We start from the raw sequence: 115,343 nt of genomic DNA on the forward strand, positions 1-115,343 counted from the left end.
AAGCGAAAAACGCTTTTTAGCACTGGAATTGGTTTTCATTTTTGGCATAACCTGTTAATTTATATAATTTATTATTTTTTTGCTGCTTTAGGTGCTAATGTTAAAAACATACGCTTACCTTCTAATTTAGGTAAAAGCTCTACTTTACCTATTTCTTCCAATGCTTGGGCAAATTTCAACAATAAGATTTCGCCTTGTTCTTTGTAAACAATAGCTCTACCTTTAAAGTGTACGTAAGCTCTTACTTTCTCGCCTGCTTCCAAGAAACCGATGGCGTGTTTCAATTTGAATTGAAAATCGTGGTCGTTGGTATTAGGTCCGAAACGGATTTCTTTAATAACCGTTTGCTTAGCATTAGCTTTAATTTCCTTTTGCTTTTTCTTTTGCTCGTATAAGAACTTACTATAGTCCATAATACGGCAAACCGGTGGGTTAGCGTTTGGAGAAATCTCTACTAAATCAAGCTCAAGCTCATCGGCAAGCGCCAACGCTTTCGACAAAGGATAAATACCTTGCTCTACATTATCCCCAGCTAGCCTAACTTCTTGTGCACGAATGTGTTCGTTAATATTATGTTCTGCTTCTTTTTTCTTAAAAGGTGGACGTGGTCCCCTGTTAAATCCTGGTCTTCCTAATGCCAAATGCTTTCCTTGTTTAAACTGTTATTTCTTTATTAATTAATTCACTAAACTCTGCCAAAGTCATGCTTCCCAAATCTCCTTCGCCATGTTTACGAACAGAAACTTTTCCTTCTTCCATTTCCTTTTCGCCGATTATCAGCATATAAGGCAACTTTTTAACTTCAGCATCTCTAATTTTTCTTCCGATTTTCTCATCACGAAAGTCAATTAGACCGCGAATATCGGAATTATTTAGCTCTTCTGAAACTTTTTTCGCATATTCTTCATATTTTTCTGAAATAGGCAAAATGATGTATTGCTCAGGAGAAAGCCATAATGGGAAGTTTCCACCGCAGTGCTCAATCAATACCGCAACGAAACGCTCCATAGAACCAAATGGCGCACGGTGTATCATTACCGGGCGATGTTTTTGATTATCACTACCAGTATATTCCAATTCAAAACGCTCTGGCAAGTTATAATCTACCTGAATGGTACCTAATTGCCATTTTCTGCCCAAAGCATCACGCACCATAAAATCTAACTTCGGACCGTAAAAAGCTGCTTCTCCATATTCAACTACAGTTGGCAAACCTTTCTCCTCCGCCGCTTCAATAATTGAAGTTTCAGCTAATTTCCAATTTTCATCAGAACCGATGTACTTTGTTTTATTCTCTGGGTCGCGTAATGAAACCTGAGCAACATAGTTATCAAAACCTAAAGATTTAAATACATGAAGGACCAAATCAATTACTTTTTTAAACTCGTCTTTCACTTGGTCTGGACGACAGAACAAGTGGGCATCATCTTGAGTAAAGCCACGTACACGAGTTAAACCATGTAATTCGCCACTTTGCTCGTAACGATAAACTGTACCAAATTCCGCAAAACGAACCGGCAAATCTTTGTACGAACGAGGTTTAAATTTATACAACTCGCAGTGGTGCGGGCAGTTCATCGGTTTTAAGAAAAACTCCTCTCCTTCTTGTGGTGTTTTTATTGGCTGAAAAGCATCCTTACCATATTTCTCATAGTGACCAGAAGTAATGTACAAATTTTTGTGGCCAATATGCGGCGTAATTACTTGTTCGTAACCAGCTTTTTGCTGCGCTTTAGTTAAGAACTGAACCAAACGTTCACGCAATGCAGTACCTTTTGGCAACCACATTGGCAAGCCCATCCCTACTTTTTCTGAGAAGGTGAAAAGTTCCAATTCTTTACCTAGCTTACGGTGGTCACGTTTTTTAGCTTCTTCAATCATGTGAAGATACTCTGTTAACTCACTAGCTTTAGGGAAAGTAACGCCGTAAATACGAGTTAACTGTTTTTTAGTTTCGTCACCTCTCCAATAAGCACCAGCAACATTCATCAATTTTATTGCCTTGATGAAACCTGTATTTGGGATATGTGGACCTCGGCATAAATCAGTAAAATCACCTTGTGTATAGAAAGTAATTTTCCCGTCTTCTAAGCCGTCAATTAAGTCTAATTTGTATTCGTCACCTTTTTCGGTGAAATATTTTACAGCATCAGCTTTGCTTACGCTTTTACGTTCGAAAACTTCTTTTTGCTTAGCCAGCTCTAGCATTTTATCTTCGATTTTCTTGAAATCATCAGATGAAAATTCTCTATCGCCAAAGTCTACATCGTAATAAAAACCAGTTTCGATAGCTGGACCGATACCGAATTTAGTACCTGGATAAAGTGCTTCTAAGGCTTCGGCCATGATGTGTGCCGACGAATGCCAGAAAGTTGATTTACCTTCTGTGTCGTTCCAAGTCAATAATTTAACCGCAGCATCGGCTTCGATTGGACGTGAACTGTCCCAAACTTCTCCATTTACTTCTGCCGCTAAAACGTTTCTTGCTAAGCCTTCTGAGATTGATAAGGCAATTTGGTGGGCATTTACGCCCTGTTCATACTGACGTACCGAGCCGTCAGGTAATGTAATGTTAATCATCTACAACTATGATTTAGAGTTTATAAAATTGTTATGCAAAATCACTTACGTGTGTGATTTTATTTTGGTGCAAAGATAGGGTTTTTAGATTGGATTTTTAAACTTTTAGCCCGCAGATTTCGCTGATGCTTCCGCAGATTTGCGCTGAAGCGTGTAAAATAAAAATCTTTTTATATCTGCGTATTCAATCTGTTAAATCTGCGGGAGTTATTTTAAAAAACATTATCTTCAAGTCACCTATTCTATGAAATTATGACTGAAAATGAAATCTCTTATGAAATACGTGGAGCGATTTTCGACGTATACAACAACCTTGGCCCTGGTCTTTTAGAGTCTGCTTATGAAGCCGCTTTAGGATTTGAATTAGGAAGACGAGGACTTTTCTATGCTAAACAAGTTCCTTTAGCTATGCAATATGAAAGTATTCAATTGGATGTATGTTATCGGTTAGACTTTTTAGTTGAAGATAAAGTTATCATCGAAATAAAATCAGTTGAAACGCTGTTGAATGTTCATCACAAACAATTAATCACTTACTTGAAGTTGTCTGGCTTAAAACTAGGTATTCTTGTAAATTTCAATACTGATGAAATTGCTAAATCTATTTTTAGGAAGGTGAACGGGCTCTAATTGTTTTCCCGCAGTTTTCGCAGATACCATGTCTTAAACTCTAATCCGCAGATTTACGCTAATATTCGAATAGTAAAATCTCCTTAAATCTGCGGTTCTATCAGCGAAAATCTGCGGGAACCGTCCATAAAAAAATGTCCCGACCACAGCCGAGACATTCCGAAAATATAAAATGGAATTTCTTAGTTTACTCTTCCTGTAGCACCTTGACGGTTGCCGTTGTTATTTCTAAACCTAGCCATCATCGCAGCTTGTTTAGCTTGATACTGTTCTTGAGTAATTGCAATAGCCTTTTTAGGCGCAGTTACGTCTTTATTACCAACGTTTCTGTATTCTATGCTTTTTGCCGTTGTACCTCCACCTTTAATTTCGATAGCTAATACTGCTCCTTCTGTCCAGAAATTTGGCATTGGCGAAAAGTTGAAGCCTAAATCATTGGTATACCAAAGCACAGTTTCATCAACCACATCTTTATCCATATCTAAAACCTTAGCTTTGCGAGTTGTTTTGATGGTTACTTTTTTGCAATCGATACCTACGATTTTCTTAGTTTCATCAGATTTAATGATATCTACTACAGGTGGTACATCTAAAAACTGAACCGCATTATTACTTTGATTGTTGTTTCTTCCACCATTACCACCACCAAATTGGTTAATAGATGCAACGGTTAACTTAGTTGGCATTACATAAGTGGTATCCATCATATCAAAAACTTCTACCACCTTTTGGTCAGCGAAAGTATAATAATACTCTCTGTTACCACCACCAAAACCGCCACCAAATCTCATACCACCACCTGGACCACCGCCGCTATTGCTATCCTCTGTTTCGGTAACAGGCATATAGCTTGCGTTGGTAGCATTGTAAAGCAATTCGTAATTAGATTTGATAGATTTAGGCATACGAGCTCTCATTTGCTCTGGGATTTGTCTTCCACTAGCCTCAGCAACCGCGATGGGGTCAATGATAGTTTCGAATTGGATAGCTCCAGATTTTTTTTGAGCCTGTGCATTTACTGTAAAAGCCAAAACGCTTAAAAAAGCGATGAATATTTTTTTCATTTATATAAAGTTGTTTTGTTAGTAATTGTAGTCAGCAAAATTAATTCTATTGCAACAAAATATATGTTAACGAAAGTTATATTTTTGATTTATAACTGTAGTTTTACAATGTAACAATTGGCTAATTTGCAGCTGCTTTGATTGATATTTCGGCAATAGGTTTAATCAGAGAGAAAAATTAATATTCGGTACTTTCTAACCAACCGTTTGCCAATACATCTGCCAAGTGCATTGTTTTAAGTGGAATGTTGTTTTTTTTGATGTAACCATCTAAGTGAAGCAAGCAAGAAAGGTCAGTGGAAATGATATAATCTGCATCCATTTCTAGTGCATTATTTACTTTTTGCTCTGCCATTGCCGAAGAAATAGCATCAAACTTTACAGCAAACGTACCACCAAAGCCACAGCACATATCGGTATCCTTCATTTCGAGCATTTCCAAACCTATAACTCTAGAAAGTAGCTGACGAGGTTCTTCTTTGATTTTGCATTCTCTTAAACCACTGCACGAGTCGTGGTAAACTGCTTTGCCCTCTAATTCAGCACCGAAGTAATCTTTTTTTAATACGTTGATAAGAAAATCAGACAGTTCGAAAATATTTGACTGTACATTTCTGCATTTATTATGAACGATGGTATTGGTAAACAAATCGTTGAAACCGCCTTTAACCATGCCTACACAAGATGCTGATGGTGCAACGATATATTCAGTTTCCGAAAAATCTGACAAAAATTTAGTACCTATCTCCTTAGCTTGCTCCCAGTAACCTGCGTTATAAGCCGGCTGACCACAACAGGTTTGTTTTGAGTTATAAACAATTTCGCAACCTGCTTTTTCTAAAACTTTGATGGTGTTAAAGGCCGTTTCCGGATATAATTGGTCTATGAAACAAGGGATAAATAGCTCTATCTTCATTATATTTATTTAGGTATCTGCTCTTAAAATCACTTAATAGACCACCACGGCTTTGGGCTCTACCTTTTTTAAGAGCAGCAAAAATACTAAACCAAAAACGAAAAACAACGCTAACGCTATCACCGAATTACGCATACTGCCACTTAATACTTCAATGTACCCGAAACTGAACATCCCGAAAACCAGCGCAACCTTCTCTGTTACATCGTAAAAGCTAAAAAAAGAGGTATGGTCTGGACTTGATTGAGGTAAGAATTTTGAATATGTAGAACGTGATAAAGATTGAATTCCGCCCATAATTAAGCCAATAACTGCAGCTAAAGCATAGAATTGCATTTCGGTATGGATGAAGTAAGCGGCAATACAACTTCCAATCCAAATGACAACTACGCCAATCAGTACGTTTACGTTTCCAAATTTCTTTGAGGATAGATAAGACATCAGCATTGCGCCAGGAATAGCTACCAATTGTAAAATAAGGATGGTTGCGATGAGTTTAGTAGTTGGAAGATGTAATATCTTTTCTCCGAAAATAGTGGCCACTAACATCACTGTCTGTACACCCATTGAGTAAAAAAAGAACGCAAAGAGAAACCGCTTCAGATACTTCATTTGTTTTACCTGTTTCCAAACTTTGTTAAGTTCTTGGAAACCGCTGCTCATAATGTTTTTCTTTTCTGCTTTGAAGTTAGGACTTCCCTTTGGCAAGTTTCTGAATGGAATTTGAGCAAAACCAACCCACCAAATACCAACTAAAAGGAACGACAAACGAGCTGGGATTGAAGCATCTACAATGCCAAACCATTCTGGCTTAAATACAAAAACAAAGCAGATGATTTGCAAGACAATGCTACCTACATATCCATAAGTGAAACCTTTTGCACTTACGTTATCCTGTTCTTCTACTGTAGCAATTTCTGGCAAGTAAGAATTATAAAACACCAAACTTCCCCAAAAGCCAATGGCTGCAATTACAAACATGATGACACTAAAATTCAGTGTATTTACTCCTTTATCTGCATTAATTTCGAAGAAAAACAATGCACTACAGGCAGTTGCGCCAATGTAGGTGAACATTTTCATAAAGATTTTCTTGTTACCTCTGGTGTCGGCAATGGAAGATAATATTGGAGACAATATTGCAATCACCAAGAAGGCAAACGCCATAGCATAACTGTACAGTGCCGAATTGATGATTTTATAACCAAAGAAATAAACATAATCGATAGTGTTATCATCTTTATCTCCAGTTATAGCCGTGTAATAAGCTGGAAATATGGTTGAAGTAATGACTAGATTGTATGCTGAATTTGCCCAATCGAAAAAGGCCCAAGAGCGAATTGTCTTTTTATCGTTTTTAACCCCTAAATCCCCAGAAGGGGACTTTGAAAGCTCATCTTTCATAAATCTGCTTGTTTATTGCGGCTAAGATAGGAAAATTGATTAATTACATTTTGTTAATCCTTCCAGAAATCATCTTTAAGGTAAAAGACTGTATCTATAAAGAAAAGTATTTCATTACTAGTCAGTACATTTTCATCATGCAAATCTTCCAATATAATACCTAATTCTGGATTGTAGTAGTCATTATTTCTAGAATTCAAAAATCCGTTTTGGGTTAGAAATGCCTTTACCTGCTCCAAATTTGTTATGTTGGTAATAGTTACAAATGATTGCTGAACAACGGCATATAACACATTATCATCATCTCTTGTAAATCCTATTAATTCGTATGCTGTATCGGGAAAAAAATAATTGTGCAGTAATAGATTGTAGAAATAATCTATCCACGAAGTATAGTAAATGGCATCGTTAAGTTTAATGACGTGTTTATCGTCTTTTAGGTAAACTTTTTGTTCGGCACCTTCACTTACGTATTTCGAAAAATCTATATCATTAATCCAAAGATTATTTTCGATGATAAATTTTTCTAAGACCTGTTCTTCTTGTTTTCTGAAGAGCTTTGTGTCTTTAATTGCTGTGCTTGTTTCCGTGCTTTTTCTAACGTAACTGGATATTGCTTGGATAATTTCTCCGAACCTAACTTTGCTCTTTCCTGAAAGGACATTACGTAACTCATTTTTCACGTGTTTTTGTTAACTAACACAAAGATAAGAAAGATTGTTTACTTAATTAAATTGGGATTAATTGGCATTCAAATCCTACAAATAATACTTCTTCCCATCGGTTTTGATTTTTCCAGCGTCAAGAAGCTCTCGAATTCTATCTATTTTATCGTTATCTGTACCTGTTTGTATGCTTTTCACTAAATCATCTAAATCAAAATGGCCACTTTGCAACACCATGCTAATTTCAAAATCGATTTTATCGGTATACTCCGCTAATTCTTCTTGTTTCTTCTCTGCTAAGCAAACATCGCAAACGCCACATTTATCAGCTTTGCTTTCTCCAAAATAAGTTAACAATTGAATACTTCTACAAATTTCATTCGCAGCGTAAGCCAATACAGCTTCTATCTGAGTGCTTTGAATTTGCTTTCTAAGTTCTATAAACTTAGCATCTACATCCAAATGCAACATATCCAATCGGGCTGTGATAAATTGCAATTGTGGTTGGTCTGTTTGAGGCAAATAAGAAATGACGTTATACTCTTGTAGCTTCTTCAAATAAGCAATTACATCGTTGTAGGAAACCTTTAATCTGTTAGACAAATCACTTTCTTTGATTTTTACGTAACCATCAAAAGCACCGCCATAAGAACGCTGAATAGTCTTGATAATCGGGTCGAAAGCGGCATTTTCGATTTGGAAACGGTAAACGTCTTCGTGGCCAACGGCAAACATCAGTCTCGAAGAAATAAAGATATTTTCAGACAGTGTGAGGTAGCCATCACGCTCTAAAAACTTCAGCGCAGCCATGGTTTTAATCACACCAATATTAAAGCGTTTGCAAAAATCAGCCAAATCAAATTCGAAGCTTAAGCCTTGTCCAGCGCCATAAGCCAATTGGTAGTAGTTACCTAAATAATGGTAAACTTTTTTAATTTCATCAACCGATGGAAAGCTGTCGGTATATTTAGCTTCTAATACTTTTTGGTCGCCTTTATTGGTCAGCAAAACCCCAAATGCTCGTTTTTCATCACGTCCTGCCCTGCCCGCTTCTTGATAGTAAGCCTCCAAACTTTCAGGCAAATCTAAATGTACCACAAAACGAACGTCAGGCTTGTCAATTCCCATTCCGAAAGCGTTGGTTGCAACCATCACTCGGGTTTTATCTTTCTTCCAATCTTCCTGCTTTTGGAAACGAACATCCTTTTCTAAACCTGCGTGGTAAAAATCTGCTGAGATTTGGTTCCGTTGTAAAAACATGGCTATTTCGGCAGTTTCTCGTCTATTACGAACATAAACCAAACCACAACCTTTTACATTTTTACATATATCAATTAGCTTTTTATGCTTATCATCGAGATTAAAAACTACATAACTGAGATTTTTTCTAGAGAAACTTTTCACAAAAACCTGCGCATCTTTCAGCTCCAGTTTTTCTATGATATCTGTCCTCACTTCGGGCGTAGCTGTTGCCGTTAATGCTAAAACTGGAACATCAGGAAGAATTTCTCTCAGTTCCTTCACTTTCAAATAAGGTGGACGGAAATCATATCCCCATTGGGAAATACAGTGTGCTTCATCTATGGCAATCAAGTTCACATTCATGTAAGAAATACGCACACGAACCAGTTCTGAAAGCAATCTTTCTGGAGAGAGATAAAGAAACTTGATTTTACCGTAGATGCAATTATCCAGCAGAATATCTATTTCTCGCTTGCCCATTCCGGCGTAAATTGCAATGGCTTCAATTCCCTTAGCTTTTAGGTTTTCTACTTGGTCTTTCATCAGTGCTACCAAAGGCGAAACCACAATGCAAATACCTTCTTTCATGATGGCTGGAACCTGAAAACAAACAGATTTCCCTCCGCCAGTTGGCAAAAGTGCTAAAGTATCTTCGCCTTTAATTACCGATTGAATAATCTCTTCCTGCAACGGACGAAAGACATCAAATCCCCAATATTTCTTTAAAACTTCTGTTGCAGTCATATAAAAGCTATGGTCAAAACTATGAAACGATGGCGGTTTTTCAAAAGGTTTAGCCACAGATGCACAGATTTTGTTTTAGGCTAACTCAAAAAGGTTTAGAATGTTTGTAAAGGCTTTGATGCCAGTTATATCAGTTTTTTGAAAAAGACATCTGTGCATCTGTGGCAAGAAATAGCTAAATTGCAACCTTTAGTTGTTAAGATAAAATTAAGAATGAAGAAGTACGTATTTGCCTCAGCACTGTTATTTACCTTAAGTTCCGTTAACGCACAAGAGAAAAAAGAAGCTCCAAAATGGGATGTCGAAAAGTTCAAAGGTCCTACCAAAAACTTCAGCATTACCACTAACGAAGGTACTTGGATGAACCTAGATGTTAGTCCAGATGGGAAGGAAATTGTTTTCGATATGTTGGGCGATATTTATGTAATGCCAATTACTGGCGGAACTGCGAAATTGCTAAGCGGTGGTATTTCTTACGAAGTTCAACCTCGTTTTAGCCCTAATGGAAAATACATTTCGTTTACGAGTGATAGAAGCGGCGCCGATAATATTTGGATAATGGATAGACAAGGCGGCAACAAAAAGCAAATTACGAAGGAAACTTTTAGATTGCTAAACAATGCTACTTGGATGCCAAATAGTGATTATTTAATTGCCAGAAAGCACTTTACAGGTTCTCGTTCTTTAGGTGCTGGCGAAATGTGGATGTACAGCATTTACGGTGGCGATGGAGTGCAATTGACCAAACGCAAGAACGACCAACAAGACGCAGGCGAACCAAATGTATCGCCCGATGGCAAATTCCTTTATTTCAGTGAGGATGTTTCTCCAGGTCCTTTTTTTCAATATAGCAAAGACCCAAATGGCTTGATTTACGCCATCCGACAGTTAGATTTAACTAGCGGAAAATTGACGAATTTCATTGCTCAATCTGGTGGTTCTGTTCGTCCTCAGGTATCTCCTGATGGAAATTTTATTGCTTACGTAAAAAGGGTTAGATTGAAATCGGCACTTTATGTGCAAAACTTAAAAACTGGCGAAGAATATCCATTATATGATGATTTAACGAAAGACCAACAAGAAACTTGGGCTATTTTTGGTGTTTATCCCAACTTTGCCTGGACACCAGATAGTAAGAAAATCGTTTTTTATGCCAAAGGAAAAATCAAACAAATTGAACTTAATAATTTATATGTAAGTGACATTCCTTTTGAAGTAACTAGCAACCAAACGGTTCAAGAGGCTTTACATTTCGACCAACAAGTTTATGCTTCGGAGTTTACGGCAAAAATGCTTAGGCAATTGGTAACATCGCCCGATGGCAAAATGGTAGTTTTTAATGCTGCTGGATATTTGTACAAAAAAGAAATGCCAAGTGGCACGCCAGAAAGGTTAACCAACGGTTTGGATTTCGAGTTTGAGCCTAAATTTAGTCCAGATGGGAAGTTTGTTATTTACACCACCTGGAGCGACGAATTTAAAGGAGCCATTAAACGTACTGATTTAAAAACAGGCAAAACCATCAGCCTTACCGACGAAAAAGGTTATTACTACTCTCCTAGCTTTTCTACCAAAGGCGATAAAATTGTTTTCAGAAAAGGTAGCGGTAACGAAACGCTTGGTTTAACTTACGGAAAAAACACAGGCATTTTTGTGATGCCTGCAAATGGCGGTTCAAAAACATTGTTATTAGACAACGGTATCAGACCACAATTTAATAGTGATGATACACGTATTTTCTATCAAGGTTACGACAGCGGCAAAAAGGCTTTCAAAAGTGTTGATTTAAATGGTGGCAACGAACGCACACACTACACTTCACAATATGCAACGCAGTTTGCTCCTAGTCCGGATGGTAAGTGGATGGCATTTACTGAGCTTTTTAATGCTTACATTACTCCAATGGTAACCGCAGGAACAGCTTTAGATTTATCTGCAGGTAACAAAGCTATCCCTTTAACAAAAGTAACTAAAGATGCAGGAACTTACTTGCATTGGAGTGCCGACAGTAAGAAATTGCTATGGACTTTAGGAGAGAAATACTACAACAGAGAAATTAAAAATACTTTCACTTTTGTTGAAGGTGCGCCACAAGTGTTACCAGAGCCTGATACAGCTGGCGTTTCTATCGGTCTGAGATTAAAAGCCGATGCACCAAGTGGACTGATTGCTTTGAAAGGTGCTAGAATTATCACGATGAAGGGCGAGCAAGTAATTGAAGAAGGCACAATTCTGGTAGAAAACAACAAAATCAAAGCGATTGGAAAAGTGGATGAAGTTCCAATTCCGGCAGATATAAAAGTGGTTGATGTTACCGGAAAGACCATTATGCCCGGTATGGTAGATGTGCATGCACATTTGAGAACCAGCCCAGATGGCATTAGTCCTCAGCAAGATTGGTCTTATATGGCAAATTTGAGCTTCGGTGTAACTACAGCTCACGACCCATCGAGTAATACAGAGATGGTATTTAGCCAAAGCGAAATGCTAAAAGCTGGCAGAATGGTTGGTCCGCGTTTATATTCTACAGGTTCTATTTTATACGGTGCCGATGGCGATTTCAAGGTAACCATTAATAGTTTAGATGATGCACTTTCTCATTTGCGTAGGTTAAAAGCCGTTGGTGCTTTTTCGGTAAAATCTTACAACCAACCACGAAGGGACCAACGCCAGCAAGTTTTAGAAGCTGCCCGTCAGTTGAAAATGGAAGTGGTTCCAGAAGGTGGCTCTACGTTCTTCCATAACATGACTATGGTAGCTGATGGACATACTGGTATTGAACATAGCATTCCAGTTGCACCAGCTTATAAAGATGTAGTGAGTTTTTGGAACAATACCAAAGTTGCTTACACCCCTACGTTAATTGTTGCTTATGGTGGTCAGTGGGGCGAAAATTATTGGTACGATAGAACCAACGTTTGGGAAAATGAACGTTTGTTGAATTTTACGCCAAGAGCAATTATAGATTCAAGAGCAAGACGTAGAACGACTTCTGAGTACGGAGATTACGGACATATTGAGGTAGCAAAAGCAACTAAAACCATCGCTGATGGTGGCACAAAAGTAAACTTAGGTGCTCACGGACAGATACAAGGCTTAGGTGCACATTGGGAGTTGTGGATGTTTGTGCAAGGTGGTATGTCGCCATTGCAAGCCATTAAAGCGGCAACTTTAAACGGAGCTGAATATTTGGGAATGGGCAAAGAATTAGGTTCTTTAGAAACTGGCAAACTAGCTGATTTAATCATCTTAGAAGACAATCCTTTAGAAGATATCAGAAACTCTGAAAAGATTAAATATGTGATGATTAACGGCCGAATTTATGACAGCATGACCATGAACGAAACCTACAGCAGAGAAAAAATGAGACCAAAATTGTGGTTCGAAATGGATAAAGGTGTAGCATTTTCGTTGCCTTACAAAATATCTGAAACTTGGACGTTTACGGTGCCGAATTGTGATTAAACCCCTAGCCCCTAAAGGGGAACTTATATAACGCCGTCATTTCGACGAAGAATGAGGAGAAATCCAACGTATAGTATTTTAGCTAGATTTCTCTCTGCGTTCGAAATGACGTCTTTGTTAACGGTGGTACTAGAATGTTACAACACCAACAATCCAAACTCTCTACGAATATGAATTTTTAACCACCTACTAAGCCAATAATACTTCAGCAGGAATACCTAGTTTTTGATGAAACAACTTGGCAATTCGTAACGTTAAGGGTTTCTTACCACTCAGCAAAGCAGACACGTAACCCTTACTACCAATTAAATCGACCAAATCTTTATTTAACAATCCTTTTTCTTCCATTTTTAACTTCACCACTTCTAACGGATTAGGAAATGGTATCGTGTAATGCAAATCTTCATATTGTTTAATAAGCAATAATGCAATTTGTAGCTTTTGCCCTTCCTTACTATCTGGATTTAACGATAAATCAAATTGTTCATCAACCCAATTTAATAAATCATTATACTCTTTTTCCGTATTAATTATTCGCAAATCCATTTTCTATAATTTAAATTTAATGGTAGCCACATCAATTTTATCGTATTCTTTATGAGTGCCAAACCATTTTATTTGTATGGTTTTATAAAGAAAAACAACTCTTATTACTAGTCTATATTTGTTGCCTAAAATATTAATAACCACTCTATCATCACCAACCAAACTAGCATTACCATAAACGCTTTTTAGCTCCTGAAAGTTATTGAAATCAGCATGTAAAAATTCATAATACCATTCAAAAAGCGCATTCTTAGCATTTGGGTATGCCTCTCCGTAAGCTAAAAGTGTTTTTCTATTAATGATATTAAACATAGAAAGGTTCTCTATTAGAAAACAAAAATACAAAGTTCTCTAATAGAAAACAAACACTGATGTAATAATTGCTACAACACCAACAACCCGTACTCCCGTAAAGTATGAATTGGTTTTGAATACCAGAATAATTCAAAATGTTCTATTGTATTCTCAAAATCAGCTTTGATTTCTTGAAAGGTTAAGGTTTTATCATTAGAGCAAGAGATTTTATCCAAGATAGCAACCAACCACTCGCCTTCAGCTTTATTGGTTTGAATGCTAAAAGTTTCCCGTTTGTTGTGGAAATGCAAATTCATCATTTCCCAAGTGTTGCCTTTTTTAGACTTGGTAAACCTCTCAACAGTTGGCTTTCCGCCTAACCAAACAATCTTCGCAGTAGATTTAGTTCCATAAAATTCCCCTTCAGGGGTTAGGGGTTTTAAAGCAACATCAATAAAATTCGGAGCAATAGTAGTCCTCGGTATTTTAAAATCGAACCAATCTTGTAGCTTATAATCGAAGCAGATGCCATGCATAAAATTGAACAGCGACTTCTTTAATCCGTAGCTAAATTTATTATGGTCGATACCAGTTTTATCCCTGTAGTTAATATCGTTATTAGCGAAAGTTCCAATTTCTTCCGTTTCTTTTACCACGCCAAACTTTTCGGGATACAAACCAACCGGACTGTGCGCTGTCATTGCAAATTGGTGCCAAAAACCAGATTGTAACACCCCAGCCTCAAACAATTGACGAACCATTTCCAGACTATCCACCGTTTCTTGTACTGTTTGTGTTGGATAACCATACATCAAATAAGCATGTACCATAATTCCAGCTTCTGTGAAATTTCTGGTTACTTTAGCCACTTGTTCTACCGTAACACCTTTATCAATCAGTTTTAATAATCTATCGGAAGCTACTTCTAAACCACCAGAAACTGCAATACAGCCAGAAGCTTTTAGCAATAAACATAAATCTCTAGTAAAACTTTTTTCGAAACGGATGTTGGTCCACCAAGTAACGGTGATTTTCCTTCTGAGGATTTCCAGAGCAACTTCACGCATTAAAGCGGGCGGAGCAGCTTCATCTACAAAGTGAAAACCATTCTGACCAGTTTTCGATACCAATTCCTCTATCCTATCTACAATCTGTTTGGCTGCTATAGGCTCGTAAACCTTGATATAATCTAAGGAAATATCGCAGAAAGTACACTTGCCCCAATAACAGCCATGCGCCATCGTTAACTTATTCCAACGACCATCGCTCCACATTCTATGCATTGGGTTTACAATCTCGATAACCGAAATGTAGCTATCCAATGACAAATCAGAATAATCTGGTGTGCCTACATCAGCTTGTTTGTAATCAGTTCTTAAAGCATCATTTCTGTAAGCAACTTCTCCATTTTCTAGTAAAAATGTTCTTTTGTATAAATTGAATTCACCGTCTTTGATAATGGCATTATACAAAAGTTCTATCGGCAATTCGCCATCATCTAAAGTGATATAATCGAAAAATTCGAAAACTCTTTTATCCGAAAGCGAACGTAATTCTGTATTTGGGAAACCACCACCCATCGATATTTTAATATGAGGATAGTTTTGCTTCACAAACTGCGCACAACGAAATGCTGCGTATAAATTCCCAGGAAAAGGAACAGAAATCAGAAATAATTTAGGCTGAATTGCTTCAATTCTTTCTTTAAGGATATTGATTAAAATACCATCAATATAAGTTGGCTGCTGATTTAAGGCTCCGTACAATTCATCGAAAGAATTGGCACTTCTTCCCAATCGCTCTGCGTACCTGCTAAAACCAAAATTTGGGTCAATACATTCTACAATAAAATCAGAAATATCTTCTAAATAAAGTGTAGCCAAATGCTTTGCCTTATCTTGAGTTCCCATAGCACCAAAAGCCCAATCTAATTCTTCTAATTGTGCAAATCGAGAAGCCTCTGGTAAAAAATCTTCCTGACAAATTTGTAGAGCCAAAGTTGGATTTTTGCCTTGCAGGAAAGAAATAACTGCATCAATGGTTTTCAAATATTCTTCTTTTAAAGCTAGAATTCGTTGAATATTAAATGAAAACATTTCGTTTTTTAGCTCCGCCTGATGGAACAAATCTGTTAGTCCTTTTTTGGAAAAAAGCGCTAAAATTACTTCAATACCTAAGTCGGCTTGGATTGATGAAATGCCTTTTGCATTTAAAAAACCTTTGATATACGCAGTGGCCGGATACGGTGTATTCAGTTGTGTAAATGGCGGTGTAATTACAAAAAGTTCGCTTTGCAAAGGAATTTTATTTTTTTTGCAAAAGTACACAAATCTACGTTTAGATATGAAATACATCTAAGTTGTAACGTTTGGCATTTTTAAATGATTGAATTACTATACAACTTTTTGATGTGCATTTTAAATGCTACACAAATTAGCTCAATACAACATCCTAATTATCAACAGATATAACTAAAAATTACGTTTTTGAGGTTCTTTTGGCATAACAGTTGATATTTATGCGGTTTTAAAGATATATAACATGAAAAAAATTTTATTAGTGTTTGGCTTAGCTATCGCTGGCCTTGCGGCAAATGCCCAGAGTGAATTTAAACCTACAAAAGGTGATGTTACTACCGAATTTGGACTTACTGGTGGTGTTTTAAATTCAGGATTTAACTTAAATGAAGCTGGAAGCTTATTAAGATTTCGTTACTTTACTCAAGAAAAAACTGCTGTACGTTTAGGTTTTAACTTAAGCAGCAACAAAGAAACTGCTAACGCTTACGGAGCTAACGGCGAAACAGGTAACGTTAAAAGAAGCGAAACCAGTTTCTTGTTAAACGTAGGTTTAGAGAAACACTTTACTGGAACTGAGCGTCTTTCTACTTACGTAGGTGGTGATGTTTTGTTTGGCTACGGAAATCAAAAAGATAGCTACAGCAATTCTAACAACAACTTTGGTAACCCAACTTATATAAACAACGTTTCTGGCGAAATTAAAGGACCAAGCACTTTAGGTATTGGTTTAAGAGCTGTTGCTGGCGCTGATTACTATTTCACCAAAAAAGTATTTTTAGGTGTTGAAGGTGGTTTCGGTTTCCTTTACCAAAAAGACGGTAAAACTACCACAAGCACTACTGTAGGCGGAAACACAACTACAAATACATCTAATTCTGCAGGAAACTCATTCTCGATTGAACCATCAGTAATTACTGGCGTTCGTATTGGTTTTGTTTTCTAAGGATAGATAACTTATTATTAGGAGAAGGGGGCAGTTTGCCCCTTTTTTTGTTTATATCACGTTAGCAAAAATACCCTACCAACTGATGCTGATCCCGTACTACATCTCGTTCCTCCCCCTTGAATCCCCTTCCAAAGGGGGACACGTAGCGCCTAAGCATTTTGCATATCCCCCTCTTCGAGGGGGCAGGGGGAGGAAATTGACATTTGCTAATATTTGTGTCCACACGATAGGTACGTACGGGACAGCATGACGGAGCTGCAGATACCGTCATTGCAATGATGTATCGGTTAAACTACAAATTCTGCGCTATCACAAAACCGCTTGCCCAAGCCCATTGAAAATTGTAACCGCCCAACCAACCAGTGACGTCTACACATTCGCCACCGAAATAGCAACCTGGCAGCTTTTTGCTCTCCAAAGTTTTTGAAGATAGTTCGTTGGTATCAATTCCGCCACGCATTACCTCTGCTTTGTCGTAACCTTTATCGCCTGCGGGTTTTACTTTAAAGTGATGGATGGTTTGCTCCAATTGTTCCATTTCTGCTTTGGTTAAATCGGCAATGGTTTTTGTTAATGGCAGAAATTTACCTAAAGCATCCGTAAATTTTTTGGCGTAATATCTGTTCAACAAAGTTGATAATTGGATGCGGCCATTTTGCTGACGTTCAGCCGTTAAAAACGCCGTTATATTTTCATTTGGCAGTAAATCGATTTCAATCTCCTGCCCCCTGCGCCAATAACTCGAAATCTGCAATATAGCTGGACCGCTTAAGCCCCAATGCGTAAACAAGATGTTTTCTTCGAAACTCATTTCGTTGTTACTTACTCTGCAAAACACGGAATTCCCTGATAATTGGGCAAACCAAGCTTCGTCTTTACCCGTAATGGTTAATGGTACTAATGCAGGTGCAGTTTCTACGATATTAAGTTGGTGTTTTCTAGCAAACTTCAAAGCAAAATCTGTCGCTCCCATTTTTGGAATGGGTAAACCGCCTGTAGCAATAACTAATTTTGGAGCAGCTAAAGTTTTTGACTTACCGTTGATTTGATATTTAACCTCATATTGCTCTTCCCCATTTTCAATAGATATTACTTCTGCGTTGCAAATAATCTGTTGCTCCATTTCTGCACAGAGCGATATAAAAACTTCTACCACATCTTTCGCATTTTTACCATCCGGAAACAACTGTCCTAAAGTCTTTTCTGCTCCGTTAATGCCGTAAGTTTCAAAAAAGCTAATGGTGTCTTCTACTGTCCATTGTTTAAAGGCTGATTTTATGAAATGTTCATTGGCAGAAATGAATTGCTCATCGTTAGCGCCAATGTTGGTGTAATTACAACGTCCGCCGCCAGAAATTAGGATTTTGGCACCTGCTTTGTCAGTTTTTTCGAGTACGATAACTTTCTTTCCTAAAAAGCCTGCCTGTACCGCACACATTAGTCCGCAGGCGCCGGCACCAATAATTATTGCATCGTAATCCATAGCGCAAAGGTAAAGGAATTGTTTTATTGCTTGATGGTTTTATTGTTGTAAGGTTGCATTTCCATTGATTGCAATTTCTCTGTCCTTTGGGGAGAACCGAAGCTCATTGATACCGTAAGATAAAGTGAGAAAGCTATCAATAGATGCCGAAGGCAGAGAGGGGCTTTTTTAACCTAATGCTGGTCCGGATTTGCAATCCAGAACTACTTATCTGCGGATTTAAAATCCGCGTCTCTAGCAGTCGAGATTACAAATCCCGACTAACTCCGTCACCGGAAAGGTTTATAAGTTTTCGCTAAGTGACGCTAAGCTATAGCTAGACTTTTCTTAAATAGCCCTGATTGCAGTGGTCATACTTTTTGTTGCTCATCTTTTCCAAACTTCGTAAGTTTTTAAACGGCGTAGCCCTCAACTTCACCATTGAATACAAATAACTGATAAAAGTTAAACTTACGAAGTTTAAGCTAAGCTAAACCACTCACAAAAAGATGATAACGGAAAGCAGGACTATCGGGAAATAGCAGCACAAATATTGCGCTTCTAATTGTAATCTAATGTACAATTAACCCAAACCGTATGCTAATTTTTGCTATTTTTGTTGCAAATTTAAGCGATAATGGCAAAACAGATTAGCGAGTTAAAACTAGGTATTTTAGGCGGCGGACAATTGGGCAGAATGTTAATTCAGGAAGCAATTAACTACAATTTAACCACTTTAGTGCTAGACCCAGATGCTGATGCTCCGTGTAAACACATTGCCAATTATTTCGAAAATGGTTCCATTACCGATTATGACACTGTCTATAATTTTGGTAAAAAAGCAGACATCATCACCATCGAAATTGAAAAAGTAAATGTTGATGCACTGGAACAATTGGAAAAGGAAGGTAAACAGGTTTATCCGCAATCGAGAGTAATCAGATTGATACAAGACAAGGGTGTACAGAAGCAATTTTTTAAGGAAAATGACATTCCTACGGCGCCGTTCATGTTGGTAAATTCTCAAGAAGATTTAAGTAGCGGCAAGTTTGCTTTCCCTTACATCTTAAAATTACGTAAAGATGGTTATGATGGCAAAGGTGTGATGAAAATTAGCGATGTTTCTGAGGTTAAAAATGCGTTTGAAGCACCTACTTTGATTGAGGAATTAGTTCATTTTGAAAAGGAAATAGCTGTTATTGTAGCTAGAAACTCTAATGGTGATGTTAAAACTTTCCCAATGGTAGAGATGGAATTTAATCCAGAAGCTAATTTAGTCGAGTTCTTAATTTCACCATCTACTTACCCAGAAAGTATACAGGAAAGAGCTGAGAAAATTGCCAAAGATATTGCTGCTGCTTTAAACGTAACAGGTATTTTGGCTGTAGAAATGTTTATTACTAAGCATGGTGATATTTTGGTAAATGAATTGGCTCCTCGTCCGCATAACAGCGGCCACCAAACTATTGAAGGCAATTATATTTCGCAATTTGGGCAGCATTTAAGGGCCATTTTTAATTTGCCTTTGGGCGATACCCGTTCTATTTCGAACGCCATTATGGTGAATGTTTTGGGCGAAAAAGGTCATGATGGTGTAGCTAAATATGATGGTTTAGAAAAGATTTTATCGATTGATGGCGTTTACGTGCACTTGTACGGAAAAAAATATACCAAACCGTTTCGCAAAATGGGTCACTTAACTATTGTTGATCAAAACCGTGAGAAAGCGATTGAAAAAGCGAGGTTTGTACAACAGACTTTGAAGGTGATAAGTTAACCCCCTAGCCCCCTAAAGGGGGAACTTAAGCTGGGTGGACAAGCATAAATAAAATAAATATTCACACAATATTATGAACGAAATACAGGAAAAAGCCCCTTCAGGGGTTGGGGTAGTTGGTATTATCATGGGCAGCAAATCTGACTTGCCTGTAATGCAAGATGCAGCAGATATTTGTACAGCATTTGGGGTAGATTTTGAAATTACGGTGGTTTCGGCACATCGTACGCCCGATAGAATGTTTACTTACGCTAAAGATGCTGCTAGTCGCGGTATTAAAGTGATTATTGCTGGTGCTGGTGGTGCAGCACACTTACCTGGGATGGTGGCTTCTATCACTACTGTTCCGGTAATTGGTGTTCCTGTCAAATCTTCAAATTCTATTGATGGTTGGGATAGTATTTTGTCTATTCTACAAATGCCAAACGGTATTCCGGTAGCTACGGTTGCTTTAAATGCCGCTAAAAACGCGGGTTTGTTGGCAGTTCAAATTTTATCTACTGCACAGCCAGAATTGGCAGAAAAAATGCAAACTTATAAAGACGATTTGAGAGCAAAAGTTGAAGAAACTGCTGCTGAGATGGAAAAATAAAATTTCATTGCCGTTGGTTTAAACCAACGGCAATGAAATCAATTCAAACTCGGGTCTGTAGGGAAGTTACTCACGTGAGCATATTTAGGGCCTAAGTTGATGATTACCTCTTTCCAAAGCTCTTCTTCATTTTGAGAAAATACTGTGTCTTGATGATATTGGTCTGAAACAATCCAAGTATTGGTAGCAAGCTCATCTTCTAACTGATTAAAACTCCAACCAGAGTAACCTAGAAAAAATTTTACTTCATCTTCTTGAATACTATTATTGTTAACCAACAGTTTCAAGGTTTCAAAATCTCCACCCCAATAAATGCCTTCCGCAACTTCTTCGCCACTGTTAAGCTTGTCGTAGCAACGGTGTATAAAATGAATGGTATCAACCTCGACGGGCCCGCCAATAAAAACTGGGAAATCTGCTTCCCACAAATCAGGAATTAAATCTTTTACCACCAAATTACTTGGCTGGTTTAAGATAAAACCCACCGTACCTTCTTGGCCATATTCTGTCAATAAAATTACAGAGCGCTTAAAGTTTGGGTCGGCCAAGAATGGTTCCGAAATCAACAACTTACCGGCAGATGGATTTAATAAACTCAACATATCGTTAAATTAGCAAAATATCAGAAAATCGCAAAAAAATGATTGTACGCACGGCGGATATAATTCTACCTAAATATTAAAAACTATCGGTTTACAAACATTACTTTTGTGTTATGAAGCTGACTAAAGAAGTAATACAAAACCTAAGGCAAGACTATAAAGCTGCCGAATTAAGTGAAAATGATATCGTTAAAAATCCGATAGAACAATTCGAAAAATGGTTTTTAGATGCGGTAAAAGCAGAAATCTTTGAACCCAACATCATGACTTTAGCTACAGCAGACAAGTCTGGTAAACCGAATGCTAGAATAGTATTATTAAAAGGTTTCGACAAAGATGGCTTTAGTTTCTATACCAATTATCTGAGCCAAAAAGGAAAAGAAATTAAGAAAAATCCATTGGCTTGTTTGGTATTCTTTTGGGGCGAATTAGAACGCCAGGTGCGTATTGAAGGTAAAATTGAAAAATTAGACAAAGAAACTTCTGAAGCTTATTTTAACTCTCGTCCGGTGGGTAGTCAAATTGGAGCAATTGCTTCGCCACAAAGTCAGGTAATTTCCGATAGAAACATTTTAGAGGCCAAAGTTGAAGAACTCACCAAACAATACGAAGGCAAGACTATTCCAAAGCCTGCACACTGGGGCGGCTACATTGTAAAACCAACAGTTATCGAATTTTGGCAAGGTAGGTCGAGCCGTTTGCATGACAGAATTAAATATACTTTTGTAAACGGAAGTTGGAAGATTGAGAGATTAGCACCTTAATTCAGTCTACAGTTGTCAATAGAGGCAGTTGTCAGACTGAGCTTGTCGAAGACTAGTCTTATTATGCCAATGTATTGCTGCAGATTTTTATTTTTTCTTCAGGTGTGGGGATATTTATTTTCTTCTTAGTGCGCCAATGCTAAAAAGATGGATGGGCGGACATCATATAGTTTAACAAAATTTAACGAAGCAACTCAGTATAAACATCGACCTAAATTCATTACTTTCGCAGGATAAAAATCGTAAATCGTCCATCTAAAATATAAAATTAATTGTCCGACAGCTTAGTCATTATCCCAACTTACAACGAGAAAGAGAATATTGAGAAAATTATTCGCAAGGTTTTTTCGTTGCCGTATTTATTTGAGATATTGATTATTGATGATGGTTCTCCTGATGGGACTGCCCAAATTGTTAAAAATTTGCAGAATGAATTTCCTGCGCTACATATTGAAGAACGCAAAGGAAAACTAGGTTTGGGCACCGCCTATATTCACGGGTTTAAATGGGCATTGGCAAGAAAATATGAGTACATTTTCGAAATGGATGCAGACTTTTCGCACAATCCAGACGATTTGATTAAACTGCGTGAGGCTTGTGTAAATGGTGCAGATTTATCCATTGGTTCTCGATACGTAAAGGGTGTAAATGTTGTTAACTGGCCAATGGGACGTGTTTTAATGTCTTATTTTGCATCGATGTACGTTCGCATCATTACGGGAATTAACATTCAAGATGCTACTGCTGGTTTTAAATGCTATACCAGAAAAGTGCTAGAAACCATCCCAATGGAAAAAATCAAGTTTGTGGGTTATGCCTTTCAAATTGAGATGAAGTTCACCGCCATCAAGTATGGTTTTAACGTGGTGGAAGTTCCGATTATTTTTACCGATAGAACAGAAGGAACATCGAAAATGAGTACCCGTATTTTTAGGGAAGCTTTCTTAGGCGTTATTCAAATGAAAATCAGCAGCTGGTTTAGAAATTATAAAAGGTAGTTTGTTTGGTAAATTGGTTCACTAGTCATTAGTTCATTTGTTTTGAGGGGCAGCAATCATCACATTTTCTAAACTGATATCTGTCTACTGATTACTTTTTTTATTACTCCTAATCATCAAACCAAAATCTTGTTTCTTCGCCATTGCATCAACAATCATGATTAAACGCTTGGTTCTGGTTACTTCTGTTTTAGCAGTATTTAGCCAAACGATAAAATAATTCTGATGTGATTTAGTGTAAGATAAAAAATGCTCCAATAAACCATCTTCTTGAGCCAAACAAACTTCCAAATCTTCGGGCATTTCAATTTTAAAATCTACATCGTGCTCCAAAGAAAGTGAAACAGGACTACCAGCCTCCTTTCTTAATTGTTTACGGATTTTGCCATCTAAGGGCAAAATAAAATCACCACCACCCATAGGCAATAAACTTTTCCCACTAATTTGCAGATTATCGATATGTCCCCGAACTCTAAAACCACGTTTATCATCGGCTTTTATTTGCTGTGCAATAGCGTCGGGCACGAAAACATAGCTCCAGCCAGTTTTCTCGCCATTGCTATCAAATCGTTCTATCTCCGCATTGAAATTAACCATAACCTAAGTTAAAAGTATAAAATAAAAAGTTCAAGTCGATAACTATACTAAACAAACTAGAAACTAAGAACATAAAATAGTCTTCGACAAGCTCAGACTGACAACAGTTCAAACAATTAACCGATTTAAACAGTTGATCAGTTAACCATCCAATTAAAACTCCCCTTCCACTCCCAATCCAAACAACGCAAAATCATATTTTACTGGATCTTCCGCATCAAATTCTTTTAAGTGTTTTGTAAGTTCCAATGCAGTTAGCCAATCGGTCTGTTTACGTTCTATTAATCCGAAACGTCGTGCTACGCGGTCCACATGTACATCACAAGGGCAAATCAAATCTGCTGGAAGAATGGTATTCCAAATACCAAAATCTACGCCGCAATTATCTTTTCTAACCATCCAGCGGAGAAACATATTTAAACGTTTACAGGTAGATTTTTGTGTTGGCGAAGAAACATGCTTAATCGTTCTACGAGGAAAATCGGGTAAACTGAAAAAATAAGAACGGAAGTGGTTTAAAGCTTTTTCTATCGTAAAATCAACAATCACCAAATCTGAAGTATAGCAAGTAGAAGAAGTCAACTCGTATCCAGAAGTTATTTCTTCAACACTTAAATAATCTGTTCTGTAGGTTAAAGCTTTAGGTATAAAAGCAGTTTCCAATGAATTTGACTGCTGATAGTGTTGCTGAAAAAAAGCGACAAAATATAACAAATCGGTATCATTAAAAGTACGATGCTTAAAACCCAACAGGCCTTTCAAGTCATTATCAGAATGATGTAGCATAAATTGATAAGGCTGATTATCCATCCTCGCCAACAACTCATTACATTTGTTGATAATTGTTTTTCGTTGCCCCCAAGCTAAAATTGCCGCAAAAAATGCAGCAATTTCAATGTCTTGTTTTAAGTTATACTGATGCGGAATACTAATTGGATCGTTCGTAATGAAATTAGGCTGATTGTATTGAGCTACTTTTACATCCAGGAATGACTTTAAATCAGCTACTTTCATTAGCTATATTTTAGTATGCTTGTATTAATACTTCAGAAGGAATATGAAGTGTTTCACTCAACTTCCTAATCATTTCAAGAGAAAGCTTTCTTTTCTTATTTAAAATCTCACTTGCTCTACTTTTCAAACCAATTACACTAGCTAGATCATTTTGCGAATAATCCAATTGCTCCATTCTAAATTTTATTGCTTCAATAGGGTCTGGCAGTGCTATAGGAAAGTTCTCATCTTCATACTTCTCAATCAAAACACCTAAAATTTCAAGCTCATCCCCTTCCATCGAGCCTTTTTTGGCATCAAATATTTCATCGAGCCTTTCTAAAGCCAAGTTATAATCATTTTCTGTTTTAATAGGTCTCAATTTCATCACTTAAATTTTATTTGCATCGATTTTATCGTACTCTGCATGCGTTCCTATAAATCTTATCCACATCATCTGATAATCAAAATTTACTCGTACAATTAAACGATAGCTATTTCCTTTTATGTTAAAACAAACCCGATTATCACTTAATATGCTTGCACTAGGATAATCAATTTTCAGTTCATTAAAATTTGTCCACTTGGCCTTATCCGCCTCCTTGTACCAAGACTTTAATTGTTGCTCACAATCAGCATGATTTAACCAAAAATCTCGTAATATCTTTTTTGCAATAACTCTCAAATGTGATGCAATTTCATTACAAATATAAAAATAATTCCCAATATGGGAAATCTGTTTAAACAAGTGCTTGCTCCAAATCTGCCAACAAATCATCAATATCCTCTACTCCTACGCTAAAACGCAATAAATTATCGGTTACACCAACTTTTTCACGCTCTTCTTTAGGGATAGAACCATGTGTCATGCTCACAGGGTGATTTACCAAACTTTCTACACCACCTAAAGACTCCGCTAATGAGAATACTTTAAATCGAGAAGCAATACGGAATGTTTCTTTTAAATCTGCATCCTTTAAAGTTACCGAAACCATTCCTCCAAAACCACGCATTTGTTTTTTAGCTACATCATGATTAGGATGGTCTTCGAAACCTGGCCAGTAAATTTTATCAATTTTCGGATGATTGCGCAAGAAGTGAGCTACTTTTTCGCCGTTTTCGCAATGTGCTTTCATACGCAAGTGCAAGGTTTTAATTCCTCTTAATACCAAGAAAGCATCTTGAGGACCTGGCGTTGCGCCGCAAGCATTGTAAACGAAGAACAAATCTTTATATAATTTTTCATCGTTAGTCAACAAGGCACCCATTACTACATCAGAGTGACCACCAATATATTTAGTAACCGAGTGCATTACTACATCGGCACCTAAATCTATAGGATTCTGTAAATATGGCGATGCAAAAGTATTATCAACAGTTAAAAGGATGTTATTCGCTTTTGTAATCTTTGCAACACCTTCAATATCAATGATACGCATAGTTGGATTGGTTGGCGTTTCTATCCAAACCAATTTGGTTTTCTCATTGATATACGGCGTGATATTCTCAGGTTTTGATAAATCTAAGAAATGGAATTTGATACCATAATTTTGATAGATTTTAGTGAAGATACGATAAGAACCTCCATATAAATCATTTCCAGTGATGACTTCATCACCAGGCTTTAACAGCCTTAACAAACAGTCAGTTGCGCCCATTCCGCTACTGAAAGCTAAACCGAATTTACAATTTTCTAAAGCCGCTAAGCAATCTTCCAAAGCTTTACGGGTTGGGTTTGTACCTCTAGAGTACTCGTAGCCTTTATGATCGCCTGGAGAAGCTTGCCAATAAGTTGAGGTTTGATAAATTGGGGTCATGATCGCTCCTGTTGTAGGATCTGGCTCTTGACCTGCGTGTATGGCTTTAGTTGCAAATTTCATATCAATATTTTTTAACCACATAGAAACATAGGTTAACTACATGGCTTAGTTATTAATTATACTCTCGTTTGTGTAAAAATAAAGAGTTCTAATATATATGTTTTTAGATTTCTCTTCGTTCCTCATCGAAATGACAACGTAGTGAGATTTTATAAACTATTATTCTGTTGTACTTCAGATTTAAATAAATACCCCAAACGTTTACCTGTTGGATAACCGCTCGCAGCCAATGTTGTTTGCTTTTGATGCAATGTAATATCTTTTACCGAAGCGTATGGCGGTAATTGCAAATCCATTTCCATACAGTTTAAAATTGCTAGCTCAAATATGTGCGTTAAAACCTCTTCGTTAATTTCATACTCACTAAAAGCTTCATACAAAAAACCTAGTTGTCCCTCACCTTCTACTATAAAACGTTTTTCCTTATTCACTAAGATACGAGCTATCAGTGTACCCTCGTCAGCCAAACGATTGTATTTAATAGAATCAGCTAAAAAATTGTGGATATAAATTACCCCACAATAACTTAAACATGGATTTGATTTAATGTAACTAGACGAATAAATCCGGTGTCCTTCTTCAAAATTAAAAACGTTACTGTGCATGGATAACAACAACATATCTCCAGAGAACTTAAGCTCTGCTTCAAATTGATGTGTATCCCTATAGGCAACCTCAACAGAGGGATCTTTTTGCGTATAATCTTGATGTAAACGAGAAGCCAATTTAGACAGCGCTTTCTTAGCAATTGCAAAAACATCAACTGTGTTTCTATAAATTTCCTGTTTTAAGGATGCTTTGCTTTCAAGTTTGCCGAGAATAAGCTGATAGTTAGTCGTTTCTTTTTCCATGTTTTGAGATTTGAGATATGAGATAATAGATGTGAGATGCAATGACTAATGAAAGTCTCAAATCTCACATCTCAATACTCAAATCTAATTAATAAGCCTTCGCAAACAATACCCTTTGCTTAGATGGCTTGCCTGTTAAGATACAAACACCATCTTCCAATTTATTATTTAAAGGAATACAACGAATAGTTGCTTTTGTTTCTTCCTTGATGCGTTTTTCTGTTTCAGCAGTACCATCCCAATGCGCTGCAATGAAACCTGTTTTAGTTTCTAACAAGTCTTTAAACTCCTCATACGAATTAGCTTCTGTGATGTGCTCATCTCTAAATTTCAAAGCTCTATCGTAAATATTTTGCTGAATTTGCGCTAACATCTGGAAGATATACTCTGCTAAACCTTCCTGAGGAACTGTAAGTTTTTCTTTAGTATCTCTACGGGCTAGCTCGACAGTTCCATTTTCCATATCTCTGGCACCAATAGCCAAACGAATAGGCACACCTTTTAACTCATATTCTGCAAATTTAAATCCTGGACGTTGGCTATCCCTATCATCGTATTTTACAGAAATGCCGAAACCTTTTAAACTAGGGATCAATTCATCAACAAATGCAGAGATTTTTTGCAGTTCTTCATCACCTTTATGGATAGGCACAATTACCACTTGAATTGGAGCCAATTTAGGAGGCAGTACTAAACCACTATCATCGCTATGCGCCATAATTAATGCCCCCATTAAACGGGTGGAAACACCCCAAGAACTTGCCCAAACGTATTCCTGTTTACCTTCTTTGCTCGTGAACTTCACATCAAATGCTTTGGCAAAATTCTGACCTAAAAAGTGAGAAGTACCAGCCTGCAAAGCTTTACCGTCTTGCATTAGAGCTTCAATACAGTAAGTATCTAAAGCACCAGCGAAACGTTCTGTTTCTGTTTTCTTTCCTTTTACTACAGGTACACCCATCCAGTTTTCTGCGAAATCGGCATATACATCCAACATTTTCTCAGTTTCTTCAATTGCCTCTTCTGCTGTAGCGTGAGCCGTATGACCTTCTTGCCACAAAAACTCTGTAGTACGCAAAAACAAGCGGGTTCTCATTTCCCAACGCACTACGTTAGCCCATTGATTAATCAATAAAGGCAAATCCCGGTAAGATTGGATCCACCCTTTGTAAGTGTTCCAGATAATGGTTTCAGAAGTGGGACGAACAATCAATTCCTCCTCCAACTTAGCTTCTTCATCTACAATGATATTACCAGTTCCATCGTTTTTTAAACGATAGTGAGTTACAACTGCACATTCAGTAGCAAAGCCATCTACGTGAGAAGCTTCCTTAGAAAAATAAGATTTAGGAATGAACAAGGGGAAGTACGCATTGCTATGACCTGTTTCTTTAAATTTATGGTCTAAAACCGCTTGCATTTTCTCCCAGATTGAGTAACCGTACGGCTTAATTACCATACAACCTTTCACTGATGAGTGCTCTGCTAGATCGGCTTTTATAACAATTTCGTTATACCACTGCGAATAATCTTCACTTTTACTCGTAATACCTTTGCTCATAACTTATTTGGAACGTTTTTTGTGTTAAAAATCTTGTATTAAAGGCTACAAATCTATAAATTTATAGTCACAATTTAATTAGCACACAAATTAAAACCTAAATACGATGAGAGTTAATCAATTTTTCACCAGTACGCTTGCAGCAGCTTCTTTATTGGTTGCTTCATGCTCTACACAAAAGATGGCACAGAATAATAGTGCCGACGATGTGTACAACACTACAGCGCAAGCCAGGGTTTATAAATATGCCCCGCCTGTGCAAACTGCTCAGATAGATACTTCCCGTTACGATCCCAATTATAAAAATAGTAATCCTGAATACGATATGGATTACGCTTCTAGGATCGACAGGTTCTATTATGGCAGTCCGAATAGAGTTTATTTTGATGACTATTATAATTTCTACGGTTACAATTCTTGGTATAATCCTTACGATTGGTCTTTAGGTTTCCACTATGGCTGGGGGTTTAACCGTTGGATGAATCCCTTTAATTCTTGGGCATATTATGGTAGTCCATATTATTGGAACACTTGGGGACCTTATTCTTACTGGGGCGGTGGCTTCGGTTGGGGTGGAGGCTTTGGCTGGGGCGGTGGTCTCGGTTGGGGCGGCGGTTACTGGGGAGGTGGCGGCTGGGGAGGCGGCGCAATTGTTAGAAATGACAATTATAGAGCTAGACCAAACCGCGGTGCTGAAAACGGTATAGGCGTTAGACCTAATGGGTCCGTAATAGACAGAGGTGCTAGAACTGGGGGTAATACAGGTGTGATTGGACGTACAGGTTCGAGACCTGAAGCTTACAATCCTACTACAACTACTAACGGTACCTCATCTAGAGGTAGTAGTACTACACGTGATTCAAGACCAAGCAGGGCGGGTTCGAATAATGGAGATTCGAGACCAACTCGTACTACAGAAAGTTCAAGACCATCTTATTCACCACCCCCACAATCGTCATCTAGTGGTAGTAGCGGTAGAACAGGCGGTAGTTCTGGAGGAGGAAGTAGCTCTTCTGGCGGAGGTAGACCAACTAGAGGCGGAGGTAGATAATCGCTAAATTAACATCAAACACAAAATGAAAAAGATAACTTTAATGCTTGCAGTTGCTATGGTAGCAACTGTAGGCACTACATATGCCCAATACGGCTCAGACGGGCTTCGTTTCTCTCAATCAAATTATGGAAGTACTGCCCGTTTTAAAGGTATGGGGAATGCACAAATTGGTGTAGGTGGCGATATGAGTTCTTTAGGTGGAAACCCAGCTGGACTTGGCTTATTCACTAGATCTGAATTTGCTTTCACCCCAGAATTTAATCAGTCGGGTGTAGATGCAAGCTTTTTAGGTACAAATATGAAAACTGACAAAAGTCGTTTAAATATTAACCAAATTGGTGCTGTTTTTTATTCTCCTAGCACACGAATGAAAGGACAAGATGCCCAAAAAGGTGTAGTAAGTACTGTATTTGGACTGGGTTATACTCGTAATAACGATTATGCAATGGAAAGCAATTTTGGCGGCATAAACAATAATAACTCCATCAGAAATTTCTTCGCTGAACTAGCTAATAGATACAAAGACCCTAGCGATAATTCGATTGCTACAAACTCATTGGAAGGGATGGCTTATGATAGTTACTTGATTAATTTCAATGCGCCTGGTAGCGCCAACGCTTATACGGCAAATAGCGCAGGTAATCCTTTCATTGCAAACAATCAATCTAAAAATGAAATTCGTTCTGGCTCTGTTTCAGAATTTAATTTTGCTGGAGCTATAAATATTTCAAATCAAGTTTACATTGGTGCCAATATCGGCTTAGTTAGCTTACGCTATACCAGCGACTCAGAATTTACCGAAAGCGGAAGCCTAAATCCATACGACCAAACTGATGGCTTTACTGGCGTTGAAAACTATACATTATCTTATCTTCAAAATCAAGAAACTAGAGGTTCTGGAGTTAATGGAAGACTTGGTGTAATTTTTAGACCTGTGAGTGCTTTCAGAATTGGAGCAACTTTCCAAACCCCTACTTGGTTTACTATAGACGACACTTATTCTGAAGTTGTAAATAACAAGTTGTCTAACGATGTATTTACCAACAACGCTATTACTTATGATTTCACTTATAATTTAAGAACTCCGTTAAAAGGATCTTTAGGTGCAAGCTACGTTATCGGCGGACAGGGTATTATATCTGCTGACGTAGACTTTATTGATTATTCGACTATCAGATTTTCTACCACTGGCGATGGTTTTGGACAAACCGATATTAACAATAGTAATGCTACTGTTAGGAACAACTATAAAAGTGCTGTTAATTACAGAGTTGGCGGTGAGTACAAAATTGATAATATTAGCTTAAGAGCAGGTTACGGTTTAAACGGCAGTCCTTATAAAAATGACGATGATAAATTGTTTGACACGAAAATGTATAGTGGTGGTTTAGGCTATAGAGTAAATAATTACTATTTCGATGTGGCTTACCAAAGAGTAGAAACCAATGGTACCAACTTGCCTTATACATTGAATAATGGCTCTGAGCCAATGGCTAGTTCAAAATTCACAAATAATAATTTCTTCCTAACCTTCGGTTTGAGATTTTAATAGCAATTTGTTTTAACAAAAAAATCCCACGAGATAGCCGTGGGATTTTTTTTGTTAAAGCTGTTTTAAATTATTCCATAAAGCGAGCCACCCGGCTCTCCCATCTTATCTACTCTCTTTTCCACTTCCAAATCTTTAATTAATTCTGGCGCATGATGTGGCTTTTTACGAGCATCGATAATCAGCGAGCCATTACATCCCCAGTGCTTATTTTCGGTAAAAGCGTCTACCCCATCAATATCAGCAGCCGGATTACTTCTTGTAAAAGCCACCCAAACTAAGTTATTTATATTTTCCGCAGTAAAGGCAGCATCATCACAAACTACAATCAGAGGCAACTGACTTAAATCGCAGGTAGCTAACTGTAGTTTTAAAGCTTCTATTGCTTGCTTACCTTGTTGTGGATTTAAGTAATCATCCAATTGCACAGCTAAAATTCCCGGACTAGCTAATTTGTAAATCCCTGCTAATTTAAAATCATCAGATAAAACTGTCAACAACTGTCTCCTCTTCTCTCCCGCTGCTGCAAACACCACCTTAGAACCAGAATTCAAGCCGTCGCCAGAATAATCTAAAGTATCTATAGTGGTATTGGTATGGAAATGAATATCCCGACTCCAATCTATACGTTCTAACACATGACTAAGGAAATGAGCAATGTCGTGAGTATCTAAATTTTCGTCATCTTCTTTGGCTGCAATAAACAAGTATTTAGCCAAACTCAGCTGATTTTTACCTAGAATATGATTACTGATAGTTAGAATTTCCTGAGGTTTTCTTTCTTTTAAATACGGCGTGTAGCGTTCGCTACCTATGGCAAACAATAAAGGATGCACGCCTGCGGCATCAACTGCATTTACTTCTTTTAATCCGTGAATTTCTTGCGGAATTGCCGAACCAGAAATTTCGTGTATCAGCGCACCAAAACTTGTATCTTCCTGCGGCGGGCGGCCAACCACAGTAAATGACCAAAGCGCATCTTTTTTATGATAGACGTTATGTACTTTCATTAACGGAAAAGGATGTACCAAACTGTAATAACCCAAGTGATCTCCGAAAGGACCTTCTGGCTTATTCTCATGCGGATAAACAGTTCCAGTAATTACGAAATCTGCATCGGCAGAAATAACAAATCCCTCATCATCCCTAAAATACCGGAACCTTCTATTGCCTAAAGCACCTGCAAAAGTAAGCTCACTTAATCCCTCTGGTAAAGGCATTACTGCTGCCAAAGGATGTGATGGCGGCCCACCTACAAAAATACTTACTTTAAGCGGTTGTCCTTTTTTATTTGCTTTGGTTTGATGAACACCAATTCCCCTGTGAATTTGATAGTGTAGTCCAATCTCCTTATCCTGAATATAATCGTTTCCTGCAAGTTGAATACGATACATACCCAAATTACTATTCATCACCCCCGGTTTATCAATATCTTCTGTAAAAACCTGCGGCATGGTAATAAATGGACCTCCATCCATTGGCCAATTTACAATTTGAGGAATTGCAGAGATGGTAGTTTTTTGAAACGTGCTTTTAAATAAAGATTGTTTCATGGGCAAAGCCGAAAGCGCCGTTAGTGCAGAACCCGCATACTTGAAAGGACTTTTAAGCGCCTTCATAGGATCAGAGCGCAACTCTACCAGTTCTTGAACTTTTGGCAAAGCATCCCTGAACATAAATTTTGAGCGTTCTATTGTCCCAAATAGATTTGAAACGGCTTTAAATGGACTACCCTTTACTTTTTCGAACAATAAAGCAGGACCTTGCTTTTCGTAAACACGAAGATGGATGGCGGCCATCTCTAAATAAGGATCAACTTCCTCCTTAATTCTGATTAAATGACCGTGTTTTTCTAAATCGGCAACGCATTCGGCTAAACTTCGATATCCCATGCAACAAAGATAGAAGAATGCGATGATTTGAGAATGACGTAAATCATAAAAAAGCCACAGATGCACAGATTATTTCTCAATAATTTGTGCATCTGCGGCTACGAAAATTAGCTAATCATCACATTAACCAATTATCAATTCTATTTCTTTCCCAAGAATGATTTTAACATCCAAATGGTTTTTTCCTTAAACTGCATGAAACGATTTACCATATCATTAGAACCATCGTCCCCAGCTTTATCAGTAGCATCTAACAAGTCTCGCTCCAATTCAATCAACTTGGTCATATCATCTAAAATAGCTTCAACCATAGCGGTATCAGCCAGACCAATGGTATCAATTTCTTTAATAGTAGATTCCTTAATATAATCTGCAAAACGGCTATGCGGTGGTTTACCCAAGGTTAGTACACGCTCGGCAATTTCATCGATAGTTAGTTGAGCGTTGGTATAAAGTTCCTCAAACTTTAGATGTAGCGTAAAAAAGCTCTGACCTTTTACATTCCAGTGGCAGCCTCTTAGTTTTTGGTAATGGATGTGATAGTTTGCTAAATATTCGTTCAACATATCAACCACTGGTTTAACCTGTTTTTCTGTTAAGTTTATTTCTTTTGCTGACATAATAACATTGATTTTAATAGTACCAAGTTAACAAAACATAAATGAATTAGTTTGACGTTAATCACTTATCGAGATAATAGAATACAAAATGTTACCGTTTAGTTACAATGTTAGCGTTCCTATATATTATTCGTATAATTGTACCTCCAAAAAATAGAAATATAGATGTTAAAAAGATATATTTTAATCGCCGCTCTGCTGTGCTCTAGTGTTGCGTATGCCAATAAGCCAGTAGATTCAATCGGTGTAGAAAACAATAACGGCAAGAAATTAATCCTTCATAAAGTAGATCCAAAAGAAAGTTACTATTCAATATCAAGAAGATACAATGTTAACGTAAAGGATATACAAAACTATAACAACAATGTAGGGTTGCAAATTGGCACCATCATCAAAGTACCTACGGATATTCCATTTAGCCAAGCTACTACTGCTGCTACTAAATCGCCTTCAATTAATGCTACCAGTTTTTTTGATTATACAGTTGCTGCCAAAGACAATTTAAATTTAATAGCTGAAAAATTTGCCACTACCGTTGCAGACATCAGAAAACTGAACAATTTAACAGGGAACAATTTACAAGTTGGACAAGTTTTGAAAGTACCATTTACGAAGACTGGGAATGTTGCACCACCTTCGCCCGCGGTTACTAAACAAGCTGAAACACCTCCACCAACGGTGGCTGCCAATTTAGTCACAGAACATACCGTTAAACCAAAAGAATATTTAGGTGTAATTGCCAAACAATATGGCATTACAGTAGAAGAACTTAAGGAAGCAAACAATTTAAGTTCAAATAACTTGAGTATTGGTCAAATTTTAAAGATACCAGTTAAAACAAGTGGCGAACAAGTGCAAACCACTCCTACCCAAAGCATACCTACTCCGGCTCCAGTTAAGCCAGTAGAAACGAAAACATCTGAGTCTGTTGTTTCCACTCCGCAGGTTAACACTAAAACCGATCCAAGCTTTGAACATATTGTGACAACAGGAGAAACAATTTATTCTATTGCACAAAAATACCAGTTAACTACTTACCAGATTAAGACTTTCAATAATTTAAGTTCTAATGATCTTACAGTTGGACAAAAATTGATTATCAAAGGCGAAAAACCAGCGGCAGTTGTTGCAGCTAACAATGATAATGACGAACCAACAGAAGGCAGTGAAACTTTAAAAAATCCAAACCTGAAACGACCTGCCGCAGTGTACGGATTAAATAAAATTGAGGAAAAAGGTACTGCAGTTTGGATCAGCGATCCAGATCTTGACGCAAATAAAATGCTTATTCTACATCGTACTGCACCAGTGGGTACCATTATACAAATTACCAATCCCATGACTAATAGATCTACCTTTGCTAAAGTTGTGGGTAAATTCACTGAAAACGAAACTACAAAAGACGTAATCATAGTAATGACTAAAGCAGTAGCTGATGCAGTTGGCGCATTAGACAAACGTTTTTTCTGTAATCTAACCTATGGTCCAAAAGAAAATGACAAATAATAAACCTGTAATTATCGGTATTGCTGGCGGTAGTGGTTCTGGCAAAACATTCTTTTTACATAGCTTTCTTCATCATTTTAAAACAGATGAAGTTACTTTGGTTTCGCAAGATGATTATTATATACCTGCCGGAGAAATGACGCAGGAAGAAAACAAATTGTACAACTTCGATCTGCCAAGCACTATTGACGACCAGCAGTTTTTACTGGATATCAAAAAATTGATCAATGGAGAAACTGTCTACAAAAAGGAATACAACTTTAACAATCCGCTGGCAGTAACTAAAATCTTAGAAATTCATCCAGCCCCCATCATCATAGTTGAAGGGCTTTTCATTCTACACTTTACAGAAATACATAAGCTTATCGATTATAAAATCTTTATAGAAGCTGATGAGAACATCGCCTTAGAAAGAAGAATACAAAGAGATGGCATTGAACGTGGCTATCCGGAGGATGACGTGCTTTATAAATGGCATAACCACGTAGTTCCAGCTTACAAAGAGTATTTATTGCCGTACAAAGAAACCTGCAATCATTTAGTATTTAATAACTCTAACGAGGCAGATGACATTATCCGCATTACGGAAGAGATGTCGGCAGAGTTTAAGAAAAACTATTGCAGTTAATAACAGAAAAATATGATAGTTGAAGCGCCAAATTTGGCGCTTTTCTTTTTTTATAAAGTTTCTACTGTTACTTAAAAAGTTTCAAAATGTTATTTTTTAACTTTTGATTTGTTTTATTTTTTTAAAAATCGTTTATTTGATGATAAAATCAACCAAAAATCACCGAACCAAATCAATAAACGAAACTTAATCCATGTCTAAAGTAGCCAGTGCCTTAAAATCCGCCAGCGAAACCAAAGCCTTAATTATTGGGCAAGATGTATTAAAATTAACCTCAAAACTATTTAAAGAGCAGTTTCCCAACAAGAAAGCTATTATAGTTGCTGATACCACCACATTTGAAATTGCCGGAAAAACAGTAATGAAACAATTTGAAAGCGAAGGCATTGAACAAGAAACAGCTTACATCTATACCGACACAGAACTTTACGCAGAATACAAATATGTTGATGAACTGGTTGACGCATTAAAGCAACACGATGCGATACCGGTAGCCGTTGGTTCTGGTACCATCAACGACCTGACCAAATTAGCTGCGTATTTAACAGACCGCCCCTATTTATGTGTTGCTACAGCAGCTTCAATGGATGGCTATACTGCTTTCGGAGCTTCTATCACCGCAAATGGCGCTAAACAAACGTTCAATTGCCCTGCACCACAAGCTTGTCTAGCGGATATCGACATTTTAAGTGCTGCACCAACAGAAATGACAGCCTCGGGCTATGCCGATTTATTTGCTAAAGTAACTGCCGGTGCCGATTGGATTTTGGCCGACGCATTAAATGTAGAACCTATCGATGAAACGGCTTGGTCTATTGTACAGAATGGCTTACACGAAGCGCTTGCTGATCCAAAAGGAACTAAAGATGGTGACACTAATGCAGTTACGCAGTTAACAGAGGGATTAATGCTGGGTGGTTTTGCAATGCAGTGGTCTAAATCGAGTAGACCAGCTTCTGGTGCCGAGCATCAATTTAGTCACCTTTGGAATATGGAACACCACCTTAATAACGGCGAGCACATTTCACATGGTTTTCAGGTGAGTATTGGTACTTTAGCTATAACCGCATTGTATGATGTGGTGCTGAAAACAGATTTTGAAAAGCTCGATATACAGGCTGCATTGAAACAATGGCCAACTCTTGATGAATTAAAGAAGCAATCACTAGCCATCTTCGAAGGATCAGATTTTCCGGAGATTGGATGGCAAGAAACTAAGGCTAAATACATCGATCATCAAGAATTAGAAAAGCAATTACAAACTTTAAAAGATAACTGGGCTATAATGAAGCAGAAATTAGCGCAACAGATTGTACCTTTTGAAGAAGCGAAAGCACGTTTAGCCACCGTTGGCGCACCAACCGAACCAGAGCATATTGGTATCGGCAGAGAAAAACTCAAAGAAACATTTGTAAGAGCACAGTATATTAGAAGAAGATTTACGATACTTGATTTGGCAGTAAGAACTGGCTACCTTGACCAATGGCTCGATCAGCTTTTTGGAAAAGACGGCATCTGGAAGATTTAAGTAAAATGCTAATTGCAATTAACCAGTTTAACGATCTAACAGTTAACCCAAAATGAATCAAGAACAAACCACTCCAAACGACACAAAAACAGCCAAACTGTTTAAATACTGGCAAACTAGAACTATTGTAGCCACCATGATTGGCTATGCCTTATTCTATTTCGTGCGCAAAAACTTCTCTTTTGCTATACCAGGGCTAACGGCAGAATTTGGCATTACCAAAACAAGTTTCGGTATCATCATGACTTTGGTAACCATTGTTTATGGGGTGTCAAGGTTTTTAAATGGCGTATTGGCAGATAGGGTAAATGCCCGCTACCACATGTCTATCGGTTTATTCCTCTGTGCCGTGGCAAATTTTGCATTTGGCTGGGGTGCCGATTTAAGCACCATATTTACCGGAGAAACTGGCGGACCAATGTTCACCAACACCATGGTACTTATATTCGGCGTTATTTTAATCATCAACAACTTAATCCAAGGCAGCGGCTTCCCTCCTGTGGCACGCTTGTTAACGCACTGGATCCCACAAAACGAGCTAGCTACAAAAATGTCGATTTGGAATACCTCACATTCCATTGGCGCAGCTTTAGTTGCAATTCTAGCTGGCTACATTATGGGCACTATGGGTACAAACATGAGCAACAACCCTGAAATTGTTGCCTCTATCGCTGCGAACTTGAAAGTAGACCCAACAGATGCGGAGAAAATGAAAAGCGTAATCGAATCTGCTTCTCATTACGCAGCTTGGAAATGGTGTTTCTGGATCCCAGCTGCCATCGCTTTAGTAGGTTCTATCGGATTATTCGTTGGCTTGCGAGATACTCCTTCTTCTGTCGGTTTGCCCGAACTACACAAAATACACAAAAAAGGAAAAGACTCTTCTGCCGAATTTAAAGCATTCGTTAGCAAACACGTATATCGTAATAAATGGATTTGGATATTAGGTATTGCTAATTTCTTCGTATACGTAGTTCGTTTTGCTGTACTAGATTGGGGACCTACATTTCTAAAGGAAGCACACGGAATGACCCTAAGCAACGCTGGCTGGACAGTGGCAGTATTCGAGATCTTCGGAATTTTAGGAATGCTTGCAGCCGGATGGGTTACCGATAAATATCTAGCCGGAAAAGCACATCGTACCTCTCTTTACTGTATGATTGGCGTGGCGGTGTTTATGACCATCTTTTTATACCTTCCAGATAGCAGCCCGCAATGGGTAATGATTTTTGTATTAGCCATGTGCGGATTTTTTATCTACGGGCCGCAAGCGCTAATCGGTATCGCGGCAGCAAACCAAGCTACCAACAGAGCTGCCGCAACAGCAAACGGTTTAACAGGCTTATTTGGGTACGCTAGCGGTTTAGTTTCTGGCGTTGGTATCGGCGCTATGGTAGATGCGCTCAGCAAAACAAATCCAGACAATGCTTGGGATTATGTATTCATAATGATGATTGGAATGGCCATACTTTGCGTATTTATTTTCGCACTAATGTGGAAAGCCAAAGCACACGGTTACGATGAACTAGAAACAAAAGCACACTAATTGAAACAATGACAACTACTTCAGATATTACAACACAATTAAAAAACATCAAGCATTTTGCACTCGATATGGATGGTACCATCTATAACGGCAGCACCTTATTTCCGTTTACCAATAGCTTTTTAAACTACCTAAAAGCTAACGGCATCGGTTATTCATTTTTAACCAATAACCCGTCTAAGAGCACAGCAGATTACCTCAAGCATTTAGAAAAAATGGGTATTCCGGCTACAAAGGAAGAGATGTATACTTCGGCCGTAGCAACTATCAACTATATCAAAAACCATCATCCAGCTATCAAAAAACTATTCATATTGGGCACTCCAAGTATGGTTAAAGAGTTTGAAGAGGCTGGTTTCATCTCTACGGCAGATAGCGCTGATGATAAACCAAATGCTTTGGTAGTAGGTTTCGATACGTCGTTAATTTATTCAAGACTTTGCCGAGCCGCCTATTGGGCTAGTCAGCAATTACCTTATTTTGCTACCAATCCAGATTGGGTTTGCCCTACAGACCAGCCGAACATTTTGGTAGATTGTGGTTCAATTTGCGCCTGCATTGAGGGTGCCACCAAAAGAAATCCAGATATTGTGATCGGCAAACCAGACCCAGGTATGCTAGATGGAATTATTCAAAAATACAATCTGCAGCCCAACGAAATTGCCATGGTTGGAGATAGGATTTATACCGATGTGCAAATGGCAAAAAATGCTGGTGCATTGGGTATTTTGGTTTTATCGGGCGAAGCTACAGCCAAAGATGTGCAACAAGCCACTACGAAGCCTGATATCGTAGCTAAAGATTTGGCAGAAATTCAAGAGTTATTAGAGCATGGCAAAGGCTAGTTCCATTTTTAGAAAAGCAAATTCAGGATTACTATTCTCGTAAGTCCCGCTTTTCTTTCCAAGTTTTTTGTGAATGCTAATGATATTCTAAGACTTCGTAAGTTTAACTTTTCAGCTATCATTATTTTTCAATGGTAAAGTTGAGAGCTACGCCGTTTAAAAACTTACGAAGTCTAGATATTGCTCCAAAAAAGTTTTCCAATTCAATCGGGTTTAGACAACCAAAAACCTGTTCAAAGGTCTAGATTATTTCATAATTTCCGCACTCTTGAACAGAAAAACACCAAAGCTACAAGGGTACAAGAAAGAGTTGCCATCGTTGGCGTCCTCGCCAACGTTTATCTGTCTAGCCTTCGTAATCGCCCTTCGTGATCTTCAATCACCAAGCCCTATCTCCCCTATTTGCAATCCGTTCCCTACTCCAGACTAAATATTAGTGTCAATTTTAAAATTCATTATTCAATCATTCTTCAAAGGGGTAACATTTTTCATTTCATCTTGATTAAATATTAAATGCCACTATTGGCGAAACAATTAAGAACAGAATGTTAAACGAAAAATAAGAAATTATGAAAAGATTTTCACTTGCATTAATGTTACTAGGATTTACATTTTTAGCAGCCGCACAAGAAAAGCCAAGCGGAGATTTTCAAATAGGGTTACAAGGAGGAATTAGTCAGCCGATTGGCAAATACAAAACCATTGGCGATACCAAATTAGGTTTCCACTCGGGTTTATTCTTCGATAAGTATTTTAAAGGCAACAAATTTGGTTTAGGAATTGACGCTCGTTTTATCCAAAATGGCATTAACCAAGCCGATAGTGTGATATTCGCCAACGGCTACATTGTCACAGATTACAAAAACAAACCTCGCTTTCAAGATTACCTTTTCACTTTTGGACCCAGCTACAAAATCACTAAAAACAACTTCCATGCAGAGCTTTATTTACGTGGTGGAGTAATGATGCAAAACTTTCCAGAGTACACCACTACCTTAACTTACAGAAATGCATTAGGCACTTTTAATCACGATATCAAATACACCACCAACGATGCCAGTAACAAAGCAAACAGTTGGGCTGGTGTGGGTGGTTTGCGTCTAAACTACAAGATTGCACCTAAAATTGCTTTGTTCGCTCACGTAGATTACGTACAAACCTTTGGCACAACTTTCGGCAACAAACCAAGCAGATTTACCATCGAAAGAAGTGTTGAACATACCCCGATAGACCTAGCAGTAGGTGTTAAAAATGGCATATTAGACCACTACAACGAAGTTAGGGTAAGAGAAAACACCTTGCATAAAACTATCAATGCCGGTGCTGGTATTAAATTCATTTTCGGCGGAAGTAAAAAACCTGCTCCAGCAAAAGACCCTGTTGCTAAATACGAAGACGTGGTTAAGCCTTTGGTGGCCTCAAAAGATTTGCAAATTGTGGTTAAGGATAAACAAACTGGCTTAGCTTTAAGTGGTGTTACTGTAAGCGTAAAAGGTGGCAATATCGATGAAAAATCTATTACAGATGTAAACGGACAAGCACAAAAAATTGCCAAAATATCTTCAGGTACCTACCGAGTAGTTGGCGAGAAAAACGGCATTAAAACACCATTGCTAACTTTAACCGAAGAAGATTTCAAATCTAGCTCTGCAATAATCTTCAAAGAAATCTATCATGACGACCCTAGATTTACCTTAATAGGAGAAACTTTCGATTGTAATAAAGGTAGCAATTTGTCAAGCATCAACACTGTTTTAACGAATACCAGTTCTAAAACCAATGTTGGTCAAATCTCAGATGTGCAAGGCAAATTCATCTATCAATTAGAAGCACAATCAGACTTTACGGTGGTGGCTAATCATCAAGGTAGATATTCGCAAACTGAATTAGTAACCACCAAAGGCTTGGATAGAAGCAAAACACTTTATGTAACCTTAAAATTAGGTGTTTGCGAATTGGCAACTGGCAGTCAGTGGGTATTGAAAAACATCTTGTACGATTTCGATAAATCAAATATCCGTACAGATGCAGCTGTAATTTTAGATAATGTAGTTGCCATTATGAAACAAAACCCATCGTTAAAAATCGAGCTGTCTTCTCACACAGATAGCAGAGGTAACGATGCTTACAACATGAAATTATCTCAACAACGTGCAGATGCAGCAGTAAATTATTTAGTAGCTAATGGCATTGCAAAAAGCAGATTAGTTGCCAAAGGTTACGGTGAAACCAAACTGACCAACAACTGCGGAAACGGGACGAACTGTTCAGATGCAGAACATCAAGCTAATAGAAGAACAGAGATTAAAGTATTGAACTTCTAAATCTTCTACACAAACAAAGCCCCGATAGTATTATTTCTAACGGGGCTTTGTTTTTAGACGTATAATTGAATATAATTAAGCTTTTCTTACGTTTACAGCCTGAGGTCCTTTTTTACCTTCAGCTACTTCAAATTCCACATCATCGTTTTCCTTAATTCCATTAATGCCGCCTTCTACATCCTTAAAATGTACAAAAATTTCTTTGCCTGAGTCTTGAGAGATAAACCCATAACCTTTTTCGGTATTAAACCATTTTACTTTTCCGGTACTCATTTAGTTCTATATTTTTAAATTGATAATCTTATTAACGTAAATCTAACGAATTATAATTAACAATCAAGTGCTTAATAATTATTTATTGGGTTGCGGCGTAGTCCTTAAATATGGTTTAATAACCTTGTGACCTTTCGGAAATTTAGCAGGTATGTCTTCAGTTTTGATGCTGTTAACTACAATTACATCTTCGCCATCTTTCCAATCTGCGGGCGTGGCTACACTGTAATTAGCGGTTAACTGCAACGAATCTATTACTCGTATAACTTCGTTAAAGTTTCTGCCCGTAGAAGCTGGATAAGTGATGATCAGCTTCACTTTTTTATCTGGGCCAATCACGAACAACGAACGAACTGTTAAAGTTTCTGACGCATTCGGATGAATCATGTCATACAAATTAGCTACAGTTTTATCAGAGTCTGCAATAATTGGAAAGTCAACGTTAGTGTTCTGCGTTTCATTAATGTCTTTAATCCAACCTAAATGCGAATCAACTGGATCTACACTTAGCGCTAGAACTTTTACATTTCTTTGATCAAATTCGCCCTTTAAAGCAGCAGTTCTGCCTAATTCTGTAGTACAAACTGGTGTATAATCTGCCGGATGCGAAAATAAAACTCCCCAACTATCGCCTAAGTATTCATAAAAGTCTATTTCACCTATAGACGTTGTAGCCTTAAAATTCGGAGCTATATCCCCTATTCGTAAACTCATAGTGTTATTTTTAAAATGAAAAATCGTTTAATTATAAATTCAAGTTACAAAACCAACGTGATTTTTGCAATGGGTAAACTACGCGATTAGTCGAACAAACCACCTTGCTTTCCCAAAAACTTAATTCTTGGCAGCTTGCTCCCTAACTTTTGGTTGAACTGTTCAATCGTATAATCCGCAATTAGAGGTGTATCGCTTTCATCATGCTGATGCAAAAAGAAGTAAATCTCTTCCAACCCTTTGTCTATCCAATCTGCTAATCTTTCTACCCAATCATCTACCCTTTTCATATCAGAGCTTTCTAAAAACTTACCTCCGTTTCCAACAAAGCGTATAAAAGCTTTTGGTGTCGGTAACTCCATGTGTAAACAATCTCGCCTACCACTTGCATCAGTTATTGCGGCTCCTACCTTTAAATCTGCCAACATCGAAAACAAAGCTTTTCTATCATCAGCGTTAGCAAACCATTCTTCATGGCGTACTTCTAAAAACAAATTAAAATCACGAGGTAAGGATTCCAAATAACTTTCTAAAACGGGTAAGTTTTTTGGACCGAAATTATCTCCCAACTGCAAAAAACATGGACCGAGTTTATCGCCAAATGCGCTAATTGCTTTTAAATACAAGTCAGTTTCTGCCTGTGCATTATTGAGACGTTTTATATGTGTAATCCCTCTAGAAAACTTCGGACAAAACAAAAAATCTGCTCGCTTGTCCGCCATTTCTTTCCATTTCAATATCTGCTCTTCTTTCGGAATACCATAGAAAACTGCGTTCAGCTCAATAGAATTGAAATGATTTACATATTCGCCCAAGAAATCCTTTTCTTTGGTTTTAGGCGGATAAATTAGGTTTAGCCATTCCTTTCTGCCCCATTTAGCACAGCCTACAAAAAACTTTGGGTCTTTCGCAGCCTTACCTTTCAGCGTACGCTTTGTTTGTTCGCCATCTAGTGGTAGGCTAAAATCGATCTGCTCTATTTCGTTGGGTTCAACTCTTCCAAATTCCATGCTTTAAATATAGTTAGTTAGCCACAGATGCACAGATATTATTTCATCATTATATATTACAAAGTAATATCTGTGCATCTGTGGCATAATAAAAAGTAAAAACCCCGAATACAATTAAATGTTTCGGGGTTCATCCTTAATTATAAAATAACTTAGTTGTTATTGTAAACTTTAATCATGAAAACATAATCTTGCAGTTTTTCAAACTGTCTGTCACGCTTCAAACCTTTCAATGCGCTCTTTTTACCGTAAGACACTCGTCTGCTTAATGAATCTTGCGGAATAGCATTTAAAGCTTCCATGATATATTTAGACTTCACTGCAAAAGTAGCACCATCTGTTTTGTTTTCTTTACCATTAATGATACCTACAACATTACCATTATTATCTAACAACGGACCACCACTATTACCTGGATTTACAGGGATAGCCACCTGATAGGCCAAAGTATCGCCGTTGATACCATTTTTAGCACTTACATAACCGTCGCCTAATACAATTTCATCTTTAGGGAAACCTAAGGTGAATACTGTTTCACCAACGCCAGAAGCACCTTTTTTAATAGTGTAAGGTAAAGTAGGTAAATTATCGAAAGATTTATCGTTAATTTTTAAGATCGCAATATCATTTACTGGGTCAGTATAAATAGACTGTACTTTGTACGAACCTTTGCTATTTTGTACATGAACAGAATCCGCTCCGCGAACAACATGGTAGTTAGTCACAATATAACCGTTACCAGAAATAGCGAAACCAGAACCACCAAATCGAGGTCTGCTTCCAGTGTTGTTGTTTCTATTGTCGGTTTTGATAGATTTAATATCTCTAATTAAACCACTTTGAGAACGCTTAATCTGTGCCATATCTTGGCTCATTGCCTGGAAAGTACCAGCCTGTTTATTGTTATTTTGTATAGAATACAAAGAAACCATTGCCAGCAAAATAAATGAAGCAGCAATAGCCACAGCAGATTTACTACCTCTCCACAACCTCACCAATTTAGACGGATGAGGTTTCAACTCTTCGGTCAACGACACTACATCGATATGAGCATGTGCAGCATCCATTTGTTCTTTTAGCTTAACAATGTGTGCATACTGCGCCATCGACTCTAAAAAAACCTTATGAGCCACCACCTTATGGTCTACCATCGGATCGTTGTTTCGCAATTGCTCAAAAGCAACACGCTCCTCATGTGTTAATTTACCATTTAGGTAATCTTCAATAATAGCCTCTAATTCTAAATCTTGTCTCATCTCTATGATTGAAAAAATAATTTCTTTAATCGCTGTAAGCACTTATACTTCTGCGTTTTGGCATTATCCGCATTGGTATAGCCAAACTTTTCGCAAATCTCCTGCATCGATTGGTTGTTAATGTAAAAATCTTCGATAATTGTTTTGCAAGGTTCGCCCAAGCTCTCCAATGCCACTTTCATCTTATCAAACTGCATGTCCTTTTGTTCATGCTGTTCCATATCTTCCTCTACAATCAACACATCCTCAAAATCAGATATATTGCTGGTTTTCTTGCTATGCTGTGCCAGTTTCTTCAACCAAATCCTCCTACTTACAGAATAGATATAAGTCTTTAATTTACTGCTCAACTCAAAATCACCACTTTTTATCTTATTATAAAGAACAATAATGGCCTCCTGATAAACATCCTTTGCATCATCTTCATCGCCATTGTTATTTAAAATAAACTGTAGCACCATCGGAAAATACGATACATACAATTTATTTAATGCCTCTACCGAGTTATTGAGTATGCCTAAAACAACCTCTCTATCTGTTGGTAACGAACTGCTTAACTTTATACTCACTTATTAATACAATTAAATTCAAATGGTAACCCAATAATAATCAAAAAAAATAACCGACTTAAATTTTCAGTCCGAAATCTATATTTTGAAAAGCAAATGTACTACTACTTATTTTGTGTAGCCCCGCTTTCCGCTTAATCTTTTTGTTTGGCTTACCCGTCATTCCAAGTAAATAGTAAGCTATTTTTATCTACTATAACTAACAGATCCTTCACTAGCGTTCAGGATGACAGCACGTAAAAAACAAAAAGTATTACACGTCAATCGGGTTTATGATACAAAAGCCTATACAAAACACTTAATTTAATACCCAAAGCGCAAATAAGTAACCTAAAATGCCGCCATAAAAAATATTTTATTTTTTTTCTAAAACATTAGGTTACCTTTTTACCTTTGCGGCATTAAGAGTAAAATTAATAATTTAAAAACATGAAAAACTTATTCAAATTCGGCTTCTTAGCTTTAGCTTTATCTTTAACTGTAGTTGCTTGTTCATCAGAAAAAGCTGCTGAAGGTACTGATACAACTGCTGTTGATACTACTGTAGTAGATACTACTGTTGTTGACACTACTGTAGCTGTTGATACTACTGGTGCTGCTGCTCCAGCTGCTGCAACTCCTGCTAACTAGTCAATAGTTGAAATTATTTATAAAAGTCTCGGCCTTTGTCGGGACTTTTTTGTTTTAAAAAAACAAAAATTACATACTAACAATCAACAACTTACATTATAATATAAAAATAATTTATATTTTTTGGGTTACCTTTTTAAGATACCGGCATTAAGTTGTAATTAATTAATTAAAAAAGTTTAAACGAAAATTAAAATGAAAAACTTATTCAAATTTGGCTTCTTAGCATTAGCTTTATCTTTAACTGTAGTTGCTTGTTCTTCTGAGAACAAAGGCGAAGGTACTGACACTGTAGGTTCTGATACTACTATCACTGCTGATACTACTGTAACTGATACAGTTGTTACTACTGATACTACTGTTGTTGATACAACTAAAGCTGCTCACTAGTCAAATAGTAAAAAGCATAAGAAAGGCCCCGATTATATCGGGGCTTTTTTCGTTTACGGCATTTTCCTTTTTAGCTATGTTAATAGCCAACAAATGTTAACTTTGCACATCTTTATAAAAATCAATAAAACATGACTTTATCTTCTCTACAAGCTATTTCTCCAATTGATGGTCGTTACAGAAAAACCACCGCAAAACTTGCAGCATATTTTTCTGAATACGCATTAATCAAGTACAGAGTACTAGTAGAGGTAGAATATTTTATTGCATTAGTTGAAGCAAACATTCCTGGAACCGAAAGTTTCGATAAAAACTTGTTCCCTCAGTTGAGGAATATTTATCAATCATTTGACGAAAAAGATGCGCAAAGCGTTAAAGATACCGAAAGTGTAACCAACCATGATGTTAAGGCCGTAGAGTATTTCATTAAAGCAAAATTTGATGATTTAGGTTTGCAGGCTTATAAAGAATTCATCCATTTTGGCTTAACTTCTCAAGATATCAACAACACTGCAATTCCTTATACGTTTAAACTTGCGCTTACAGAAAGCTATTATCCAGCAATAGAGCAGTTAATCCAAAAGTTAAGTGACCTAGCAAACGAATGGAGCAATGTGCCACTTTTAGCTTTCACACATGGTCAGCCTGCCTCTCCTACTAAATTAGGTAAAGAGTTTATGGTTTTTGTAGAGCGCTTAAAAGTACAGTTAGCTAATCTGACACAAATTCCAAATGGTGCAAAGTTTGGTGGTGCAACAGGGAATTTCAATGCACATCATATTGCCTATCCACAAATTAACTGGGTTAAATTTTCTAATGATTTTGTAAACGATACCTTAGGTTTAAGCAGAGCGCAACACACTACACAAATTGAGCACTACGATCAGTTTGCAGCACAGTGCGATGCCCTAAAACGCATCAACAATATCATTATCGATTTAGATCGCGACATTTGGACCTATATTTCTAAAAATTACTTTAAGCAGAAAATTAAGGAAGGCGAAGTTGGCTCATCGGCTATGCCGCACAAGGTAAACCCTATTGATTTTGAAAATGCAGAAGGAAATGCTGGTATTGCCAATGCCTTATTCGAGTTTTTAGCGGCGAAACTTCCTATTTCTCGTTTACAAAGAGATTTAACAGATTCTACAGTGCTTAGAAACATTGGCGTACCAATGGCACATACTTTAATTGCCATCAATTCTACGTTGAGGGGCTTAGGTAAAATTATCCTTAACCAACAAGCAATTGATGCAGATTTAGATGAAAACTGGGCAGTTGTAGCAGAGGCAATTCAAACCGTTTTGCGTAGAGAAGCTTATCCAAATCCGTACGAGGCACTGAAAGCGTTAACAAGAACCAACCAAAAAATTACTGCAGACACTATTGCTGTTTTTATTGATGAACTGGATGTGAACGACGATATAAAAACTGAATTGAAGAAAATTACACCTTTCAATTATACAGGGATTTTTTAAAATTTGGAATGAGTAAATTTGGAATGATTGAATATTAGCATTAACAATTCTGCCCTTCATTCATTTTATCATTCAACATTCTATCTTATTTGACCTAAAATAGACAACAATTGGTTTTGCAATTGCCTATTTTTGTATCATCAAATTCTATTAGACATGACCATTAACGTATATACAGAGCAAACTCCTAATCCAGCTACCATGAAATTTATGGTAAACAAGCTGTTAATTAACGGTAGTGAAGATTTTGCTACCAAAGAAAGTGCAGAAAGCTCTCCATTCGCAAAAGAACTATTTAAATTCAACTTTGTAAATGGTGTATTTTTCGCTAGCAACTTCGTTACTATTACTAAAACTGAGGATGCAGAGTGGAGTGATATTGAAGCAATCTTAAAGGAGTTCGTAAAAGGTGCGGTTGAAGCTGAACTTAAAATTAAGGACGCTGCAGAAGAAGCTCCAAATTTTGAGGGATCTGAAACTGAAATCAAAATACAGCAAATTTTACACGACTATGTACGCCCAGCTGTTGAGCAAGATGGTGGTGCTATTACTTACAAATCTTTTGAAGAAGGTGTAGTTACGGTAGAACTTAGAGGTTCTTGCAGTGGTTGCCCATCAAGTACAATTACGTTAAAATCTGGTATCCAAAACTTATTGCAACGTATGGTGCCAGAAGTTAAAGATGTAGTTTCTGAAGCACTTTAAAAATTACATACTAATCATAAAAAAAATCCGTAGCCAAATACTACGGATTTTTTTTATTTCGAATAATGCGAAGCCACGTGCTAGTTACCTGCTTTAGCTTCTTCTTTTAGTTTTACATTAATTTCTTCTACTTTTTTACGTTGCTCCTCTGTCAAAAGTGCATTCATCGCGTCGTTTCTATCTTTAACAACAGCTTTAACGGCAGTTTTCTTTGCTTTTTCATCTAAAGTTGCATCCGCTTCAATTTTGGTCCTCTTCTCGCCAGCTTCCTTTTTAATCGCTGCAATCTTTTTAATCTGGTCTGCATCACATCCTATTTCTGTAAGTGCCGCTTTATTCCAAGCAAAAGAAGTAGGCTTTTTAGGAGCATCTTGTGCGTTCGCAAACACCACCGTAAAGCACGCTATAAATAGCGTAAATAATAACTTTTTCATTTCTGTTTATATTTAGAATAATAAATCTAAACATTTCCGTCAACATTTTCTATAGGCTCAAAATTATTTTCAAAATAAATACTACTAAATTAGTAGACTTTATTATATTTGTATCAATGTTCATACAATTTATATTTGGTTGAAAAAACAGCAGCTTGGATGAGCTGCTGTTTTTCGTTATAATAAAAAAGGCCATCTATGTTCAGACAGCCTCTTAAAATCAAGTTTAATTGCTTTATAAAACCAATTCCTGCATTAGTTTATCGAAAGTTTCATCAGCATCTATACAAAAACCTGGATGTACTTTTGAACATTGTACCACTGTGCTTCTGGTTGCTGTCAACCATCTAAATCTACTTGCTAGATCTAGCTGTCCAATCGGTCCGGCAGACTTCCCTCCTTTGCAGATATTCACAATAGCGTTCAAGTTATCTTCTATTACCGAAACTTCCAATTCGCAGCATAATGCCTCTAATTTAGTTGGCACGACTTTAAATGCTGCGTTTAGATACTTCAGTTTATTGCAGTACATAATGATACCCACGTTAATGAATTCTTCGCGTTCTACCCTAGGCATTACCCGAATTACGGCATACTCAAATAAGTGTCTGTCTTGCATTTTCGGCTTCCGTTACAAAAATTGAAGAGTTTTCAATTCGGGTATTCAAAAAATAGGCATAAGCTTTTCGTTGGTCTTCGGCAGTTTCAAAACTACGTTCATCTAACCATTCATCAGGTATTAAAGCTAAAATATTATCAATAAGTGAAGGCGTTAGTATGGCTTTTAACTCGGCATCAACCGTAGCTATCTCACTTGCTTGTGGCAACAACACGTGGTCTTTTACTAACACAAACGGACGCTTGGCTTGTTCTTCCCAATTTTGCCACGAGTGGTGGAAATACAAAGACGCTCCATGATCTATCAACCACAATTCTTTATGCCAGTACAACATATTTGTATTCCGTGGAGTTCTATCCATATTCGTCAACAAGCAATCCATCCATACAATTTTAGAAGCTAAAGTAGGTTCTATTTTGGTGATGGTTGGGTCGTAAGTGATTGCTCCCGAAAGATAATGCAATGCCAAATTCAAGCCCACACTGGCTTTCAACAAATCCTGGATTTCTTCATCTGGTTCTGTTCTACCAAAAGCTTCATCCAAATTAGCAAAAACTAACTCGGGCATTTTTAGACCTAATGCTCGGGCAATTTCTCCACCAATAATTTCAGAAATTAGTGCTTTGTGCCCCTGCCCTGCTCCTCTAAACTTAAGTACATATAAAAAACCGTCGTCTGCTTCCGCAATGGCTGGCATTGAGCCACCTTCTCGCAACGGCGTTACGTATCGCGTAACATTTACGGTTCGTAATTCTAATTTATTTTCTTTTGTATTCGCCATACAACGCAAAGATAACTTAATTTAATAGAGACTTAATTTCTATTTGCACACAAGAATTGATATAATAAAAAACTATTTTCACAAAAATCATTTATCTATGTGATTATAAAAACATCAATTATGCTTAAACAGCCTAAACTTACTTATTGCATCCTACTTTTAGTTGCTTTTACATTATTGGCATTATTCGTTGGCAACAATCCTATCAACAATTTTGATGTCAGCATATCTCACTTTATACAACAATTTCATCGCCCATGGCTAGATAAAACAATGGTATTTATTAGTGCTTTTGGCAATGTATCTGTAGCTTTTATTTGTATGCTTGCCACCGCCTCTGCATTTTGGATTGCCAAATATAAGCGAGAAGCTATGTTTGTGATGGCTATTTCTTTTACTGGCGTGATTACATTCTCGTTAAAACGGTTATTTAACAGACCAAGACCAACCGACGAACATGTAACGCTAATTGAAAGTTACCAAAACAATAGTTTCCCTAGCGGCCACACATTATCTTATGTAGTTTTCTTCGGGTTTCTGATTTTCTTGATGCAGCAATTAAAAGCCATTCCGATTTATTTAAGGAACACTATTACATCAATTTCGTATTTTATGTTTGTGCTTGGACCAATCTCCAGAGTTTACCTAGGAGCGCATTGGTTTACAGATATTGTGGGAGGAATTTTGATTGGATTACTTTACCTTTTAGTGTTAAACCACTACTACAAAAAGGCTTGAAAAAGAAATGGAGATAGAACCGAAGTCCTACCCCCATCATCTAAATTAACGCTCTCGAGGACAAATATACGGCAGTTTTTGATAATGCAAAACATTTCTTTACTTTTTTTCAAAAAAACTTATAGCATTTTGGAGTTATGGTAGTTTTCAAATTCACACATAAAGTATATAAAACCATAAAATCATCTAAAAAAACTACAATAAACACTCTTAATAAGTAAAAAATACCTTTTTTAAATTATAAAATACCATCATTATCTCCTGACTTTTTGATAATTTTGTGACATGAAAAGGCTCATACCTGTTTACGATATTCAAAATTTTTCGGAGTATAAGAACGATGGAATTTTGGTGAGTAGATTTGGGTATTATTCAAAGCAACATCATCACCTACATAGTGCTCATCGCCACAGCTTTTATCACTTCGTTTTTTTCACCAAAGGAACAGGCAAACAACAGATAGATTTTAAAACATTTGATGTAAAACCAGACCTTATTTATTTTATGGTACCTGGGCAAGTGCATAGTTGGAATTTCGACAGCGAACCTGATGGTTACTTGATTAACTTTTCTACCTCATATTTCAGTTCATTACTTTTAAAACAAGAATATCTAGACAAGTTTAGTTTCTTTAGTGGGAAACCAGAACAGCAGGTGCTTGTTTTAGACACAGATACGAGCGAGAACATCACTACAATATTTGAAGCTATCCTTAAAGAAGGAGAACAAGAAAATACGATTAACGACGATTTAGTTAAAGTTTTATTACTACAACTTTTTATTGCTGTTGATAGATCTACAAATCACGCTGCTAACCAGGAAATCAATCCGTATAACCACACCATTTTAAAGAACTTCCAGCATTTAATAGAAGAAAACTATACTAAATTACGCTTACCTAAGCAATATGCAGAGTTGCTTTACATTACACCAAATCATTTAAATGCACTTTGTAATGATTTTTTAGGAACATCTGCTGGAAAATTAATTAGAGATAGGATTATTTTAGAAGCTAAGCGATTACTCATTAACCTCGATTTAAGAGTGGTAGAAATTGCTGAAAAACTGAATTTTGAAGATCAATCTTACTTCGTGAAATTCTTTAAAAAATACGAGGGAACAACTCCCGACAGATTTAGAAAACAATACTTAACAACACCGTATGGAACCGAATAAGGAAACACAATATTATGTATCGCAATGGAAAGGTTTTTCTAATGCGAAATGCCCAAGATGTAGGGTTGGAAATGCTTTTATAGGAAATACCTATAGCTTTAAAATGCAGAAAATGAACGAATTTTGCCCGCATTGCGGGTTAAAATTTGAACGTGAACCAGGATATTTCTACGTTGCAATGTTTGTGAGCTACGCCATGAACGTTGCCGAAATGGTTACTGCCGGAGTGGCGGCCTACGTTTTTGGCTTAACTTTAGATTACGAAAACCTTTACGCTTTTATTGGTGTACTGTTTTTAACTACGCTGATATTTGCGCCATTTAACTATAGATACTCAAGAATGGTATTGCTGTATTGGTTGTCTCCAAACTTAAATTACGAGCCTTCACGAAGTGCGCCAAAAAAAGATCAATAATAAAAAGGAGCTTAATTTAAGCTCCTTTTATCTATTTGCCATTAAAAAATAGCGTATCTGTAACTTTTCATTTCATCCCACTTTTGCTCTGAAAGCTTCGCATTTGAAATTCCATTCTTTTCATCCTGTTTTTGCTTTTCTGCCTTTTCTTTACGCTGATTAGCGTAGCTCTGCGCTACATCAGTTGTGTAAGTTCTCGATGCATTGCTTGAACGATTGCTATCGTTAGCAGCTTCGTGTAAAGTAAATTTGTCGCTCATTTCAGTAAAATTTAGTGGATTATATCGAGTAAACACCTCATTATCGAAATTGTTTGCTTTCCTCTAAATTAAAAGGTAGAGTTGAAGTAAATATTACTAAAAGATTAAATTATAGTTCGTTAAATCAGATTATAATTCTTAGAAGTATATCTGTTTAGCTACACTGTTATGCATCTCGTCATGCTGAATTTATTTTACTTTGTAGCTTTCCGCTTCGCTACAGGTCAGCATCAGTTTGACATGAAACTTCGCCCAGTGCAACATGCGACGTACTAATAAAAAAGGTTGTCGACAAACACCAACAACCTTCTGACCTATTTCAAGTATTATTTATCATCAATATTAAATTATGTTTAAAAACACCATTAAAAGCTGATGCTGAAATAGATTCAGCATGACGGAGCACTCGTACATCGTCATCTTGAATTTATTTCAGGGTCAGTTAGAATAGGTTCACACCAATAACTCAAATTAATCTTAATCCGCCAAAGCCCTAAACATAGTAGCACCAACAGTTAAATTTGTTCTACTGTCTATCAATATTGCTGAACCATTTGCTTTACTATCTTGGTAAAAATCGAAAGGTAAATTATCTGCAGTTTTAAGCACTACCCTACCAATATCATTCAGTTTAAATTCATCAGCAGCGTGTTTTTCTAAAGTGTTGATATCAACCTTATAAACCACATCAGCTATTTTGCATTTAGTTACCTTACTATTATGTTGTAGCAAATAAGTAATCGAAGTATCCATAGCTTTGGTGTCCATCCAACATAAATCTGCTTCTACCAATTTGCTTTCTTGTGGCAAAGCGGATGAATTTACAATCGTATCACCACGGCTAATATCTACGTTATCTGCCAAATGAATAGTCACCGACTGACCAGAAGAAGCTTCTTCCAATGTTTTATCAAAAAACTCAATTTTACTAATAGTAGAACTCGCTCCCGATGGCAAAACGGTAATTTTATCGTTCACTTTAAAAGTACCACTTACTACCCTACCAGCATAGCCCCTATAATCATGCAGTTCGTCTGTTTGCGGCCTAATTACCCACTGCACTGGCATTCTCGCTTTATCCGATTGTTCTTGCACATCGGTATCTACTTGTTCTAAGAAATGCAACAAGCTTTCGCCGCTATACCAAGTCATACGCTCAGACACATGCACAATATTATCTCCTTTTAGCGCACTTACTGGTATATAAGTCACATGTTGGAGCTTTAACTCCTCAGCCAGCGCTTTATATTTTTGGGTGATGGCATCAAAAACAGTTTCGCTGTAGTCAACCATATCCATTTTATTAATGGCCACCACTACATGTTTAATCCCCAACAAGGAAACTAAATAAGAGTGACGAATGGTTTGTTCTACCACACCGTTTCTGGCATCAACCAATATGATAGCCAAATTTGCTGTAGAAGCACCAGTAACCATATTTCTGGTATATTGGATGTGCCCCGGAGTATCTGCGATAATGAATTTACGTTTATCCGTTTGGAAATATTTGTAAGCCACATCAATGGTAATTCCCTGCTCACGTTCAGCTCTCAAACCATCCGTTAAAATGGCTAAATCTACCGTTCCATCATCGTTTTTTCTATTCGCATTTTGGATTGCTTCCAACTGATCTGCCAAAATAGAATCTGTATCATATAATAAACGACCAATCAAAGTGCTCTTGCCATCGTCTACACTGCCCGCCGTAAAAAATTTAAGTATGTTCATGTTTGTAGTATTGAGTATTGAGTATTGAGTATTGAGTACTGCCTAATCGCTATACGCAATACGCTTTACGCACTACGTTAGAAATATCCCCCCTTTTTCCTGTCTTCCATTGCTGCTTCCGAAACTTTATCGTCCATACGTGCACCACGTTCCGAAATTTTTGACTGGCTGATTTCCGAAATAATATCATCAATCAAGAAGGCATCTGATGCTATAGCTGCCGTACAAGAAATATCACCCACCGTACGGAAACGCACTTTTTTACGTTCAACTACATCTTCCTCATCCATATTCACATAAGGAGAAGCCGCCATTAACTGACCGTTGCGGGTGATTACATCACGGTCGTGAGCAAAATAAATACTCGGCAATTCAATATTTTCTCTGCGGATATAATTCCAAACATCTAGCTCTGTCCAATTACTGATTGGGAAAACTCGCACATTTTCACCTTTGTGGATTTTACCGTTATAAATATTCCACAATTCTGGTCGCTGACGTTTTGGGTCCCATTGACCAAACTCATCTCTTACCGAAAAGATACGTTCTTTAGCCCTAGCTTTTTCCTCGTCTCTACGAGCGCCACCAATACAAGCATCAAACTGATGTTTCTCTATAGTTTCCAACAGCGTAACTGTCTGTAGCGCATTTCTACTAGCATTTTTACCTTTTTGCTCTACCGCTTTTCCTTCATCAATAGATTGCTGTACCGACCCCACAATCAAACGTTCGCCCAAACGAGCCACCATCCTATCGCGGTAATCTATCGTTTCTTCAAAATTGTGACCGGTATCAATATGCACCAATGGAAATGGAAATTTACCTGGTCTAAAAGCTTTCTCTGCCAAACGTACTAAAGTAATGGAATCCTTACCTCCCGAGAATAGCAAAGCAGGTTTTTCGAACTGCCCCGCCACTTCCCTTAAGATATGGATTGCCTCCGCCTCAAGCTCGTCTAAATAATCAAAATTATATTTACTCATTTTTTGGTTGTGTCTTTTTTATAATTTGAAAAGCAAGGTTCATTGCTCTTCAGTTTCATTAGTCCCGCTATTCGTTTCTCCCGATGAAAAATCGGGATTCATTTCAATCGGGTTTAGTTTTTGTGGGTTTGCAACCCCTCTCTGCCTGTCGGCATCTCTCCCCTAAAAGGGAGAGAAAAGTGCTTGGGAAGGGAAGCAAAACTTTACAACTTTAGAACCTCCGACTAACCCCTATGCACTAACTGGTATGTAACCCACACTCCTTTTTACTCTGGTCTTCCCACCACCAGCGACCTGCTCTAAAATCTTCACCTTCTCTTACGGCTCTGGTACAAGGTGAGCAACCAATGCTCGGGAAGCCTTTATCGTGCAAAGTGTTGTACACGATGTTATTGTCCTTTGCGTATTGTTTTACGTCATCCAATGTCCAATCAAAAATTGGATGGAATTTAAATAACTGGTTTCCTTCATCCCATTCTACATCTTCCATACCTTCTCTATTTGCACTTTGGTCAGCTCTAATGCCTGTAATCCAAATCTCGTTACCCGCCAAAGCTCTTTTTAAAGGCTCAATCTTTCTAATGTAACAGCACTCTTTTCTATTCTCTACACTTTCGTAAAAACTACTAGGTCCTTTTGCTGCCACCATATCCTGTAACAAATCGCCCTGCGGAAAATAAGCGTGAATAGGTTTTTGGTAAATTTCCAAAGTTCTATTCCAAACGTAATAAGTTTCTGGAAATAACCTACCCGTTTCTAAAGTAAACACCTTAATTGGAATGTTGTTAGCAAAAATCAAATGTGTTACCACTTGGTCTTCCCATCCAAAACTGGTAGAGAAAACAATTTTATCTTCATGTTTTTCAGCTAGATATTTCAGTTTAGCAACTACATCCAGCCCTTCTAATTCTTGTTTTATAGTTGCAATCATAATTTACTCAATAGGATATAAATGGTTCTTAAACTCACAATAATTACGATGATACCTACCATAATCATAATGGTTTTTGCATTCAATCGTTTAGTTAGCAATGCACCAAATGGTGCCGCAATACATCCACCTAAAATTAAACCTACAATAATTTGCCAATGCGTTAAACCTATCATCATGATAAAGGTTAGCGAACTCGACAAAGTCACAAAAAACTCGGTTAAGTTTACCGAACCAATGGTATAACGTGGGTTTCCACCCCGTGAAATTAAAGTAGAAGTTACAATTGGTCCCCAACCGCCACCACCTATAGAGTCTAGGAAGGCGCCAATAAACGCCAACGGACCAATTCTTTTCAAAGGTTTTGTTTTTTTAGGCTTAGACAATGCTTTCAGTAAAATCTTCACACCTAAAAATAAGGTATAAGCAGAAACAACCGGCTTAATGATGTGTCCGTAATTTTCTAAGGATGATAAAATATATGCTCCGGCAATGGCACCAATAATTCCTGGCAACAACAACTTTTTAAACAACTTTGTGCGAACGTTACCAAAACGTAAGTGCATTAATCCAGAAACGCCGCTGGTAAAAATCTCCGAAGCATGTACACTGGCACTTGCCGCAGCGGGCGTGACACCAAACGATAACAAAAATGTTGTAGCACTTACACCGTAAGCCATCCCTAAAGCACCGTCAACTAGCTGTGCTAAAAGTCCACCTAGAATAAAATAAAGGATAGTGCTATCTACTTCGTTAGCCAACCCTACGGCTACATCGCCCAATTGCGCAAATGGAATAAAAGACAAGAAAATATGTCCAACCACCATGGTTGCCAATACCGAAAGCACCCAAATAACGATTTTTTTGGTATTAAACTTATTTTCCTTTTCTAAAAAAGTGGCAGTAATACCATTGAGCACTTTTACTTTATGCTTGATATCGCCATTAAGATTATTTCTAATTTGATTTAACTGACCAATAGAGTGGTCAATTTCTTGCGGAATTGCGTTATCTAAAACCTCTTTCAGCCTTTTCGCCATGGTTGGCGATTTGCCATTCGTTGAAATCGCAATCTTTAAATCGCCTTTTTGTACAATAGAACCTAAATAAAAATCACAAAGTTCTGGCTTATCGGCTACGTTAATTAACAAACCCTGCTCATGAGCTAGTTTTCTTAATTCCGTATTGAAGTCGTTGTCGTTAGTTGCGGCAAAAACAATATCTACATCTTCCAAATCATCAGCAGAAAAAGCTTTTTGTTTAATAACAACGTTAGCATTACCAGCTGCAATATCGGTAATAGCAACATTTACTTCTTTAGCAACCACAGTAACTTGCGCCGCTGTGCTATTGTTAACGATAGCATTCAATTTCTCCAAACCAACCTCGCCAGCGCCAACCAATAAAGTACGCAGCTCGTTCAGCTTAATAAAAGCTGGAAAAAGCTGGTTGCCTTTTACGTTCTCATCGCTCTCAACGCCTGTTGGCAAAACCTCTGCTGTATTTTGATTAGGAGATGGCTGCATACTGCTTAATTACGTTTTTGAACGACGGATGTAATGAAACCACCTCTCCGAATATCAACAAAGCCGGAGCTTTAATCTTCTCTTCGCCTACCCTTGCTTCTATATTTTCTACCGTGCTAATCACCAACTTCTCAGTTTCTGTAGAACCATTTTGAACCACCGCAGCAGGCAATTGCGCCTTTCCGACAGCTTTAAAAACTTCTACAATTTTTGACAGTTGTTTCAAACCCATTAAAATTACCACAGTGGCGTTAGAGTTTGCTGCTTGGTAAATGTCACCAGAAATTTGCCCATTGGTAGTTGTGCCTGTAATTACCCAAAAACTTTCGCTTAATCCACGATGTGTTACCGGAATTTGCTGTAAACCTGGCACACCAATAGAACTAGAAATACCTGGGATAACCGACACAGGAACATTATAAGAAGTAGCAAAATCCAGCTCTTCGTAACCACGACCAAACACAAATGGGTCGCCACCTTTTAGCCTTACCACATGACCATAATTTAATGCATAATCAATCATCAGTTGGTTAATGGCATCTTGCGAATGCGAATGCTCTCCCGAACGTTTGCCTACATAAACTTTGATGGCTTGTGCTGGTGCATGTTCTAACAAAGCTTCGTTAGTTAACGCATCGTACAACACCACATCTGCAGTTTGCAAAGCTTTTACACCTTTCAAAGTCAACAAATCTGGGTCGCCAGGACCTGCGCCTAATAAAGTTACTCTTGGTTCTATATGTTTGTTCATGTTTTTACAATTTTGAATGATTGATTTTTGAATGAATAAATGTTTTACAGTTGCAGTCCCAATGATATGAGCTCTTATTCATTCATTCTCTAATCCTGTCAATCCATCATTTCAATTAGCTAATACGTTTCTCTTCGCTTTAATTCCGTTTAAAAATTCTTCTGCTTGTGCGTAATAAGCTTTCGCAAAGTCTTCTGATGGTTCATTTTTGTTAATCTGAAGCACTAAATCAGCAAAGCTTTCTTCTAAAGTAAATTCGCCACTTTCTATATAGTGAGCATCAAACTCTCTGATTACACCAGCTTGTGTACTTGCATTTACGCCTTTGTCCAACAACAAAGATTTCGCAGCATTCACCATCGATGCATAAGTATGATAAATGGCATCTGCATAAGCGCCATTGTTTAATGATGCTGTAGCCCAACCGAATTTCTCATCAGCTTCTAGCAATAAAGTAGCTACCAAATCAATTACTACACCCGCACATTCGCCTACGCCAATGGCAGTTACGAAAGTTTCTTCATGTCCCCAGTCTACAAATTCTTCGGTTTTTAAATTGGTTAAATCTGCCAACGGTTTTAATAGCTGATAAAAGTGGTCTTTCCCTTTTCTATCGTAGTATTGATGGAAGGTTTCATCCGTTAAGTTGTTCTCTTTAAAATCGTTTAGCAAGTAGTGCAATACACTTGTAGCACGTTTTGAAGGCACTTTAATTACACGTTCTGCCACACGACCGTAGCCGTTTCCTACCGTTCCGCCACCTAACATTACTTGTACCGCCGGAACCACTTTCCCTTCTGCTTTTACCGAACTACCGTGAAAACCAATCTCTGCCAAACCGTGCTGTCCACAAGAATTCATACAGCCACTAATTTTGATATTGATGTTCTTTTCGTAAATCAACTCAGGGAAATCGTGGTAAATTACTTCTTCCAAAACTTCAGCTAAAGTCATACTGTTAGAGATGCCCAAGTTACAAGTATCTGTACCCGGACAAGTGGTAATATCTGCCAAACTACCAAAACCTAAAGCGGTAAAACCTAATTCGTTTAGAGCAACATATAATGATGGAAGCGCTTCTTTTCTAACAAATTTCAGCAACAAACCTTGGTTTTGCGTAATCCTGATTTCATCCGCGATGTGTGGTCTAACCGCAGCAACAAAAGCTCTAGCTAAATCAGTTTTGATATCGCCAACGGTTACTTTTACGTAAACACCGAAGAAACCTTCTTGCTTTTGCTCTACAACGTTAGTAGCTAACCAGTGTTTGTAATGCGTTTCGTTCGCAATTTCTACAGCAGCATATTCTTTTGCAGGTTGTGGCTTGGGTTGAGGAACTGTATTTAAATCGATTTTGAAGGTTTTTACTTTAATCGCAGTGCGTTCTTCTTCTACTAATTTTAAAACTTCTTCCAAGCCTAGTTTTTGCACCAAATACTTTAAACGAGCTTTGTTTCTGTTGTTGCGTTCGCCATACCTATCAAACACACGCAATACCGCTTCTGTAAAAGGAATTAATTGGTCTTCTGGCAAGAAATCATGTACAGCACTCGCTAAAAATGGTTGTGCACCCAATCCACCTGCAAACATTACCTTAAAACCTCGCTCACCTTTTTCGTTAATTTTAGGGATAAAACCTAAATCGTGGATGTAGCTGTAAGCCGTATCTTTATCACTCGACGAGAAAGAAATTTTGATTTTCCTACCCATTTCTTGGCAGATAGGATTACGCAGAAAATAAGCAAAAACTGCTTGTGCATAAGGAGAAACATCAAATGGTTCATCTGGATCTATTCCCGAATTTGGTGAAGCGGTTACATTGCGTACTGTATTACCGCAAGCCTCACGCAAAGTAATATCATCTCGCTCTAGCTCTGCCCAAAGTTCCGGCGTTCTATCTAAACTCACATAGTGAATTTGAATATCTTGACGGGTAGTTAAGTGCAGGTTGCCACTTCCGTACTCATCGGCTACATCAGCAATACGCAATAATTGCTTAAAAGTAACTTTACCGAAAGGCAATTTGATACGTACCATTTGTACGCCTGGCTGGCGCTGACCGTAAACACCACGAGCTAAACGCAGACTTCTGAATTTTTCTTCGTGTATGGTACCATCTCTAAAAGCCTTAATCTTACGCTCGAGATCAATGATATCTTGCTCGACAATTGGATTTTCGAGTTCTGTTCTAAAACTTTGCATTGGTTGTTGGTTGTTCTTTTATTCAAAAAATGCCTCTCTTGTGGGAGAAGCATTCCTATTCAATTTCTTTAAAAAATGATATACGTACTTCTTTTACCTTGATCTATAACAGCGGTTCATGGTTGATTGTGGCATCAGACAGTATGTAAATACAAATTTCATACACCAAATATATAAAGTATATAGGAATAGTAGTAATTAATTTTAAGATTTATTTATTCCGAACTACGAATAATCAAATTATTACAACGCTTACGACATAATTAAAATCATCGCAAAACCCTGAAAAACAAAGAAAAATAAATTAAAACGCTTGGTTATTTAGAATGGTTTTAAATTTCTATTTTTAGGTTATCTTCCCTAGCAATTACATCTGCAATGCTAGTTTCACCTAAAATTTTGAGTGTAGCATCACGCACATCTATAAATGCACTTCTAATACCACAAGTTACCTCGTCTTTACATTCATCACATTTGTGATAGAAGTTTAAACTAGCGCATGGCAACATAGCTACGGGACCATCTGTTAAGCGCAAAATTTGCACTAAGAAGATTTCTTCTGGCTTCTTATTTAGGCTATAACCGCCTCCAGCACCCTTTTTACTGTAAAGAAAACCAGCGTTTCTTAGGTCTAAAAGAATTTGCTCTAAAAATTTCTTGGGGATGCGCTCTTCCTCTGCAATTTTTGAGATTTGCATTGGTGGCATATCTAGATTTTTACCTAGCGCAACTAGCGCTTTAATGGCGTATTTTGTCTTTTTAGAAAGCATACGTTACAAATGTATGAAATATTGTTGGATTGTTAGATTGTTGGTTAACTGTTGAAACTGGTTAACTGATAAATTGCAAATTGAATATTTCCCGCAGATGGCCGCTGATAGTTGGTGATATGTTTTTAACTCTTTGATGATTGGCTATTGATGATTGGTTATTTGTAAGACTACTTCTCGTAGTTTTCTGGTATCCTCCCCTCTTTGGCTGCTTCAATATACAACTTTACTTGATTAACGCAGGACGATAAGTTCTTTTTAACCTCATGTTCCCAAAAACGCATCACTACATAGCCCATTGCCTGTAAAGTGTTATTTACGAAATGGTCACGCTGTATATTACGTTCTATTTTAGGATACCAAAAAGCTTGGTTGGTTTTAGGTTTACGTTTTTGCCATTCGTAACCATGCCAAAAATCGCCGTCGATAAATATAGCGAGTTGGTATTTTTCAATGACCAAATCTGGCCTACCTGGCAAATCTTTGCGATGAATTCTGAAGCGAATGTTTTCTTTCCAAAGGGCTTTACGCAGCAATAGTTCTGGCTTGCTGTTGCAGCCCTTAATCTTTGCCATGGTTTTGCTGCGTTGCTTTGTGGTGTAAAATCCAGCACTTTCTTCAAACCGTGGAACTTTGATAGCATCTTCTTCTAAAGGCAAGTAAAACTTAGGCGGCTTTTTCATCGCTCTGCGAAATTACATTTTAATACCAATTATCATTTTGATAAAACCATTAAGCCAAACAAAAATGCAACTCGTCATCTTTTGATATTCAGACCCCTAGCAATTCAACATATTTACAAAGTATTTATCCCCACTTTTTGTTTGGTTATTGTATTTTTACCTGTATAAAATGGCGCTAACACTTAAAAAATTACTACAAAAGAAACTTATTAAACAGAATATTAAATATACCGGAATTGGTATTTTAGTTGGTATTTGTTTAAGCTTAGTTATCATGGTGGTTAGCAATAATCCAATTACTTTTAAGCGCTTATTTTTAAATATCTTATTTAGCTTATTTATCACTTTAAGCATCTCTAATATCTTTTCGATATTTCGAAAATACAGCGAAAAATTTACCCGCCGCTTTTGGCAATACATCTTACTCTATTACCTATGCAATTTGTTAGGAATGGTAGTTGGCGTAGAAATTTGCTATGTAATTATTTCATTCATCTACGATTTTCCATACGAATTTCTTAACCATTTACGAGAGTATAAATTCAACGCAGTAATTGTGACGATTGCTGGTACGCTCATGCTTCTTTACCACTTACAACAACGTAATGCAGAAAGTGCGTTAAAAGTAAAAGAAGCCGATTTAATTCGTATCAACCAACTAAAAACCCAAGCTGAATTACAAGCATTGCAATCTAAAATTAACCCGCACTTTTTGTACAATGCGCTAAATGCCATTACCAGTTTAATCCATGAAGATCCGGATAAGGCCGAGGACATGACCATTAAACTGTCGAAATTATTTAGGTACAGTATCAACTCGCAACAAGAGAACTTTTGTAGCTTAAAAGAGGAAATTGATATCCTTAACACCTATTTAGCGATTGAAAAAGTGAGATTTGGAAATAGAATTAACTTTAATATTGAGGTAGATGAACAGCTTGCGCACCTAAGTTTTCCGAGATTTTTATTGCAACCTTTAGTGGAAAACGCATTAAAACACGGACTTAAGGATACGTTTAAAAATGGTTTATTGGAAGTGAAAGTGAGCCAAAACGGAGGAAAGTTAGAAATTTTAGTTTTAGATAATGGCGTTTCTTTTTCTGATGAACTAGTAGCTGGCTACGGTCTGCAAAGTACCTTCGACAAGCTTGCTTTGTTATATCCAGAACAACACGAATTTGAACTGATTAATCAACCGAAAAAGCATATTAAAATTACCATACCTGTAAGCGCATGAGCTGGAAAACCATTATTATTGAAGACGAACAACTGGCTAGACAAAGACTGAAAAGGCTTTTGGCAAATTACGATGAAATAGAAATTATTGCAGAAGCTGAAAATGGTTTGCAGGGATTGGAACTGATTAATAAACATCAGCCCGACTTAATTTTTCTAGATATAGAAATGCCAATTTTAAATGGCTTCGAAATGTTGGCAAAACTATCGGAATATCAACCAAAAGTGGTTTTCACTACTGCTTACGACCAATATGCCATTAAAGCATTTGATGAAGGTTCTATTGATTATTTGCTTAAGCCAATAGAATTAGAACGGTTGGACAAAACTATCCATAAATTAAAGCAAACCAATTTAGCCAAACCCGCAATTGCCATTGAAGATTTATTGTTACAGATTAAAGGCAAAACAGCCATAAAAACACTAACCGTAAAATTGGGCGATAGAATTTTATTGATAAAGATTGATGACATTATCCATATACAAGCAGAAGATAAATATGTATTTCTGCATACAAACGACGGCAAAAAACACTTAACAGATTACACCTTGTCTGTTTTAGAAACTAAATTACCAGATGATTTTCTTCGTATTCACCGTAGTGATATCATTAACACCAATCATATTACAGAAATACGACGTGGATTTAATGGGGCATTGATATTCGTGATGAGCAATGGTGCTAAAATAACGTCCAGCAGGTCTAACAGCGAAAGTTTGCGTTTAAAGTTTGGCATTTAGAGACTTTTAAAATGAGGTAAATATTTGATAGATTGAATTTTTCGATAAAACACAGTTTACGCAGTTGACCATTCAACTTTTGAAGCATCAAAAGTTTACAAAAATGCTTGTCAATCCCGCTATGTGCCTTCTCACAATCTCCCCCTCATCAAAAAACAGCGGCACTTCGTTTTGTTTGTTCGTTATAAATGAAAGTGCTCTGCGGAATTGAGCACAAAACCACTGCGTTTAAGGTTTGGCTATGCTGCTTTTCCTTTTGTGCTACTGTTTTTTGATTTGCCCGGCACTGGGGATTGACGGGCGTTCTTGGCACAAAACAGTGATTTATTAACGACACCTTGTAAATGGGCTAAATCAAAAACGATAAAGATGTGTCTCCACCCGCCTACGTATTTATATTCATCAAAATTTAAGCGGTTTCTTAGTCTATTTTTATGTTAAAATGCTTGGGCACAAGTATTAATTTTATTCTTATTTGGTGTAAATAACTAAAGCTTTGCTATTTTTGTTTACCAAACCAACGCCTTGTTACAGTTTTTAACATATCAAACGCCTGCTAAATTTTCCAAAGAATTTAACGAACACGCTGACAATACCAACCTAAGGTCTGTTAAAGTAATAAGTGGCTTTTTACTTGCCATTAGCGGCGTTGGAAGAATAATTTCAGTGTTTTTTAGCGAAGATGTAGTGCTAATTCAAGGCTATCAACAGTTTTCGTTAAATAATTGGTTTCAAATTTCCGGAAGTGCATTTTTTTTGATTTTAAGCACTTACGCTATAAAACAGCAGCAGAAGGATTTGCTAAAAAAGATGATAGTTTTTGCTTTTGCAGCCTATTTTCTTACAATGGCTTTCAATATTAGTTACATTGTTTCGCAGCACAATACAAAAAATACACTTTTTATATTTTTAGTGGGTATTGTCGCTACAAGCCTTTTCTTTACCCTAGAGATTAAGCAGATGAAATTTATTGTGGCTTATATTATTGGTGTTTATTTTGCCACAACCCTATTTTCTGATATAGCAATACAACAAAAAATCATCAATTTTATTGCCGGATTGATACTTGGAATTGTCTTGCTCAGTTTTTCTAGGTACAGTTATTATTTCAAATCATCACACTTTGTGCAGATTAAAGAATTGGAAGAAAAAAACCAAGAAATACTGCTTTTAAACAACCAGAAAAGCGAAATTTTATCTTTTGTAGCTCACGATTTAAGAGCGCCATTAAATAACATCGATGCTTTAAGTCAGTTGTTATTGCTAGAGAAAAGTGATAACAATGAAATGAAAATGATTTCGAATTCGGCTTTACAGGCAAAAAATATCATTAACGATTTGATAGAAGCGGTAAAAACTGAGCAAGCCGATATTTTGAAAGAAAGTATTCTTCTGAAACCCTACATCAGCAGAATTATTAATAAATGGGAAGCTAATACCACACGTAAAATTGAGTTTAGTCAAGACCGTGAAGATTTGAACATGCATGCAAATGCCTCGAAATTGGAGCGTGTAATTGATAATTTAATCAGCAATGCGTTCAAGTTCTCAAGTTCAGACAAGCCAATTTCTATTGATGTAAGTACTTTGAAGAATAATATTTTCATTAAAGTGAAGGATTTCGGAATTGGGATACCTCTAGATTTGCAATCTCATATTTTTGAACAGTTTTCTAAAGCCAGCAGAAAGGGTTTATTGGGAGAGAAATCTATTGGATTAGGTCTGCATATTTCTCATAAAATTATTGAACAGCATAAAGGCGAGTTATCGGTAAATAGTACTGAAAACGAGGGAACTACATTTACTATTCAGTTGCCATTGAAAATAGCTTAATGCCTTAAAACAGTCCCGATTAACGTCTTATCGTGTGGAGACAAATATTTAGGTTTATCTATCAATTTACGCAGTTGGTTATTCAACTTTTGAAGCATCAAAAGTTTACAAAAATGCTTGTCAATCCCGCTATGTGCCTTCTCACAGTCTCCCTTCATCAAAAAACAGTGGCACTTCGTTTAATCAGTTTTCTTATTTTGTTTTTATTTGCCTGATTGAGCCCTACGGGGTTTGTTTGTTAGTGATAAATGAAGGTGCTTTGCAGAATTGAGCACAAAACCACTGCGTTTAAGGTTTGGCTATGCTACTTTTACTTTTGTGCTACTGTTTTTTGATTTGGCCGGCACTGGGGATTGACGGGCGTTCTTGGCACAAAACAGTGATTTATTAACAATACCTTGCAAATAGGCTAATCAAAAACGATACAGAGGTGTACACACGATAGGATTTTATCTGGAGACGAACCGTCAAATGTCTCGTCCTTTAGATTTGTTTCATTCTTTAAGGCTAACTGATTATTAGTTTTTTTAGCTTTAAGAAATACCTAAATCGGTAGCGGCACATTAACCGTTCGTCAAGGCTTGAGACCTATAGGGTGATATAATCCGCTACCGTTTTTCCCTTAGTGACCAGATAACAATTAGGGCATTACCCATTATTAAGGACTTGGATCGATGGGGCAAAAAATTAGGTTTCACAAACTTAAAAAAATAACAAGATGATTACCACCACCACAAAATTTTTTATCGGCATCGATGTTTCCAAACCTTATTTCGACGTGTCCCTAATGGCAGTAATGAATCACAGCAAACAACCTGTGAAAAGTATACAGTTTGAGAACACAGCATCTGGAATAAAGCTATTTGAAAAATGGCTTAGGGCGCAACAGGTTACTATGGATGAAGATTCGCTCGTGGTTATCGAAAATACGGGGATATACCATCGTTTAATCTGGTCTTTTTGCAGCAAAGCCCAACTCCCCATCCACATTGGCAATGCAGCGCACATTAAATGGAGCTTTGGCATTGCAAGGGGGAAAAATGATAAAATAGATAGCCTACGATTATGTAATTATGCCTTTAAAGAAGCTGATGGCTTAAAGGCTAGCCCATCTTTAGACCCATCATTGCTGCATTTAAAGGATTTTATAGCCACTCGTACAAAGCTATTGAAACAACTATCGGGCATTAAAACCTCAATTAGAGAGATGAAGGATACAAATGAAAAACCACATCAAAAATTGATGGAAAAATCATTGAAAGAAGCTATACAGGGAATGCAAAAATCAATCAAAAATATAGAGACTGAGATTAAAAAGATTATAGCTGGTAATGAAGCCTTCAAAACCAATTATAATTTATTGATGAGCATTCCAGGAATAGGGCATGTAACAGCAGCATACCTGATTGCCTGTACGTCTAATTTTGCAGGTAGCCCCAGCGGAAAGCAATTGGCCTGCTATGCCGGAGTTGCTCCTTTTGAACACTCAAGCGGAATCAGTATAAAGGGCAAGACAAGGGTACACCGAATGGCTAACAAGGAGCTTAAGAGGCTGCTGCACCTGTGTGCATTGTCTGCAACCCAACACAATCAAGAACTAAAAACATATTACAACAGAAAGAAGAACGAAGGCAAGCACAGCATGGCTGTGCTAAATGCAGTTAGGAATAAAATAATACTTAGGGTAGCCGCCGTGGTGAAAAACCAAATGCCTTTTAAAAATAACTATAAAATAGCAGCATAAAATTTGTTTATGTCATAACAATCACCCTGACCCGTAGCGAAGCGGAAAGCTACTTGTAAATTTATTTCAGGGTCAGTTGGACGGATAAAATACTTAGCGATTAAACACGAAATAATTGAACATAGACTAATACTCTTCCTCTATTTTTTCGGCAAACAAATCTTTACCAAAATTGACCAGAAAAAGTTCTTTTTTTGCACGGGTTACGGCAGTGTACAACCAGCGCATAAAATCTAAATCTACCATGTCTTCGGTTAAGAAACCTTGGTCTACAAAAACAGCATCCCATTGGCCACCCTGTGCTTTATGGCACGTTACGGCGTAGGCAAATTTGATTTGTAAAGCATTGTAATAAGGGTCTTTCTTTATCGCCAACATACGTTCTTTTCTGTTAACGATATGCTCGTAATCTAACAGCAAACCTTCGTATAGTTTTTTACTGGCTTCGTAAGGTAAATTCGGACTTTCAATCTGTAAGGTATCCAGTAAAACTTTGCAGGTAATGGCACCAACATCTGGGAAATCTACCAACTCTAAAGTCACTTCCGCAAAGCGAAAACCGTAGCGTTCTTCTTCCCTGCGTACCCGAATAATTTTTGCCATATCTCCGTTGGCAATAAAAGCGGTTTCATTATCATCGGGCAGCCAAAAGTAATTGTTGCGCACCACCATGATGTAATCTCCGCCAGTTAATTCTTCTTCTCTATAAAGTAAACGTGAGCGAATTTGGTTGTTATAGAGATTAGCAGATTTATTTGAACGACAGACCACCAAAGAATTTTCGAGACTGTATTTTCCGTAAGCGTACTCCAAACCTTCTACAAACTTAATCCCTGTCATTCTGAAGATATCTTTGTAGCCTTTGGTCATGAATTTAGGCCAAACAGGTTCATCATCGTAAGCACCTATTAACTGGCGTAACATGGTGGCATTGGCTAAAATACCCGATTTCTTTTCTTGTCGCACTACCTCTGTTAACTCCACAGCAATAACATCTAAATGGAAATTACTACTCAAATACTCGGGGTTTAAAGCCGGGCTATCGGTGCTACCAACTGGTGGAAGCTGTGCCGTATCGCCCACGAAAAGCAGGAAGCAATTTTTAGGTTTTCCATCTGCCGCAGGCTGAAAAACGAACTCCAGTAAATCGCCGAGAAATGAAGTTCCACTTTGTGAGTTCCAGTCATCTGCAATCATAGAAGCCTCATCTACAATAAAAACCGTGTTGGTTGCTAAGTTTGGAGCAAGCTGAAAAACCATATCCATACTTACCGCACTTTTTTTACGGTAAATTTTCTTGTGAATTGTCAATGCTTTTTGCCCTGTGTAATTACTCATCACTTTGGCGGCCCTACCCGTTGGTGCAAGCAAAGCTGATTTTAATCCAAATTTTGGCAAAGCCTTCACTAAAGCAGCTACCGAAGTTGTTTTTCCGGTACCCGCATAACCTTTAAGTACAAAGCACGCTTCTTGATTTGGCTTACTCAGAAAAACAGCCGCTTGCCTACAAAAATCTAGCTGTTCGGCAGTGGGTGCAAAAGGGTATGATTGTGCAATTAGACTTGCTTTGTCCATTTTACAAAGATGCAAAATATGCCACAGATGCACAGATATTATTAATTTAACGATATGTATTTAAACAAATGATAATAGATAACTTTAATATTAAGAATAAAAACATCTGTGCATCTGTGGCAATAAAAATCCAATTATAAAAAAAAGAACTATTTTTGTTGATACATGAATAACAACAGCATTTTATTGATTAATCCGGATTTTGAACCTGCAAGTAGTGGCAACTTAAGTTTGTTGGTTAAAATTGGTGCCGATACTTTTTCTTACGCTATTATAGACGAGGCAGAAAAATTAGTACATGCTGTTTACGATGAACAGGAATGCGAAAGTGGCTATCAAAAGCTGACTGAGCGTTTAAAAACCGATGCTTACTTGAAACTAAATTACAGAAATGTAAAAGTGGCGACACACACACCTAACGTAATTTTTGTACCTCAAGAACTTTATACGGAAGCCCATATTGAGGTTTACAGCAAATATTTCGCCGAGGCAAGCTCTAAAAATGTTTATGTACAACCCACATTGCAGCAAGCTTTTAACACTGTTTTTTCATTGCCTAGTTCGGTAGAAAAAGTGATTGATGAAAATTGGCAAGCAAATACCAAACTGCTTCAAAATGCTGGATTAATAGAACTTGCATCTCAACTAAAACAAGACAGCATTATCATTGATTTTACGGTTGGTTCATTTCAATTCATTTACCTACAACAGCAAAAAGTAGCTTTTATGCAGAGCTACGAATTTGAAGATGTGGAAGAACTGACCTACTATCTGCTTTTGATTATCAATCAACTGAATATCAACACCAAAGAAACTGAGGTTAAAGTTTGCGGCATTATTCACGAAGGCGATGATAAGTGGAACTGCATTTCGCAATATTTCGCTAAAACGGATTTATTAGCACTGGCAACAAATTTAGATACCAATATTTTGGATGATATGCCTGCCCATTATTACACCAGCTTACTTGCACTACAACAATGCGGATAGTTGGTGGTAAATTAAAGGGATTACAGTTTCATGCACCTGCAAAACTTCCCGTTAGGCCAACAACAGATATGGCCAAAGAAGCTTTGTTTAACATTTTGTTGAACAGCTACGACTTTGACGAATGTAATGTGTTGGATATTTTCACTGGAACTGGCAACATTAGTATAGAATTTGCTTCTCGCGATGTTAAAAGCATTACTTCTGTAGATAAACATCCTGGTTGCGTGGCTTGGCTAAAAACTGTTAAAGACAAGCACCAATTAAATAGCATCGATATTCGCAAAGCTGATGCTTTTAAATTTCTAGCCCAAACAACCGATAAGTACGATATCATATTTGCCGACCCCCCTTACGATTTACCAAATATTCCCTTACTACCGCAATTAGTTGCGCAGCATCAATTACTAAACGAAAACGGTGTTTTGGTGGTTGAACATCCTTCTATGTTAAAATTAGACCAACAACCCGGCTACACCGAAACCAGAAAATACGGATATTCTTCTTTTAGTTTTTTCACTCCATAAAGTTATCAGGAACTAGGTATCAGTTAAACAAATAACCAATTAAACAGTTAACCAATTCTAATCATGAAAATCGCTTTATTTCCAGGCTCATTCGACCCAATTACCATTGCTCACGTTGACATTGTAAAACGTTCTTTGCCTTTGTTTGATAAAATTGTAGTAGGTATTGGATTGAACAGTTCTAAACAAAATTTCTTATCAGCCGAAAAGAGAGAAGAAATAGTAAAAAGCATTTTTTTGAATGATGCGAATGTTGAAATACAAACCTACCAAGGTTTAACGATAGATTTTGCAAAGAAAATTGGAGCAACTTATATGGTTCGAGGTATCCGTTCGGCATCGGATTTTGAATACGAAAGGGCCATTGCGCAAATCAATAAAAGCATGATGCCCGAAGTGGAAACCATTATCCTGCTAAGCAGACCAGAATATTCTGCCATCAGTTCTACTATTGTTAGGGATATCTTAAGAAATAACGGCGACGTAAGTCAGTTTGTACCTAAAGAAGCTTTAAATTTTCTTTAATTAATGTAGCAAGTAAATCACATTGTTAAAGCCAGTAGCGTTTGGTATTACTGCATAATATTTAAACTGCGTCTTATTTTCCTCTACCACAGTATATTTTACACCATCAATTGTTAGTTCTTTAGTTTGTTTGTTAAAACTGTAGTCTACCGTTTTGTTGGCAGCAGTATTCCCATCACACTTTTTAGTACCATAAGCCCTAATCATTTTGCCGTCTGCCCTAAACGTGAAAGTGTCGTCTTGCTCACATTCTGGTACAGCAAAAAAAATATTATTTCCTACCGGATTGGTCGAAGCGTTAAGATCCTTCAACCCAAATCTCCAAGCTTTTGAAGTAAGTATGTCGATAATTTCTTCATTCTCGTCCTTTTTGCAGGCTAGAAAAATAGTGAGAAATGCAATAAAAGCAAATGCAGAGATTTTACCTATTTTTTTCATATTATTAAAACGCTCTAAAATACAATTTTATTGGCTAATATTTCGAAATAGCTCATCCCTTCATAAGTTAAGATACACTAACCTGAGTTCTATTGTTAATATATTGACAATTAGACCTTAAAGCTAGTTCCGAACTAATTTCGGGAGACGGAGTGCCCCTAACCCCTGACCTGTAGCGAAAGCGGAAAGCTACTTGTAAATTTATTTCAGGGTCTGCTAAGCCAGAATAAGATACATAACTTAAGTTAAACGATGAGCTAAAATGTTAATCAAAGAAATATTAATCCACTCAGTTTACAAGAAATTTAACTTTTTTAATGAAGCTTGTAACGTTTAGCAATTTTTGATACTAATGGATTAAATTTAACCCAATACCCAACGAAGAAAAGCAATTAAATGCTCGATACGCAAAAAATATTTCTACAACAGATTAACGACAACAAAGGTATTATCCATAAAGTGGCTAAAATGTACATGGATAATACATTAGATCAGGAAGATTTGTTTCAGGAAATTGTGATGCAACTATGGAAAGCTTACCCATCTTTTAAAGGTACTAGCAAATTTTCTACATGGATGTATAGGGTTGCGCTAAACACAGCTATCCTCTTCTTTAAAAAAGATAACAAAAAGGTAGATAAGGTTAGTTTAAATGAACAGGTAGAAATTGCCGACCATAACGACAGCCACGAAAAGGAAGAAAAAATAGCTTACCTATATAAAGCAGTACAGGAACTTAATCAAATCGAAAAGGCATTGATATTTCTTTTCTTAGAAAATCAATCGCATAGAGAAATAGCACAAAATTTAGGCATTAGCGAAGTAAATGCAAGGGTAAAACTTAATAGAACAAAAGAAAAATTACAGCAAATAATTAAAAAAAACAGTTATGGATTTTGACAAAATAAAAGACGAATGGAATAACGGAGATACGGATAGTTCTAATGAAATCACGGCTAAAGAGCTTAAGGTTAAAGAGGCACAAACCCCTATCGATAGAATTAGAAGGCAAATGAAGCACGAGTTTAAGTATCAAATACTTTCGTTGGTCATATTGGCTTTTGTACCTAAACTATTTCATCTCTCTCCTCAGCTATACACCACTTATTTAGTATTTTATGGAATAGTTGTAGCGTTTTGTACGCACTATTTTTATAAATTCTATACTTTTTACAAACATTCGTACGACTTGAGTTTAGATAGTAGGAAAAATCTGTTTTGGTTTTATTACGAGATGAAACTTAATATTGAGCTTTATAAGGCACTTAATTACATTGTAGCTTTTATCATGCTTTCTTTCTGCGCAACAGTATTCTTTTTAACAAAAGATGATTTGATGAAAAAAGTACTAGAAAGAATATCAATTATCTACATTGCCCTAAATGCCTTCGTTACCATACTAATTATTGGTTTAATTACAGAATTTTGGGCAAGATTTTACTATGGCAAGCACATCAAAAAACTTAAAACAGTAATCGATAGTCTAGATGAAGAGTAGTTCAGTTTGCAGTTTACAGTTAACCAATTAACCCAATGAACAAGTAAACAAATGAACCAATAGCCTAAATCAAACCCTCCGCTTTCAAAACATCTGTGATTAATGCATAGGTGTTTTTAATTTTAGCTTTAATCTCTTGCGGAGCTACCCAAACCGCTTCGGTAATTCCTTCTTCTACCTGAGGTACCAATTTAGGATTTCCCTTAACGGTCATGTGGTACCAACTCGTTCTTTTCAAGATCAATTCACCATTCATTTCATAAACGTGATAAGTTTTACAAACACGTTCTTTTCGTTTTTCTATTTTAACGCCACATTCTTCCTCAACTTCCCTCACCGCGGCATCTTTAACTTTTTCGCCTTTATCAACCTTCCCTTTTGGCAAATCCCACTTTTTATTTCTAAAAATGAAAAGAAATTCGTCTTTGGCATTCACTACTAAGCCGCCAGCAGCCTTAATTACAACGAGTTGCTTTCTTATTTTTTTAAAGGCAGTATCAGGATTTTTAGTCAGCAACAAATAGTTTTTCTTCTTGCTATTCCTCAGATTTCTATAAAACGTTTCAAAATCGAAATTTTCTGCCTCAAGTTGTTGAATTTTGTCCACTTGAGTGGGGATTTCATGAGTTATAAACAAAGTGTTATCGTTAATATAAATTCTGTATTTTTGCGCCATGTATAATAAAAGTGATATTGAATTAAAGGTAGCTGAATTTTTATTACAAATTAAAGCAATTAAATTACAACCTGCTAATCCATTTACATGGGCATCTGGTTGGAAATCGCCTATCTACTGTGATAACCGCATAACTTTATCTCATCCATCGGTAAGAACATTTATTCGCCAAAAACTGGCACAATTAATCCAAGAAGAATACGGATCTGTTGATGTTATTGCAGGTGTAGCAACTGCGGGTATTCCGCAAGGTGTTTTGGTAGCGCAAGAATTGGGTTTGCCTTTCATTTATGTAAGGTCTAAAGCAAAAGAGCACGGCACTGGCAGCTTAATTGAAGGAGAAGTGGTAGAAGGACAACGAGTTGTAGTTATAGAAGATTTGATTTCTACCGGAAAAAGCAGCTTACAAGCAGTAGATGCGTTGCGTAACGCAGGTTTGTCTGTAGCTGGTTTGGTAGCTATTTTTACATACGGTTTTCAACAAGCTGATGATAATTTTGCAGCTGCGAAATGTAGATATTCTACACTTTCTAACTACAATGCTTTGATTGACTATGCTGCAGAGCATGCCATCATTGCCAAGTCAGACATAGAGTTTTTGAACAAATGGCGTGAAAACCCTGCAGAATGGGGAAAAAGCGAAACTGTTTAAACTGCAACCACACAATAACCTATATAAATGACAGTCATTGAAAGTAACGCTGAAATTAATTTGCCTGTAGCGCAGGTTTACCAATTCCTTGCCGACTTAAACAACCATCAGCAATTGATGCCAGAGAACATCTATAACTGGTCGTCAACTGCCGATACCGCTAGTTTTACCATCCAAAACATGGCTAAATTGGCAATCCACATTGCCGAGCGAGTAGAAAACGAAAAGTTGGTAGCTGTACCTACAGAAAAACCACCATTTGATTTATCTTTAGCTTGGTCTGTAAAAGATAACGGAAACGGCACAACAACCGCCACACACATCATTTCGGCAGATTTAAACATGATGATGAAAATGTTGGCCGCTGGTCCTCTCCAAAAGCTGGCAGATTATCAGACCAAAAAATTGAAAGAAATTTTAGGTTAAAAACCACTAAGGAAGTTCAAAAGACTTCCTTTTTTTATGCCTTAAATTATTTGAAAATGATAAACAGTATTTTATGGCAATTCTTGTCCCGCTATCCGCTTTACTTCTGGGCAAACACACAGGTTTGCCCCTACGTGTTCGCTCCTATCGGGTTTAATTAACAAAATGCTGTGCTTGTGGGTTAAATTCCTTCCTGCAAAATGCTTATCCGTCGGTTAAAACCGACGGCAATGAAATGCTTTTTTTTTGCAAGCAAAAAGCTGCCAATTTATAAAATTCGAACTTTACTTTAAGCAGTTACAGTATCTCAAGCCTAAGCAATAACTCTCCGTTCAGCTAATTTCGTTCTCTTATTTTTTCACTAGCTTATATCATTTCAATTGTGTTCAAGAGCACTTTCGTGGTATTCGGGTTGCACCAATAAACCAAAGCAATTACTTTAAAAGAAAAATAAGCAACCGAGAGTTTTTGTTACTTTTTGCGGCCAAAAAGTAAGAGCCCAGCGGCGGCGAGCTAAAAAAAAGATATTTGAAAATTATATCGATCATAAAAAATAAGCCGGTTAAAACCGACGGCAATGAATATCAAAAAGGCAACTCTCCATGCTGAAAAAACCTTTGTGTCCTTCGTGCCTCAGTAGTTAATTCTCCTTCTTCAACTTCATCCTTTTCATCAACACATAAAAACCAATACCCGTTAACAACATTAGAACCCCAGTACCAGTCCACAGCACATTAAAACCATGCTTGGCGGCAATCTGGGTTCCTAAATAAGGTGCAAAAATCAATCCTGCAGATAATGAAAGTGAGTTTAACCCCATATATGCTCCCCTATTTTTTGCATTGGAACGTTGCAAAGTCACGGTTGCCATAAAAGGCATCGCCAACATTTCAGACACACAAAGAAAAAACATAGAAACGTACAACAACCACAAACCTTTCGTAATCAATAAGGATACAAACGCTAATCCGCAAAATAACACGCCAGCAATAATGGCATTTGCTGCCGTCGTTCTTCGTTCTGCAATGTGAACAATCAGCATTTCTAAACTAAAAACCACTACACCACTGTACGCCAAAATTACACCTATGCTTGTTTCTGATAAATGATAGACTTGTCTGTAATAAAGTGGTAACGAACTCAATAATTGAAAAAAACAAATGGCGTACAAAATGCTTAGTAAAGTAAATACCAAAAACGGCACATCTTTATAAGGCGATTGATAAGGAACAACTACTCCCTCTACATCTGCCTTCTCCTTCACATTCCCCTTCTTGTTCCTAAAATAAACGAAGAAAATGATAGCTGCTAAAGTAGCTGCAAAAGCATTTCCGTAGAATAAAAAATCGTAAGAAATAGCAGCTAAAAAACCACCCAACGCCGGACCAATAGAAAAACCTAAGTTCAAAGCCATTCGGTTCAGCGTAAAACTTCGCACCACATTTTCTGGTTTTGAATAGTAAGCCAAAGAAACAGAGTTAGCCGGACGAAGAATATCGCTCACCATACTCAATGCCAATATACCTACAGCTAATGATGGCATGGTAGTTAACCGTGGCAACAGCAAAAATAGCGGAACTATTCCCGATAGACTGAACATTTGCACTTTAAAATGTCCGAATTTATCAGTTAACCAACCACCTAACGAAGAGCCTACAACAGAACCAATACCAAAACAGCTTAACAAAATCCCAGCATTTTCTAAAGAGAAGCCCAAATGTTTCACCATGTAAACCCCGAGAAACGGCACTACCATGGCCCCACTTCTATTTACCAACATAACCAAAGCCAACATCCAGGCTGGTGTAGACAAGCCTTGGTAAACTTTAAAGTAATTTTTAATGTAAGTGGTCATTGAAATTGATGAAACGCAAAGGTAGAATTACCGCATCCCATTTCAGGTATTTTAAAGGAAAAATTTATCGAATTTTAAATTCTCATCTAGCTAATAGTTAAAATTCACTATTATCGTGTTTGTAAAATAGAATTATGGGTTTTTTATATGTACTTGTTTGGCTCGCTATCCTTTCAATAGTTTTTGCCCTTGTATTCTCTATCCTCACTATTTGGTTTAGAAATACTGCAATGCGGATAATTTCATTCGTTTTAACACTCTTGGCATTCTCAGTTTATCTCATTTCAGTATTTACAATTGGCGGCTCTGATGAAATTTTTGGTATTTCCTTAGATAAGTTATTGTTTTTGCCAATTGCCATTCCCCTATATCTGCAGTGCTACTTCGCCATGAAAAGTGCTTCGACAATAGTTGCAAAGAAAATATTTTTCGGTTTGGCATCCTTAGTTGTAGTACGCCTTCTAGGCATTGCTGTGGTTGCAGCTACAGATATGCTTTATAAAAACTCGCTCGATGAAATTTCACAAGTAATTTGGAAAGTAAACTCGTACGTGCTTTTCCCACTCCTTTTTGCTGGTATCAGTTATGTTTTTGCAAAATTATTCTACCCTTATCTAAGTGTGTTCAAGGAACTTTTCACCAAAACACTGATCATTTTAGCTGCAATTACAATTATCGATGAGTTGTTAAATCTACTAGTGATCTATACGAAATACAAAAATTTCATTGTTTACGATGGCTACACCTATCTCATCATCTTAGCGGTTTCAGTAGTTCAAATAGTGGCGGGTTGTATATTGGGGCTGTACATTTTCAGAAACAAACCCGACAAAATTTCAGTATAATCAACTAAATATCAGTCAATTATTCAGATTTAAAAGTTTTCACACGACAAAATTTCCGATTTTAAAATCTTTTGTCTCATGGCATCTGTTTTGACCTTAGCGTAATAACCATAATTTAACACAATTGTCTTTGTGCTCTTTGTGTCTTTGTGGTTAAACAAAAAGGAAAAAAGATATTATGAATTTCAATAATTTTACAATCAAAGCCCAAGAGGCTGTACAAAAGGCCTCTGAAATTGCACAAGGCAACCAACAGCAGGCCATAGAAACAGCGCACTTGTTAAAAGGCTTGTTAACGGTTGATGAAAATGTGATTTCCTACGTTTTAAAGAAATTAAACGTACATCTAAATACACTTAACCAAAAACTAGACGATGATATTACAAAATTCCCTAAAGTAAGTGGTAGTAATATTTATCTATCATCTAATGCTAATTCAGCTTTGCAAAAAGCACAATCGTTTTTAAAAGAATTTAAGGATGAATTTGTATCTGTAGAGCATATTCTTTTAGGAATTTTGGCTGCAAATGATGCCACCTCTAAATTGTTAAAAGATCAAGGTGTAAACGAAAAAGACCTTAAAAAAGCCATTACTGAGTTGCGTGGAGATAATCGTGTAACAGACCAAAATGCAGAAGCCACCTACCAAGCTCTGGGAAAATATGCTCGAAACCTGAACGAATATGCCGAAAGTGGAAAGCTAGACCCAGTAATTGGTCGTGATGAAGAAATTAGACGTGTCATCCAGATTTTATCTCGTAGAACAAAGAACAACCCTATCTTAATTGGTGAGCCAGGTGTGGGTAAAACTGCCATTGCAGAGGGTATCGCTTTTAGAATTATCAAAGGTGATGTGCCTGAAAACCTAAAATCGAAAGTGGTTTACTCTTTAGATATGGGGGCACTTATCGCGGGAGCAAAATACAAAGGTGAATTTGAAGAGCGCTTAAAAGCCGTAGTAAAAGAGGTTACGCAGAGCGATGGCGAAATTGTGCTTTTCATAGACGAGATACACACTCTGGTGGGTGCTGGCGGCGGCGAAGGCGCTATGGATGCCGCAAACATTTTAAAACCTGCTCTAGCCCGTGGCGAATTGAGAGCTATCGGTGCTACTACTTTGGATGAATATCAGAAATATCTGGAAAAAGACAAGGCCTTAGAGCGTCGTTTCCAAAAGGTAATGGTTGATGAGCCAGATACGCAAGATGCAATCTCGATTTTACGTGGCTTAAAGGAGCGTTACGAAACGCACCACAAAGTACGTATTAAAGACGAAGCAATTATTGCCGCTGTAGAAATGAGCCAACGTTACATTGCCGATCGTTTTTTACCTGATAAAGCCATCGATTTGATGGACGAAGCTGCATCTAAACTACGTATGGAAATGGACAGCGTACCAGAAAACGTAGATGCATTGGAACGTGAAATTATGCGTTTAGAAATTGAACGTGAGGCTATCAAACGTGAAAAAGACGAAAGCAAAGTAAAAGAACTGAGCGTGCAAATTGCCAATTTATCCGCAGAGCGTGATGAATTTAAAGCAAAATGGCAAGGTGAGAAAGATTTGGTGGATGCCGTTAATACAGAACTTGAACAGATTGAAGCTTACAAATTAGAAGCTGAACAAGCAGAACGTGCTGGCGATTATGGTAAAGTAGCAGAATTGCGTTACGGCAAAATCAAAGAAGCACAAGATAAAGTTGAAAAACTGAAAGCTGATTTGGCAAGCCGTCAGGATGAAAGCCGTATGCTTAAAGAGGAAGTTACTGCAGATGATATTGCTGGTGTGGTTGGCCGTTGGACTGGTATTCCGGTAACCAAATTGGTATCGAGCGAACGTGAAAAACTGCTTCACTTAGAAGAAGAACTACACAAACGTGTAGCTGGGCAAGAAGAAGCCATCGAGGCCATTTCTGATGCGATCCGCCGTTCTCGTGCAGGTCTGCAAGACAAACGTAAACCAATTGGTTCGTTCATTTTCTTAGGCACAACGGGTGTAGGTAAAACCGAATTAGCAAAAGCGCTTGCCGAATTCTTGTTCAACGATGAAAATGCCATGACCAGAATTGACATGAGCGAATATCAGGAACGCCATGCGGTTTCTCGTTTAATCGGTGCGCCTCCGGGATATGTAGGTTACGATGAAGGTGGACAACTGACTGAAGCTGTGCGTAGAAAACCTTATTCGGTAGTTTTGTTAGATGAAATTGAGAAAGCACATCCAGATGTATTCAATATCTTGTTACAGGTTTTGGATGATGGAAGGTTAACCGACAACAAAGGTCGCGTGGTAAACTTTAAAAACACCATCATCATCATGACATCGAACATTGGTTCGCATTTAATTCAAGATAATTTCAAAAACTTGAATGACGATAACCGTGATGAGGTGGTAGCAAAGACTAAAAATGAATTGTTCGAGCTGTTGAAACAAACCATTCGTCCAGAGTTTTTAAATAGAATTGATGAACTGATTATGTTTACGCCGTTAAACAGAACAGAAATAAGAGAGATTGTGAGCTTACAATTTAAGCAAGTACAGCAAACTTTAGCCGAAATGGGTGTTACTATGGAGGCCAGCGACGAAGCTTTAGATTGGTTAGCAGAGTTGGGCTACGACCCTCAATTTGGTGCAAGGCCATTAAAACGTGTAATACAAAAACGTATTTTGAATGAGCTATCTAAAGAGATACTAGCAGGAAAAGTTGATAAAGACAGTAAAATCAAATTAGATATGTTCGACCATCAATTTGTGTTTTTGAACGAGAATAAATAACCTCACTTTTTCTACCAATCGAAAGAAATAGACTAAAGTAAAGGCTAAGCAATTCGCTATTCTCTCCCTCTCAGGGAGAACCGTAGTGAAACGAAGCTCATTGATACCTTCAAAAAAATAAAAAGATTATCAATAGATGCCAAAGGCAGAGAGGGTTAATATTCACAACTCTACATATATCAAAAGAGGCAGACAAAAATCTGCCTCTTTTTTTATTACGCTTTTAGTACATCACGAAATGAAAACACTACTTGTTCCGATTTATCCTATCGTGTGGACACATCTCGTTCCTCCCCCTTGAATCCCCCTCCAAAGGGGGACACACTGTGCCTAAGCATTTTGCATATCCCCCTCTCCGAGGGGGCAGGGGGAGGAAAACAACATTTTCCAATATTTGTGTCCACACAATAGGATTTATCGGAATAGACAAATAATAATAATTTCAACCCACGTTTTCGTTGGCGGGGACGCCAACAAAAGCAACATTCACCGACAGGGACATCAACAAAAGACCTGCCTACGTTGGCGTCCCCGCCAACGTGCCACCGTCTATTTGCAACATCAATTAAAACTTAAACAACCATTAATTAGCAATTACCGAAAACTCTGCACCCGAAGCAAAATCTTGTCCATTTTGAGACGAAAGTGCCGTAAAACGAATATAACGACCTTTTACTGGAGTGGCAAACTTCACTGTTTTTAGCTGCGAGCCTTTTTCAAATGCTCCTTCTATTACAGTTTCTCCCCAATTTTTACCATCGGTACTGATTTGGATTTTGTAATTCTTGATGTGTCCATTTGTACCATCTTGTCGTGGTAAATAACTAAAACCTTTAATTTCTTTCAATTGTCCGCTGTCAAAATCTACCCAATGCGGATATTGAGCCACCGTAACCGAATACATGGTATGCCAAATGGTATTTGTTTTACCATCTATAAAATGCTTAGCATCGCCCTCTCCTACTTCCACACTAGATGCAGCTACCACCTCTAACGGAATGGTTTCAATCTTCGGAAAATCAAAACTAGCTTTTATGCGGTCATTACCTTTATCCCAAGCAGTTACTTTTCCTCCTTCTCTAAACATAAAAGCTTGCTTATACTGCAAAATCTTACCATTGGCCAAACTATAAAACAAATTAGCATTAGTATTTTCGCTCGATATATTTAGCATACCATTTCGCTCCCTAGAAATAGAAACCGGTACATCACCAGCAGCTCCAACCTTGGCAACTTTTGCATAGTCATTGTTTGAAAACGGCCTAATTATAAATCCGAAATTGTGGTTTTCTGCCTTTACCCTATCTTTTTCCAATGGAGGTCCTTGGCCACAACTATTGCCTCCAAGCCCAGTAACAGCGGCATCTAAATGTAAATGTGTGCCACTACTTTTGGGTAATTGATGCGGATGCGGTGCTAAAGTTAATTCTAGTTCGCTCCAAGGCAAAGCCGATGTAGACATTGTTTTATTGGCGATGAACACCAAACCCTGGCCTTGTGCATTAGATAAAGCCATCCACCGTATGTCCTCGTTATTGCTCATGCTCTGCGGATTTGGCCATGGCACAAACTGATCTTTCACTGTACTTTTATGTAACTCAATAAACTGGGCCGTTTTTCTATCAGCATAGTTATTTATTGGCCCTCTTCCGTAATAATTGTATTGACTATAGCTCTCAGGCAATTGCAATGAGTAACCAATTCTGGCAAGCGCAAAACTTGGATTATTTGAAGTGATACTCGATTTCAGTTCTATAGACCCATCTGGATAAACCGTCCATACTTGGTTAGTTACGAATTTAAAATCATCAGTGCCAAAGGGTTGGCTTTTGTTCTCAATAATAGTGTAAGTTCCGGATGTACCACCGTTAATACTTGCACCATTTGGAGCTTGCGACTCAACAGTAAAAGCCAGTACAATAGCACCATCGTTACGGCTATAAACATTATTTGATAATGCTTTGTGTTTTAAGTTGTGTAAACCATTCTCAAACCACTGCTTGTAAGCCCAATTGTCATTATCTACTGGTGCCCTAAGTGCATCTAACTTTGGTCCTTCGCCATTACGTATGGTCGTATTACCGCCATAACTTAAATTGTAAATAGTTCCGGTTTTCTTATCGAAATTAACAGCGAAACCCTGTCCTTTAATTTCCAACAATTCGCCTTTGGCAACAACACTAATTTTTTGTTTTGGCTGTTGTGAAGCTATAGTTGGTAGAGCGGTTGCCGATTTCAAAAATAACTGTTCCTCCATTTGCACCTCACCTTTTTTTGCCCAAGGCATATCCTTAGCAAGTAAAAATTGGATTTTAATGAAGTACTCAGATCCAATCTCTAATTTATTAAAATCAAGCGGAACAGTTAAAATTTTCTTCTCACGAGCACCTATCGAAATTTTCGCACTATTAAAATCAGTACGCTTCTCTACTTCTACCCCATCTTTATATAAAGACCATTGAATTTGATAATCGTCTAACGTAGTGAAATAGTTTTTGTTAAAAACTTCAATTTTTCCCTGTGTTAGATCTACCGCTTTTACGCCCACATTTTGATATACCTTTCGAACCTCGTAATACTGCGGCTTCAACTTCATATCTGCGAATATTAGCCCGTTGTTTACAAAAGTTCCATCGTTTGGTTTGTCACCAAAATCGCCTCCATAGGCAAAAAAACGTTCTCCAGTTTGTTTGTCGTAATAATACATAGATTGATCTATCCAATCCCAAATGGCACCACCCATAAAGTAATTGGTAGATTCTATAGCTTCCCAATAATCTATTAAATTTCCGGCAGCATTACCCATAGAATGCGCATATTCGGAAATATGGAAAGGATATTTCAGTTTGTATTTTCCTTTCACAGCTTCTTGTACCCACTGTATAGAAGGATATTGGTTAGAACCCATATCTACAATTCTATTGTTACGTTCGTATTGTACCGGACGAGAAACATCAAACTTTTTAATGGCGTTATAAGCTTCTACAAAGTTATTACCAGGTCCAGCTTCATTTCCTAAAGACCAAATTACGATAGATGGGTGGTTAACCGTAGCATGAACCATTTCCAGATTTCTAGCAACATGAGCATCTCGCCATTCTATTGGATGTGATATTGATTCTTTTCCGTAGTAATATTCATGACTTTCGATATTAGCTTCGTCTTCCAAATAGATACCGTATTTATCACACAGATAGTACCAATAAGGATTGTTTGGATAATGTGAATTACGAACATGGTTGATATTTGCCCGTTTCATTAACATTATTTCAGTCTCCATTTGTTCGCGGCTAACTACCTTGCCTTTCTCTGGGTTAGTCTCGTGGCGGTTTACGCCTTTCAACTTTACCGTTTTACCATTGATGTAATAATATCTACCAGCCAAATTAAATTCATCATCTTCGGCACTGGTATCTTTAATTTCAACTTTTCTAAAACCAACATTTACCGAAACTAAATCTACCAGATTACCTTTTTTGTCTTTCAGCTCTGCTACCAAAGTGTAACGATAAGGCTGCTCTGCCGACCATTTGTTTGGAGCCAGTACATCCATAGGTATCGTAAGTAAATTATCATTACCAACCTTTAAGGGCAATAGGTCTACCGTAAGACTAGCTTTTTCTTCATTATCAACTTCATTACTATAGAGTTTATTGGCGAATAGATGATAGGTAACACTGTATTTTTTTGCAGCTTTGCCCAATGAGTTATTTAGCTTTGCCGTAATATTTAATGTGGCATTTTTATAATTGCTGTCGAGATCGGGTATGGCAACTATATCAGCAAAGCTAATTTTTGGTTTAGAAGTTAAATATACCGACCTCGAAATACCAGGTAGTCTAAACATATCCTGCGCTTCGATATAGGAAGCATCGGAGTTCCTGTAAACCTCAACAGAAACACTATTTTCTCCTTGTTTAGAAAGATATTTACTGATATTGAAAGAAGCTAAATTTCTGGAATTTTTAGAAAAGCCTACGTACTTGCCATTAATCCACAGGTAGAAAAACGAATCTACTCCATCGAAGTTGATAAAAACATCTCTCCCATCCCAATTTGCAGGAACCTCAAAACTACGTTTAAAAGAACCTACTTCGTTTCTATATTGATACGTTGTCCAGCTTAGTGGTGGAGTTCTCATTACGCCTCCTTTCCAATCATTTAGCTTTACTTGGTGCTGAAAAATGACCTGCTGATTAACATAAATTGGAACCCCATATTTTAAAGCCCCATTTTTTTGGATTCCGTAGATATTCCAGCTCACAGGTACAGGAACTTCATCCCATTTAGAAACATCAAAGTTCTGATTGTAGAAACTAACTGGCCGCTCATTGGGGTGTTTTACCCAATTAAACTTCCAAGTACCGTTAAGCGACTGGACATACTCACTGTTTTCGGGCAGCACCCTAACTGCCGATTTGATGCTGCCAAAACTAAAAAAGTAAGCATGGGGTTGTTCTTTATTTAAAGAAAGCTTCTCGGGCGACTCCCATTCTTTTCCAGTTGGTGCACTAACAGTACCGTAAGCAAAACCAGAGAGTTTGTTAAACTGAGGTGTAAAAGTTTGGGCAAATACAACTGTGCCTACACTAGTGCAACCCCATAATAGTACAGATAAAATACTACAATTTATCTTCTTCATAAATTATTTAATAGCTAGCAAACGTTAATTATTATTCTTTTAGAAATTAATATTATCTATCAAAATATAGGGAGATGTGATTAAACCAAAAATATGATTTAAAGTAGATATCACTTAAATTAAAACAGTGCAAACGTTTGATTTCTTGTTAAACTATTACTTTTAAACAGACCAAGTAGCCTTCTGCTAAAATAATCGACATCTAGAAACTGTTCAAATTTCCACAAGCGAAAATGCTTAGGCGAGTGGGTATACCCGTCTATAGGCTGCTGCAAGAGTTTAGTGTGCTCAACCACCTGAGCGTTTCTGTCTACAAACTTTTAAATAGTTTCTAATTTCCTGCCAAATTATGCCAATTCGGCAAAACTAAAAAACCACCAAAAATCACTTAATTGTCACCAAAATAGAGGTTTGTCAAACCAATATAATTTCGTTTTTCAAGATAAATAATTAACAATTTATCAATCAAACAATTAAGCTAAAAAGTCATTTTCTGGCACAACTGACAACTTTTCATTAGGGTATGGTAGTTGAAAATAGATGATCAAATGGTCAGAAGATCATTTATGATAACACATAAATTTTAACACAAAATGAAACCATCCGATTTATCGGATAGCTTCATAAAAACAATTTAAAAAAATGAAAAAACTTTTATTATCGTTAGTAGCTGTAGCAGCTATAACTTTCGGCGCAAACGCACAAACAGAAAAAGGAAAAATTATCTTAGGTGGTAACGTAGGTTTTAATAGTACAAAAGTAGATGGTGCTGCAAAAGCAGATTTCAACTTTAGCGTTGTTCCTAGTGTTGGTTACTTTGTAGGCAATAACTTTGCTGTGGGTACAGGTGTTGGATATACCTATGACAAATCTGTTAGTGATGGTGCACAAACTGAAGCTTTTAGAGTGGCTCCTTTCGGTCGTTACTATGTGAACTTAACAGATCAATTCAAATTCTTCGGTCAGTTATCAGTACCTATGGCTTTTGGAACGGTTAAAGACGTAGAAGCAAATGGCGATACTGGTGCAAAATTAGGTACAGCTACTACAATTGGTGTAAATGTTGCACCAGGTTTTGCATTCTTCCCTAACAAAAAAATTGGTATCGAATTTTCGGTTAATGGTTTAGGTTACGAAAATGCAACCTTAAAAGCTGAAGGTTCTGGTGCTAAGGTTAAAGCAAATAGCTTTGGTTTAGAAGCAAACACTTTTGCTCCAAAATTAGGGGTACAATTTCACTTCTAATAACGAAATAACCTAAGTATAAAACGGCTTCCCCAAAAAGGGAAGCCGTTTTTATTTTTTATATTTACTAAATAGAATAACAACACCGATAAGATGAATAAAACCAATCGCAGAAAATTTATAGCCGCTACGGCAAGTTTATCGGTAGCCGCTTTAGCTGCAAATGCAGTTCCGCAAGCAAAAGAAGACATCAAACACCCTATTGTACATCATGTATTTTTCTGGCTTAAAAATCCTTCTTCAAAAGTAGATCGAGATCAATTAGTATCAGGATTGAAAACACTTAAAAAAATTGAAAGTATTAAAGCCATCCATATAGGTGTAGTTGCAAGTACTGAGAAAAGAGAAGTTGTTGACAATAGCTGGTCGGTTTCTGAATTGATGTTTTTTGAAACGTTAGAAGGACAAAAAATTTATCAAGACCACCCGATACATCAAGAATTTATTAAAAACTGCAGCCATCTTTGGAACAAAGTTTTAGTTTACGATGCTGTTTCGGTTTAATTATCGATAGACAAAATTACCGCACTACATCTTCTGAATTATGTTTAATGTGGTTCAGTACTCGTTCATGTATTTTATGAACGATGTAGCTGCTCCATCCTTTCCAGTATGCTGCGGGTTTGATGTTGTGATAATACCAAGTAGTTCCTTCTAGCAAAGTATTTCCGTTTGGCAATTTTGTTAGTTTAAACTGCCCTTTTTTCGATACGAAGTAGTCATGCAAATGCGGTGCATCAATATCCCAAAAGCTAACTTCTTTCATTGGCGCCGGCTGCTCAAGAACATCAAAAGCTAACAAATTTGGAAAATTCCAAACTGTAATAGGTTCTACAAAACTACCTGTTGTAAAGTTACAATACCTGATCGCACCAACACCTTTGCCCTCAATTTTTGCATTTATAGGATAAGCTATTCCGGTTTTAAAGATAAACTCATTTGGTTTGTCAAGTTCAGGAAATTCAACAACGTTTTTCCAAACTGTAGCCAAGTCCGCTTCAATTTCAATGGAAGTAACTACCGAAGTAAGTTCTGGTTTTACATCTTTCTCTATAAAAGCTGTAGTTGGAATAGCGCCAAACAAAACCAAAATAACTACGGCAGAAGTGTTTGCTCTTTTACTAACAATGAAGTAACCAATCAAACTTCCAATCCAATTAAATAAAATTGCAATAGGTGCTGCCATGGCTATACATATTAATCCCTCAATAGCAAAAAACAATAGTCCTAAGGTAAAAACACATAAACTTGTGAAAGCTATTTTCCATGCTTCCATCTTACTGATTTGCTTTTTTGAACCATATAAAATAGCCGGACAAGCACCCATAAAAAAAGGAGTTAATATGAATAAAGCAATACCGTAATCCCTATAAAAGTAAATTCCAAGAAGTGTTAGGAGAATAGAAATTGTAAAGGTTATACCCACGGCAATCCATTTGCGCTTATTATCGTTATCAGGTAATTTTTGAACTAGTGAATTCATCTTATAGTTTATTTTGAGCAATTTCTATGTATTAAGTAATACAAGAACAAGTGAATTTATATTTTTTAAATGATAAGCTCTAATTTCATGTGCTCTCTATCACAGTTTTGATTTAACTACTATGATAGAAAGCATAAAACTTTTAATTAAGCTGTAAACCTCGGTGGCTGAGGAGCTATTACATTCAAACTTTCTTTTGCTTTTCTTTTGCCTCTAAAGAAGAAATATAGATTGATAAACAACATCAGTCCTAAATAAATTGAAAAGCTGCCTATTTTGTAACTCAACGCTTCTACTAACTCTTGATAATTATTACCATAAAGTCTTATTTTCAAAATCATTAAGGCAAAGCCGATATTTAACAAGTAAAAACCTGTTTCGAACAATTTATTGGTAGCAAAGGCAATTTCCTCTCTTCCCTTAAAAATATCTAGCATATAAATCTTGCTGTTTCTAAAAAGAGTTCTAGAAACGTAAAGGGTAAGCAAAAGTGCTATTGGCAAATAAACTGCATAACCGATTAAAATTTTTGTAGTGTTCATGACGTTTAAATTTATTGTTGTTTAATTAGTTTCTGTACTTGAGTAGTTAACAAAAAGATGTTGAGGTAATGTAAGGCAGAAAGAATAATGATAATTCCTGCCATTTTTACGGCTATTACTTCTACCAGCATAGGTGTAGAACTGATAACTTGCCAAAAGGAAAGGTTAACAGCACAATAGCCAATGTTTACGAGGTAATAACCAATGAGTAATATTTTGTTGATTTGTTGGCAGAGCGCTAAATGTCCGGGAATAAGCTCTGCAACGAAAACATTTCCGTTTCTGTAGCAAATTTTGCCAACAACTACAATGATGAAAGCCATTAGACTGATAAATATGCTGTACCCTATCAAATTAAAGCTCATCATAATTTTATTTATTTTAAAATTTCAGAAAACATTGAAACTTCGATCTATAAAAAAAGACTATTTAAAAATCTTTATCATCAATTTACCCAACCAATTATCTTTATATTCCGTCACTTTATCAATCATCTCATCGGCACTTGCTACAAACTCATATAGCTTCTTGGTTTGCTCTACAAAATGTTTAGCTTCTTCAGATTTATCGCCTTCAACTGCGCTTACTTCTTTCAAAACCTTTAACGCTGGTTTTATTTCTCGCTTGCTCCTCTCCTTCGCAATTTTAGTAGCCAATTCATCTAAATCTTTCTCAGCTATAAAAAATTCTCTACGCTCACCAGGTTTATTGGCCTTATAAACTATCCCCCAATCCATCAAGCCCCGCAAGTTCATACTAGCATTGCCTCTAGATATTTGAAGCTCTTGCATAATATCCTCCATAGAAACTGGGTCTTTAGATACCATTAACAAAGCATGTATTTGCGCCATCGTTTTATTGATGCCCCATTGAGAACCTAAAGCTCCCCATGTTTGTACAAATTTATTTTTTGCTTCGTCGAATTGCATGGTCAAATCTATAAATAGTTTTTAAACTTTCAAAAATAATTGAAAGTTTTTTTACTAATTCTATTTTAATGATTTTTTTGTTAAAAAAAGGTTGCATACTAATGAATGTCAATACACTACGCTGTTTATACCTAAATCAACCAACTTCTTTTTTAGTTAAATCTTCATTTTATGTAAACCCTATTGTTAAATCGTTGTTATGTAAATAGTTCAACAATGTTATATTTGCGGTTATGAAAAGAATTATAGTAGTAGATGATGATGAAGAGGTATTAGATACTATTGAATTAGTTTTGGAAATTGGCGGGTACGAAGTAGAGCCTCTTAGTGATGCGGAAGGAATACATGAAACCGTAAATAGTTTTAATCCAGATTTAATTATTCTGGATATTGTATTGGGAAAAATTGATGGCCGTACCATTTGTGCAGAGATCAAAACTAACCCGAAAACCAAACACATTCCTATTTTAATGATGTCTGGCTTATACAAAGCTGATGAAATTAATTTATTGGAAACACCACCAGATGATTTTATGCCGAAGCCATTTAAAATGGATGTGCTCTTAGAAAAAATAGAGAAATTGATTAATGTTAGAGTTGCAAGACATAACATCAATTAAGAAACTATTTAGAAATTAGAACAGTTTGATACAATATTGCTAGCGGATACGCCTGCTAGCGTTTGGTCTACTAGCCAACGTGCAATAATATAGTATTAAATAGTTTCTAATTATTTTTCTTCCCTAGGCCCACGTTTATAAATTACGAGTCCGTTAAGAAAGTTTCTTAGGATTTGGTCGCCGCATTTTTTAAAGTTTGGGTGGTCTTCTTTTCTAAAGATATCGCCCAATTCGCTTTTTGTCACAGTAAAATTTACTAGTTTACAGATTTCTATGATTTGATCTGTGTTTAGAGATAAAGCTACTCTTAGCTTTTTAATGATATCGTTATTGCTCATATTTTAGTTCATTTGTTAAATAGTTCATTTGTTTATTTGGTTAACTGTTTAATTGTTTTAATCGATTAACCGAACTGAAAACTGCCCACTGAAAACTAATTTGCTATTTCTACTTTTATTTTCCTGCCCTTTATTTTCTGTCCCGACAGTTTATTGATTAGTTGTGGTGCAAATTTACGCTTTACTGCGGCATAAGCACTCAAATCTTTTACTTCTATTAATCCCAGATCTTCTTTAGCTAAGCCTCCAACTTTTAAAAGAAAGCCAACAATGTCTATTTTATTGATTTTATCTTTCTTACCTGCAGCCAAATAAATGGTTTGCCACTCACTATCTGGCGGAATTTGATATTCACCATCCAAATGTTCTATATCAATATGATCATCTAAATATGGAAATTTTTCATCCTCGGCAAAAATCAAATAAGCAGTTCCTTTCGCATTCATTCTTGCAGTACGCCCGTTGCGATGTACAAAAGCATCTTTAGTGTATGGCAATTGATAATGGATGATATATTCTACTTCCGGGATATCCAGTCCTCTTGCTGCTAGGTCTGTTGTGATTAAAATCTTTACACTGCCATTCCTAAATTTCAACAGCGCCCGTTCCCTATCGTCTTGCTCCATCCCACCATGAAAAATATCGTGTACCAAGTCCTGGTCTATCAGTAAATCACTGATACGATCTACGGTTTCTCGGTGGTTACAAAAGATCAACATCGAATGATCGCCAATTTTACAGATCAGCTTAAAAAGTGTTTCGAGTTTTTCTTCGGCAAGTGTGTTAATTCGCTTTAGTTTTAAGTCTGGCAAAATCTCCTGCTGACTAAGAAAATTAATCTCCAACTGATTTCTAATTCCCGTAAAATCTGGAATTTCCTGCATGGCAGTTGCTGAAGTTAGCATACGCTGCTTTAATGAATACAAACTTCCAATAATGAATGACATATCTTCCGTAAATCCGAACTCCAAAGACTTATCAAATTCATCGAGTATTAAAGTGGTGATGGTACTTTCGTCAAAATTTTGCTCACGCAAGTGAAATGCAATACGTCCAGGTGTACCGATTAACACTGCTGGCGCTTCAATTAAGGTATTTCTTTCCACTTTTACCGAGTGACCGCCATAACAGCAAGTTACTTTAAAGCCCGTAGACATTTGTTTAAAAACTTGCTCTATCTGTAAGCCCAATTCTCTGGATGGAACCAAAATTAAGCATTGTACGCCCTTGCTTTGCTTATTTAAATTGCGTAGCACCGGAATTAGGAAAGCCAAAGTTTTACCAGAGCCAGTTGGCGCAAGCACCACTAAATCGGTACTTGTTTTGGCTTTGGCACTTACTTCTTCTTGCAAAGGATTAAGATTTTTGATATTGAGATTTGAAAGCAGTTTTTGCAGTTCCATGCTGTAAAGTTAACAGTTTTCAGTTGGCAGTTTTCATTTAACAACCACAAAGTCACGAAGAACACTAAGAATATTAATGTTTCAGTTTTGAATTGCTAAGCTCATTGCAAATCGTAATTCGTAAATCTAAAATCGTAAATCAAGATAACTTGTTGATAAACAATAAAATGTTAGCAAATAAACAATACTGATTTAAAGAAACTTTAACATTAAGCCATTAATTTTAGGAAACCTGATTTTAGGTTTGCTTTACATATCAATAACTTATGACCTGGAAGAAATTTAGTGGCGAAGTTATTCATTCGTCAATTTTAGAAGAAGTAGAAAAAGCAATTCTCCGCGAAACCGAAAGCGGATACAAGCTAAAAGTCTGCATCGGCACCGATTCGCAAGTAAAAAGTAATCATACGGATTTTGCAACGGTAATTGTGCTGCTTAGAGAACATCATGGTGGCTTTATGTACATTGCACAGGAAAAATCGACCCAACAAATGGGAATTAAGGAAAGAATGCTGCTAGAAGTACAGAAATCTATCGAGACCGCCTACTCCATCTGTGATTTGCTTGATATTTACGATGTAGACTTGGAAGTACATGCTGATATCAATACCAATCCATCTTTTAAATCTAACAAAGCATTAAACGAAGCGATGGGTTATATTTTAAGTATGGGTTTCATTTTCAAAGCAAAACCAGAAGCGTTTGCCAGCTCTACTTGTGCAGATAAAATGGTACATTAACCCCATCTAAATCTTCCCCTAAAAGGGAAGACTTTTCTTCAGTGGTTTTTGTCTTTGGTCTTTAAGCTTTTGACTATCGCTTGTACTACCAACTTTTTGAAACTACTTTCTTTTCCGAAATTGGAGGTGGTGTAAATATCTTATTCTTCAAATGGTCTTTTAATCGCTTTGCGAAATTGACAGCATATTCCGAAGCCTGCAAACGATAATCTTCCCATTGCTTTGCGTTTGATTTTTTAGGCTCTATTTCTAGCGGTACGCCAATAGCCGTACTAGGCACAAAATTGCCATATCTATCTTTCTGGTAAGGAATAAACTCGAAATTAGTTAGCCAAAAACGGTATTTATCTGTACTGCTTTCAAAGTTAAACTGATAAGTTATTTCACCAGAGGGATGCGACAGTAGCGTGGTAGTTTTTTGGATGGTAAACTTACCTCTGGCCAAAATTACTTTTGAGTTTTGGGTAGTATTTAGCTTTATATCTTTTTTGCTTTTTGCAATAAAGCTCAATAATCTGATTTTGAGGCTATCTTCTTTAACTGTTGTATTTACTACTTCATAATAAGTAAGTTTACCTGTTTCGTCTTTAGGCAGCTCTGCTACTTCTTGAGCAAAAGAAAATTTAGAAAGCGTAATTAATACGAAAAAAAAGCAAAGCTGTTTCATAAAATTGTCGATAAAAATGAAGCGTCCCGAATATCGGGACGCTTTCGGTTGTGATTAGCTTATCGTATTAAGTCTAAAAACTGTAAACAGCCGCTAAAGAAAACTGGGCTGCAGATTTATTAAATGTTGTCAAGTTGCTCTTCAAGAAGCCTTGGGTAAAATCTTTATCATTATCAAAGCGTACCTCTGGAATAAAAGTTAAACCTCCAGATTTGATGTTGCCCGATAAGGTAAACGACGTTACGCTTGCACTTGGTCCACCAGAAATTCCTTTGTAGTTAAAGTATTCGGCTCTTAAACCTAAAGCCACTGCTGGTGTAAATGCATATTGTGGATACAAAGCCACGCCAGAATAGCCAAAACTATCATCGCCAGCACTTAAATCGGCCGCATTTAGCCCAATTTTTACTTTATCGTTGATTTCGTAGGCTGTAGTTAGGTCAAAAATAGTGCTGTAGTTTCCATAGCCATCCAAACCATGTAATCCGTTAATATATGCTGTCCAACCCTCTACAGGAGAAACCATTAACTGCCCTCCAATACTAGATGTGCCACGAGAAGCCGAATATACATTCCATTCATTAAACAGTCCTAACATTAAGCTTACTTTATCAGAAAAACTGTAGGTACCTTTAACACCTGCATTTTGGAACGGTCCTGCACCAAACAAATAAGACGTTGAGTAGTTAAAGTTTGCCGCCGGAGAAATTACTTCATACCCGATAAAAGTTCCCATGAAACCAGCAGTCATATTAAATTTATCACTAAATGCGTAGTCTACATACAAGTTTTGGATATGGAAAGAATTACCATCAGCAGCGGTAAGCAACGATTGCTCTTGCCCTCTTGGGCCAAAAGAAAGTTCGCCTACAAACGAAGCTTTGCCTGTAGTTTTTTTCAAGGCTAAATCTATCATACCCAGAGAAACAGAATTTTGATCGCTGGCAAAAAAAGTTTTTATGTTACCCGATTTGTTAAAATCGTATTTATAATAAGTATCTACCGATCCCGATATTTCTAAAGGTGAAGCTTTTTCTTGTGCAACTGCAACAGTAGCAGTGCTTAATAATAAAAGAGATAATGCAGCTATATGATTTTTCATTTTTTCAAAGAATTAGGGGGTTAATAATTGAATTCAACCTTCTAACAGTAGAAGGGCATAATATATAGCATAGTGCAAAATTTAATCAAAGCAATCCCACCCGACCCGAACTTGTGGTCGTATTCATTAAATTAATTTATTGATCCAGAAAAAGTTATCCATCTTTTTCCTTTTTTATTGTTCTCCAACCTGTGGGTTAATTCAGGCTGGAGAAGCAACACTTTAAATCAAAAACAATTTTCCATCATGATTTTAACTTAGCCTAAGCAGAGCATAATTTGTGGACTAGTTATTAGGAACTTCTTGTCCTGAAACAATCAAAGTACCTTGAGAATATTTTTCGTTGTGCTGAGTAGCATCCAAACCTTCTTCTTCTTCATCAGCAGTTACACGAATTGGCAATACTAGGTTAATCAGTTTAAAGATTACAAAAGAAACCACAAAACTGAAAATCACTACCAATACCATTCCTTTTAATTGAGTAAAGAAAAACTCGGGATTTCCGTACAACAAACCATCAGCACCTGCATCGTTTACAGTTTTTGTAGCAAACACACCTGTTAAAAGCATACCTACCATACCACCAACACCGTGACAAGGGAATACATCTAAAGTATCGTCTAAGCTGGTTTTTTGCTTCCATGAAACTACCAAGTTAGAAACTATAGCGGCAAATACACCGATAAAGATACTAGAAGGAATACTAACAAAACCCGCACCTGGAGTAATAGCTACTAAACCTACTACCGCACCAATACAGAAACCAAGAACTGAAGGTTTTTTACCTCTCGCTGCATCAAAGAACATCCAAGATAAACCAGCAGAACCTGCCGCAATATTTGTAGTTACAAAAGCAGAAACAGCTAAAGCATTTGCGCCTAAAGCAGAACCTGCGTTAAAGCCAAACCAACCGAACCAAAGTAAACCCGTACCAATTAATACATAAGGAATGTTTGCTGGTGGAACCTCTTTGTGTTCTAAGTGAGATCTTCTACGTTTCAATACTAAAGCACCAGCCAAAGCAGCCATACCTGCCGAAATGTGTACTACTGTACCACCTGCGAAATCTAGTACGCCCATTTTGAATAGAATACCGTCTGAGTGCCAAGTCCAATGTGCCAATGGCGAGTAAACAAAAATGGCGAACAAAACGATGAATAAGATATAAGCTGTAAAACGGATACGTTCTGCCACTGCACCTACTACCAATCCAGGAGTAATGATGGCAAACATTAATTGGAATACAGCAAATAATGACAATGGAATAGTTCCCCAAGCTGGTCCTGAGTTAACACCCTGAAAAAAGAAAAATGTTTTAGGATTACCAATAAAACCTCCAATACTATCACCGAAAGCTAAACTGAAGCCTACAATTACCCATAGTACAGAAATTACACCGGCAGCAACAACACTTTTAATCATTGTTGACAATACGTTTTTGCGATGTACCATACCGCCGTAGAAAAATGCCAAGCCAGGTGTCATTAAAAATACCAAAGCAGCACATACCAGAACAAAGGCAACGTCGGGGCCGCTGTATTTACCCTCATCAAAATTTGGTAACAAAGGGACGAATAATGCTCCTATCGCTGCAACTATCAAAATTGCGAAAGGAGCCCACTGTTTGAATAGAATTTTACTCATAATTTAAGTTTTAGTGTTTGATTTTAAAACTAAATTATAAATTAAAATCAAAATACCATCAAAATAGTTACAATTTTTTAATGATTTTTTAATTTTTATCAAAAAATAATATAAAATAAACAATAAAACGTGACATAAAATTAAAATACAAACAAAACGAAACACTAAAACACAAGAAAAAACACAATAAATAGTTAAAATTAGCATAAAACAAAATATAAAAACAAATTATGCCGATTTTAGCAAAATATCAGCCATACAAACATAAAAAGATGAAAAAATAAACAATTTAAGTTTAAAAAAATAAATTATACAGAGAAAAACCAACCTAAATAGGCAAGCTAATTCGATTAAAGAAGATAAAAATGAAATTAGATTTCTTGATAAGCAGAACCTTGAACAACACCACGTCGCTCAATTTCTTTATCAATATAACTTTGGATAGCAGATTTTTTCATTCCCCAGTTGGGAGCAATGAGCAAATCCCAATCTGAAATTCCGAAAAGACGTTGAATAACAATATCAGGACGCAACAAAGGGATTAATTCGCAGAGCAAATCTGTATATTCTTCTAAACTGAATAGCTTAAAAGGCTCCCTTTTATATTTTACGCCCATAATAGAGCCTTCCACAATGTGCAAATGATGAAACTTCACAAATTTAATCTGTGGAAAGCGATTAATTTCATGAATATAACCGTGCATCATCTCTCTAGTTTCCCACGGAAAACCAAAAATGGTGTGCACACAAAGATTTAGCTTCGTATTTTCTAGCAATTTTACAGCCTCCACAAATTCACCGTGGCTGCAACCTCTGTTAATTTGATCTAGCGTTTCATCGTAGATAGATTCCATTCCCATTTCCAAATCAACATCATACCTATCGGCATAGCTTTCCAACAAAGCCACCTTTTCGGCATCAATACAATCGGGACGGGTACCCACCGCAAAACCAACCACATCTTCGTTATTCACAGACAAAGCATCATCATACATCATCTTTAAATAATGTGTTGGCGCATAAGTATTGGTATTAGGCTGAAAATAAACGATAAACTTTTCTGCCCGGTAAGAATTTCGAGCTCTAGCCATTCCTTCTACCAATTGTTCCTTAATGGTCGGTAATTTTCTGGAAAGCTCTGGCGTAAACGAATCTACATTGCAATAGGTACAGCCGCCGTAACCTTTGCTACCATCGCGGTTAGGGCAAGTAAAACCTCCATCTACAATTACTTTAAATACTCGCTGACCATTGTAATGATCTTTTAAATAAGTACCGTAATTATTATAGCCCTTTATGCCCCAATCTAATGCTGTTCCCATGTGGTTGCAAAAATAGGAAAAAAAGTTGGCTTCGTGAGTTTACAGTTCATAGCAGAAAAAGAGTATTGACTATTTTGAAAAGCAGCAACAGTTCTTCTGTTAATGTCTGTCCCGCTATCCGCTTTACTTCGAGGGCAGACACATAGGTCTGCCCCTACGTGCTCGCTCCTATCGGGTTTAAAATGCAAATGCTGTGCACAGGTTTAAGTTGCCTAAACCCGACTGGTGCGGAAATACTTTTTGTTTTGCCCCGTGCCGTCATACCGAAATGAGGAACGATTGAGGTATCTGTTTGTATAGCGCAAACATCTGACAGATTTCTCACTGCGTTCGAAATGACGCGTAAAAACAAAAAGATTGTAGCGAAGGCGGGACTTTCGTAAACTATACACACCGAAACTGCTTTTCACAAAAAAAGACGACCAGGCTAACCCAATCGTCTGCAAATATTTTCAACTAAAAGATTATGCTGCTTTTTTTCTATTAATCAAGAAGTAAATAGGCACTCCTATTAATACAATAATTAGGCCTGGCCAAGTATATTGTTGCTTATACATTAATAAAAGCGTACAAAATGCGGCTCCTATTAATAAGTAAACTAATGGGGTAAATGGGTATAACCAGGTTTTGTAAGGTCGTTCTAAATCTGGTTTTTTAAACCTTAAGTAGATCACTCCGAAAACAGTAATCATGTAAAACAACACTATCACGAAAGAAATCATATCCAACAGGTTACCATACTGCCCGCTTAAACACAAAGCAGCAGCCCAAAGTCCCTGCATCCAAAGTGACTTTTCCGGAACTCCGTTTTTATTGTTTTCGATAGCCGCTTTAAAAAACATACCATCTTTGGCCATAGTCTGGAAAACCCTTGCTCCCGCCAACACAATTCCATTTACGCAACCAAAAGTAGAGATCATTACCAAAATAGCTATCACGTAGGTACCAACGCCACTGCCAAAAATTTGCTCAGAAACCACCACAGCTACCCTATCGTTAGGAGCAAAGGCAATTCCATCTCTGTTTACCGCATTTAGATATACAAAATTCACTAATAGATAAAGGATCATTACGGCGGTAGTACCCAAAACCATAGAACGTACTACATTCTTTTTAGGGTTTTCGATTTCGCCAGAAACAAAGGTTACGTTTTCCCAAGCCACGCTAGAAAACACCGAACCCACCATGGCAGCGGCAATACCGCCCATAATAGCCATTCCTGAAATAGATTCCCAACCTGATTGCAGAAAACTACCTCCAACATCTGTCTTCAAATTATTAAAAGCCCCCCAACCAAAACTCATATTATCTGACCAGAAACTGCTTTTTATCAATAAGAAACCTAAAATGATTAGGGCAATTAAAGCTACAATCTTAGATCCTGTGAAAATATTCTGCAAAATTTTGCCGCCTTCTACTCCTTTAGTATTGATGTAGGTGAGTAGAAGAATGACAAAAATGGCCAATACTTGTATCCACGTTATTTTATAAGCGCCACTTTGAAATATAGGCGCAGCATCGTTTAAAACTGGCACTAAATAAGCGGTAAACTTACCAAAAGCCACCGCTACGGCAGCAATTGTGCCAGTTTGAATTACGGTGAACAAACCCCATCCGTACAAAAAGCCCATCATTTTACCGAAGGTTTCTTTTAAATAGGTATACTGTCCACCTGCTTTAGGGAACATAGATGAAAGCTCGCCGTAAGAAATTGCAGCGGCTACTGTCATTACTCCTGTAATTACCCAAACTACAATTAGCCAATAGCCAGAACCGAGATTTCGCATAATATCGGCACTTACGATAAAAATACCGCTGCCAATCATTGAACCCATTACCAGCATCACGCCATCGAATAGGCCTAGCTTCCTTTTGGGAGCTACTTCTTCTTGTTGATCTTTCATTTATTTAGTTTAGTCTTTTTGGTTGTAGCAGCTAAGATAGAAAAAGAGATTAATAATTTGATTTTGTTGCCGCAGTACTTGTCGCAATTTCGGGATGCACAGATTTTTGTTTTCAATGATAGATATAAAAACCACATAGGCACGTAGCTTTGTCTAAACAAAATTGAAAGAATATCTTTTCATTCTTGTCTATCGAATGAATTAGCTAATATTTTCAAATTGTTGGCTCCCCGTCAACAGGAGCGTCGCATACGTTGGCGTCCCCGCCAACGTGATATTTTAATTTATAAGCTTGAGCAGTTTTCAATTCATATAAACTGCGCAGCTGTGGCAAACTTTTCAACAGCTGTAAAAATATTTTGACAATGAAATATCTTTTTTATTACCTTGTGTTTTGATTAACAACCTAAACAACTAAATATAAATTTAAACTATGGATTTTTTACAAAACAATCTTATTTATGCTATTCCCCTACTTGGCTTGGTAGGCATTTTGGTGATGGCGGTGAAGAGTGCCTGGGTTAACAAACAAGATGCTGGTGATGCCAATATGCAAGAACTTGCCGGCTACATTGCCGATGGCGCTATGGCCTTCTTGAAAGCTGAATGGAAAATTCTAAGCATTTTCGCGGTATTAGCCGGTGCTTTATTAGCCTACTCGGGTACAGTAACCGAGGTAAACGGAAAGGCAATTCACTCTAGCTGGATCATTTCTATTGCCTTTATCATCGGCGCTGTATTTTCTGCTTTGGCAGGATATATCGGCATGAAATCTGCAACTAAGGCCAATGTAAGAACCACACAAGCGGCCAGAACAAGTCTAAAACAAGCGCTTAAAGTTAGTTTCACTGGCGGCACCGTAATGGGCCTTGGCGTTGCAGGTTTAGCAGTACTGGGCTTAGGAGGCTTATTCATTATATTCTTAAAGTATTTTAACGTAATTGGTGCCAACAGTGCAGAAATGAAAACCGCTATTGAAGTACTAACAGGTTTTTCTTTAGGTGCAGAATCAATTGCTTTATTTGCTCGTGTTGGCGGCGGTATTTACACAAAAGCAGCTGACGTAGGTGCAGATTTAGTAGGTAAGGTTGAAGCAGGCATTCCAGAAGATGATGTACGCAACCCTGCAACTATTGCTGATAACGTAGGCGATAACGTAGGCGACGTAGCTGGTATGGGTGCCGATTTATTTGGTTCTTATGTAGCAACCATTTTAGCAACCATGGTTTTAGGCCAAGAAATCTCAGTTACTGATAATTTCGGAGGCATGTCTCCTATCCTATTGCCAATGGTAATTTGCGGCTTGGGCATCATTTTCTCTATCATTGGAACTTGGTTTGTGACCATTAAAGATGAAAAATCTAACGTACAAAATGCATTGAACTTAGGCAACTGGTCTTCAATTGTAATTACAGGTGTTGCTTCCTTCTTTTTAGTGAAGTGGATGTTACCAGAAACTTTAAGCTTACGCGGCTACGAATTTTCGAGCATTAATGTGTTTTACGCAATTGTAGTTGGTTTAGTAGTAGGTACCATTATGAGTATCGTTACTGAATATTACACTGCCATGGGCAAAGGTCCAGTTAATTCAATCATTCAGCAATCTTCAACTGGCCACGCTACCAATATTATCGCAGGTCTTTCTGTAGGCATGAAATCTACCGTAATTCCAATTTTGGTTTTAGCTGGCGGTATTATGGCATCTTATTACTTTGCTGGCTTATACGGAGTTGCTATTGCGGCAGCAGGTATGATGGCCACCACTGCCATGCAATTAGCTATTGATGCTTTCGGACCAATTGCCGATAACGCAGGCGGTATTGCCGAAATGAGCCAATTACCTCCAGAAGTCCGTGAACGTACAGATAATTTAGATGCCGTAGGTAATACCACTGCTGCAACCGGAAAGGGTTTCGCTATTGCTTCGGCAGCATTAACATCCTTAGCTTTATTTGCCGCTTTTGTAGGTATTGCGGGTATTTCAGCCATCGATATTTACAAAGCACCAGTTTTAGCAGGTTTATTTGTTGGCGGAATGATCCCATTTGTATTTTCAGCTTTATGTATCCAAGCTGTAGGTAAAGCGGCAATGGATATGGTACAGGAAGTGCGTAGACAGTTCCGCGAAATTCCAGGTATTATGGAATACAAAGCTAAACCAGAATACGAAAAATGTGTAGCCATTTCTACACAGGCTTCTATCAGAGAAATGTTGATGCCAGGCGCTATTGCGTTAATTACCCCCGTAATTGTAGGCTTTACGTTTGGTCCCGAAGTTTTGGGTGGACTGTTAGCTGGCGTTACGGTATCTGGCGTATTGATGGGCATTTTCCAATCAAACGCAGGCGGTGCTTGGGACAATGCTAAGAAATCGTTCGAAAAAGGTGTAGAAATTAACGGTGAGATGTACTACAAAAAATCTGAACCTCATAAAGCATCTGTAACTGGAGATACCGTTGGAGATCCATTTAAAGACACGTCTGGACCATCAATGAACATCCTTATCAAATTAATGTCGATAGTTTCTTTAGTAATTGCACCCTATATTGCCATTAGTGCAAGCGACATAAATACTGCCGGCGGCATAGAGGTTAAAAAAGAAATCAGCATTCAAAAAAGTGTTGACGCACAAGGAAATGAGGTTGTAGATACCCTTATAAACGAAACAGATACCATCACTAACCAATAAAAATGTTACTAGAGAAAAGGGATTTTGCAAAAAATCCCTTTTTCATTTACAGATATTTTTTTTTAGGTTTGGTGCGTTAATAAAAATCGACAAACTAAAATCAACTAATTATTAATTTATGAATTTTAAAAAGCCTATTGATACACTTGTTGCCGAGGCGGCAGAAAGTGGCGAAGGCACTCTCAAACGTACCCTAAGCAGCACCAGTCTGGTTGCATTAGGTATCGGAGCAATTATCGGTGCTGGTTTATTCTCGTTAACTGGTATTGCAGCTGCCGATCACGCCGGACCAGCAGTAACCCTATCTTTTGTATTAGCCGCTGTAGGTTGTGCGTTCGCGGGGTTATGTTATGCAGAGTTTGCCTCTATGATCCCTGTTGCAGGTAGTGCATATACTTACTCGTATGCTACTATGGGCGAGTTTATGGCATGGATTATTGGTTGGGATTTGGTACTAGAATATGCACTGGGTGCAGCCACTGTAGGCGTATCCTGGTCGGGCTATTTCAATAAGCTTTTGCATGAATTTGGGCTCGAAATGCCGCTCTATTTAAGTAGATCATTCGCAGAAGTAGATGGTGGCGGTATCAACTTACCTGCAATCATCATTGTATCTTTACTTTCGCTTTTATTAATGCGTGGAACCAAAGAATCTGCAAACTTAAATAACTTCTTAGTAGTTGTAAAAGTAGCTGTAGTTCTATTGTTTATCGGTTTAGGATGGAAATTCATCAACCCTGCAAACCACACACCTTACATCCCAGAAAACACTGGCGTTTATGGTGAGTTCGGTATTTCGGGTATTGCCTCTGGTGCAGCCTTAGTATTCTTTGCATTTATTGGTTTCGATGCGGTTTCTACTGCAGCTCAGGAAGCTAAAAACCCACAAAAAGGCATGCCAATCGGTATTTTAGGTTCGTTAGTTGTATGTACCATATTATACGTATTGTTTTCTCACGTTATGACAGGCTTAGTACCTTTTGAAATTTTCAAAGGCGATGCCTCTCCTGCTGCAACAGCATTTAAAGTAACTGGATACAGTTGGTTACAAATGGGTTTAATCATCGCTATTTTAGCGGGTTACACTTCTGTAATTTTAGTAATGTTGATGGGACAATCAAGAGTATTCTATACCATGTCTAAAGATGGTTTATTGCCTAAGTTCTTTGGCAGTATCCACGCTAAATACAGAACACCTTGGAAAACAAACTTATTTTTCATGGTATTTGTAAGTTTATTTGCAGGTTTTGTACCAGTTACAGACTTAGGCCACATGGTATCAATCGGTACTTTATTAGCCTTCTCGTTAGTTTGTATTGGCGTAATGATCTTGCGTAAAACAGATCCTAACAGAGAGCGTCCTTTCAGAACTCCTTTGGTGCCTTTAGTACCAATACTAGGTATCGTAGTTTGTACTTACTTAATGTATTCTCTACCTTACGAGGCTTGGATCAGATTAGCGCTATGGATGGGTCTAGGTGTGGCGATATACTTCCTATACGGAAAGAAAAATTCTGTTCTTGGTAAAAAACATAATCAAGAATAAGCATTTAAAGATTATAGTATTACTAATCCCCGACTTAAAAACTCGGGGATTTTTTTTTGCCTTAAGCTTTAAAATATTGGGAAATGTTATTTTCCTCCCCCTGCCCCCCCTCGGAGAGGGGGATATGCAAAATGCTTTAGCACAACATGTCCCTCTTTGGAGAGTTTACTCCGATTTTCGGAGGGGATTCAAGGGGGAGGAATAAGATGTGTCCACACGATAGGATAAAATCGGGACTGCGGGCTATTTAGCTCAATCAGGTTTATTTTACAAAGGCAGTGTTTCTTATGCAACATCACTTTTCAGATGCCTAAATTAACTTTGCGGTAAATATACAAATTATTCACCGCAAATATGCGGTGAATAATTTGTATATTTACCGCATAAGCATATTAATCTATGGCAAAATATATTTATGAGCATAAAAATTGGACAAACTTTACCTGGGATGATAAAGCTATTAGCGCACTATTCGGTGAAGTACGATTAATGCAAGGCAAAATCATTGGACAAATGAATGCACTTGGTTTTTCTGCAAAAGAAGAAGCCTCACTTACCACCTTAACCTTAGATGTAGTAAAATCGTCGGAAATAGAGGGAGAATTACTCAACTATGATCAAGTGCGTTCATCTATTGCAAGACGCCTAGGTATTGATATTGCAGGACTTGTATCAAGCAATCGGCATGTAGAAGGCGTAGTAGAAATGATGCTTGATGCTACACAACGACATACCCTGCCCCTAACCGAAGAGCGCTTGCTAGGTTGGCACGCCGCACTTTTTCCAACGGGATATAGCGGAATATATAAAATAGAAGTGGGAAAGTATCGGACAGGTGAAATGCAAATAGTTTCTGGCGCAATGGGTAAGGAAAAGGTGCATTATGAAGCGGCAAACCCAAAACTAGTAAAAGCAGAAATGGACAAATTTTTATACTGGTTTAATAACGAAAATAAACTTGACCTTGTATTGAAGGCAGCAATAGCCCATTTTTGGTTTATCATCATCCACCCTTTTGATGACGGAAATGGAAGAATTGGAAGAGCTTTAACAGATATGCTTCTTGCACGTGCCGAAGACAGTAGCGAACGTTTTTACAGTATGTCAAGTCAAATTTTGATAGAAAGAAAACAGTATTACGAAATATTACAAAAAGTACAACATAGCAAAGAAGACATTACAGCTTGGCTTGAATGGTTTTTACATTGCCTTAAAAATGCAATGCTCGCTACAACATATACTACACAAAAAATTATAGATAAGGCTGAATTTTGGAAACGGCACGAGCATACACCTATCAACGAAAGACAGAGACTGATGCTCAACAAACTTTTTGATGGTCTTGAAGGGAAACTCCAAACCTCAAAATGGGCTAAGATTACTAAAACATCAACCGATACTGCCCTACGAGATATAAAAGATCTGATTGAGAAAGGAATTTTGCAACAAACAAATGAAGGAGGACGAAACGCGAATTACCAATTGTCCAAAATAACAACAGACACATTATAAAACTAGCCAAAAAATGACAGCTATAAACAACAACTTGGCCGCCAGCCCATTTGCACAAACTTATTTTCACGGTACAAAGGCCGATTTAAAAGTAGGCGAGCTAATCACAGTTGGTTTCAACTCCAATTTTGGGCAAAGAAAAAATGCGAAGTACATTTTCTTATCGGCTACTTTAGATGCTGCTATTTGGGGTGCAGAACTTGCTTTTGGTGAAGGCAGAGAAAGAATTTACTTGGTAGAACCTATGGGAGAAATTGAAGACGACCCTGATTTAACCGATAAAAAATTTCCGGGTAACCCAACTAAATCTTACCGATCTACAGCGCCATTTAGAGTAGTTGGAGAAGTAAGCAACTGGCAAAGCCATCCCGCTGAGCAAGTTAAGGTAATGAAGGAAAATTTAGTTAAACTTAAAGAGCAAGGGATTAATTCTTTAAATGATTGATTTCCGTTTACCAGTCTTCAAGTTTCGAAAGGCAATTTTGTCTATAGACAAGAAAAGTTTTCTTCTCCGAGTAGCAACGATGCTGCTCCAAGCTGCTCTGTAGACACTTTGACAAGCATTAATGCTAGTTGGAGAAACAATAATGCTAGTCTGACGAGCAATTTTCTCTTCAAAGAAAGAAATGAGCATGTTGAAAAGTTGTTTTGTAAACTTTAAAGTAATCTATTAGTTTCGAGTTAATTAACGCCCGGATCTCTCCTTAAAGAATTCCGAAAATTTTATTAGAATAACAAGGCTATGTTATAGCGTAAGCCGTCGTTTTTGGGATTTGTTGGCGCTATTGAGTAGCTTATATAAATAAGTTAGCTGTAACCACAACGGACACTACTTAAATCTAAAGACGCTTAAAATGAACGAAAACAATTTTACCGAACTTTATAAAACGTGGACTATTGACAAATTATTAGACATTATTGATAATCCAAATGACTATCAAAGTTTAGCTGTCGAAAGTGCAAAACTTGAATTAGAAAGAAGACAATTAACCAAAGAAGAACTTGAAACTGCTCAAGCTGTCCAAAAAGAAAAACAAAGAGAAAAAGCAGATAAATCACAGAATACTAAGGACATCGAAGACAAATTCAAATCTATAGGTTTATCAGTTGTGGACAAGTTAAACCCAATACAAAAAGAAACTCCGACCACTGACAAGCAAATAAAATTTATCTCATTCTTTGTTGGAGGACTATTTTTATTTCAATTGTTTAAAGAATTTAATACCCTGACCTATTTCTTTGTATATGATGGAAATTGGGATATGTCAATGTTATCTTATTTATTATTTTTCTTTATTTTACCTACAGGAGGTATTTCATTCTGGTTAAGAAAAACATTTGGCTGGATGTTACTTACATTTTATTTTTCCTATACCACCATAGCAGCTATTTTATTACTCTCGTCACAATTAAATACAGAAAAGACAAACAGTGTTGCGTTAGACAAACTTCTTCCTACTTTCTCACCTATGATTTATATTGGAGCATTTATAATTTACGGATTTGCGACGATTTCGATGTCACGAGAAAATATAAGGGAAATTTATAAAATTGAGAGGCAAAGAATGCTTTTAATAATTACATTGGGAACTTTATATGCGCTTTTTATGAAGTTCTATTTTAATTAATGTTCGGCTCACAGCTAACAACAGATTTAAGTTAATCCTTGGGCGAAGTGAAAATACAACAATTTGAAGCCATTTATTTAGATTGGTACTGTGGATAGTTTGTACAAGCAATTAAGTTCAACTTAAACCTGCAAACCGTTAAAATGTGACAAAATAAACATACTATGATTTTATTGGAGAGTTAAATTAGTTCATACCTGAGACCTGAAAAATCGATTGAACAGTATATTGGCAGAACTGAGCAGATAGGCTACACTACATTAAGGTGGGTTGCAATTGAACGGACAAAAGATACTTATATATTAGTTACTCATGAAGTTTTTGATGAGCGCAATGAGCTGCAGTCGATTTATGAATGTTCTTATTTCGAGCCTGATGACATGCATGGAAAAAGACTTTCAGAATTCGAAGATTTGAAGGACGCTCTTGAGATGGCAAAAAAAGAATTTCATCTGTGGTTGGTGTTATCACCATACCACATCCAACACTATAAAAAAAATGGTGATAACACCAACCATAAAGGGGCGTAGATTTGCGCTTTGAGGGGTTGAAAACGTTGTTTATTGCACAAGTTCTCGTCAAATAGCCCCGATTGCAGCGTAAATACTTTTTGTTGCGTCATTTTGACGAGGAACGAGGAGAAATCTGTTGGTTAGGTGCATTTAACAAACAGATTTCTCTCTACGTTCGAAATGACGGCAGTAGAGCACAAAAAGATTAAAGCGTAAAGCGGGACAAAAGATGAATAGCAGCAAAACACAAGCGCTTCAAAAAAACTCATCAACAAAAAATCCCCAACAGCATTACACCATTGGGGATTTGTAATTATTTATTTCCAGTTAATTCTTTCGTTCTACTTCCCTATCCATTTCGGTCATATTCACATTGGTAGATTGTGAAAAATCGCCCAGTAAATGATTGTTGAAATAGTCGGCCAAACGCCAGAACATGTACTCGGTCATGTCGCCAAAACCGTGGCGCTGCCCAGGAACTAGAATAAAATCGAAACGTTTGCCAGCTTTGATTAAAGCGTTTGCTACGCGAATACTTCCCGCAGGATGTACGTTGTTATCGATATCGCCATGCATCAACAACAAATGACCTTTCAGGTTTTTCGCCAAATCTGGGTTTTTATCAATCGAATATTTGAAAGAAGTATCGCCTTTTAAGGAAACTGTTTCTTTAACACCGTGATGCTTTTCGCTCCACCAACGGTTATATATCGCATTATCGTGGTTACCAGCGTTAGAAACGGCAACTTTAAAGAAATCTGGATAAACCAACATTGCCGCCGTAGACATAAAACCACCACCAGAGTGACCAGTGATACCCACTTTATCGATATCGATGTAGCTGTATTTATCTGCCAATTGCTCGATAGTCGCTTTTTTATCGGCCAAACCATAATCACGTAGGTTGCCGTAACCATAAGTGTGGTACCACTTAGAACGTGCCGGGTGACCACCTCTGTTACCAACCGTTACAACAACATAACCCAATTGTGCTAAACGATCTGTCCTATCCATGCCACGCCCAAACGATTTGTTTACCGCCTCTGTTTGCGGACCTGGATATACATATTCAATTACTGGATATTTCTTAGTCGCATCGAAATTGAAAGGTTTGTACATTACGCCATATAAATCGGTAACACCATCATCTGCTTTTACCTTAAATGGTTCTGGGAATTTATAGCCTGCTGCCATTAGCAACGATAAATCTGCAGTTTCTAGCTCCATCACTTTGTTGCCATTGTTATCGTAAAGTGTAGATTTTGGCACTGTATTTACCCTCGAGTAGTTGTTTACGAAGTAACGGCCAGCATCGTTCATGCTTGCAGAGTGATCAAAATCGCCTGCGTTTAAAAGTTTTAAGCCCGAACCATCAAAATTTACGCGGTATAAGTGGTAATAGTAAGGATCTTCCTTTGCTTCTCTGCCATTTGCAGTAAAATAAAGTACTCGTGCTTTTTCATCAATGTTTACGATATCTTCGCAATGAAAAGAACCTTTGGTGATCTGGTTTTTAAGTTTTCCACTTTCATCAAAAAGGTAGAAATGACCCCAACCATCGCGTTCGCTCCAATGGATCAATTCTTTGCCTCCGTTTACTAAACCCGGACGTTGTACTTCAACATAAGTATTAAAACGTTCTTCAATTACTGGTTTGATGGTTCCATTAGCTACATCAACTACACAAACATCAATACGCTTTAAATCGCGACTGGTGCGGCCCATGTAAAATTTACCATTATCCCCTAACCACGTTGCAGGGCGAAATTCATTATCCCTATCAGCGGCAAGTGCAGGCTTACTGTAAACATTTAAGCTTTGATCTTTAAAAGCTGCTGTATTTAGCTTCTTGCTAGTTTTTGCAGCAAAATTGAACAACCAAATTTCATCTTTTGGCGCTTCAGCTTCACCTGGCATTTGATATTTATAAGTTTCTAAAGTAGGTCGGCCTTGTGCAACACTATTTATGACCCAAAGATCTTTTACTTTTCTGCTATCAGAACGTTGAATAGTAAAATATTTAGAGTCTGGCGACCATAAAACAAAGGCTCTTCTACGCTTCTTGTCATTTTTGATGATTTCCTCATTATTTTCTCTATCGCCATCACTACCAAAAGAATAATGTTTTACGCCCTCTTTAGTTAACTGATGCTCTACAATTGTACTATCTTCTTCGTTTTTCAAAGCTTTTTGATAGTTTGCCTTGTCCATCCAAAACAAATTGTAATTACGGGTAAAAATAATTGCCGATGAATCTGGTGCTACAGCTCCCCAGTTTGGTTTCGGTTTTGCTCTTTTGAAATCTTTCATTTCGGATAGCTTGCCACCAGCTAGCTCATACTGAAATTTAAAGATTTTCTTCTGCATCGAATCTGCTGCTTTTTTATCTTTTCTGTCAGGCTTTACCTCTTCGATAGTACTTTTAATTTCGAAGGTGATGTTCTTTTCGTCATCGCTAAACTTTAGGTTTTCAATTGGCAAATGCTGTCCATCAAAAGGATCACGAATAATCAATGTAATCTCCGCAGCTAATTTCGCCGGATCGAACATTACTTTCTTGCTTCTTGCAGACGGATCTACGATGTACCAATTTTTGCCGCTAGGTGTTTCGTATTCGTACCAAAAACGATTGCTTTGTTTTAACCAATGCGGATCTACCGAAGTTGAATAAATCATTTTGCGCAGCTTACTTGGCGAAAACCTAGCTGCTTGTTGGTAATTAGCTTTTTGCGGTAGCTGAACCGTTTCTGTGGTAGTTATTGTTTTGGTTTGTGCGTTAGCAAGCGAAGCCGAAAACAAGCCTAACATTGAAAACAAGTAAAGTTTTTTCATTTAAATTCTATAAAACAGTTAGTTGATTTTTGAATGAGCTAATTTAAATGAAAAAAGAATTAGGCTTAACTTTTAGTATGTAATAATTAAGTGAGTTTGATCTAGATTTTGGTTTAAATTTAGATGAAAATATATACTTAGGCGGGTGGGGACACCCGCCTTTAGCGACCTGCTAGAGTTTGGTGTCCTTAAACTTGTTCCGATTTTATCCTATCATGTGGACACATCTTCATAGCGCATTTGCAAGTTATCGTCCGTAATCACTGTTTTTTGCTAAGAGCGACCGTCAATCTCCAGTGCCAGCCAAATCAAAAAAACAGTAGCACAAACTAGCAAATTGCAATACCAAACCTTAAACGCAGTGGTTTTGTGTCAAAATTGCTCAAGCTTTCAATTAAGAACTTGCGAACAAAACGAAGTGCCGCTGTTTTTTTGATGAGTGAGACCCTGTGAGAAGGCACATAGCGGGATTGACAGGCATTTTTGTAAACTTTTGATGCTTCAAAAGTTGAATATTCATAGCATAAAGACAGAATTATCGTGATAATTGTGTACAGACAATAGAATTTATCGGAAAACTCAACTGTAAAATATTTATTCCATTTTTAACAGCTTCTCAACAAAAACACAAAACCAATTATTTTTTCAACACTCATATCACATATCATCTTATTGCTTAGTTTTGCTTTTTCTATAAAGTAATTATGAAGAATTTTTTCTTACCTATTATCGCTTCGGCAGTTATTTTCGTTGCTGGTTGCCAATCAAAATCGCAAACTAGTCAAACTGCTGATGCTACAGATAGTACAACTGCAGCGGTTAATACTGAGCAAGCTGAAAATCAATCAGCTCCTATTGATACCAAAAATATTAAAGTTGCCGATGCTAAGACTATTTTAGCCAGACCGCAGGTGCCTATTTTATGTTATCACCAAGTTCGTAATTGGAGATCTACCGACGGGCAAATGGGCAAAGACTACACTGTAGAAATTCAGAACTTTAAGGATCAGATAAAGATGTTGTCTGATAGCGGTTATAACACCATTTTGCCAGATCAGCTGTATGCTTATTTAAATGAGGGCAAGCCGCTACCTAAAAAACCCATCATGTTAACTTTTGATGATACCGTTTTGGATCAATTTACGGTGGTAAATCCAACCCTAAAAAAATATGGTTACAAAGCAGCTTATTTTATCATGACGGTTTCTATTGGTAAACAAGGTAAATTTGTAAACTATATGAGTGCAGACCAAATTAAACAACTTTCTGACGAAGGCAATACAATTGGCAGCCATACTTACGACCATAAGAACTTTAAAAAATACACTGGTAAAGATTGGGAAGAGCAGTTAGATAAGCCCACTAAAAAACTGGAAGAAATTACTGGTAAAAAAATGGAATACTTTGCTTACCCGTTTGGTTTATGGAATAAAGAAGGTTTTCCTGAGTTGAAAAAAAGAGGCTTTAAAATGGCATTTGCTCTAGCAGATAAACGTGACGAAAACGATCCATTAATGTGTGTGAGAAGAATTATTGCTAGTGGATTTTGGAGTCCGAAAACTTTACATAACAACATTGTAAAGAGTTTCTAGAAATATATTAACCACATAGACTTAAAAGAGATTTTATTTGAAGACAGACCATGTTTCTATGTGTTTTTTTGTTGAATAAATCATGAAAAAATTATTACTTGGGGCACTTTTATGCCCCTTTTTATTTTCTGCTTGCCAATCTACCTCTGGTGAAACTAAGCAAACTTCTATTACAACTGACACCATTTTAAAAGTTGAAGCTAACACTAGCGAAGAAGTAAAGCCTGCAGATGCAGCTACAATTTTAGCTAGAAAAGAAGTTCCAGTGTTGTGTTACCATCAAATTAGAGAATGGACAGCCAATGATGGAAAACGAGCTAAAGACGATATTATTTCGCCAACCAAATTTAAGGAACACATCAAAATGCTGGCAGATAGTGGCTACAATTCTATCCTGCCAGATCAGTTGTACGATTACTTAGTTTACGGCAAAGCACTGCCAGAAAAACCAATTATGTTCACCTTTGATGATACTGATTTGGACCAATTTACAGTTGCCTACCCAACTTTAAAGCAATACGGTTTTAAAGGAGTTTATTTCATCATGACTGTCGCTATTGGTAAGAAAGGTAGAATTGCCTACATGAATGCTGCGCAAATCAAAGAATTAGCCGATGAAGGAAACGTTATTGCCAGCCACACCTACGACCATAAAAACTTCGCAAAATTTAAGGACGAAGATTGGAAAACGCAGATTGATGAACCTACACAAAAACTGGAAAAAATTACTGGGAAAAAGGTAGAGTATTTTGCTTATCCATACGGTGTTTACAAAGCAAGTTTACTACCTAAACTGAAAGAACATGGTTTTAAAGCAGCATTTATTTTATCTACCAAACGAGACGAAAACTACCCGCTTTATACCATCAGAAGAATTATCGATCCTGGAAATTATACAGCGAGAAATTTACTGCACAGTATAAAAAAGAGTTTTAAGTAATGTTTTGGTATGTTGCAAAGCTTTTTTAGTTTCGCAACGTACCAATTAGATACTCATGTTTAAGTTATTCCTCCCACTTTACTTCGTATTCTTTACGTTTTCTTTGCAAGCTCAAGTTCCACATCTAAGTGGAAAAGCTGTTGTTGATATGCAAACTGGACAAATTACCTGCGATTTTACCATCAGCAATATTCCCGATTTAGGAAAAGATTATCAGCTATTGCTAAACAAAGGTTTTAACATTAAACATTTGAAAAACGCAGTTGGAGAGGTAATTAAGTACGATGGTTTTTATAATGGAAAAATGCGAGGCGAAGGTTTGGTATATACGCCCTCAGAAAAAAAATGCGGTATTAGAAAACCCGAAACAACTCGGTATCAGTTACACTGGAGCCTTTCCAATTTATAAAGACGAATATAATTTTACAGATTTTAAGGGTTTAATAGCCTTTAACGGAACGACTTTGCGAGCTTCAGAACAGTCTAAATGGTATCCAATTATCTACGATGTTAAAAAAGATCAGCAGTTAGAACAAGTTACTTTTGATATCACGGTAGAAAGTAAAAACGCCGTGCAGATTTTTGTGAATGGCGATTTACCAAAAGCTGGACCATTAGCAAACTTTAGATCTGCCACTCCTTTAGCACCAATGTTATTTATTGGCGATTATAAAGTACAACAAACAGCTAACGCTTTGTTCTTAAATACAAATATGAATAAAGCCCAGTTAGCGGTTTTCGAAAAAGAAATTGCCGAAATAAAGGCTTACTACAATAAGGTTTTAGCAATCCCTTACGATACAAAAAATATTTTTATTGAACATACGGCAATTGAAAAGTTTAACAAAGGAAGAACCTGGGGCTTTGCATCCTACCCTAGTATAGCTATTGCTGGGGGAAATTTGGGAGAAACCATAGATGAAGTAAACAAGAAATTTAAAGACTCTACCGATTATCCATTTTATGCCCACGAAATTGCCCACTACTATTTTGGTAACGTGCTTCAACCTAATTCTACACTTTTTTGGTTTTTCTTAGAGTCTACAGCAGAATACCTTTCTATAAAAGCTAGCGAAGCGAAGTTTGGTAAAACTTACGGAGATATTTACTTCAAAAATGCAACAAACAACCTTAGGAAATTTAAAGCAGTTCCGTTAAATAAAGTTACCGAAATCAATCAGATCGGTGGAACTTATAGATACAGTTACGGTCCCTTAATTTTGCGTGGCTTAGAACAAATAATTGGCGAAAAACGTACATTCAGTTTCTTGAAGCAATGTTTAAACACTAAAGGGAAACCTACAGATTATGCATTTTTTAAGGAGTGCGCTTTACAATCTGGCATAAGCCAAAAAGAATGGAATGCGTTTGAAAAGCAATTCATTGAAAGCGAAAACGTAACAGCATTGATTAAATATTAAGGTAGCTTATTATTTGATATCCATTATCAAATAAGCCTTGCCATTAAAATCGAACTTTTCGCCAATGGTTTTTCCAATTAGTAATTTACCAATTGGTGAAGCTGCTGAAACAGCAAAGTAAGTTTTACCCTCAAGCTGCAACTGCCCAGCACTGATACTGATGTAGAAACTGCCATTATTGGTAATCACCAAGCTGCCGCTGCGCACTTTTGTAGCTTCGTTTACATCGGCAAGTGACAACAACACTGCTTTTTGCTGCTGTGCATCGGCCAGTAGTTGTTTGTTGCGGTTAATGTCTTGCTGTGCCATTTCGCGGCCAGTTTCAAACTTATCGCCAGCACTGCTTTTGGTATCATCATTACTAGCTTC

At 37.1% G+C, this 115,343-nt stretch carries 104 protein-coding genes (1 of these 104 running past the window's edge); 48 read left to right on the forward strand and 56 right to left on the reverse strand.

Annotation, left to right across the window (positions count from 1 at the left end):
* Window positions 1-71: 71 nt before the first annotated feature.
* Together infC and thrS are read right to left on the reverse strand one after the other, a co-directional pair.
* Complete coding sequence (gene infC / locus REI64_RS03900; protein WP_308848789.1) at window positions 72-641, reverse strand: translation initiation factor IF-3; 570 nt, start codon at window positions 639-641, stop codon at window positions 72-74.
* A 13-nt stretch (window positions 642-654) separates the two neighbouring features.
* Window positions 655-2,580, reverse strand: coding sequence for a threonine--tRNA ligase (gene thrS / locus REI64_RS03905; RefSeq protein ID WP_308848790.1), 1,926 nt, complete (start codon window positions 2,578-2,580; stop codon window positions 655-657).
* Between the two features lie 252 nt (window positions 2,581-2,832).
* On the opposite strand from thrS, the gene REI64_RS03910 reads away from it, so the two are divergent.
* Window positions 2,833-3,210: a GxxExxY protein gene (locus REI64_RS03910; RefSeq protein ID WP_308848791.1), complete on the forward strand. Its 378-nt coding sequence runs from the start codon at window positions 2,833-2,835 to the stop codon at window positions 3,208-3,210.
* Window positions 3,211-3,392: 182 nt separating this feature from the next.
* Here REI64_RS03910 and REI64_RS03915 read toward each other — a convergent pair whose 3' ends face one another.
* The 5 genes from REI64_RS03915 to REI64_RS03935 form a co-directional block, all read right to left on the reverse strand.
* Window positions 3,393-4,274: a hypothetical protein gene (locus REI64_RS03915; protein ID WP_308848792.1), complete on the reverse strand. Its 882-nt coding sequence runs from the start codon at window positions 4,272-4,274 to the stop codon at window positions 3,393-3,395.
* A gap of 178 nt (window positions 4,275-4,452) precedes the next feature.
* Window positions 4,453-5,190: a (Fe-S)-binding protein gene (locus tag REI64_RS03920; protein ID WP_308848793.1), complete on the reverse strand. Its 738-nt coding sequence runs from the start codon at window positions 5,188-5,190 to the stop codon at window positions 4,453-4,455.
* Window positions 5,191-5,223: 33 nt separating this feature from the next.
* On the reverse strand, window positions 5,224-6,594 hold the full coding sequence (locus REI64_RS03925) for an MFS transporter (RefSeq protein ID WP_308848794.1): 1,371 nt from the start codon (window positions 6,592-6,594) through the stop codon (window positions 5,224-5,226).
* A 53-nt stretch (window positions 6,595-6,647) separates the two neighbouring features.
* Complete coding sequence (locus REI64_RS03930; protein WP_308848795.1) at window positions 6,648-7,277, reverse strand: hypothetical protein; 630 nt, start codon at window positions 7,275-7,277, stop codon at window positions 6,648-6,650.
* 75 nt (window positions 7,278-7,352) lie between these two features.
* On the reverse strand, window positions 7,353-9,302 hold the full coding sequence (locus REI64_RS03935; protein ID WP_308848796.1) for an ATP-dependent DNA helicase RecQ: 1,950 nt from the start codon (window positions 9,300-9,302) through the stop codon (window positions 7,353-7,355).
* A gap of 156 nt (window positions 9,303-9,458) precedes the next feature.
* Between REI64_RS03935 and REI64_RS03940 the strand changes: the two genes are divergently transcribed.
* Window positions 9,459-12,710, forward strand: a complete 3,252-nt coding sequence (locus REI64_RS03940; protein WP_308848797.1) for an amidohydrolase family protein — start codon at window positions 9,459-9,461, stop codon at window positions 12,708-12,710.
* Window positions 12,711-12,899: 189 nt separating this feature from the next.
* Here REI64_RS03940 and REI64_RS03945 read toward each other — a convergent pair whose 3' ends face one another.
* The 3 genes from REI64_RS03945 to REI64_RS03955 form a co-directional block, all read right to left on the reverse strand.
* Window positions 12,900-13,256, reverse strand: a complete 357-nt coding sequence (locus REI64_RS03945; protein ID WP_308848798.1) for a transcriptional regulator — start codon at window positions 13,254-13,256, stop codon at window positions 12,900-12,902.
* A 3-nt stretch (window positions 13,257-13,259) separates the two neighbouring features.
* Window positions 13,260-13,568, reverse strand: coding sequence for a type II toxin-antitoxin system HigB family toxin (locus REI64_RS03950; RefSeq protein ID WP_308848799.1), 309 nt, complete (start codon window positions 13,566-13,568; stop codon window positions 13,260-13,262).
* A gap of 71 nt (window positions 13,569-13,639) precedes the next feature.
* Entirely contained in the window at window positions 13,640-15,904 is a 2,265-nt protein-coding gene (locus tag REI64_RS03955) for a radical SAM protein (RefSeq protein WP_308848800.1), read from the reverse strand.
* Window positions 15,905-16,091: 187 nt separating this feature from the next.
* Between REI64_RS03955 and REI64_RS03960 the strand changes: the two genes are divergently transcribed.
* Window positions 16,092-16,793 (forward strand): hypothetical protein, encoded by a 702-nt coding sequence (locus REI64_RS03960; RefSeq protein WP_308848801.1) that lies wholly within the window; start codon window positions 16,092-16,094, stop codon window positions 16,791-16,793.
* Between the two features lie 295 nt (window positions 16,794-17,088).
* Here the strand turns inward: REI64_RS03960 and REI64_RS03965 are convergent, their stop codons facing one another.
* Window positions 17,089-18,279 (reverse strand): aminoacetone oxidase family FAD-binding enzyme, encoded by a 1,191-nt coding sequence (locus tag REI64_RS03965; RefSeq protein ID WP_308848802.1) that lies wholly within the window; start codon window positions 18,277-18,279, stop codon window positions 17,089-17,091.
* Between the two features lie 616 nt (window positions 18,280-18,895).
* Between REI64_RS03965 and REI64_RS03970 the strand changes: the two genes are divergently transcribed.
* Window positions 18,896-20,035, forward strand: coding sequence for a 5-(carboxyamino)imidazole ribonucleotide synthase (locus tag REI64_RS03970; protein ID WP_308848803.1), 1,140 nt, complete (start codon window positions 18,896-18,898; stop codon window positions 20,033-20,035).
* Window positions 20,036-20,108: 73 nt separating this feature from the next.
* Window positions 20,109-20,627, forward strand: coding sequence for a 5-(carboxyamino)imidazole ribonucleotide mutase (purE, locus tag REI64_RS03975; RefSeq protein WP_308848804.1), 519 nt, complete (start codon window positions 20,109-20,111; stop codon window positions 20,625-20,627).
* 38 nt (window positions 20,628-20,665) lie between these two features.
* On the opposite strand, the gene REI64_RS03980 is transcribed toward purE, so the two are convergent.
* On the reverse strand, window positions 20,666-21,229 hold the full coding sequence (locus tag REI64_RS03980) for a YqgE/AlgH family protein (protein ID WP_308848805.1): 564 nt from the start codon (window positions 21,227-21,229) through the stop codon (window positions 20,666-20,668).
* A 113-nt stretch (window positions 21,230-21,342) separates the two neighbouring features.
* Between REI64_RS03980 and pdxH the strand changes: the two genes are divergently transcribed.
* Together pdxH and REI64_RS03990 are read left to right on the forward strand one after the other, a co-directional pair.
* The gene (gene pdxH / locus REI64_RS03985) at window positions 21,343-21,993 is read left to right on the forward strand and encodes a pyridoxamine 5'-phosphate oxidase (protein ID WP_308848806.1); all 651 of its coding nucleotides are present in this window, start codon (window positions 21,343-21,345) and stop codon (window positions 21,991-21,993) included.
* A gap of 272 nt (window positions 21,994-22,265) precedes the next feature.
* Window positions 22,266-22,991 carry a polyprenol monophosphomannose synthase gene (locus REI64_RS03990; RefSeq protein WP_308848807.1) on the forward strand — a complete coding sequence of 242 codons (726 nt, stop codon included), beginning with the start codon at window positions 22,266-22,268 and terminating at the stop codon, window positions 22,989-22,991.
* A gap of 84 nt (window positions 22,992-23,075) precedes the next feature.
* Here the strand turns inward: REI64_RS03990 and REI64_RS03995 are convergent, their stop codons facing one another.
* From REI64_RS03995 to proS, 7 genes are all read right to left on the reverse strand, one after another.
* On the reverse strand, window positions 23,076-23,588 hold the full coding sequence (locus tag REI64_RS03995; RefSeq protein ID WP_308848808.1) for a YdeI/OmpD-associated family protein: 513 nt from the start codon (window positions 23,586-23,588) through the stop codon (window positions 23,076-23,078).
* Between the two features lie 153 nt (window positions 23,589-23,741).
* On the reverse strand, window positions 23,742-24,602 hold the full coding sequence (locus REI64_RS04000; protein ID WP_308848809.1) for a TIGR02757 family protein: 861 nt from the start codon (window positions 24,600-24,602) through the stop codon (window positions 23,742-23,744).
* A 10-nt stretch (window positions 24,603-24,612) separates the two neighbouring features.
* Window positions 24,613-24,969 carry a helix-turn-helix domain-containing protein gene (locus tag REI64_RS04005; protein ID WP_308848810.1) on the reverse strand — a complete coding sequence of 119 codons (357 nt, stop codon included), beginning with the start codon at window positions 24,967-24,969 and terminating at the stop codon, window positions 24,613-24,615.
* A 3-nt stretch (window positions 24,970-24,972) separates the two neighbouring features.
* The gene (locus REI64_RS04010) at window positions 24,973-25,329 is read right to left on the reverse strand and encodes a type II toxin-antitoxin system HigB family toxin (protein ID WP_308848811.1); all 357 of its coding nucleotides are present in this window, start codon (window positions 25,327-25,329) and stop codon (window positions 24,973-24,975) included.
* The gene (locus tag REI64_RS04015; RefSeq protein ID WP_308848812.1) at window positions 25,322-26,461 is read right to left on the reverse strand and encodes a cystathionine gamma-synthase; all 1,140 of its coding nucleotides are present in this window, start codon (window positions 26,459-26,461) and stop codon (window positions 25,322-25,324) included. The genes REI64_RS04010 and REI64_RS04015 overlap by 8 nt, the downstream gene beginning before the upstream one ends.
* Before the next feature lie 149 nt (window positions 26,462-26,610).
* Window positions 26,611-27,312, reverse strand: coding sequence for a hypothetical protein (locus tag REI64_RS04020; RefSeq protein ID WP_308848813.1), 702 nt, complete (start codon window positions 27,310-27,312; stop codon window positions 26,611-26,613).
* 88 nt (window positions 27,313-27,400) lie between these two features.
* A complete protein-coding gene (proS, locus tag REI64_RS04025) occupies window positions 27,401-28,873 on the reverse strand; it encodes a proline--tRNA ligase (RefSeq protein ID WP_308848814.1) in 1,473 nt (490 codons plus the stop codon).
* Between the two features lie 106 nt (window positions 28,874-28,979).
* On the opposite strand from proS, the gene REI64_RS04030 reads away from it, so the two are divergent.
* Window positions 28,980-29,924 (forward strand): hypothetical protein, encoded by a 945-nt coding sequence (locus REI64_RS04030; RefSeq protein ID WP_308848815.1) that lies wholly within the window; start codon window positions 28,980-28,982, stop codon window positions 29,922-29,924.
* A gap of 25 nt (window positions 29,925-29,949) precedes the next feature.
* Window positions 29,950-31,476: a hypothetical protein gene (locus REI64_RS04035; RefSeq protein WP_308848816.1), complete on the forward strand. Its 1,527-nt coding sequence runs from the start codon at window positions 29,950-29,952 to the stop codon at window positions 31,474-31,476.
* Between the two features lie 65 nt (window positions 31,477-31,541).
* Here REI64_RS04035 and REI64_RS04040 read toward each other — a convergent pair whose 3' ends face one another.
* Window positions 31,542-33,368 carry a UbiD family decarboxylase gene (locus REI64_RS04040; RefSeq protein ID WP_308848817.1) on the reverse strand — a complete coding sequence of 609 codons (1,827 nt, stop codon included), beginning with the start codon at window positions 33,366-33,368 and terminating at the stop codon, window positions 31,542-31,544.
* Between the two features lie 140 nt (window positions 33,369-33,508).
* Window positions 33,509-33,988 (reverse strand): DNA starvation/stationary phase protection protein, encoded by a 480-nt coding sequence (locus tag REI64_RS04045; RefSeq protein ID WP_308848818.1) that lies wholly within the window; start codon window positions 33,986-33,988, stop codon window positions 33,509-33,511.
* Between the two features lie 165 nt (window positions 33,989-34,153).
* Between REI64_RS04045 and REI64_RS04050 the strand changes: the two genes are divergently transcribed.
* The 6 genes from REI64_RS04050 (at window position 34,154) to REI64_RS04075 (ending at window position 42,365) form a co-directional block, all read left to right on the forward strand.
* Window positions 34,154-35,494 (forward strand): LysM peptidoglycan-binding domain-containing protein, encoded by a 1,341-nt coding sequence (locus tag REI64_RS04050; RefSeq protein ID WP_308848819.1) that lies wholly within the window; start codon window positions 34,154-34,156, stop codon window positions 35,492-35,494.
* The gene (locus REI64_RS04055) at window positions 35,484-36,122 is read left to right on the forward strand and encodes a uridine kinase (protein ID WP_308848820.1); all 639 of its coding nucleotides are present in this window, start codon (window positions 35,484-35,486) and stop codon (window positions 36,120-36,122) included. Before REI64_RS04050 ends, REI64_RS04055 begins: the two co-directional genes overlap by 11 nt.
* Before the next feature lie 193 nt (window positions 36,123-36,315).
* Complete coding sequence (locus REI64_RS04060; RefSeq protein ID WP_308848821.1) at window positions 36,316-37,650, forward strand: sn-glycerol-1-phosphate dehydrogenase; 1,335 nt, start codon at window positions 36,316-36,318, stop codon at window positions 37,648-37,650.
* A 52-nt stretch (window positions 37,651-37,702) separates the two neighbouring features.
* Window positions 37,703-39,196, forward strand: coding sequence for an MFS transporter (locus REI64_RS04065; RefSeq protein ID WP_308848822.1), 1,494 nt, complete (start codon window positions 37,703-37,705; stop codon window positions 39,194-39,196).
* Window positions 39,197-39,204: 8 nt separating this feature from the next.
* The gene (locus REI64_RS04070) at window positions 39,205-40,041 is read left to right on the forward strand and encodes an HAD-IIA family hydrolase (protein ID WP_308848823.1); all 837 of its coding nucleotides are present in this window, start codon (window positions 39,205-39,207) and stop codon (window positions 40,039-40,041) included.
* Window positions 40,042-40,610: 569 nt separating this feature from the next.
* Window positions 40,611-42,365, forward strand: a complete 1,755-nt coding sequence (locus REI64_RS04075; protein ID WP_308848824.1) for an OmpA family protein — start codon at window positions 40,611-40,613, stop codon at window positions 42,363-42,365.
* 75 nt (window positions 42,366-42,440) lie between these two features.
* Here REI64_RS04075 and REI64_RS04080 read toward each other — a convergent pair whose 3' ends face one another.
* From REI64_RS04080 to REI64_RS04100, 5 genes are all read right to left on the reverse strand, one after another.
* Window positions 42,441-42,638, reverse strand: coding sequence for a cold-shock protein (locus tag REI64_RS04080; protein ID WP_308848825.1), 198 nt, complete (start codon window positions 42,636-42,638; stop codon window positions 42,441-42,443).
* Between the two features lie 78 nt (window positions 42,639-42,716).
* Window positions 42,717-43,352, reverse strand: coding sequence for a peroxiredoxin (locus REI64_RS04085; RefSeq protein WP_308848826.1), 636 nt, complete (start codon window positions 43,350-43,352; stop codon window positions 42,717-42,719).
* An 86-nt stretch (window positions 43,353-43,438) separates the two neighbouring features.
* A complete protein-coding gene (locus tag REI64_RS04090; protein WP_308848827.1) occupies window positions 43,439-44,362 on the reverse strand; it encodes a DUF72 domain-containing protein in 924 nt (307 codons plus the stop codon).
* A 152-nt stretch (window positions 44,363-44,514) separates the two neighbouring features.
* Window positions 44,515-45,618, reverse strand: a complete 1,104-nt coding sequence (locus tag REI64_RS04095) for a serine protease (RefSeq protein WP_308848828.1) — start codon at window positions 45,616-45,618, stop codon at window positions 44,515-44,517.
* A gap of 2 nt (window positions 45,619-45,620) precedes the next feature.
* Window positions 45,621-46,187: a sigma-70 family RNA polymerase sigma factor gene (locus tag REI64_RS04100; protein WP_308848829.1), complete on the reverse strand. Its 567-nt coding sequence runs from the start codon at window positions 46,185-46,187 to the stop codon at window positions 45,621-45,623.
* 429 nt (window positions 46,188-46,616) lie between these two features.
* Here REI64_RS04100 and REI64_RS04105 point away from each other — a divergent pair, with 429 nt between their 5' ends.
* From REI64_RS04105 to REI64_RS04120, 4 genes are all read left to right on the forward strand, one after another.
* The gene (locus REI64_RS04105) at window positions 46,617-46,817 is read left to right on the forward strand and encodes a hypothetical protein (RefSeq protein ID WP_308848830.1); all 201 of its coding nucleotides are present in this window, start codon (window positions 46,617-46,619) and stop codon (window positions 46,815-46,817) included.
* Between the two features lie 195 nt (window positions 46,818-47,012).
* Window positions 47,013-47,207, forward strand: coding sequence for a hypothetical protein (locus tag REI64_RS04110; RefSeq protein WP_308848831.1), 195 nt, complete (start codon window positions 47,013-47,015; stop codon window positions 47,205-47,207).
* 131 nt (window positions 47,208-47,338) lie between these two features.
* A complete protein-coding gene (gene purB / locus REI64_RS04115; protein WP_308848832.1) occupies window positions 47,339-48,685 on the forward strand; it encodes an adenylosuccinate lyase in 1,347 nt (448 codons plus the stop codon).
* A gap of 156 nt (window positions 48,686-48,841) precedes the next feature.
* Window positions 48,842-49,390 carry a NifU family protein gene (locus REI64_RS04120; protein WP_308848833.1) on the forward strand — a complete coding sequence of 183 codons (549 nt, stop codon included), beginning with the start codon at window positions 48,842-48,844 and terminating at the stop codon, window positions 49,388-49,390.
* 80 nt (window positions 49,391-49,470) lie between these two features.
* Here the strand turns inward: REI64_RS04120 and REI64_RS04125 are convergent, their stop codons facing one another.
* The 3 genes from REI64_RS04125 to REI64_RS04135 all read right to left on the reverse strand — a co-directional run bounded on the left by REI64_RS04125 (window position 49,471) and on the right by REI64_RS04135 (window position 51,224).
* Window positions 49,471-49,824, reverse strand: coding sequence for a hypothetical protein (locus REI64_RS04125; protein ID WP_308848834.1), 354 nt, complete (start codon window positions 49,822-49,824; stop codon window positions 49,471-49,473).
* A 235-nt stretch (window positions 49,825-50,059) separates the two neighbouring features.
* Window positions 50,060-50,443, reverse strand: coding sequence for a DUF3037 domain-containing protein (locus tag REI64_RS04130; protein ID WP_308848835.1), 384 nt, complete (start codon window positions 50,441-50,443; stop codon window positions 50,060-50,062).
* Complete coding sequence (locus tag REI64_RS04135) at window positions 50,421-51,224, reverse strand: HipA family kinase (protein WP_308848836.1); 804 nt, start codon at window positions 51,222-51,224, stop codon at window positions 50,421-50,423. Before REI64_RS04135 ends, REI64_RS04130 begins: the two co-directional genes overlap by 23 nt.
* A gap of 120 nt (window positions 51,225-51,344) precedes the next feature.
* On the opposite strand from REI64_RS04135, the gene REI64_RS04140 reads away from it, so the two are divergent.
* From REI64_RS04140 to REI64_RS04150, 3 genes are all read left to right on the forward strand, one after another.
* Window positions 51,345-51,962 (forward strand): phosphatase PAP2 family protein, encoded by a 618-nt coding sequence (locus tag REI64_RS04140; protein WP_308848837.1) that lies wholly within the window; start codon window positions 51,345-51,347, stop codon window positions 51,960-51,962.
* Between the two features lie 285 nt (window positions 51,963-52,247).
* Complete coding sequence (locus tag REI64_RS04145; protein ID WP_308848838.1) at window positions 52,248-53,138, forward strand: helix-turn-helix transcriptional regulator; 891 nt, start codon at window positions 52,248-52,250, stop codon at window positions 53,136-53,138.
* Window positions 53,125-53,553: a DUF983 domain-containing protein gene (locus REI64_RS04150; protein ID WP_308848839.1), complete on the forward strand. Its 429-nt coding sequence runs from the start codon at window positions 53,125-53,127 to the stop codon at window positions 53,551-53,553. Before REI64_RS04145 ends, REI64_RS04150 begins: the two co-directional genes overlap by 14 nt.
* 41 nt (window positions 53,554-53,594) lie before the next feature.
* On the opposite strand, the gene REI64_RS04155 is transcribed toward REI64_RS04150, so the two are convergent.
* The 9 genes from REI64_RS04155 to REI64_RS04195 all read right to left on the reverse strand — a co-directional run bounded on the left by REI64_RS04155 (window position 53,595) and on the right by REI64_RS04195 (window position 63,387).
* Window positions 53,595-53,813 carry a hypothetical protein gene (locus REI64_RS04155; RefSeq protein ID WP_308848840.1) on the reverse strand — a complete coding sequence of 73 codons (219 nt, stop codon included), beginning with the start codon at window positions 53,811-53,813 and terminating at the stop codon, window positions 53,595-53,597.
* A 477-nt stretch (window positions 53,814-54,290) separates the two neighbouring features.
* On the reverse strand, window positions 54,291-55,541 hold the full coding sequence (locus tag REI64_RS04160) for a GTP-binding protein (RefSeq protein ID WP_308848841.1): 1,251 nt from the start codon (window positions 55,539-55,541) through the stop codon (window positions 54,291-54,293).
* 77 nt (window positions 55,542-55,618) lie between these two features.
* On the reverse strand, window positions 55,619-56,524 hold the full coding sequence (cysD, locus tag REI64_RS04165; RefSeq protein WP_308848842.1) for a sulfate adenylyltransferase subunit CysD: 906 nt from the start codon (window positions 56,522-56,524) through the stop codon (window positions 55,619-55,621).
* A 238-nt stretch (window positions 56,525-56,762) separates the two neighbouring features.
* Complete coding sequence (locus REI64_RS04170) at window positions 56,763-57,455, reverse strand: phosphoadenylyl-sulfate reductase (RefSeq protein WP_308848843.1); 693 nt, start codon at window positions 57,453-57,455, stop codon at window positions 56,763-56,765.
* Window positions 57,452-58,981 (reverse strand): TSUP family transporter, encoded by a 1,530-nt coding sequence (locus REI64_RS04175; protein WP_308848844.1) that lies wholly within the window; start codon window positions 58,979-58,981, stop codon window positions 57,452-57,454. The genes REI64_RS04170 and REI64_RS04175 overlap by 4 nt, the downstream gene beginning before the upstream one ends.
* The gene (gene cobA, locus REI64_RS04180) at window positions 58,965-59,732 is read right to left on the reverse strand and encodes a uroporphyrinogen-III C-methyltransferase (RefSeq protein WP_308848845.1); all 768 of its coding nucleotides are present in this window, start codon (window positions 59,730-59,732) and stop codon (window positions 58,965-58,967) included. The genes REI64_RS04175 and cobA overlap by 17 nt, the downstream gene beginning before the upstream one ends.
* A 111-nt stretch (window positions 59,733-59,843) precedes the next feature.
* Window positions 59,844-61,934 carry a HEPN domain-containing protein gene (locus REI64_RS04185; protein ID WP_308848846.1) on the reverse strand — a complete coding sequence of 697 codons (2,091 nt, stop codon included), beginning with the start codon at window positions 61,932-61,934 and terminating at the stop codon, window positions 59,844-59,846.
* A 332-nt stretch (window positions 61,935-62,266) separates the two neighbouring features.
* Window positions 62,267-62,704: an Rrf2 family transcriptional regulator gene (locus tag REI64_RS04190; protein WP_308848847.1), complete on the reverse strand. Its 438-nt coding sequence runs from the start codon at window positions 62,702-62,704 to the stop codon at window positions 62,267-62,269.
* A 170-nt stretch (window positions 62,705-62,874) separates the two neighbouring features.
* Entirely contained in the window at window positions 62,875-63,387 is a 513-nt protein-coding gene (locus REI64_RS04195) for a very short patch repair endonuclease (RefSeq protein ID WP_308848848.1), read from the reverse strand.
* A gap of 169 nt (window positions 63,388-63,556) precedes the next feature.
* Between REI64_RS04195 and REI64_RS04200 the strand changes: the two genes are divergently transcribed.
* From REI64_RS04200 to REI64_RS04215, 4 genes are all read left to right on the forward strand, one after another.
* Window positions 63,557-64,624, forward strand: coding sequence for a histidine kinase (locus REI64_RS04200; protein ID WP_308848849.1), 1,068 nt, complete (start codon window positions 63,557-63,559; stop codon window positions 64,622-64,624).
* Window positions 64,621-65,364, forward strand: a complete 744-nt coding sequence (locus tag REI64_RS04205) for a LytTR family transcriptional regulator DNA-binding domain-containing protein (protein ID WP_308848850.1) — start codon at window positions 64,621-64,623, stop codon at window positions 65,362-65,364. Before REI64_RS04200 ends, REI64_RS04205 begins: the two co-directional genes overlap by 4 nt.
* A 525-nt stretch (window positions 65,365-65,889) precedes the next feature.
* Window positions 65,890-67,197 carry an ATP-binding protein gene (locus REI64_RS04210; protein ID WP_308848851.1) on the forward strand — a complete coding sequence of 436 codons (1,308 nt, stop codon included), beginning with the start codon at window positions 65,890-65,892 and terminating at the stop codon, window positions 67,195-67,197.
* Between the two features lie 718 nt (window positions 67,198-67,915).
* Window positions 67,916-68,941, forward strand: coding sequence for an IS110 family transposase (locus REI64_RS04215; RefSeq protein WP_308848852.1), 1,026 nt, complete (start codon window positions 67,916-67,918; stop codon window positions 68,939-68,941).
* Between the two features lie 126 nt (window positions 68,942-69,067).
* Here REI64_RS04215 and REI64_RS04220 read toward each other — a convergent pair whose 3' ends face one another.
* Window positions 69,068-70,516 carry an AAA family ATPase gene (locus REI64_RS04220; protein ID WP_308848853.1) on the reverse strand — a complete coding sequence of 483 codons (1,449 nt, stop codon included), beginning with the start codon at window positions 70,514-70,516 and terminating at the stop codon, window positions 69,068-69,070.
* A gap of 165 nt (window positions 70,517-70,681) precedes the next feature.
* Here REI64_RS04220 and REI64_RS04225 point away from each other — a divergent pair, with 165 nt between their 5' ends.
* The 3 genes from REI64_RS04225 (at window position 70,682) to coaD (ending at window position 72,555) form a co-directional block, all read left to right on the forward strand.
* Window positions 70,682-71,506, forward strand: a complete 825-nt coding sequence (locus tag REI64_RS04225; protein ID WP_308848854.1) for a DUF3822 family protein — start codon at window positions 70,682-70,684, stop codon at window positions 71,504-71,506.
* A complete protein-coding gene (locus REI64_RS04230; protein WP_308848855.1) occupies window positions 71,497-72,030 on the forward strand; it encodes an RsmD family RNA methyltransferase in 534 nt (177 codons plus the stop codon). The genes REI64_RS04225 and REI64_RS04230 overlap by 10 nt, the downstream gene beginning before the upstream one ends.
* 63 nt (window positions 72,031-72,093) lie before the next feature.
* Entirely contained in the window at window positions 72,094-72,555 is a 462-nt protein-coding gene (gene coaD, locus REI64_RS04235) for a pantetheine-phosphate adenylyltransferase (RefSeq protein WP_308848856.1), read from the forward strand.
* Here coaD and REI64_RS04240 read toward each other — a convergent pair whose 3' ends face one another.
* The gene (locus REI64_RS04240; RefSeq protein ID WP_308848857.1) at window positions 72,556-72,993 is read right to left on the reverse strand and encodes a lipocalin family protein; all 438 of its coding nucleotides are present in this window, start codon (window positions 72,991-72,993) and stop codon (window positions 72,556-72,558) included.
* Between the two features lie 396 nt (window positions 72,994-73,389).
* Between REI64_RS04240 and REI64_RS04245 the strand changes: the two genes are divergently transcribed.
* On the forward strand, window positions 73,390-73,893 hold the full coding sequence (locus REI64_RS04245; protein WP_308848858.1) for a sigma-70 family RNA polymerase sigma factor: 504 nt from the start codon (window positions 73,390-73,392) through the stop codon (window positions 73,891-73,893).
* On the forward strand, window positions 73,883-74,491 hold the full coding sequence (locus REI64_RS04250; RefSeq protein ID WP_308848859.1) for a hypothetical protein: 609 nt from the start codon (window positions 73,883-73,885) through the stop codon (window positions 74,489-74,491). Before REI64_RS04245 ends, REI64_RS04250 begins: the two co-directional genes overlap by 11 nt.
* Before the next feature lie 64 nt (window positions 74,492-74,555).
* Here the strand turns inward: REI64_RS04250 and REI64_RS04255 are convergent, their stop codons facing one another.
* Complete coding sequence (locus tag REI64_RS04255) at window positions 74,556-75,098, reverse strand: NUDIX domain-containing protein (protein WP_308848860.1); 543 nt, start codon at window positions 75,096-75,098, stop codon at window positions 74,556-74,558.
* Window positions 75,099-75,165: 67 nt separating this feature from the next.
* On the opposite strand from REI64_RS04255, the gene pyrE reads away from it, so the two are divergent.
* Window positions 75,166-75,819, forward strand: coding sequence for an orotate phosphoribosyltransferase (pyrE, locus tag REI64_RS04260; protein ID WP_308848861.1), 654 nt, complete (start codon window positions 75,166-75,168; stop codon window positions 75,817-75,819).
* Window positions 75,820-75,846: 27 nt separating this feature from the next.
* Window positions 75,847-76,245, forward strand: a complete 399-nt coding sequence (locus tag REI64_RS04265) for an SRPBCC family protein (protein ID WP_308848862.1) — start codon at window positions 75,847-75,849, stop codon at window positions 76,243-76,245.
* 640 nt (window positions 76,246-76,885) lie between these two features.
* Here REI64_RS04265 and REI64_RS04270 read toward each other — a convergent pair.
* A complete protein-coding gene (locus REI64_RS04270) occupies window positions 76,886-78,100 on the reverse strand; it encodes an MFS transporter (RefSeq protein ID WP_308848863.1) in 1,215 nt (404 codons plus the stop codon).
* A 134-nt stretch (window positions 78,101-78,234) separates the two neighbouring features.
* Between REI64_RS04270 and REI64_RS04275 the strand changes: the two genes are divergently transcribed.
* The gene (locus REI64_RS04275; protein WP_308848864.1) at window positions 78,235-78,945 is read left to right on the forward strand and encodes a hypothetical protein; all 711 of its coding nucleotides are present in this window, start codon (window positions 78,235-78,237) and stop codon (window positions 78,943-78,945) included.
* Window positions 78,946-79,123: 178 nt separating this feature from the next.
* Window positions 79,124-81,721, forward strand: coding sequence for an ATP-dependent chaperone ClpB (clpB, locus tag REI64_RS04280; RefSeq protein ID WP_308848865.1), 2,598 nt, complete (start codon window positions 79,124-79,126; stop codon window positions 81,719-81,721).
* A 583-nt stretch (window positions 81,722-82,304) separates the two neighbouring features.
* On the opposite strand, the gene REI64_RS04285 is transcribed toward clpB, so the two are convergent.
* On the reverse strand, window positions 82,305-86,363 hold the full coding sequence (locus REI64_RS04285) for a glycoside hydrolase family 2 TIM barrel-domain containing protein (RefSeq protein WP_308848866.1): 4,059 nt from the start codon (window positions 86,361-86,363) through the stop codon (window positions 82,305-82,307).
* 642 nt (window positions 86,364-87,005) lie between these two features.
* Between REI64_RS04285 and REI64_RS04290 the strand changes: the two genes are divergently transcribed.
* Together REI64_RS04290 and REI64_RS04295 are read left to right on the forward strand one after the other, a co-directional pair.
* Window positions 87,006-87,608 (forward strand): outer membrane beta-barrel protein, encoded by a 603-nt coding sequence (locus REI64_RS04290; protein ID WP_308848867.1) that lies wholly within the window; start codon window positions 87,006-87,008, stop codon window positions 87,606-87,608.
* 93 nt (window positions 87,609-87,701) lie between these two features.
* Window positions 87,702-88,112 carry a Dabb family protein gene (locus REI64_RS04295; protein ID WP_308848868.1) on the forward strand — a complete coding sequence of 137 codons (411 nt, stop codon included), beginning with the start codon at window positions 87,702-87,704 and terminating at the stop codon, window positions 88,110-88,112.
* 16 nt (window positions 88,113-88,128) lie between these two features.
* On the opposite strand, the gene REI64_RS04300 is transcribed toward REI64_RS04295, so the two are convergent.
* The 4 genes from REI64_RS04300 to REI64_RS04315 all read right to left on the reverse strand — a co-directional run bounded on the left by REI64_RS04300 (window position 88,129) and on the right by REI64_RS04315 (window position 90,562).
* Entirely contained in the window at window positions 88,129-89,091 is a 963-nt protein-coding gene (locus REI64_RS04300) for a hypothetical protein (protein ID WP_308848869.1), read from the reverse strand.
* 146 nt (window positions 89,092-89,237) lie between these two features.
* Window positions 89,238-89,633, reverse strand: coding sequence for a hypothetical protein (locus REI64_RS04305; RefSeq protein WP_308848870.1), 396 nt, complete (start codon window positions 89,631-89,633; stop codon window positions 89,238-89,240).
* 11 nt (window positions 89,634-89,644) lie between these two features.
* Window positions 89,645-90,001 (reverse strand): hypothetical protein, encoded by a 357-nt coding sequence (locus tag REI64_RS04310; RefSeq protein WP_308848871.1) that lies wholly within the window; start codon window positions 89,999-90,001, stop codon window positions 89,645-89,647.
* Window positions 90,002-90,058: 57 nt separating this feature from the next.
* Window positions 90,059-90,562, reverse strand: coding sequence for a MarR family transcriptional regulator (locus REI64_RS04315; protein WP_308848872.1), 504 nt, complete (start codon window positions 90,560-90,562; stop codon window positions 90,059-90,061).
* A gap of 233 nt (window positions 90,563-90,795) precedes the next feature.
* Here REI64_RS04315 and REI64_RS04320 point away from each other — a divergent pair, with 233 nt between their 5' ends.
* A complete protein-coding gene (locus REI64_RS04320; protein WP_308848873.1) occupies window positions 90,796-91,182 on the forward strand; it encodes a response regulator in 387 nt (128 codons plus the stop codon).
* Window positions 91,183-91,292: 110 nt separating this feature from the next.
* Here the strand turns inward: REI64_RS04320 and REI64_RS04325 are convergent, their stop codons facing one another.
* Window positions 91,293-91,520 carry a DUF1456 family protein gene (locus tag REI64_RS04325; protein ID WP_308848874.1) on the reverse strand — a complete coding sequence of 76 codons (228 nt, stop codon included), beginning with the start codon at window positions 91,518-91,520 and terminating at the stop codon, window positions 91,293-91,295.
* Window positions 91,521-91,615: 95 nt separating this feature from the next.
* Window positions 91,616-92,923 carry a DEAD/DEAH box helicase gene (locus REI64_RS04330; RefSeq protein ID WP_308848875.1) on the reverse strand — a complete coding sequence of 436 codons (1,308 nt, stop codon included), beginning with the start codon at window positions 92,921-92,923 and terminating at the stop codon, window positions 91,616-91,618.
* Window positions 92,924-93,189: 266 nt separating this feature from the next.
* Here REI64_RS04330 and REI64_RS04335 point away from each other — a divergent pair, with 266 nt between their 5' ends.
* Window positions 93,190-93,663 (forward strand): ribonuclease H-like YkuK family protein, encoded by a 474-nt coding sequence (locus tag REI64_RS04335; RefSeq protein ID WP_308848876.1) that lies wholly within the window; start codon window positions 93,190-93,192, stop codon window positions 93,661-93,663.
* Between the two features lie 85 nt (window positions 93,664-93,748).
* Here the strand turns inward: REI64_RS04335 and REI64_RS04340 are convergent, their stop codons facing one another.
* The 5 genes from REI64_RS04340 to REI64_RS04360 all read right to left on the reverse strand — a co-directional run bounded on the left by REI64_RS04340 (window position 93,749) and on the right by REI64_RS04360 (window position 100,302).
* Window positions 93,749-94,330, reverse strand: coding sequence for a DUF4468 domain-containing protein (locus REI64_RS04340; RefSeq protein ID WP_308848877.1), 582 nt, complete (start codon window positions 94,328-94,330; stop codon window positions 93,749-93,751).
* 73 nt (window positions 94,331-94,403) lie between these two features.
* A complete protein-coding gene (locus REI64_RS04345) occupies window positions 94,404-95,432 on the reverse strand; it encodes an outer membrane beta-barrel protein (protein ID WP_308848878.1) in 1,029 nt (342 codons plus the stop codon).
* Window positions 95,433-95,717: 285 nt separating this feature from the next.
* Window positions 95,718-97,076 carry an ammonium transporter gene (locus REI64_RS04350; RefSeq protein WP_308848879.1) on the reverse strand — a complete coding sequence of 453 codons (1,359 nt, stop codon included), beginning with the start codon at window positions 97,074-97,076 and terminating at the stop codon, window positions 95,718-95,720.
* Window positions 97,077-97,447: 371 nt separating this feature from the next.
* Window positions 97,448-98,398: a TIGR01212 family radical SAM protein gene (locus REI64_RS04355; RefSeq protein WP_308848880.1), complete on the reverse strand. Its 951-nt coding sequence runs from the start codon at window positions 98,396-98,398 to the stop codon at window positions 97,448-97,450.
* Between the two features lie 464 nt (window positions 98,399-98,862).
* Window positions 98,863-100,302: an amino acid permease gene (locus REI64_RS04360; RefSeq protein WP_308848881.1), complete on the reverse strand. Its 1,440-nt coding sequence runs from the start codon at window positions 100,300-100,302 to the stop codon at window positions 98,863-98,865.
* 433 nt (window positions 100,303-100,735) lie between these two features.
* On the opposite strand from REI64_RS04360, the gene REI64_RS04365 reads away from it, so the two are divergent.
* The 5 genes from REI64_RS04365 to REI64_RS04385 all read left to right on the forward strand — a co-directional run bounded on the left by REI64_RS04365 (window position 100,736) and on the right by REI64_RS04385 (window position 107,677).
* On the forward strand, window positions 100,736-102,991 hold the full coding sequence (locus REI64_RS04365) for a sodium-translocating pyrophosphatase (RefSeq protein ID WP_308848882.1): 2,256 nt from the start codon (window positions 100,736-100,738) through the stop codon (window positions 102,989-102,991).
* 118 nt (window positions 102,992-103,109) lie between these two features.
* Window positions 103,110-104,537, forward strand: a complete 1,428-nt coding sequence (locus tag REI64_RS04370; protein WP_308848883.1) for an amino acid permease — start codon at window positions 103,110-103,112, stop codon at window positions 104,535-104,537.
* Between the two features lie 399 nt (window positions 104,538-104,936).
* Entirely contained in the window at window positions 104,937-106,049 is a 1,113-nt protein-coding gene (locus REI64_RS04375; protein WP_308848884.1) for a Fic family protein, read from the forward strand.
* 13 nt (window positions 106,050-106,062) lie between these two features.
* Window positions 106,063-106,494 (forward strand): NAD(+)--rifampin ADP-ribosyltransferase, encoded by a 432-nt coding sequence (gene arr / locus REI64_RS04380; RefSeq protein WP_308848885.1) that lies wholly within the window; start codon window positions 106,063-106,065, stop codon window positions 106,492-106,494.
* A gap of 409 nt (window positions 106,495-106,903) precedes the next feature.
* Entirely contained in the window at window positions 106,904-107,677 is a 774-nt protein-coding gene (locus tag REI64_RS04385; RefSeq protein ID WP_308848886.1) for a hypothetical protein, read from the forward strand.
* 839 nt (window positions 107,678-108,516) lie between these two features.
* Here REI64_RS04385 and REI64_RS04390 read toward each other — a convergent pair.
* Window positions 108,517-111,021 carry a DPP IV N-terminal domain-containing protein gene (locus REI64_RS04390; RefSeq protein ID WP_308848887.1) on the reverse strand — a complete coding sequence of 835 codons (2,505 nt, stop codon included), beginning with the start codon at window positions 111,019-111,021 and terminating at the stop codon, window positions 108,517-108,519.
* Window positions 111,022-111,725: 704 nt separating this feature from the next.
* Between REI64_RS04390 and REI64_RS04395 the strand changes: the two genes are divergently transcribed.
* The 4 genes from REI64_RS04395 (at window position 111,726) to REI64_RS04410 (ending at window position 114,974) form a co-directional block, all read left to right on the forward strand.
* A complete protein-coding gene (locus tag REI64_RS04395) occupies window positions 111,726-112,613 on the forward strand; it encodes a polysaccharide deacetylase family protein (RefSeq protein WP_308848888.1) in 888 nt (295 codons plus the stop codon).
* Window positions 112,614-112,695: 82 nt separating this feature from the next.
* Complete coding sequence (locus REI64_RS04400; RefSeq protein ID WP_308848889.1) at window positions 112,696-113,553, forward strand: polysaccharide deacetylase family protein; 858 nt, start codon at window positions 112,696-112,698, stop codon at window positions 113,551-113,553.
* Window positions 113,554-113,608: 55 nt separating this feature from the next.
* Complete coding sequence (locus tag REI64_RS04405) at window positions 113,609-113,962, forward strand: hypothetical protein (protein WP_308848890.1); 354 nt, start codon at window positions 113,609-113,611, stop codon at window positions 113,960-113,962.
* The gene (locus tag REI64_RS04410; RefSeq protein ID WP_308848891.1) at window positions 113,850-114,974 is read left to right on the forward strand and encodes a M1 family aminopeptidase; all 1,125 of its coding nucleotides are present in this window, start codon (window positions 113,850-113,852) and stop codon (window positions 114,972-114,974) included. Before REI64_RS04405 ends, REI64_RS04410 begins: the two co-directional genes overlap by 113 nt.
* 9 nt (window positions 114,975-114,983) lie before the next feature.
* On the opposite strand, the gene REI64_RS04415 is transcribed toward REI64_RS04410, so the two are convergent.
* On the reverse strand, window positions 114,984-115,343 hold the 3' portion of the coding sequence (locus tag REI64_RS04415; protein ID WP_308848892.1) for a 3-oxoacyl-ACP synthase. It continues 84 nt past the right edge of the window; 360 of the gene's 444 nt are visible here — the last part of the coding sequence; the start codon falls outside the window, past its right edge; the stop codon is at window positions 114,984-114,986.

The organism is Pedobacter sp., assembly GCF_031119335.1.
Taxonomy (GTDB): Bacteria; Bacteroidota; Bacteroidia; order Sphingobacteriales; family Sphingobacteriaceae; genus Pedobacter.

Bases quoted from the DNA above. Each gene is read 5' to 3' on its own strand.
- thrS (WP_308848790.1), bottom strand. From the start codon at position 2,580: ATGATTAACATTACATTACCTGACGGCTCGGTACGTCAGTATGAACAG.
- REI64_RS03910 (WP_308848791.1), top strand. From the start codon at position 2,833: ATGACTGAAAATGAAATCTCTTATGAAATACGTGGAGCGATTTTCGAC.
- REI64_RS03915 (WP_308848792.1), bottom strand. From the start codon at position 4,274: ATGAAAAAAATATTCATCGCTTTTTTAAGCGTTTTGGCTTTTACAGTA.
- REI64_RS03920 (WP_308848793.1), bottom strand. From the start codon at position 5,190: ATGAAGATAGAGCTATTTATCCCTTGTTTCATAGACCAATTATATCCG.
- REI64_RS03925 (WP_308848794.1), bottom strand. From the start codon at position 6,594: ATGAAAGATGAGCTTTCAAAGTCCCCTTCTGGGGATTTAGGGGTTAAA.
- REI64_RS03940 (WP_308848797.1), top strand. From the start codon at position 9,459: ATGAAGAAGTACGTATTTGCCTCAGCACTGTTATTTACCTTAAGTTCC.
- REI64_RS03945 (WP_308848798.1), bottom strand. From the start codon at position 13,256: ATGGATTTGCGAATAATTAATACGGAAAAAGAGTATAATGATTTATTA.
- REI64_RS03950 (WP_308848799.1), bottom strand. From the start codon at position 13,568: ATGTTTAATATCATTAATAGAAAAACACTTTTAGCTTACGGAGAGGCA.
- REI64_RS03955 (WP_308848800.1), bottom strand. From the start codon at position 15,904: ATGTATTTCATATCTAAACGTAGATTTGTGTACTTTTGCAAAAAAAAT.
- REI64_RS03960 (WP_308848801.1), top strand. From the start codon at position 16,092: ATGAAAAAAATTTTATTAGTGTTTGGCTTAGCTATCGCTGGCCTTGCG.
- REI64_RS03965 (WP_308848802.1), bottom strand. From the start codon at position 18,279: ATGGATTACGATGCAATAATTATTGGTGCCGGCGCCTGCGGACTAATG.
- REI64_RS03970 (WP_308848803.1), top strand. From the start codon at position 18,896: ATGGCAAAACAGATTAGCGAGTTAAAACTAGGTATTTTAGGCGGCGGA.
- purE (WP_308848804.1), top strand. From the start codon at position 20,109: ATGAACGAAATACAGGAAAAAGCCCCTTCAGGGGTTGGGGTAGTTGGT.
- REI64_RS03980 (WP_308848805.1), bottom strand. From the start codon at position 21,229: ATGTTGAGTTTATTAAATCCATCTGCCGGTAAGTTGTTGATTTCGGAA.
- pdxH (WP_308848806.1), top strand. From the start codon at position 21,343: ATGAAGCTGACTAAAGAAGTAATACAAAACCTAAGGCAAGACTATAAA.
- REI64_RS03995 (WP_308848808.1), bottom strand. From the start codon at position 23,588: ATGGTTAATTTCAATGCGGAGATAGAACGATTTGATAGCAATGGCGAG.
- REI64_RS04000 (WP_308848809.1), bottom strand. From the start codon at position 24,602: ATGAAAGTAGCTGATTTAAAGTCATTCCTGGATGTAAAAGTAGCTCAA.
- REI64_RS04005 (WP_308848810.1), bottom strand. From the start codon at position 24,969: ATGAAATTGAGACCTATTAAAACAGAAAATGATTATAACTTGGCTTTA.
- REI64_RS04015 (WP_308848812.1), bottom strand. From the start codon at position 26,461: ATGAAATTTGCAACTAAAGCCATACACGCAGGTCAAGAGCCAGATCCT.
- REI64_RS04020 (WP_308848813.1), bottom strand. From the start codon at position 27,312: ATGGAAAAAGAAACGACTAACTATCAGCTTATTCTCGGCAAACTTGAA.
- proS (WP_308848814.1), bottom strand. From the start codon at position 28,873: ATGAGCAAAGGTATTACGAGTAAAAGTGAAGATTATTCGCAGTGGTAT.
- REI64_RS04030 (WP_308848815.1), top strand. From the start codon at position 28,980: ATGAGAGTTAATCAATTTTTCACCAGTACGCTTGCAGCAGCTTCTTTA.
- REI64_RS04035 (WP_308848816.1), top strand. From the start codon at position 29,950: ATGAAAAAGATAACTTTAATGCTTGCAGTTGCTATGGTAGCAACTGTA.
- REI64_RS04040 (WP_308848817.1), bottom strand. From the start codon at position 33,368: ATGGGATATCGAAGTTTAGCCGAATGCGTTGCCGATTTAGAAAAACAC.
- REI64_RS04045 (WP_308848818.1), bottom strand. From the start codon at position 33,988: ATGTCAGCAAAAGAAATAAACTTAACAGAAAAACAGGTTAAACCAGTG.
- REI64_RS04050 (WP_308848819.1), top strand. From the start codon at position 34,154: ATGTTAAAAAGATATATTTTAATCGCCGCTCTGCTGTGCTCTAGTGTT.
- REI64_RS04055 (WP_308848820.1), top strand. From the start codon at position 35,484: ATGACAAATAATAAACCTGTAATTATCGGTATTGCTGGCGGTAGTGGT.
- REI64_RS04060 (WP_308848821.1), top strand. From the start codon at position 36,316: ATGTCTAAAGTAGCCAGTGCCTTAAAATCCGCCAGCGAAACCAAAGCC.
- REI64_RS04065 (WP_308848822.1), top strand. From the start codon at position 37,703: ATGAATCAAGAACAAACCACTCCAAACGACACAAAAACAGCCAAACTG.
- REI64_RS04070 (WP_308848823.1), top strand. From the start codon at position 39,205: ATGACAACTACTTCAGATATTACAACACAATTAAAAAACATCAAGCAT.
- REI64_RS04075 (WP_308848824.1), top strand. From the start codon at position 40,611: ATGAAAAGATTTTCACTTGCATTAATGTTACTAGGATTTACATTTTTA.
- REI64_RS04080 (WP_308848825.1), bottom strand. From the start codon at position 42,638: ATGAGTACCGGAAAAGTAAAATGGTTTAATACCGAAAAAGGTTATGGG.
- REI64_RS04085 (WP_308848826.1), bottom strand. From the start codon at position 43,352: ATGAGTTTACGAATAGGGGATATAGCTCCGAATTTTAAGGCTACAACG.
- REI64_RS04090 (WP_308848827.1), bottom strand. From the start codon at position 44,362: ATGGAATTTGGAAGAGTTGAACCCAACGAAATAGAGCAGATCGATTTT.
- REI64_RS04095 (WP_308848828.1), bottom strand. From the start codon at position 45,618: ATGAGACAAGATTTAGAATTAGAGGCTATTATTGAAGATTACCTAAAT.
- REI64_RS04105 (WP_308848830.1), top strand. From the start codon at position 46,617: ATGAAAAACTTATTCAAATTCGGCTTCTTAGCTTTAGCTTTATCTTTA.
- REI64_RS04110 (WP_308848831.1), top strand. From the start codon at position 47,013: ATGAAAAACTTATTCAAATTTGGCTTCTTAGCATTAGCTTTATCTTTA.
- purB (WP_308848832.1), top strand. From the start codon at position 47,339: ATGACTTTATCTTCTCTACAAGCTATTTCTCCAATTGATGGTCGTTAC.
- REI64_RS04120 (WP_308848833.1), top strand. From the start codon at position 48,842: ATGACCATTAACGTATATACAGAGCAAACTCCTAATCCAGCTACCATG.
- REI64_RS04125 (WP_308848834.1), bottom strand. From the start codon at position 49,824: ATGAAAAAGTTATTATTTACGCTATTTATAGCGTGCTTTACGGTGGTG.
- REI64_RS04130 (WP_308848835.1), bottom strand. From the start codon at position 50,443: ATGCAAGACAGACACTTATTTGAGTATGCCGTAATTCGGGTAATGCCT.
- REI64_RS04135 (WP_308848836.1), bottom strand. From the start codon at position 51,224: ATGGCGAATACAAAAGAAAATAAATTAGAATTACGAACCGTAAATGTT.
- REI64_RS04140 (WP_308848837.1), top strand. From the start codon at position 51,345: ATGCTTAAACAGCCTAAACTTACTTATTGCATCCTACTTTTAGTTGCT.
- REI64_RS04145 (WP_308848838.1), top strand. From the start codon at position 52,248: ATGAAAAGGCTCATACCTGTTTACGATATTCAAAATTTTTCGGAGTAT.
- REI64_RS04150 (WP_308848839.1), top strand. From the start codon at position 53,125: ATGGAACCGAATAAGGAAACACAATATTATGTATCGCAATGGAAAGGT.
- REI64_RS04155 (WP_308848840.1), bottom strand. From the start codon at position 53,813: ATGAGCGACAAATTTACTTTACACGAAGCTGCTAACGATAGCAATCGT.
- REI64_RS04160 (WP_308848841.1), bottom strand. From the start codon at position 55,541: ATGAACATACTTAAATTTTTTACGGCGGGCAGTGTAGACGATGGCAAG.
- cysD (WP_308848842.1), bottom strand. From the start codon at position 56,524: ATGAGTAAATATAATTTTGATTATTTAGACGAGCTTGAGGCGGAGGCA.
- REI64_RS04170 (WP_308848843.1), bottom strand. From the start codon at position 57,455: ATGATTGCAACTATAAAACAAGAATTAGAAGGGCTGGATGTAGTTGCT.
- REI64_RS04175 (WP_308848844.1), bottom strand. From the start codon at position 58,981: ATGCAGCCATCTCCTAATCAAAATACAGCAGAGGTTTTGCCAACAGGC.
- cobA (WP_308848845.1), bottom strand. From the start codon at position 59,732: ATGAACAAACATATAGAACCAAGAGTAACTTTATTAGGCGCAGGTCCT.
- REI64_RS04185 (WP_308848846.1), bottom strand. From the start codon at position 61,934: ATGCAAAGTTTTAGAACAGAACTCGAAAATCCAATTGTCGAGCAAGAT.
- REI64_RS04190 (WP_308848847.1), bottom strand. From the start codon at position 62,704: ATGCTTTCTAAAAAGACAAAATACGCCATTAAAGCGCTAGTTGCGCTA.
- REI64_RS04195 (WP_308848848.1), bottom strand. From the start codon at position 63,387: ATGAAAAAGCCGCCTAAGTTTTACTTGCCTTTAGAAGAAGATGCTATC.
- REI64_RS04200 (WP_308848849.1), top strand. From the start codon at position 63,557: ATGGCGCTAACACTTAAAAAATTACTACAAAAGAAACTTATTAAACAG.
- REI64_RS04205 (WP_308848850.1), top strand. From the start codon at position 64,621: ATGAGCTGGAAAACCATTATTATTGAAGACGAACAACTGGCTAGACAA.
- REI64_RS04215 (WP_308848852.1), top strand. From the start codon at position 67,916: ATGATTACCACCACCACAAAATTTTTTATCGGCATCGATGTTTCCAAA.
- REI64_RS04220 (WP_308848853.1), bottom strand. From the start codon at position 70,516: ATGGACAAAGCAAGTCTAATTGCACAATCATACCCTTTTGCACCCACT.
- REI64_RS04225 (WP_308848854.1), top strand. From the start codon at position 70,682: ATGAATAACAACAGCATTTTATTGATTAATCCGGATTTTGAACCTGCA.
- REI64_RS04230 (WP_308848855.1), top strand. From the start codon at position 71,497: ATGCGGATAGTTGGTGGTAAATTAAAGGGATTACAGTTTCATGCACCT.
- coaD (WP_308848856.1), top strand. From the start codon at position 72,094: ATGAAAATCGCTTTATTTCCAGGCTCATTCGACCCAATTACCATTGCT.
- REI64_RS04240 (WP_308848857.1), bottom strand. From the start codon at position 72,993: ATGAAAAAAATAGGTAAAATCTCTGCATTTGCTTTTATTGCATTTCTC.
- REI64_RS04245 (WP_308848858.1), top strand. From the start codon at position 73,390: ATGCTCGATACGCAAAAAATATTTCTACAACAGATTAACGACAACAAA.
- REI64_RS04250 (WP_308848859.1), top strand. From the start codon at position 73,883: ATGGATTTTGACAAAATAAAAGACGAATGGAATAACGGAGATACGGAT.
- pyrE (WP_308848861.1), top strand. From the start codon at position 75,166: ATGTATAATAAAAGTGATATTGAATTAAAGGTAGCTGAATTTTTATTA.
- REI64_RS04265 (WP_308848862.1), top strand. From the start codon at position 75,847: ATGACAGTCATTGAAAGTAACGCTGAAATTAATTTGCCTGTAGCGCAG.
- REI64_RS04270 (WP_308848863.1), bottom strand. From the start codon at position 78,100: ATGACCACTTACATTAAAAATTACTTTAAAGTTTACCAAGGCTTGTCT.
- REI64_RS04275 (WP_308848864.1), top strand. From the start codon at position 78,235: ATGGGTTTTTTATATGTACTTGTTTGGCTCGCTATCCTTTCAATAGTT.
- clpB (WP_308848865.1), top strand. From the start codon at position 79,124: ATGAATTTCAATAATTTTACAATCAAAGCCCAAGAGGCTGTACAAAAG.
- REI64_RS04285 (WP_308848866.1), bottom strand. From the start codon at position 86,363: ATGAAGAAGATAAATTGTAGTATTTTATCTGTACTATTATGGGGTTGC.
- REI64_RS04290 (WP_308848867.1), top strand. From the start codon at position 87,006: ATGAAAAAACTTTTATTATCGTTAGTAGCTGTAGCAGCTATAACTTTC.
- REI64_RS04295 (WP_308848868.1), top strand. From the start codon at position 87,702: ATGAATAAAACCAATCGCAGAAAATTTATAGCCGCTACGGCAAGTTTA.
- REI64_RS04300 (WP_308848869.1), bottom strand. From the start codon at position 89,091: ATGAATTCACTAGTTCAAAAATTACCTGATAACGATAATAAGCGCAAA.
- REI64_RS04305 (WP_308848870.1), bottom strand. From the start codon at position 89,633: ATGAACACTACAAAAATTTTAATCGGTTATGCAGTTTATTTGCCAATA.
- REI64_RS04310 (WP_308848871.1), bottom strand. From the start codon at position 90,001: ATGATGAGCTTTAATTTGATAGGGTACAGCATATTTATCAGTCTAATG.
- REI64_RS04315 (WP_308848872.1), bottom strand. From the start codon at position 90,562: ATGCAATTCGACGAAGCAAAAAATAAATTTGTACAAACATGGGGAGCT.
- REI64_RS04320 (WP_308848873.1), top strand. From the start codon at position 90,796: ATGAAAAGAATTATAGTAGTAGATGATGATGAAGAGGTATTAGATACT.
- REI64_RS04325 (WP_308848874.1), bottom strand. From the start codon at position 91,520: ATGAGCAATAACGATATCATTAAAAAGCTAAGAGTAGCTTTATCTCTA.
- REI64_RS04330 (WP_308848875.1), bottom strand. From the start codon at position 92,923: ATGGAACTGCAAAAACTGCTTTCAAATCTCAATATCAAAAATCTTAAT.
- REI64_RS04335 (WP_308848876.1), top strand. From the start codon at position 93,190: ATGACCTGGAAGAAATTTAGTGGCGAAGTTATTCATTCGTCAATTTTA.
- REI64_RS04340 (WP_308848877.1), bottom strand. From the start codon at position 94,330: ATGAAACAGCTTTGCTTTTTTTTCGTATTAATTACGCTTTCTAAATTT.
- REI64_RS04345 (WP_308848878.1), bottom strand. From the start codon at position 95,432: ATGAAAAATCATATAGCTGCATTATCTCTTTTATTATTAAGCACTGCT.
- REI64_RS04350 (WP_308848879.1), bottom strand. From the start codon at position 97,076: ATGAGTAAAATTCTATTCAAACAGTGGGCTCCTTTCGCAATTTTGATA.
- REI64_RS04355 (WP_308848880.1), bottom strand. From the start codon at position 98,398: ATGGGAACAGCATTAGATTGGGGCATAAAGGGCTATAATAATTACGGT.
- REI64_RS04360 (WP_308848881.1), bottom strand. From the start codon at position 100,302: ATGAAAGATCAACAAGAAGAAGTAGCTCCCAAAAGGAAGCTAGGCCTA.
- REI64_RS04365 (WP_308848882.1), top strand. From the start codon at position 100,736: ATGGATTTTTTACAAAACAATCTTATTTATGCTATTCCCCTACTTGGC.
- REI64_RS04370 (WP_308848883.1), top strand. From the start codon at position 103,110: ATGAATTTTAAAAAGCCTATTGATACACTTGTTGCCGAGGCGGCAGAA.
- REI64_RS04375 (WP_308848884.1), top strand. From the start codon at position 104,937: ATGGCAAAATATATTTATGAGCATAAAAATTGGACAAACTTTACCTGG.
- arr (WP_308848885.1), top strand. From the start codon at position 106,063: ATGACAGCTATAAACAACAACTTGGCCGCCAGCCCATTTGCACAAACT.
- REI64_RS04385 (WP_308848886.1), top strand. From the start codon at position 106,904: ATGAACGAAAACAATTTTACCGAACTTTATAAAACGTGGACTATTGAC.
- REI64_RS04390 (WP_308848887.1), bottom strand. From the start codon at position 111,021: ATGAAAAAACTTTACTTGTTTTCAATGTTAGGCTTGTTTTCGGCTTCG.
- REI64_RS04395 (WP_308848888.1), top strand. From the start codon at position 111,726: ATGAAGAATTTTTTCTTACCTATTATCGCTTCGGCAGTTATTTTCGTT.
- REI64_RS04400 (WP_308848889.1), top strand. From the start codon at position 112,696: ATGAAAAAATTATTACTTGGGGCACTTTTATGCCCCTTTTTATTTTCT.
- REI64_RS04405 (WP_308848890.1), top strand. From the start codon at position 113,609: ATGTTTAAGTTATTCCTCCCACTTTACTTCGTATTCTTTACGTTTTCT.
- REI64_RS04410 (WP_308848891.1), top strand. From the start codon at position 113,850: ATGGAAAAATGCGAGGCGAAGGTTTGGTATATACGCCCTCAGAAAAAA.